Origin of the sequence: Actinospineispora eucalypti, assembly GCF_039543365.1 — a bacterium.
GTDB classification, from domain to species: Bacteria; Actinomycetota; Actinomycetes; order Mycobacteriales; family Pseudonocardiaceae; genus Pseudonocardia; species Pseudonocardia eucalypti.
Genome location: NZ_BAABJP010000015.1, coordinates 167539 through 281351 on the forward strand (window position 1 = coordinate 167539; position 113813 = coordinate 281351).

A 113813-nucleotide genomic window follows, 5' to 3' on the forward strand; every position below is an offset into this window, starting at 1 on the left:
TTCTGCGGGGCGAACATCTGGTGCGAACACCGACGGGCCGGCCCCGCGTACCGGATCCGCACGGCCAGCCTGGGCGGCCGGCCGGTGCGCGCGTCCAACGGCCTGCTCATCACCCCGGATGCCGACCTGCTGGAACAGCCCACCCCGGACCTGCTGCTGGTGCCCGGCGGCGCCGGCACCGCCGGGCCGGACCCGGCACTGGTCGACTGGGTGCGCACGGTCGGCGCGCACGCGGCGCGCCTGGTCTCCGTGTGCACCGGGGCGTTCCTGCTGGCCGAGGCGGGCCTGCTGGCCGGGCGCGGCGCGACGACGCACTGGGCGTACTGCGCAACGCTGGCCGCGCGGTTCCCGGACGTCACGGTGCGACCCGAACCGATCTTCGTGCGGGACGGCCGGCTGGCCACCTCGGCCGGGGTCACCGCCGGCATCGACCTGGCGCTGGACCTGGTGGAGGACGACCTCGGGCACGAGGCCGCGCTCACCATCGCCCGCCACCTGGTGGTCTTCCTGCGCCGGCCGGGCAACCAGGCCCAGTTCAGCGCGCAGCTGGCCACCCAGCTGGCCCGCCGGGAGCCGCTGCGCGACGTGCAGCAGTGGATCCTGGAGCACCCGGACGCCGACCTCTCCGTCGCCGCGCTGGCCCGGCGGGCGCACCTTTCGCCCCGGCAGTTCGCCCGGGCGTTCGCCGCCGAGGTGGGCATGCCGCCGGGCCGCTACGTGGACCAGGTCCGGCTGGAGGCCGCCCGCCGCCGGCTGGAGGACAGCGGCGACGGCATCGCCGAGACGGCCGCCGCCTGTGGTTTCGGCACGCCCGAGGCGATGCGCCGGGCGTTCCTGCGCAACCTCGCGCTCAGCCCCGCCCAGTATCGAGACCGATTCCAACCAGGAGGACGCCGTGCGGATCGCCGTGCTGTTGTATGACCGCTTCACCACGCTGGACGCGATCGGCCCCTACGAGGTGCTGTCCCGGCTGCCCGGCGCCACCGTGACGTTCGTCGCGGCCCGCCCCGGGCCGGTGCGCAACGACGTGGGCAGCGTGGCACTGCTCGCCGAGGCCGCGATGGACGAGCTGACCGACCCGGACATCGTGCTGGTCCCCGGCGGCCCGGGTCAGGGGGACCTGATGGACGACGCGCCGACCCTGGACTGGCTGCGCACCGCCGACGCGACGAGCACCTGGACCACCTCGGTGTGCACCGGTTCGCTGCTGCTCGCGGCGGCCGGCCTGCTGACCGGCCGCCGGGCCACCACGCACTGGTTCCTCACCGAGGCGCTGTCCCGGTACGGCGCCACCCACGCCGTGGGCGAGCGGGTGGTGATGGACGGCAAGTACGTCACCGCCGCCGGGGTGTCCGCCGGCATCGACATGGCGCTCACCCTGGCCGGCAGGATCGCCGGTGACGAGCTGGCCCAGGTCGTCCAGCTGGCCATCGAGTACGACCCGGACCCGCCCTACTCCGCCGGCTCGCCGGCCAAGGCGCCCGCCGAGGTGGTGGACGGCCTGCGCGCCAACATGGCCGTCCTCCTCGGCAACTAGTTAGGAGATCCACTCCTTCACCTGGGCCAGCAGCTTGGCCGGGTCGGAGCCGATCGGGGTGACGTGCAGGTGGGTCACCCCGGCGGCGCGCAGCGCGGCGATGCGGTCGCGGACGAACTCCGGCGGGCCGATCAGGTTGGAGTTGGCGATGAACTCCTCGGGCAGCGCGGCGGCCGCCTCCTCCTTGCGCTTGTCCAGGTAGAGGTCCTGGATGAGCTTGGCCTCGTCCGGGTAGCCGTAGCGCTGCATGACCGTGTTGTAGAAGTTCTTGCCGCGCGCGCCCATGCCGCCGATGTACAGCGAGGACACGCCCCGGGCGAAGGCCCGCGCGCCGTCGAAGAACTCGGGCTCCAGCGCCAGCACGCCGCCGCCGGTGAACTGCAGCTCGCCCAGCTCGGGGGCGCGCTTGGCCTTGCCGGCGCGCAGCGCGTCGCCCCACACCTGATCCAGCCGTTCCGGGTAGAGCAGGAACGGCAGCCAGCCGTCGGCCAGCTCGGCGGTCATCTCCACGTTCTTGTCGCCCAGCGCGGCCACCCAGATCGGGATGCGGTCCCGCACCGGATGGTTGATGATCTTCAGCGGTTTGCCCAGGCCGAGTCCCTGGCCGGGCGGCAGCGGCAGGTTGTAGATGCCCTTGTGCTCGACCACCTCGCGGCGCCAGACCTTGCGGCAGATCTCGATGACCTCCCGGGTGCGGGCCAGCGGCTGGTCATAGGGCACGCCGTGCCAGCCCTCGATGACCTGCGGCCCGGAGGCGCCGAGCCCCAGGATGGCCCGCCCGCCGGAGACCGCGTCCAGGCCGGCGGCGGTCATCGCGGTGAGCGTGGGGGTGCGGCTGTAGATGGGCAGGATGCCGGAGCCGATCTCCAGCCGCTCGGTCTTCGCGGCCAGGTAACCCATGACGGTGGGGGCGTCGAAGCTGTACGCCTCGGCGATCCACGCCGTGTCCAGGCCGGCCCGCTCCATCGCCTCGACCTGGGCGAGCGTCTCCACCGGGTTGCCGCTGTACATCACCTGGGAGCTCAGTTTCATACGGCAACCCTATTCGGCCGGGCGCGCAAGTCAATAACAACGTTACGAGAGGTGCCTCTCACGGAGCTCCCTCTTGAGCACCTCACCGGCGTGGTTGCGGGGCAGCGACTCGACCGGAGGTATAACAGCTACCGGTTGGTAGGTAAGCCGGCGGCCCGCCAGGCGTGGAAACCCCCGACCAGGTCGGTGGCCCGGTGCAGCCCCAGTTCCTGCAGCGACGCGGCCGCGAGGCTGGAGGTGTACCCCTCCGAGCAGAAGATCACCACCGGCACGTCGTGGCCGGTGGCCTGCTCGATCCGGGCGTCGCTGGTCGGGTCCAGGCGCCACTCCAGGTGGTTGCGCTCGATCAGCAGGGCGCCCGGGATGCTGCCCTCGGTGCACCGCTGCCAGTCCGGCCGGATGTCCACCAGCAGCGCGCCGGCGGACACCGCGCGGGCCGCCTCCGGCGGTTCCAGCCGGTGCAGGCGGGCGCGCGCGTTGGCCAGCATCTGGTCGATCGTGAGGTGGCTCACGCCCCCACCGCCTCCGGTTCGCGGGTGAGCTCGCTGCGCGTGCGGCGCAGCCGGCCGTCCGGCTCGACCCGGTAGTAGGACATCGCGGTCAGCGGCGGCGAGTAGGCGTGCACGCTGACCGCGGGGACGGGCGCGACGTTCGTCACGTCGTGCACGTGGCCGGCCTTGAACCCCACGCTCACCCCGGCGGGAAGGGTACGCGTGCGCAGGCCGCGGCGGTTCCACGCGTGTTCGGTGAGCACCCCGGAGACCACGGTCAGCGCGCCCAGCGAGCCGGCGTGGTCGTGCAGCTCGGCGATCTGCTCGCGCGCCCAGGAGATCAGCCAGACGTCCACGTAGCCGTCGCTGGACAGCAGCTGGTACCAGCGGCGTTCCGGATCCACCTGGACCTGGTGCCGGCCGGCCCGGACGTCCTGGGCGACCTGCATGGTGAGTTGGCGCAGTTCGGGCACGGTGAGCACGGGGAGAACTCCAGGGCTGAGAGAAACGACGGCGGGGCGGAAACGCTCAGCCGCGGCGACAGCACTGGTCGAAATGGTGCGCGCGACGCCCCACCCAGAAACCCTCGAGCAACTCACCGGCGCGCATGAGGTCATTTCACCACAAAACTGGTTAAGTTTTCCACCCGGGTCGGAGGGCGGACGAGGTCACGGGTCGCCATCAGGCAAGATGGGCCCGATGAACGGCGGCGGAAACGACGGCGGACAGAACAGCGCCGGAGACGGCACCGGGCGCATCGTGGCGCGCAACCTGTCCAAACGGTTCGGACCCGTGCAGGCGGTGCGCGACCTGAGCTTCGTGGTGGAGCCCGGCCTGGTCACCGGCTTCCTCGGCCCCAACGGGGCCGGCAAGACCACCACCCTGCGGGCGGTGCTCGGCCTGGTCACGCCCACCGAGGGCGAGGTCACCATCAACGGCGTGCCGTACACCCGGCTGGAGCGCCCGGGCACCGTGGTCGGCGCGGTGCTGGACTCGAACGGCTTCCACCGCTCCCGCAAGGCGCGCGCCCACCTGCGCATGTACTGCGCGGCCATCGGCGTCCCGGACGCGCGGGCGGACGAGGTGCTCACGCTGGTCGGCCTGTCCGACGCGGCCAACCGCAAGGTGGGCGGGTTCTCCCTGGGCATGAAGCAGCGGTTGGCCCTGGCCACCGCGCTGCTCGGCGACCCCAAGGTGCTGATCCTGGACGAGCCCGGTGCCGGCCTCGACCCGGAGGGCGTGGCCTGGCTGCGCGGGTTCCTGCGGTCCTTCGCCGCCGGCGGGCGCACCGTGCTGGTGTCCAGCCACCAGCTGGCGGAGATCTCCCAGACCGTCGACCAGGTGATCATCATCAGCCAGGGCTCGCGGGTGTTCGGCGGGCCGCTGGAGGCGCTGCGGGTGCACCAGGGCGACCGGGTGCACGTGGAATGCGCCGACCCGGCCAAGCTGGCCGCCGCGCTCGCCGAGCGCGGCTTCGCCGACATCCAGTCCGGCTCGGACGGCAGGCTGACCGTCACCGGCGTGCCGCGCACCGTCGTCGGCGACGCCGCGCTGGCCGCCGGGGTGGCCATCTACGGACTCACCCAGGAGGAAGCCGACCTGGAACGCCACTTCCTGGAGCTCACCTCCGGCCAGTACCGCCCGGTGGACGAGCCGCTGGACCGGGCGATGCCCGGCATGGCCGAAGTACTCGGCCTGCCCGGCACCGACACGCCGAACGCCGCGCCGAGCCATTCCGGGCCGGGACAGTCCGGGACGACCGCACCCGGGCAGGCCGCACCGGGACAGTCCGGCACCGCCGGGCCGGGAGCGCTCGGGCCGGGACACGCCGGGCCGGCCGCGCCGGGGCAGTCCGGGTCGGACGCATCGGGGCAGTCGTCGGCGGACGAGTCGGAGCCGTCCCCGTTCGCCCGTCCGGCCGGCCGCTCCCCGTTCGAACAGTCCGCGCCGGGAACGCCGCCCGGCCGGGACGAACCGCCCTCCAACCATGACGCCCCCGACCGGTCGGCCTCCGGACAGCCGGTGTCCGGCCAGGAAGGAGCCCGCTGATGCCCGCGCTCGGAATGGTCGGCCTGGTCAACGCCGAGGCGCGCAAGACCTCCTCCACCGCCGCCTGGTGGGCGCTGCTCATCCCGGCGGTTCTGCTGTGCCTGCTGGTCACCGCGATCTCGGAGAGCAGCGCGGCGGTGGCCGTCGCCAAGGCGCTGGTGTTCGTGGCACCGTTCGCCGCCGTGTTCGGGGTGGTCTGCGCGGCCGCCGAGTTCAGCCACCGGACCATCACCACCAGCTACCTGACCGCGCCCGGCCGCGCCCAACTGGTGCTGGCCAAGGTCGCGCTGGCGGCGGGGGTGGGCGCCGGCTACGCGCTGGTGTGCGTGCCGTTCGGGCTGCTTGGGATCGTGCTCGGCGGCAACGAAATGGGCAGCGGCGCGTTCTCGACCGTGCTCGGGCTGACCCTGGTCGGCATGGTCGTCTACGCGCTCTGGGCCATCGTCGGCGTGGGCATCGGCATGCTGATCGGGAACCAGATCGCCGCCGTGCTGACCGTGGTGCTCTACCTGACCCTGGTCGAGCTGATCGTCGAGCTGATGGCCATCTGGGTGTTCAGCCTGGAGAACGTCCGGGAGTTCCTGCCCAAGGGCTCCGCCGACCAGACCCTGGCCGGGTTCGCCGGGGATGTGTCGATCGACCGGCTGCTGGAGGCGCCGACGCTGGACGTGACGCCGTGGTGGGTCACGCTGCTCGTGTTCTGCGGCTACGCCGCGGTCGCCGTACTCGGCGGCATAGCCGGCGCCCAACACCGCGACATCACCTAGTGCGGTGACCACAAACGTTCACCGCACTTGCCCCGAACCATGGTCATCAGGACACAGCGGCCACCCCGGGCGCCTTGAAGCAGCCACCATGCCCTGCTGATCATGGATCGGGCCTGACGGCGGCGCCACCGGTCGAGATGCGGCTGAGGGTCGGCCCGGCCTTGACCAAACAGCCGTGAGCCGCATCTCGGTGTGCCGGGCAGCGCGAAACCGCCGGGCCGTTGCTCTTTTGCGCGCAGAGCAAGGGTGACCGGCGGAGGAGGCCGGCGCGGCGGGCGTCGTTGGCCGCCGCGCCGGCCAAATCTCAAACTCCCTGGCTGGGGACGATCGCGAAGCGCAGCTGCTGCTCGCCGTTGGGCTCGGTGTACTGCTCGACGTCGAGCGTCTTGTCACCGAGCACCTGCGCCGCACCCTGCTCCAGGAAGACCGTGGCGCCGGCGTTGCTCACCACGGCGTCGTTCTCCGCCGGACCGGCCACCAAGGCCAGCTCCAGTCCCTCGCCACCCTGGTCCGAGGCAATCCGCGCCCCGGATCCTTCGGGCAGTTCACCCTGGGAGACGAGGGCGTTGATGGCCTGTGCCGCATTCTCGGTAATTGCCAACATCCGCCCGACCGTAGGGGGAAGCCGCCTCGCGCGCAGCGTGGGGCCCGCCGGATATGTCGGAACCTCCCATAATCTGGTTACCGTGGTGGCGGCGTGTTGACTCCGAGGAAATCGAAACCCGGCTGGGTACGGCTGCTGGCGGCCGCCTGTTGGCGGCACCCCGGGGTGACCGTGTCCGCGCTCACCGCTTCCGTGTTCGGGGTGGGCCTGGAAGCGGCCGGCCCGCTGCTGAGCAAGTTCGCGGTGGACGACGCGGTGCGCGGGGTGACCAGTGCGCTGCCCGCGCTGATCAGTGCGCTGGCCGGGCTGGCGCTGATCCGGTTCGGCGCGGCGTTCCTGCGCCGCTACCTGGGCGGCCGGCTGGCCCTGGACGTGCAGCACGACCTGCGCCGCCAGGTGTTCGCCGCCGTGCAGCGGCTGGACGGCCCCAAGCAGGACAGCCTGCGCACCGGCCAGGTCGTCTCCCGCTCGATCAGCGACCTGCAGATGGTGCAGAGCCTGCTGTCCATGGTGCCGCTGGTCAGCGGGACGGTGGTGCTGCTGGTCGCCTCGTTCGTGGCCATGCTCTGGCTGTCCCCCACGCTGACCCTGATCGCGCTGATCATGCTGCCGCTGGCCGTGCTGATCACCGCGCGCACCCGGCGGATGATGTTCCCGGCCACCTGGTCGGCCCAGCAGCGCGCGGCCGACGTGGCCCAGCACGTGGAGGAGACGGTCACCGGGGTCCGGGTGGTCAAGGGCTTCGGCCAGGAGGCCCGCGAGGTCGACACGCTGCGGAAACAGGCGCTGCGGCTGTTCGCCGAGCGGTTGCGCGCGGCCCGGCTGACCGCGCGGCTGTCCCCGCCGATGTCCGTGCTGCCGTCGCTGGGGCTGATCGCGGTGTTCGGCATCGGCGGGCTGCTGGCGCTGCGCGGCGAGATCACCATCGGCACGTTCCTGGCGTTCTGCGCCTACGTCGGCAACCTGATCGGGCCGGCCCGGATGGTGGGCAGCCTCTACGTGTCCGGGCAGCTGGCCCGGGCGGGCGTGGAGCGGGTGTACGAGCTGATCGAGTCGCAGCCCGAGGTCACCGACCCGATCGACCCGGAGACGCTGCCCGAGGGGCCGCTGGCCGTGGAGCTGGACGGCGTGCGGTTCGGCTACCGCCAGGACGACCCGGTGCTGGACGGGGTCTCGCTGCGGGTGGCGCCCGGGGAGACGGTCGCGCTGGTCGGCGCGGCCGGTTCCGGCAAGTCGACGGTGGCCATGCTGCTGCCCCGGTTCTACGACCCGCAGGCCGGGGAGATCCGCATCGGCGGCCGGCCACTGAACCGGCTGCGCCTCAAAGAGCTGCGCCACGAGCTGGGCGTGGTTTTCGAGGAGGCCTTCCTCTTCTCCGACACCATCCGGGCCAACATCGCCTACGGCCGCCCGGACGCCTCCGACGAGGAGGTGCTGCGGGCGGCCCGCGCGGCCCAGGTGGACGAGTTCGTCGCCGGGTTGCCGGACGGTTACCAGACCCTGGTCGGCGAGCGCGGGCTGACCCTTTCCGGCGGGCAGCGGCAACGGGTGGCCCTGGCCCGGGCGCTGCTCTCCGACCCGCGCGTGCTGCTGCTGGACGACGCCACGTCGGCGGTGGACGCGGAGACCGAGGCGGCCATCCACGCCACGCTGCGCGAGGTCACCGCCGAGCGCACCACCATCCTGATCGCGCACCGGCAGTCCACCCTCTCCCTGGCCGACCGGATCGTGGTGCTCAAGGACGGCCGGGTCGCCGCCGCCGGCACCCAGGCCGAGCTGCGGGCCAAGGGGCTGCTGGACGAGGTGCTCGGCGAGCCGACCGACGCCCAGCCCGCCGACCTCTGGCCGGACCCGCCGGAAACGCTGGACGGCCGTTCCCCCGCGATGCCCTCGGCCGGCGGCGGAGGTGGCGGAGGTGGTGGCGTACCCGCCGCCGGACACGTGCCGCCGTCCCCGGAACTCCTCGAGGCCGTGGCCGCGCTGCCCCCGGCCACCGACCAGCCACAACTGCGCGGCGACCCAGACCCGACCGCGCCGGACCCGGACTTCGCCCTGCGCCCGCTGCTGCGCCCGGTGCGCGGCCTGCTCGGGCTGAGCATCCTGCTGGTCGCCACCGGAGCGCTGGCCAGCGTGGCCTACCCGTCGCTGGCCCGGCTGGCGGTGGACGGCGGCATCCTCGGGAAGGCCGAGTCGGTGCTCGCCATGGCCGCCGCGATCGGGGTGGCGGTGGCCGCCGTGGACTGGCTGGTCTCCTGGGCGCAGACGCTGGTCACCGCGCGGGCCGGGGAGAGCCTGCTCTACCTGTTGCGCATCCGCAGCTACGCCCACCTGCAGCGGCTGGGCCTGGACTACTACGAGCGCGAGCTGGCCGGCCGGATCATGACCCGGATGACCACCGACGTGGACGCCCTGTCCACCTTCCTGCAGACCGGTTTGGTGCAGGCGGTGGTCAGCCTGCTCACCGTGTTCGGCGTGACGTTCGCGCTGCTCGCCACCGACCTGGAGCTGGCGCTGGTCGCGCTGGCCGCGCTGCCCCCGCTGATCGTGGCCACCGTGGTGTTCCGGCGCCAGGCCTCGGAGGCGTACGCGCAGGCCCGGGAACGGGTCAGCGCGGTGAACGCCGACCTGCAGGAGAACGTGTCCGGGTTGCGGGTCTCCCAGGCGTTCGTGCGGGAGGAGCGCAGCGCGGCCGAGTTCGGCGAGCGCAGCGCCGCCTACCGGGTGTCCCGGCTGCGCGCCCAGCGCTACATCGCGATCTACTTCCCGTTCGTCATGCTGCTGTCCGAGCTGACCCAGTCGGCGGTGCTCGGGGTGGGCGCCAGCCGGGTGGCCGGCGGCGACCTGACCCCCGGCGTGCTCGCGGCGTTCCTGCTCTACCTGGGCATGTTCTTCGCCCCGGTGCAGGCGCTCTCCCAGGTCTTCGACGGCTACCAGCAGGCCAAGGTCGGGCTGACCCGGATCGGCGACCTGCTGCGCACCCCCACCTCGGTTCCGGATACCGACGACCCGGTCCGCATGCCGGAACGGCTGCGCGGCGAGGTGGAGCTGGACCGGGTGCGGTTCCGCTACCCGGGCACCGAGCGGGACGCGCTGGACGGGCTGTCCCTGCTCATCCGCCCGGGCGAGACGGTGGCGCTGGTCGGCGCCACCGGCGCCGGCAAGTCCACCGTGGTGAAGCTGCTCGGCCGCTACTACGACGTGACCGAGGGCCAGGTCCGGCTGGACGGGGTCGACCTGCGCCGATACCCGCTGGCCGGGTTCCGGGGGCGGCTGGGCGTCGTCCCGCAGGAGCCGCACCTGTTCACCGGGGACGTCGCCAGCAACATCGCCTACGGGCGCCCGGACGCCGGCCGGGAGGAGATCGAGGCGGCCGCCGCCGAGGTCGGCGCGCTGGACATGATCGCCGGCCTGCCGGCCGGGTTCCGGCAGCCGATCGGCGAGCGCGGCCAGGGCCTTTCCGCCGGCCAGCGCCAGCTGATCGCGCTGGCCCGGGCGCAGCTGGTGCGGCCGGACCTGCTGCTGCTGGACGAGGCCACCGCCGCGCTGGACCCGGCCACCGAGGGAGCCGTGCTGGCCGCCGGCGACCGGTTGCGGGCGCGCCGGACCACCGTGCTGGTGGCGCACCGGCTGGCCACCGCCGCACGGGCGGACCGGATCGTGGTGCTCGCCGACGGGCGGATCGCCGAGCAGGGCACCCACGCCGAGCTGCTCGAACGGGGCGGGAGGTACGCGGCCTTCTGGCGGGCCGGCGCACCCGACTGGGCGGACAACGTTAAGCCTTCCCTCGGTCCCACCTCGGCAACTACGCGGTTTAGCGGGTAACGGCTAACCTGAACAGCGACCCGAACTCGTTCAAGTGAGGCGATCTTCAATCGTGGCCACGAGCAGCTTCTCCGGCGCGTCGAACCCGCCCTTCCCAACCGCCCAGTTCGGCACCAACGAGTGGCTCGTCGAGGAGATGTACCAGCGCTTCCTGGACGACCCTTCGTCTGTCGACTCGGCCTGGCACGACTTCTTCGCCGACTACCGGCCGGCCCCGAACGCGGCGCCGGCCACCGGGAAGAGCGACGGCAACGGCGCGACGGCCACCACCCAGGCGACGGCCCCGAAGGCCAAGCCGGCCGAAACCAGGCCCGACGACGCCCGGCCCGCCGACGGCAAGTCGGCCGACGCCAAGCCGGTCGACGCGAAGCCGGCCGCCGGCAGCGGCTCCCGGGCCGCCAAGCCGGCCGCCGCCCCGGCGGCGCTGGACGGCGAGGCGACCCAGCTGCGCGGCGCGGCCAACGCGGTGGTCAAGAACATGGAGACCTCGCTGACCGTGCCGACCGCGACCAGCGTTCGCGCGGTGCCGGCCAAGCTGCTCGCGGACAACCGGATCGTGATCAACAGTCACCTCCGGCGCACCAGCGGCGGGAAGATCTCCTTCACCCACCTGATCGGCTACGCGGTGGTCCGGGCACTGGCCGACTTCGCGGTGATGAACCGCCACTTCGCCGAGGTGGACGGCAAGCCCAACGTGGTCCAGCCGGACCACGTGAACCTGGGTCTGGCGATCGACCTGCAGGGCAAGAACGGCCAGCGTTCCCTGGTCGTGGTGTCGATCAAGGGCTGCGAGGCGATGAGCTTCGCGCAGTTCTGGGCGGCCTACGAGGAGATGGTGCGCAAGGCACGGGTGGGCGCGCTGCAGGCGGCCGACTTCGCCGGCACCACGATCAGCCTGACCAACCCGGGCACCCTGGGCACCAACCACAGCGTGCCCCGGCTGATGGCCGGTCAGGGCACCATCGTCGGCGTCGGTGCGATGGAGTACCCGGCGGCATTTCAAGGGGCCAGCGATGAGCAGCTGGCCAAGTTCGGCGTCAGCAAGATCATCACGCTGACCTCCACCTACGACCACCGGATCATCCAGGGCGCCGAGTCCGGCGACTTCCTGCGCCGGGTGCACCAGCTGCTGCTCGGCGAGGACCGGTTCTACGACGACGTCTTCGCCTCGCTGCGGGTGCCCTACGAGCCGGTCCGCTGGGTGCAGGACATCCCCGAGGGCGTGGTCGACAAGACCGCCCGGGTGCTCGAGCTGATCGAGTCCTACCGCACCCGGGGCCACCTGATGGCCAACACCGACCCGCTCAACTACCGGCAGCGCCACCACCCCGACCTGGACGTGCTCTCCCACGGGCTGACCCTGTGGGACCTGGAGCGGGAGTTCGGGGTCGGCGGGTTCGCCGGCAAGCAGCACATGAAGCTGCGCGACGTGCTCGGCGTGCTGCGTGACGCCTACTGCCGCACCATCGGCACCGAGTACATGCACATCGCCGACCCCCAGCAGCGGGCCTGGCTGGAGGAGCGCATCGAGCGGCCGCACCAGAAGCCGCCGGTGGCCGAGCAGAAGTACATCCTGTCCAAGCTGAACGCGGCCGAGGCGTTCGAGACCTTCCTGCAGACCAAGTACGTCGGGCAGAAGCGGTTCTCCCTGGAGGGCGGCGAGACCGTCATCCCGCTGCTGGACGCGATCCTGGACTCGGCGGCGGCCGACGAGCTCGAAGAGGTCGTCATCGGCATGCCGCACCGGGGCCGGCTGAACGTGCTGGCCAACATCGTGGGCAAGCCGATCAGCCAGATCTTCCGGGAGTTCGAGGGCAACCTGGACCCGGGCCAGGCGCACGGCTCCGGCGACGTGAAGTACCACCTGGGCGCGGAGGGCAAGTACTTCCGGATGTTCGGCGACGGGGAGACCGTGGTCTCGCTGACCGCCAACCCCTCGCACCTGGAGGCGGTCGACCCGGTGCTGGAGGGCATCGTCCGGGCCAAGCAGGACATCCTGGACAAGGGCCCGGACGGGTTCACCGTGATGCCGGTGATGCTGCACGGCGACGCCGCGTTCGCCGGGCAGGGCGTGGTGGCCGAGACGCTGAACCTGGCGCTGCTGCGCGGCTACCGCACCGGTGGCACCGTGCACGTGGTGGTGAACAACCAGGTCGGCTTCACCACCGCCCCGGAGAACTCCCGGTCCAGCCAGTACTGCACCGACGTGGCCAAGATGATCGGCGCCCCGGTGTTCCACGTGAACGGGGACGACCCGGAGGCCTGCGTCTGGGTGGCCCGGCTGGCCGTGGAGTACCGGCAGCGGTGGAACAACGACGTGGTCATCGACATGATCTGCTACCGCCGCCGAGGGCACAATGAGGGCGACGATCCGTCGATGACCCAGCCCGCGATGTACGAGATCATCGACGCCAAGCGCAGCGTGCGGAAGAGCTACACCGAGTCGCTGATCGGCCGTGGGGACATTTCCATGGAGGAGGCCGAGCACGCGCTGAAGGACTTCTCCAGCCAGCTGGAGCACGTGTTCAACGAGGTGCGCGAGCTGGAGCGGGGCAAGGTCACGGCCAGCCCCTCGGTGGAGCAGGAGCAGGCGCTGCCCACCAAGCTGGAGACCGCGGTCCCGCTGGAGGTGGTCCAGCGGATCGGCGACGCGCACACCGACCTGCCCGAGGGCTTCACCGTGCACTCGAGGGTGCGCCCGGTGCTGGAGCGACGGCTCAAGATGTCCCGCGAGGGCAACGTGGACTGGGCGTTCGCCGAGCTGCTCGCGCTCGGCTCGCTGGCCATGGACGGGCGGCTGATCCGGATGGCCGGCCAGGACACCCGGCGCGGCACGTTCGTGCAGCGGCACTCGGTGGTGATCGACAAGAAGACCGGCGAGGAGTACTACCCGCTGCGCAACCTGTCCCCCGAGCAGGGCCGGTTCCTGCCGTACGACTCCGCGCTGTCCGAGTTCGCCGCGCTCGGCTTCGAGTACGGCTACTCGGTGGCCAACCCGGACGCCCTGGTGCTCTGGGAGGCGCAGTTCGGCGACTTCGTGAACGGCGCCCAGTCGGTCATCGACGAGTTCATCTCGTCCGGTGAGGCCAAGTGGGGGCAGACCTCGGACGTGGTGCTGCTGCTGCCGCACGGCCTGGAGGGCCAGGGGCCGGACCACTCGAGCGGCCGCATCGAGCGGTTCCTGCAGCTGTGCGCCGAGGGCTCGATGACGGTCGCGCTGCCTTCCGACCCGGCGAACTACTTCCACCTGCTCCGCCGGCACGCCATGGACGGCGTCCGGCGGCCGCTGGTGGTGTTCACGCCGAAGTGGATGCTGCGGGCCAAGCAGGTCGTCAGCCCGCTGGAGGCGTTCACCCACGGGGCGTTCCGCTCGGTGCTGGACGACCCCCGGTTCGCCGCCGCGCGCGGGCCGCAGCCGGGGGTGCGCCGGTTGCTGCTGTGCTCCGGGAAGATCTACTACGAGCTGATGGCCGCGCTGGAGAAGGCGGGCGGCGCGGAACGGACCGACCTGGCCGTCATCCGGGTGGAGCAGCTCTACCCGCTGCCCAAGAAGAAGCTGCTGGCCGCGCTGGAGCGTTACCCGAACGCCACCGACATCCGGTGGGTTCAGGAGGAGCCGGCCAACCAGGGTGCCTGGCCGTTCTTCGGTCTGGCGCTGCCGGAGCTGTCCCCGGACCGCCTCGGCCGCCTCCGCCGGGTCTCCCGCCGCCGGATGGCCGCCCCGGCCGCCGGCTCCGGCAAGGTGCACGAGTTCGAGCAACAAGCCCTGATCGCCGAAGCCCTCGGCGACGACTGACCGACCCCAACCTCCCGACCTGGTCCGCGGGTACAGTCCGACCCTCGAGATCGTTTAGGTGCGGTGCCGGACTGGATTGCTTGGCCGGCGCGGCACTGGCCGACCATGCCGAAACCCGTCACGGTAAGCAGCGAAGACGAAACGCGACGGGCGGCGTGCAGCCGGCGGGAGACGCCGGACCGCCTACCGTCGGCCGAATTCGTGATCGACATCAACCTCAAGCACCTTCTCCGCCCGGTGCAGGTGCGTGAGGTTGATGTGGATCTTCAGCTGAGTGGGGTGCCCGGCCCAAGGATGGCTTGGAGGGCGCGGCTGGGCGGTCAGCCGCCGCTCGGGTGAGGCCCGTTGCGCTGGGTCCGGGCGTCGGCGGCCCGTTGCGTTGCGCCCCGGTCTCACATGGCCCGTTCTCATGCGTCCCGTTCTCATGCGTCCCGGTTTACGGTCCGTGGTCGATCCGCGAGCGGCTAACGCCTCCGTCTTCGTCGAACGCAGGCTCAGTCCGGCTCCGGCTTGATCGAAAGCGGACCCAGCCAGCGCTCGACGAGCAAGGCAGGCGCGGACCCGTTCGGAAGCCCTCCCGACCGTCACGGTGCGTAGCGAAAGGGCCGCCGGCGCCCGGACCCAGCGCAACGGGCCTCACCCGAGCGGCGGCAGACCGACCAGCCACGCCGTCCAAGCTGATCTTTGGACGCACCGATCCGCCTAACGAAGATCGACACCAACCACGGTGTTGCAACGAACCCCTGAACCCAAGCCTCCAGCGGGGCATCTGAGGTTGATGTCGATCAAGTTGGCGCGCCGCGGCTGGGCGGGTCAGGCGTACCAGAGGATGCTGCGCAGGTCGGAGCCGCGCAGCACCTGCACCCGCCACGGGTCGATCCGGAGCAGGCCGTACTCCGGGTCGGCCGGCCCGCCGCGCCAGTAGGCGATCGGGTCGTAGCCGACGCCGGGCGGGCTGCCCGTCCGGTACAGCCGCCACACCCTGGCCTTCTCCTCGGCGTCCTCAACCCAGGCCGCCGTGGCGTCCACGAACACCGAGTTCTGCTTCGGGTCCCAGTAGGAGAACGTGGTGTGCGGGTTGTCCGCCAGGTGCGCAACCTTGACCGGTGTCCGGTAGGCGGCCAGCCAACCGACCGGCCCGGCCTCGGTGAGCTCCCAGATCGGCAGCAGCACCCGCGCCCTCGGCCGGCCCTTGGCGTCCACCGTGGTCATCGTGGCGTACTTGATGTCAGTCACGTATCGGACGAACTCGCCGGAGATCTCGTCAAACCTGCGCGCCCGCTGAGTCATCACTACCGCCCTTCGACCGGCCGGCGCAGGCCGGTGGCGATGATCAGGGCGGCCAGGGCGGCGCCGGCCAGGGGTATCCACAAGGCGGCGCGGAGGGCGTCCAGGCCGGAGTCGCCGGGCGTGCCGGCGGCCACGCTGACCGCCGTCACGGCGGAGAGCCCCAGCGCGGTACCGAACTGGATCGAGGTGTTCAGCAGGCCGCTGGCCAGGCCCTGCTCGTCCGCCGCCACGCCGTCCGTGGCCGCGATCGTCAACGGGCCGTAGACCAGCGAGAAGGCCAGCCCGAGCAGCAGCGTGCTGGGGAACATGGCGAGGTAGGTCCAGTCCAGCCCGACCGGCAGGAACAGCAGGTAGCCCAGCGTGCCCAGCAGGATCCCGCCGAACACCACCCGCGCCGTGCCGAACCGGTTCACCAGCGGCGGCGCCAAGGTCGGCGCGAGGATCGCGTCCACGCCGGCCAGCACCAGCACGGACGCGGTCTGCAGTGCCGACCAGCCACGCAGCTCCTGCAGGTACAGCGTGACCAGGAAGAAGAACCCGAAGAACGACCCGACGAACAGCAGCGCGGCCAGGTTGGCCCGCACCAGGGGCGCGGACGCGAAGATGCCCAGCCGCACCAGCGGCGCCGCCGAGCGCCGCTCCACCAGCACGAACACCCCGACCAGGACCAACCCGCCGAGCAACGCGCCCAGCGACCCGGCCAGCCCGTGTTCCAGCCGCACCACCCCGTAGGCCAGCAGCAGCATCGCCGAGGTGATGGTGATCGCACCGGCCAGGTCGGTCCGCCCGTCCGGCCGCGCGACCACCCCGTCGCGGGGCAGCACCGCCAGCCCCAGCGCGAGGATCAGCCCGGACAGCACCGCCGGGGCGAAGAACACCCATCGCCAGTCCACCGCCGCCAGCAGCGCACCGATCACCAGGCCCAGCGAGTAACCACCCGCGCCGACCCCCGCGTAGATCAGCAGCGCCCGGTTGCGTTGCCGGCCCTCCGGTACGGCGGTGGTGATCAGCGACAGCCCGGCCGGCGTCATGAACGCGGCCGCGACGCCCTTCACGAACCGGGCGACCAGCAGCGTCCACCCCTCCCCGGCGAACCCGCCCAGCGCGGAGAACACCAGGAACACCGCCAGCGAGGCCAGGAACACCCGGCGCCGGCCGAGCAGGTCGGCCACCCGGCCGCCGAGCAGCATCAGGCCGCCGTAGCCGAGCACGTAGGCGCTGACCGCCCCGCTGAGCATCGCCGTGGAAAGCCCGAGCTCGGCGCGTACCGCCGGCAGCGCCACGTTCAGCATGGTGATGTCGATCGCCTCGAGGAAGATCGCGCCGCACAACACGAAGAGTGCGCCGATGCCCAGGCGGCTCGGCTGCACACGAGTCACAGTCACTGAGAAGCTCCTTAGTTCCTTCTTGTAACTGATCGCACTATGCGTCACCATGGACCGTTGTGGAAGAAGGCACTTTGAACTCACCGAGTCACCTGGACTGCACCAACGACCCGTACGGGGCGCTGCAGTGGGACACCCGGGAGGACTGTGAGGTCCGGCAGATCCTGGACCGGATCGCCGACAAGTGGTCGTTACTGGTGATCTCGCTGCTGGACCGGGACACCATGCGCTTCACCGAGCTCCGCCGCAGCATCGACGGGATCAGCCAGCGCATGCTCACCACCACGCTGCGCCACCTGGAGCGGGACGGGCTGGTCCGCCGCACGGTGCACCCGGTGGTGCCGCCCAGGGTCGACTACGAGGTCACCGATCTGGGCTGCACGCTGCTGGACACCATCCAGGCGCTGGTCAGCTGGACCGAACGGCACCAGCACGAGATCGCCGCCGCGCGCGCCGCCTACGACGCGCGCAACGTTCACCTGCCGGGATAGACGCAGAGGCTCTGCATGGCCTCGGACGTGTTCGCGGTCATCTCGGTGACCTCGCGCCCCGGGCTGACCGTGCTGAGCACCAGGTGCTGGCCGCCGCTGAAGAACTTCACCGCCTGGCCGCTGGTCTCGGTGCGGGTGTTGTTCACCACCGAACGCACGCCGGCCGGCAGGACCGCGCGCAGGTCCAGCGCCGGCTTCCCGTCCTGGCAGAACATCTGGTCGTGGTGGTACTCCACCTTGTCGCCGGTGAAGTTCGGGCCGGAGTAGAGGCAGAACGACCCGTAGGTGCAGTAGGCGTCGGCGGCCACGGTGATCGCGCCGGCGGCCATGCCCGCGCCCGGCACCATGGCCACCGCGAGCAGGCTCAGCACACCCAACCCGGGCGGCACCCGAGTCTGTGTGGTCTTGCTGCCGGGCCGAGGGGGTGGCGGCGCCAGGAGGGCGCGCGCCGAGGCGAGCCAACCGGCCAGCCGGTCGCCGAGCAGCTCGACCCCGGCCGGCTCGGCCGGGCGGGACAGCGCCCGGGAGCGTTCCTCCCCCGGGCGGTGGCCGTTCGTATGGGGCGCGCCGGGCTGTTGCGTGCTGGGCTGGGGGGTACCGCCCGGCGGCCGGCTCGGCTCCGGGGAACGGCCGCCCCGCCCGGGTAACGCCCTGGTCGGCTTGTCCGGCTCGGATAACGAGCGGTTCGGGCGAACCGGCTGGCCGAACTGGCGCGCGATCGGCTTGCCGCCCGGAGGCCCGACCAGCGCCGAAGGCGACCCGGGAGCGGCGTTCGGTGCGGCGGAAGGGCCTATGCGGGGCCTGGGCGCGACCCTCGGCGGCTGCCCCGGCAGGCTCGGCGAGCTGGGCGGCCCGGAGTGCGGGGCCGGGGCCTTCGGTCCCGATCCGTTCGGCGCCAGCCCATTGGATCCCGGGCCGTTCGGTGCCGGGGCCTTGGGTGTCGGGGCCTTCGGCCTCGCGCCATTCGACGGCCCGGCGGGTGGCGCCGGAGAGTGCGGCGCCGGGGGTTTGGGCGGCGAACCGTTCCGCGCGCCGGGGGGCGGCGGGACCGGGCCGTTCGGCGACGACAGCGGGTTCGGCACCGCCCGGGGCACCGGGGCCGGCTGGCGCGCCGGCGGCGCGCCGGTCACCCGGCCTTGCGGCGGCACCGGCGGCCCCCCGGGCACCCGCGCCGGCCGGGGGGCGGGAGCGTTGCCCTGGGATGGGTCCGGCCGCTCGGGGGCCTGGTCAGACATGCAGGATGCCGCCGGCCAGGATGCGATCGGGGCTGCTCAGCTGCGGGTTCATTCGCATCAGCTGATCCAACCCGTGCCCGGAACGGCGTGCATAGTCACTCAGGGTACGTCCCGGCTGGATTACCTCCACACCGGGCGGCTTCGGACGGATGACCAACCGCTGCCCGACGCGCACTCGGTTCGGGTTGGTGATGCCGCTGTCCGCCGCGATCTGCTCGAACGGCACGTCGTAGCGCAACGCGATCTTGGCCAGCGTCTCGCCGCCCCGTACCACATGTTCCCGCACCTCGGGCACCGTACTCTCCGGCGCCGTGGTGGGCGGCTGGGCGGCGGGCGACTGCGTGGTGGGCGGCTGGGCGGCGGGTGGCTGGGCGGCGTCCGGGCCGCCCGGGGAGGTCGTGGTCGGGGTGTCCGGGCGGGGCGGGGCGCCCGGGACCGGCGGCGCGCCCGTGGTCTGGCTGGTCTCCCGCTCGGTGGTGCGCGGCGTGCTGGCGATCGCCGGCGCCTGGTTACCCGGCTGGCCCTCGGGACTGCCCGGCTGGCCCTCGGGGCCGCCGCGGCCGGCCAGCACCCCGGCCACCACGCCGAGTACGATGATCACCATCACCGCGACGCCGCCGAGGCGGGCCACGCGGGGCATGGCCGCGAACCGGACCCGTAGTGAGCTGGCCGCCCGTGCGCCGGAGTCGCGTGCGCCCTCGGCGAGCACGGCAAACTTCTCCCGCAGCTCGTCCCGGCTGGGTGGTGACATGCGCTCCCGCTCCGGGTCTCGGGCAAGATAGTCAAGCGTTGATCGACCTACTGAACCGTAGCCCTCCGATCGAGTGACAGTCAAGATGAACTGGACGCCCGAGGACCCAGATACCCGCTGGTATTAGGGTCACCACGTGTACTTCACCGATCGGGGCATCGAGGAGCTCGAGCAGCGCAGGGGCGAGGAGCAGGTCACCCTGGAATGGCTCGCCGAACGGCTGCGCGCCTTCGTGGACCTGAACCCCGACTTCGAGGTGGCGGTGGACCGGTTGGCCACCTTCCTGGCCCGCGACGACTTCGACGACGAAGAGTGAGTAGCCCTCAGCGGCGGCCGAGGACTCGTTTGCGGATGGCTTCCTCGAGCGCTTCGTAGCGCTGCTCCACGACGGCCTCGTAGTACTCCAGGTCGCGCGGGGAGGCCCGGGGGTCAGGCTTGGGCAGCGGGCTCAGGGTCAGCCACTGCTCGTGCCAGAGGTGTTCCAGCGCGGACTCCCAGCGCAGCGCGGCGCCGAGCTCGGAAAGGGCGGCGCGGTCGGCCGCGGCCTCCATCGCGTCGTGCAGCTCGACCAGCGCCTTCTCCAGGGCGGCCGCCCGGGTGGCGTCGTCGTGTCGCAGCCGTTCCACGGCCTCGGTCATCCCGCCGATGATGTCCTTGTAGCGGCGCGCGGCGCTCATTCCGGCGGCTCCGTGACGTCCGGCAGGATCAGGACCTCGGGCCGGCCGAGGGTGTAGCGGTCGAACAGCAGCCCCCGGGCCGGCCGGGGTGACCAGTTGACCATCCCGGGCGCCAGGGTGCCCAGCTCCGAGCCCTGCACGTCGAACGCCACCCAGCAGCCGACGTCGTCCACCCCCGCGCCCATGGAGAGCACCGAGCGCAGCCGCTGCACGCTGCGCCACCAGCCGACCAGGTGCAGCCCGGTCTCGGGGCCGCCGCGCAGCACCTGGCGGAGAGCGTCCAGGCCGCTGCGGAAGGTCGCCGGGTCCTTCTGCTCGAGCACGCCGCTGGCCCCGTCCACGCCGAACAGGAACAGGTAGTGCGGGTCCGGGTCCGGGGCGCCGCCGGCCAACCGGGATACGACCCGCGACGACAGCGAGGAGATCAGCTCGCCGAAGCCGTCCAGGGCCAGCGTCTCCACCCGGTGCCCGGACAGCCGCCGGGCCAGCTCGGCCACCGGCGCCGCCGCCTCCGGCACCAGCGCGACCAGGGTGAACCGCGCGGAACCGGGCGCGTGCTGGTGGGCCAGCGACACCCCGGCGGCGGCCAGCACGGCCGAGGCGTCGGCCACCGACGAGGAGATCACCGCGATGTTGCGGCCCGGGGTGCGGGCCATCGGCACCGAGGCCGCGCTGCCGGCCACGTCCACCAGCTGGCCCAGCACGGCCACCGGCACGGGCGTGTCCGACCCGGGCATCAGCGAGGCCAGCGACGGGGTCCGGCCGGCGTCGAACAGCCGCGGCACCGTCAGCTCGGCCGGGCGCCGCCGCCACAGCCGCTCCTGCAGCTCGTCCAGGGTGCCCTTCGCCGTGGCGTCCGGGATCCTCACCACCTCGTTGCCGTGCCGGATGCCGGACTCGTGGTTGAGCACCGCGTGCCAGCGGGGCAGGGACAGCGCCTCGTCGTTCAGGTCGGCCAGCACGCGGCGGGACCGGGGCAGCGCGATGCGCAGCACGAACTGTTCGAAGATCGCCGGCCGGCCCCAGAACGCCTCGATGCCGGACACGTCCTGGCTGGAGAGAACCAGGTGGATGCCCTGCGAACGGCCGCGTCGGGCCACGTCCTCGAGCAGCCCGACCGCCTCCCGGGTGACCGCGTCCCGTTCGGCGAACAGGAACTGGAACTCGTCGATCACCGCCACGATCCGGGGCCACCGGCCGTCGCGGTCGGCCGCGCGCAGCTCCTCCAGCTTGGTCACCTCTTGCGCCTTGGCCGCCTCCGCCCGGCGGCGCATCTGTTCGGCGAGAAAACGCAGCAGCGCGAGCCCGAACTCCCGGTCGGTGTTGATGTTCACGCCGACCAGCCGGGCGTGCGGCAGCCAGGAGGGGTCCCGCCGGCCCGGGGTGAACTGGGCGAAGGAGACGCCCTCCTTGAAGTCGAGCAGGTACAGCTCCAGCTCGTCCGGCGAGTAGCGGGCGGCCAGCGAGCCGATCATGGCGAACAGGAAGTTGGTCTTGCCGGAACCGCTCGGGCCGCCGACCAGGGCGTGCGGCGACGCGTCGCACAGGGCGACCTCCACCGGCACGCCGTCCCGGAAACCCACCGGCGCGCGCACCCCGGAGGCGGACCCGGTCGACCACCACTCCCCGGTGGGCAGCAGGTCGCCGAACGCGCCGACCCGGGCGCGCAGGTGTTCCAGCTCCTCGGCGATGGCGTGGCAGGCGGTGGTGACCCGCTCGCGGGGCAGCGGCTCGTCCATGGTCACCGTGGCGTACGGGCCGCTCATCGAGCAGCGGGCGGTGACCGGCTCGGACAGGTGCGACGGCTCGGCGAAGCGCACCGACTCCACCGGCGCACTGATGGTCAGCGGCACGTCCAGCAGGATCAGCTGGATGCCGCAGGCCAGGCCGCCCCGGGCGATCCGCTGCAGCGCCTTGCGCTCGTCGTCGGGCAGCGCGGCGTGGTTGCCGACCAGCGCGGCCACCACCCACGGCTCGGTGCGGGAGCCGGTGGTCCCGGCCAGCGCGCGCAGCGAGGGGTGCCCGTCCACCAGCACCCTCGTGTGCAGCCGGCGGATGTGCTCGGACAGCTCCTCGAGCAGCTCGTCCAGCCGGCCGGGATCGTGCACGGTGAGCAGCCCGCCCCGGGTCAGCGGGTACAGCCCGGGCAGCGCGCCGGCCAGCTGGCCGACGTCCCACACGTGCAGCGCCACCATCCCCGGGCGGAAGTAGCTGACCACCCGCAGCAGCAGCGACTCCATCAGCGACTCGGCCGCGTCCCGGGTGGCCGGCGTGGAGGTGATCTCCAGGTGCGACTCGTCCAGCAGCGGGACGGCCACCGGGAACGGGAAGTGGTCGGGCGCGCCGTCGGCCTGCGCGGTGCCGATCCGCCACAGCTCGGGCACCGGACCGGTGCCGTCCACCTTGCCGATCTCGCCCAGCCACCGCCCGTGCGGCTCGCCGGCGGCGCCCGGTGCCGCGTCGGTGACCAGCTCGGCCAGCCGGTCCGGCTCGCTGGCCACCCAGTCGCCGAACACCGCCCGCTGGTCGGTGAGCACGTGGTGCAGCGGCTCGGCCAGCAGCGGGTTGCGCATCGCCCGGGACAGCACCGGGTGCTCGGCGGCGTGGTCGACGCCCTTCTCCCGCAGGATCAGCTCGAACAGCGCTGAGGCGTGGGCGGTGACCGCCTGGTCCCGCAGCGCGAAGGCCGCGCCGCGGGACGCGCCGACCGCCACCCGGAACGCCTGGAAGGCGCGGGCGATCCGGTCCCGCCGGTCCTGGCGCCGGGACACTAGAGGCGGGCCTCGACCGCCGCCACGGAGTCCACGCCGCCGCTGATCAGGCCCAACCCCCGGGTCAGTTCCTCGTCGGCGCGCAACAGCTCGGGCGGGACCAGCGACTCGTGGTGCGACCGGTCCAGGTCGGTCAGCACGGCAACCGCCTCGGCAATGCCCTTCGCCGCCAACCCGGCGCAGTGGTGGGCCTGGTACAGCCGCTGGCTGACGTCCGCGAGCGCCGCCCTGATCTCACCGAGGGAGTCGTCCATCGCGGGTCGCTACAGCCGCTGGGAGATCCCCTCGGCGGTGTCGATCGCCGAGCGAACCTGGTTCTGTACCTCGGACAGACTGCTGATCGCGTGCTGCAGCTGGTTGACCGCGTCGTTCACGTCGCCCTGCGCGCTGCCCTCGGTGACCCGGGTCAGCGAGTTCTGCGCCTCCTCCAGCTGGGAGTGCGCCTGTTGCAGCGCGCCGAGGCTCTCCGAGGCCTTCTGATTGGCCAGCGCGATGCCGGACTGCACCTCGCCAATGCTCGCCATGCCCACAAACCTCCGCTGTCCCACGTCGTTCGCGGCGCAAATGTAACGCTCGCACCCGCCGGGAAAGCCCCGCGACATGCGGTCCGCGGCGGGTGTCATCCGTACGGCCCGAAGAAATGACGCGGAACGCAGCCGCGATCACCCGTATGGTCGGCCCGGTGGATGCGGTGACACTCTGCGGGCGGGTTCGGGACGATCTGCGCGAGGTCGAGCAACAGATCCGGGACAACCGGTGGCTGGCCGACCTCGAGGCCGGAGCCCTGGACCGGAAGGCCCTGCGGGGCTTCGCCGGCGAGCAGCTGTTCGTGATCCCCAGCGACCGGCGCAGCTTCGAGGCGCTGGCCCGGCGGCGCCCGGACGAGCCGGCGCACGGCTACCTCACCGGCATGGCCGCCGGCGAGGGCGTCGCCCTGGCCGCACTGGACACCCTGGCCGCCGCCGTCGGGCTGACCGACACGTACGAGCCGACCCCGGGCTGCCAGGCCTACCCGAGCTACGTGGCCCGGCTGGCCCGGGACGGCAGCCCGGCCGAGGTGGCCGGCGCATTCCTGGTCAACCTGGAGGCCTGGGGCGGCGCCTGCGCGCGCATGCACGCCGCGTTGACCCGCGGCTACGGGCTCGGCGACGCCGAGTGTGCCTTCTTCGCCCACTTCTCCGGGCCGACCGGCGAGCTGGAGCGGATCAGCCTGGCGGTGATCGACGCCGGCCTCGCCGAGGGCGTCGAGCCGGCCGCCATCGCCCGGGCCGCCCGGCTGTTGCAGGCCTACGAGCTGCAGTTCTGGCAGAGCCTGCCGCGCTGACCTACTTGTTCAGGTTGTTGGACTCCGCGAAACCCGGGCGGGAGGTTTCGTCCAGCTGGGAGAGCCCGAAGGTGCCGAGCAGGATGTTGTCGGAGAGCTTGACGCCGGTGGCTCCCCGTTCGGCCAGCACCGCCGTCCGGTAGTCGGCCGCGAAGGTGGTGCCCCGGACCACCACGTTCGGGTAGGCCTCCAGCCGCACCCCCTCGGTGGAACCGGTCTGGCAGTAGTTGTTCAGGAACTGGATGGTCGCCTGGGCGCCCAGGTTGGAGCCCTCGGTGCCGCTGGCCAGCAGGCACCATTCGTCCGCATCCACGCAGCGGTTCCGCTGCACGGTCACGCCGTAGGTGGCCCGCACCGCCGCCGCCGTCCGGCTGGCCGACGATCCCGCGCCACCCTCGTCCGAACCGCGCTCGTTCGAACCACCCTCATCCGAGCCGCCCTCGTCCGAACCGCTTCCGCCCGAGCCTCCCCGGTCCGAGCCGCGCTCGTCCGAACCGCTTCCGTCCGAGTCTCGGTCCGAGCCGCCTTCGTCCGAGCCCCGCTCGCCGGAGTCCGGACCGGAACCGCGGTCAGGGTCGGAGCCGGGGTCCGGGTCGGAGCTCCGGGAGGGTTCGTCGGAGTCCGCGTCCGGGGAACGGCCCCGGCTGGAGAGCGACGGGCCGGGAAAGGTGCGGAAGCAGCTGCGCCGGCCGATGTCGTGCACCCGGTTGTTCTCGATGTTCAGGTTCACGCCGAAGAACCGCACGCCGTCGCTGTCCGGCTGGGCCATCCGGCCGGTCCCCCGGATGTCGTTGTTGATCACCGCGATGTCCCGCCCGGCGACCTGCACACCGGTGCCGCCGACCCCGGACACGGTGTTGTCCACCACGGCGGCGTGGACGCAGGGGGCGCACTCGATGCCGTCCCCGTCGGCCCCGCGCACGTCGTTGTTCCGGATGACGATGTCGGTGCCCTCGGCGTGGATGCCCGCCCCGCCCCGGGTGTTCAGGCCGTCGACCAGCACGTGGTCGGCGATCACCGTCACGCTGGCAACGGTGGAGCCGCCGGACATCAGCTCGATCGGCTCGCCCGGGCTGCCCGAGCGGTCCAGGCGCAGCTCGGTGCCCGGCGGGAACTCCCCGCGCAGGCACAGCCGTTCACCGGGGTCGGCCCGGTCCAGGGCGCCCTGGGCGCTGTCCGCATCGGTGAGCGTGCGGGTGCAGTTGGCCGGGGCGGGCACCTCCCGGGGCGGTGACTCGATGGCCGGCGGCGGGGCGTAGGGCGGGATCGCCGGCACCGCGCACCCGCCGGCCAGCAGCGCGATCACCGCCAGCGCGGTGGCCGCCGGAACTGGTCGGCTCATTCCCCGCGTCGCCGCGGTCGCCCGGTGACCACCAGGCGCATGCTCACGACCAGCAGCAGCACCAGCAGCACGGCCGAGATCGCGATCAGTGCCGGCATGGGCAGGAACGGCGAGCTCACACACGCGCCATCGGCACACTGCGCCCCGCCGGACGCCCCGTCCGCGCCACTCGGCCGGCCGGGATGGCGGAGCTTCTCCTGCTCCGGGTCGGTCACCCCGCCCGGGTCCGAGCGGCCCGGCGCCTCGGCGTTGTTGCCGAACCCGAGGGCCTTCTTCAGCTCGGTGAACCAGCCGGTCTCGGCGGTCGTCGCGGTGTCCGCCGGCGGGGCTTCGAACTCGTACCCGGAACCGACCGAACCGGGAGAACCCGCACTCCCGCCGGGCCGGGGGAGGTTGCCCGCGCACGAACCGTCGGCGCAGCCGCCGCCCGGGTCACCTCCACCGCCGTCACCCCCGCCGGGCTGGGCGAACGCCAGCACGACCGGCGCCGACGCACCGGCATCCGTGAAGGCCGGGTCCGCGACCGCCGGTAACGAGGCGGCCACGACCAGCAACACCGCGAACGCACACCGCAGCCCAGCCGTCGCCATCATCGACACCTCAGAGCAATCCGCCGGTCAGATCAGGCGTCCAAGGTAGTACACACTGGTTTACTCCACCCAGCGCCGCAACCGGCTGCCCACCAGCCGCATGCCCACGTAGAACGTCGCGCAGATCAGCACCGTTGCGCCGAGGACCACCACCCAGGCGGGCAGGAACGGCATGGTCACGCAGGCGCCGTCGGAGCACTGGACCCGTCCGCCCGCGGCGCCGGCACCGGCCGACCCCTTCCGGTTCTCGTCGTCATGGGTGTACAGGACCTCGGCCGGGCGCTTTCCGCCGCTCTGCGCCGGGGGCGCCGAGTTGCCGGACTCGGAGCTGCCGGAGCCGGCGCCGCGCTGCTGCTGGGCGTTGTCCCGCCCGTCGCCGCCCGAGTTGCTCGCCACGGCGGGCGCGGCACCACCGCCGCCACCCCCTCCGCCACCGCCGCCGAGCACCGGGGGCTTGCCACCGGTATTGGGCTTGTTGCCCACCGGGATGGGCACGTTCCCCCCGGGCGAGCCACCGGGGTTGCCGACCGGCCCGCCGGGCTGCGGCAGGTTCCCGGCACCGCAGGACGGGTCGGCGCAACCACCGGACCCGTTGCCGTTCCCGTCACCGAGCCCGCCGTCACCGGTCTGGGCGGGAACCGGCAGGGCGCGTTGCTGCGCCACCGGGACCACCGGGTCCGAAGTCGCCACGCCGGCGAGCGCCATGGTCGAACCGGCCGCCATCACCAACAGCACGAAGACATGCCGTACCAATGTCTGGGCCAACGACGTCATCCCGGCACCCCTCAGTCAGCCGTTCCAGGGACAACGGTAATGCACGGCGCCGCCGATTCCTACTCCGAGAGCTCAACCGCCAACCGGCGCAGTACGGCTTCCCGGGTCTCCCCGGTGGCATTTCGGACCATGCCGAGGAGCTGTTCGCTGACCGTCCAGTGCGCCCGTGACTGCCGGTTGTACAGCTCCCCCACCGCGGCGGTGAACTCGCCGAGCGCCTGCCGGTCCCGCGCGGACACCGCGGTTTCCAGCTGGACGCTGAAGTTGCGCCGGCCGATCGCGTTCACGACGGGCCGGTCGGCCCGGCCGGCCAGCTGCTCGCCCATCACGGTCAGCACGGCCAGCCACTCGTCGAGCAGCTCGCGCTCGGTGGGAAGGGTGATCGACATCCGCCCTACCCTAGGCCGTTGGCGGTGAGCCACTCCTTCGCCACGGTGCGGGTGTGCGGCTTGTCCGCGGCGTTCACCGCGCGGTTCAGCTCGATCAGCAGCTCGGTGGTCAGCTTGGCCGAGACCTGGTTCAGGATCTCCCGCGCCCGCGGGGTCGCCTTCTCCGAGTTGATCAGCGGGACCACGTTCTGCGCGGCGAAGTTGTTCTTCGGGTCGTCCAGCGCGATGAACTCGTTCTCCTCGATCGCCGGGTTGGTGGTGAAGATGTCCGCCGCCTGCACGGTGTCGTCGGCCAGCGCCTTCACGGTGACCGGGCCGGTGTCCAGCGCGCGGAACTCCCTGAACTTGCAGCCGTAGGTGCGCTCGATGCCGGGCATCCCGTCCGCCCGCTGCTGGAACTCCGACGGCCCGCCGAACACCAGATCGCCGCACATCGGGGCCAGGTCGGCGATGGACCGGACGTTGTTGCGCTGGGCGAACGCCTTGGTCACCACCACCGCGTCCTTGTCCTCGGCCGGCGACCGGTCCAGCACGGTCAGCGGGGCGGGCACGGTGCGCTTCAATGCCTCGTACACCGCGTCCGGCGTGGTCTCCTCGGCCTTCTTGTTCAGGAACTGCAGCAGCGTGCCGGTGTAGTCCGGGATCAGGTCGATCGAGCCGTCCCGCAGCGCCGGCACGTAGGCCTCCCGGGTGCCCAGGCTGGCCCGTTCCACCTTGATGCCCTTGGCCCGCAGTGCGCCGGCGTAGATCTCCGCGATCAGCTTGCTCTCGGTGAAGTCCGCCGAGCCGACCCAGAGCGTGTCGCTGTCCCGGCCGCAGCCGACCAGGGCCAGCCCGGCCACGCCCAGGGCCGCTATCAGCGCGGTGATCCGCCGGTTCACGAGGCCACCCCCGCCGGCTGGGTGGTTTTCTGTTTCTCCGCCTGCTTGTACGTGCGCCGGCCGGACGGGCGCAGCCCCGGGGAGACCACGACCCGCTGCACCCCGGCCAGCACCCCCTCCACCACCAGCGCGAGCACCGCGATGAGCACCGCGCCGGCCCCCATCTGCGCATAGTCGCCGTTGCGCTGGCCGTCGATGAGCAGCCGGCCGAGCCCGCCGAAGCTGACGTACGCGGCGATCGCGGTGGTGGCCACCACCTGCAGGGACGCCGAGCGCAGGCCGCCGATGAGCAACGGCAGCGCGTTCGGGAACTCCACCTTCAGCAGCACCGCGCGCTCCCGCATGCCCATGCCGCGCGCGGCGTCCACCACCGCCCGGTCCACGTTGCGGATGCCCGCGTAGGTGCCGGCCAGCAGCGGCGGCACGGCGAGCACGGTCAGCGCCACCACCACCGGCAGCAGCTGCACCCCGACCAGCAGCACCAGCAGCACCAGCAGGCCGAAGTCGGGCAGCGCGCGCAGCCCGTTGGCCAGCCCGACCAGCAGGAACGAGCCCCGGCCGGTGTGCCCGACCAGCGCTCCGACCGGGACGGCGACGAGCGCGCCGACGACCACCGCCAGCGCGCTGTACCAGAGGTGCTCCAGCACCCGGGCCAGCACGCCGGTGGACCCGCCCCAGTTCGCCGGGTCGAACAGCCAGGCGAAGATCTCCGGGATGCTCATGCCGTCCTCGCCTTCGGCCGGTGCTGTGCCGTCTCCCAGGGGGTGACCAGCTTGCCCAGGCTCAGCAGCACCGCGTCCGCCGCCAGTGCGAGCACCAAGGACAGGGCGATGCCGGTGACGATCTCGGTCGGGTTGTCCGCCTGGTAGCCGTCGGTGAACAGCTGGCCGAGCCCGCCGAAGCCGACCAGTGCGCCGATGCTGACCAGGCTGATGTTGGAAACCGTGGCCACCCGCAGCCCGGCCACCAGCACCGGCACGGACAGCGGGAACTCCACGGTGAGGAACCGGCGCAGCGGCCGGAAACCCATCGCGGTGGCCGCCGCGATCACCGTGTCCGGCACGGCGGCCAGCGCGTCGGCGACCGAGCGGACCAGCAGCGCCACCGTGTAGATGGCCAGCGCGACCACCACGTTCACCGGGTCCAGGATCTTGGTGCCCAGGATGCCCGGCAGCACGATGAACAGCACCAGCGAGGGCACCGTGTAGAGCACCCCGGCGCTGGGGATGAGCACGGCGCGGGCCGCCGTGGACCGGTTCGCCAGCCAGCCCAGCGGGATCGAGATGACCAACCCGATCACCACCGGGATCAGGGACAGCCAGAGGTGCTCGGCCAGCGCGTCCACGATCACGTCGAGGTTGCGCGGCACCCAGCCCCAGATCACGCGGCGTCACCCTCCTCGTCGTCGGCGCGTGCGGCGGCCAGCCGGTCCAGGACGTCGTCGGCGGCGATCGAACCGACCACCGCGCCGGCGCCGTCCACCGCCACGCCCAGCCCGGACGGCGAGGACAGCGCCGAGTCCAGCGCCCCGCGCAGCGTGTCCGACTCGGTGTCGTACAGCGAGCCGCCGGGCACGATGTCCTCCTCGGCGACCGGCTTCTCACCGTGCTTGGCCGCGTCCACCCAGCCCAGCGGCCGGCGCTCGTCGTCGACCACCAGCGCCCAGCCCTCCTCGGGCGTCGCCGCGCCTACGGCCACGGTGCGCAGCTCGCCGATCGGCAGACCGTCCCCGGAGCGGAAGCCCAGACCCCGGTAGCCGCGGTCCTTGCCGACGAAGCCGTCCACGAAGTCGTCCGCCGGACGGGCCAGCAGCGCGCCGGGCGAGTCGTACTGGGCCAGCGTGCCGCCGACCCGGAACACCGCGACCTTGTCCGCTAGCTTGATCGCCTCGTCGATGTCGTGGCTGACGAACACGATCGTCTTGCCCAGCTCGTTCTGCAGCCGCAGCAGCTCGTCCTGCAGGCTCTCCCGGACCACCGGGTCGACCGCGCTGAACGGCTCGTCCATCAGCAGCACCGGCGGGTCGGCGGCCAGCGCGCGGGCCACGCCGACGCGTTGCTGCTGACCGCCCGACAGTTGGCCGGGGTAGCGCTTGGCCATCTCGGGCACCAGCCCGACCAGCTCCATCAGCTCCAGCGCGCGGGTGCGGGCCTTGTGCTTGTCCCAGCCGAGCAGCAGCGGCACGGTGGCCACGTTGTCCACGATGGTGCGGTGCGGGAACAGGCCCGCCTGCTGGATCACGTACCCGATGCCCAGCCGCAGCAACGCCGGGTCACCGGCCATCACGTCCTCGCCGTTCACCAGGATGGCTCCCTCGGACGGCTCCACCATGCGGTTGATCATGCGCAGCGAGGTGGTCTTGCCGCACCCGGACGGCCCGACGAACACCGTGATGCCGCCGGACTCGACGGTCATGCTCAACCGGTCGACCGCCACCGTGCCGTCCGGAAATCGCTTGGTCACTTCCCGGAACTCGATCACCCGGGCGCCCCCATCCATCTCCGCCGGCCCCTTGCCGGCCGCCGCGATCGGCACAGGCTAACCCGATCAGGGCAGGCGAACCAGGACCCATCCCGTGGATCGGGACCCAAACCACACTGGTTCGGTCAGATTTCCGGCCGGGTCCCCCCACAAGATCGACACGTCCGGGTATCCCGCGGCCGCCGTGCCTAGAACGGTGGTGGCTCGGGTTCTGGGTCGGTGATGCGTTCTCCTCGGGTGTGGTAGCGGCGCCCGAGTCGGCTGATCCAGATGAACCTCCCTGGTTGGGGTTGGGTGACGATCCAGCCTCCTTCGTGCTTGAGCCGATGGTCGTGTTTGCACCCTGGTCCGAGGTTGGTGTGGGTGGTGGGGCCGCCGTGTTGGTGGTCGACGGTGTGGTCCTGCTCGGATTGGGTGGCGGGGCGTCGGCAGCCGGGCGCGGTGCAGGTGCGATCCCGGATCTGCACATACCGGCGCAGCCCACACCCGGGCAACCGTCGCCCCGGTTGGGCATTCGGGTCGGCGCTCGGCGTGGCGCGGGCGTGTTGGTACTGGGTGGCGATGTCGCCGATCACCCCGGCCCAGGCGGGTGGTGGGTCTGTGGCCAGTCGGGCCAGGACGGTGGCCGGGATGGCCAGCTCGACGATCCCGCCTTCGGCTTCGTACGGGGGTGGTTTGGTGATGGGTCTTCGGCGGGTGAGGCCTTCGGCGAGCAGGTAGCCCTCGTGGTCGGTGACCGCCCACCGCCACTGGCCGTGGTGCTGTCGAGCCACTGCCCGACGCGCGGTCTGGGCGGGGATGGGTCCCCAGCCGGGTAGTTCACCGGGTAGCTGGTTGATGCCGGCGAGGCTGTCGAGCCGGGCACGGACCTCGATACCGGTCACCGACCCGAGGGGTTCGTGCTCACTGACCGCCGGTCGAGGCGCGGCGGCCGGCTGGTGGTCGTGCGGGCCGGTGTCGTTCGGCTCGGGGCACGCGGGGTCTTCGGCCGCCACGGCGCCGCCCGTGGAGACTTCAACGGGTGGTGTTTGGGTCTGTCTGACTTCGGCGAGGAGGGCGGTGATCATTTCTATGCGGGTGAGGTGGTGGAATCGGCCATCCAGCAGGCGCAGGTAGATGTCCGCGCGCAACTGATCCACCCGACCCGGGTGTCCCGCCCGTTTCGCCGCCCGGGCCAACCCCGCGATCCGCTCGGTCGCCGCGGCCGCCTCGTCCGGGGGTAGACCCGAGGCGCTGATCACCGCCGTCCCGTCGGGGTTGAGATAGCCCACCACCGCGCGCTCGGCCAACGCCCGCTCGTAGGCATCCTGGGCGTGGTCCGGATCCACCGTGATGATCAGTTTCAGGATGCGGGCGCGGAGCTGCCCGGTGGTCAACCCGGGCGCCGCCGCCAGGACCGCGTTCAGCACCTTGGCGACCAGCTCGGCCGGGAGGCCGGCGAGGTGCTGGACGAACACCCGTGCCCGGTCCCGGTCGACCCGACCGGCCAGCATCTCCTGATGCACCGCCGGCAGTCCCCGGCACAGGATGTAGGCGAACTCGGACTCGTTCCACCCCTGACGGCGGGTCATCACCAACGCCGCCCGCACCTCGTCGGGCGCATAGCGATCCGGCTCCGCCAGACAAGCCACCGAACCAGGGCCGGCGGAAGGGTCACGTTCCAGAGTCGAGGCCACTGCCCCGAGATACACCCCATCGGCATGCGCCCGCTGCCGGGCCGACGCCTGCAACACATCGATGATCGAACCGTTCGGCACCGCCGTCACGTCGATCGACGCCAACAGCGCGGCCAGCTCCGGACCAACGGGCATCCCCGCCAGCCGCTCACCGAAGCGGTTGTCCATGCATTCGATTATATGTTCGAGCACCGACAGTTTCCGGGAACCACCGGGAAATTCTGCCGGTCAGTCCTTGGAGGTGGGCAAGTCCGTCGACTCGTCATCGCTGAGTTCGGCGATGCTGCTGGCCAGCCACTCCTCGAGCTCGGTGAACCGGTCGAGCTTCGGCTCCGGTACCCCGTCGGCGCCCTTGCCCGGCTGCTCCGGGCCGGCCGCGGCCGGGGTGTCCAGGGGGTTGGCGTGGCGGGGCTTGGTGACGTCCTCCGGTTGCGCCCGGCGCGGCCGGTCGCCCTCGGTCTCCGGGCGCCGCCGCTTCCCCTGGTGGCCGAGTTCGGGCCGTTCCGCGGCGGCCCGGCGTCCCTCGCCCCGGTCAGACCCGCCACGGCCCGGCTCGACGCGGCTGGGACCGACTCGGCCCGGTTCGGCCCGGACGGCCTCGGTCCGCGCCGCTCCGGTCTCCGTCCGGGCGGGCGCGACGCGGGTGGCCTCGTCCGGTTCCGGGCGCCGGCGCTTGCCGCCACCGCCCGCGCGGCGCTCCGGCGCCACCTGGCCTGCCTCGGCCCGGTCGATCGCGGTCCGGAGGGCCACCACCCGCGCCGGCTCGGCCCGGGCGGTCTCGGTCCGCGCAATACCGGTCCCGGCCGCCTGGGCCCGGGCCGGCTCGGCACCGCCGGACCCGGCCCGGCCGCTCTCGTTACGGGCGTTCTCCGCGCGGGCCGCCACCGCCGGGGCGGCCTGCGCCCCGGCCCGGCCCTTCTCGGCCCGGACCGCCGTCGTCGGGGCGGCATCCACCCGGGAGGCAGCACTCTCCGCGCGCGCCTTCTCGGCGCGAACCGCCATGGTCGGAGCGGCATCCACGCGACCGCTCTCCGCCCGACCCACTTCGGCGCGAACCGCCGTCGTCGGAGCGGCATCCACCCGACCGCTCTCCGCCCGACCCGCTTCGCCGCGAACCGCCTTCGCCGGGGCGGCATCGGCCCGGGTGTTCCCCGCGCGACCCACTTCGGCGCGAACCGTCGTCGTCGGGGCGGCATCCACCCGAGCGGCGGCACTCTCCGCGCGACCCGGCGTCGCCGGAGCGGCGTCCCCGCGAACCGCCGTCGTCGGGGCGGCGTCCGCCCGCGAGGGCTCGGCCCCCTTGGCCTCGTCCTTCGCACTCCCGCCCTTGGCTTCCCCCGCCTTACGGGCCGCTTCGGCGCGGCGCATCTTGGCGCGGGCGGCGTCGGTGCGCAGCGCCTGGGTGGCCAGGCCGTCGGGCGGCGAGGCGGGCTCACCGGACGGGACGGTCATCGGCGGGGCGGACAGCATCTCCCGGAACGCGGTCGGCTCCTGCGCCTTGGCGAACAGCCAGCCCTGGTAGGCGTCCACGCCCAGGCCGCGCAGCGCGTGGAACTGCTCGGCCGTCTCCACACCCTCGGCCACGCAGTAGCGGCCCATGGCGGCGGCCATCTGCACCACCGCGCGGGCCACCGCGAAGTCGGCCGGGTCGGAGCTGATGTTGCGCACGAAGGTGCGGTCCACCTTGACGATCTGCGCCGGCAGCTCCTTGATCCGGGACAGCGACGAGTAGCCCGTGCCGAAGTCGTCCACGGCGAACCGCACGCCCAGCCCGGAGAGCTCGCTCATCGCGGCCAGGGTGCGCTGCGGCAGCGCGACCAGGCTGGTCTCCACCAGCTCCAGGATCAGCCGGTCACCGGCCAGGCCGCTCTCCGCGAGCGCGGCGCGGACCGCCGGCAGGAAGTCGGCGTCGCCGGGCAGCAGGCCGGCCAGGTTCAGCGCCACGCTCACCGGGCGCCGGTTGTGCGCGGGCCAGGCGGCGGCCTCCCGGGTGGCGGTGCGCAGCACCCACTGGTCCAGCTCGTGCATCAGCCCGCCGCGCTCGGCCACCGGGATGAACTCGCCGGGGTAGAGCATGCCGCGCTCCGGGTGCACCCAGCGGACCAGCGCCTCGGCCGAGCGGATCGCGCCGTCGGCCCCGACCACCGGCTGGTAGTGCAGCTCCAGCTGGTCGCACGCGATCGCCTCGCGCAGCTCGTCCTCCAGGCGCAGCTGGTGGTGCGCGCTGGTCGCGGTGTCCTCGGTGACGAAGCCGAGCTGGTTGGCGCCGCGCCGCTTGGCGTCGTACATCGCCGCGTCGGCCAGGCGCAGCAGATCCTCCGCGCTGCCCACGCCGCCCCGGCCGTCGCCGTCCTGCGGGGTGGCCACGCCGATGGCGGCGGACACCCGCATGGACTGGCCGTCCACCTCGACCGGGCCGCGCAGCAGCGCCGCCACGGTCTCGCCCAGCCGGTTCACCCCGCCGACCGCCGAGACGTCGTCGCAGACCACCACGAACTCGTCACCGGACATCCGGGCCGGCGAGCAGCCGACCGGCAGCTCGCGCTGCAGCCGGGTGGCCAGGGTGACCAGCACCTGGTCGCCGGCGGCGTGCCCGAGGGCGGTGTTCACCCGCTTGAAGTCGTCGAGGTCGCAGCAGAGAACGGCCAGCTTGTGCCGGTCCGGGCCGGCCAGCAGCCGGCCGACCGTCGCGGTCACGCTGGACCGGTTGGGCAGCCGGGTCAGGTCGTCATGGGTGCCGGACCGGCGCAGCACGTCGGCCGCGCGGCGCTGGGCGGAGATGTCGGTGAACACGACCAGCCAGAACGGCCGGCCGTCGTCGCCGATGGAAACGGTGACCGACAGCTCGCACCAGACCGAGGTGCCGTCCGCGCGGCGCACCGCGTACTGCGGCACCCGGTAGCCGTAGCGGGCGCCGGGCGGGACCTGGCGCAGGAAGGCCAGCTCGCCGGTGCCGGTCGGGTCCAGGGACAGCTCGCGCGCGGACACCCCGCGCAGCCGCTCCCCGGAGACGCCGAGCAGCGTGCACAGCGAGCCGTTCGCGTCCACCAGGTGGCCGGTGCGGTTGAACACCGCGACGCCGACCGGGGCGATGGAGACCAGGTCCAGGTAGCGCTGGGTGGCCCGGCCGATGCGCTGCTCGGCCTGCCGCCGCTCGCTGACGTCCTGCACGGTGCCGACCAGCCGGATCGGCGTGCCCTCGGCGTTGCGCTCCACGCTGGCCCGGCAGGACAGGGTCTGCCCGCCGTTGGGCGCGGTGCGGTGCTCGATGTGGTGCTCGTCGGGGTTCTCCGGCTGCTGCTCACGCTGCGCCGCGTCCCGCAGCGTGGCGCAGAGCAGCGCCACCTGCTCCAGCTCGATGGAGCCGCCGGGGCGGCCGTCCGGGACGATGTTCAGCTCGCGGTACAGCTCGATCAGCGCGGGGGTGCGGTGCAGCGCGCCGGTGCGCAGGTCGTAGCTCCAGCTGCCCACCCGGGCCAGCCGCTGCAGCTCGGCGATCTGCCGGGAGGTGTCGTCCCGGTTGGTGACCGACTGCGGCACGTCGGTGAGGTCGATCAGCATGACCGCGCGGATGCCGGCCAGCGGACCGGTGCCCGGAGCGCCGGGTCCCAGGTCGGGCAGCGCCCAGCGCACCACGCGCACCCGGGCCAGCGCGCCGTCCGGGCGGACCAGGCGGGCGTCGGTGTCCGGCCCGGCCAGCAGCTTGCCCAGGGGCTGGCCGATGAGGCCGTCGTCGGCGGTCGGCTGGCGCGGGTCCCGGCCGGCCATGCGCAGGAGCGCGGCGTTCACCCGCAGCACCCGGTCGGCGCCGTCGCAGAGCAGGGTGGGGGCGGTGGGCAGGGCCAGCGACTCGAGCAGTCCGGCCGGCTTGACCGGTTTGGCCGGGCCGGCCTTCGCGGCCGGCTTGGCGGGGCGCGCCGGGGAGTCGGTCACCGGGGCGATGAAGCCGGTCAGTTCCTCGTCCGAGTCGGGCGGCACCTCCGCCACCGGGTTGGGGCGGGAGTCGGTGAGCTGACTCGGCATGGCGAACTTCCCGGCCCCCACACGCGCACCCGTCACGGTTCCCACTGCCCCCCGTCCGAAGGCCCTGCCTCGATCGTCCAACTCGGTCCCGCGCCGGGGATCGAGCCTCTGTTCGAGGTCAGCCACTCGGTTACCCCTCACGATTGATACCCACACCTGAGCACGGCGTGTTGTTGTCACCACGGTCAACGAGCAATTGTTGCTGACGATCCGGGTCATTCACTCATGTAGGGGAAAGCCGATCAGCCGGAAGCACGGGTTCACCGTAACGGTGTGTTACTTGCTGTGAGGGCGTTCAGATTTGCCCTGGTGAGCCTGGTCCAGGAGGCTACCCTCCGTAATCATGCCGGTCGAGGCCGGGTAACGACACGGCAAGTGCGACACGCCGAAAGGACCGAGAAAGGCCCTTCACCAGGCGCACCGTTGCCCGGTCGAGTTTCCGCGGCATCACCGGCGTCACGTCCATTTCGCCCCGACAGTCCCACTCGCACCACTGGACGAGTAATTCCCCATCTTCTCCCCCGGAAGGCGCACGTGATGTTGACGGTCCGTCACCCGCGAGCGGATGACAGCGCGCGGTACTCGGGGGAAGATCGGCAGATGCGGCGATCGTTTTCCCGGACCGTCACCGCGCTGGCCGCCGGTGCGCTACTGATCGTGATCACCGGCTGCTCGGCGGGTTCCACCTCGCGCGCCCCGGCGGGCCGCGACACGATGACCATCGGGCTGTTCGCGGAACCGGCCAACCTGGACTTCACCCGCACCGACGGCGCCGCTATCCCGGAGGCGCTGCTGGACAACGTGTACCAGGGCCTGGTCCGGCTGGACCAGGCCACCGGGCAGGTCGTCCCCGCGCTGGCCGAGTCCTGGACCACCAGCCCGGACGGCCGCACCTACGAGTTCGCGCTGCGCCGAGGCGTCACCTTCAGCGACAAAGCGCCGTTCACCGCCGAGGACGTGAAGTTCAGCATCGACCGGGTCCGCTCGCCGGCCTGGACGATCTCCCTGAAGGACGGCATGAGCGCCGTCGAGGCGGTGGACGTGCTGGCGCCGGACCGGGTGCGGGTCACGCTCAACCAGCCGAGCAACAGCTGGCTGTTCCGGATGACCACCCGGATCGGCGCCATGTTCTCCCGGACCGGGGTGGCCGACCTGGCCAACCGCCCGGTGGGCACCGGCCCGTACCGGGTGGCCGAGTTCCGCCGGGGCGACGCGCTCACCCTGACCGCCCGCGACGACTACTGGGGTCCAAAACCGGCGATCAGGACCGTCACGCTGAGGTACTTCAAGGACGCGACCGCCGCGACCAACGCCCTGCTCACCGGCGGGCTGGACGTGATCGGCACGGTGCAGGCGCCGGAGTCGCTGGCCCAGTTCCAGCGGGACGACCGGTTCCAGATCATCGAGGGCACCACCAACGGCGAGGTGACCCTGGCGATGAACAACGCCCCGGGCCACCCGACCAGCGACGTACGCGTCCGGAAAGCCATCGCCATGGCCATCGACCACAAGGCGGTGCTGGACACCGCATGGGCCGGCCGGGGCGCACTGATCGACACCATGGTGCCGCCCACCGACCCCTGGTTCGAGCGGCTGCCCGACGTCACCCCGTTCGACCCGGCGGCGGCGCGCGCACTTCTCGCCCAGGCCGGCCAGCCCAACCCCGCGCTGCGCCTGCGCATCGCCAACCTGCCCTACGCGGTGGCGGCCGCGCAGGTGGTGCAGTCGCAGCTGCGCGCGGTGGGGGTGGACGCCCGGATCGAGCCGCTGGAGTTCCCCGCGCGCTGGCTGGAAGAGGTGTTCCGGAACGCCGACTACGACCTGTCGATCGTGGCCCACGTGGAGCCCCGGGACATCCGCACCTTCGGCAACCCGAACTACTACTGGCGCTACGACAACCCGGAGGTGCGCAAACTGCTCGCCGAGTCGGAGACCGGCCCGGCCGACCAGCAGTCGGCCGGGCTGCGCCGGGTGGGCCGGCTGATCGCCGAGGACGCGGCGGCCGACTGGCTGTTCCTGCTGCCCAACCTGATCGTCGCGCGCAAGGACGTGGCCGGGCTGCCCCACAACCGGATCGGCGAGTCCCTGGACCTGACCGCCTTATCCCGGACTCCTTAGGCGAGCCGTGGTCCTCAAGCTGCTCGGTCTGACGGCGCTGTTCGCGGCCAGCCTGCTGGTCGCGACCCTCGCCGTGTTCGGGTTCATGACCGTGCTGCCCGGGGACCCGGCCCGGGTGGCGCTGGGGGTGAACGCGACCGACCAGGCGGTGGCGGCGCTGCACGCCGAGTTCGGCCTGGACCGGCCGCTGGACGTGCGCTACCTGGACTGGGCGACCGGGCTGCTGACCGGGGACTTCGGCCGCTCCTACATCACGCACACCGACATCGGCCCGCAGATCCTGGACCGGTTCCTGGTCACCGGCTGGCTGGTGACGGCCGGGATGCTGGTCGCGGTGTGCGCGGCGGTGCCGCTGGGCATCGCCGCGGCGCTCTGGCATCGACGACCCGGCGGCACCCTGATCTCCGGGCTGAGCCAGCTGGGCGTGGCGGTGCCCAGCTTCCTGGCCGGCATCGGGCTGGTCACCGTGTTCGCCGTGTGGCTGGGCTGGTTCCCCTCGGGTGGCTGGACCCCGCCGGCCGAGGACCCGGTCGCCTTCCTCCGCCAGTTGGTGCTGCCGGCGCTCTCGCTGGGCCTGGTGCAGGCGGCGGTGCTGACCCGGTACGTGCGCACCGCCGTGCTGGACGTGATGCGGGAGGACTACCTGCGGACCGCCCGGGCCAAGGGCCTCACCCCGGTGCGCGCGCTGGTCCGGCACGGGCTGCGCAACGCGGCCATCCCGGTGGTCACCGTGCTCGGCCTGCAGCTGGCCACGCTGCTCATCGGCGCGGTGGTGATCGAGCGGGTGTTCGTCATCCCGGGCCTGGGCAGCCTGCTGCTGGACGGCGTGGCCAACCGGGACCTGCTGCTGGTGCAGGGCGTGGTGATCGTGCTGGTGCTGGCGGTGCTGGTGGTGAACTTCCTGGTGGACGTGGCGTACACGCTGCTGGATCCCCGGCTGCGGGCGCCATGACGAACTTGCGGGTGGGGGCGGTGCTGGTGGGGCTGGTGGTGGCGGCCGCCGTGTTGTCGTTCCTGTGGACCCCCTACGACCCGCTGCTGGTCGATCCCACCGCCCGGCTCACCGGGCCGGGCGCGGCGCACTGGCTGGGCACCGACGTGTTCGGCCGGGACGTGGCCAGCCAGCTGCTGGTCGGCGCGCGCACCACGCTGTTCGTCGGGGTGGTCGCGGTGGGCATCGCCGCGGTGCTCGGCACCCCGCTGGGCATCCTGGCCGGCATGCTGCCGGGCTGGTTGGGCGGCATCCTGATGCGCGTGAACGACCTGCTGCTGGCGTTCCCGGCGCTGCTGCTGGCGGTGATGTTCGGCGCGGTCTACGGGGCGAGCACGCTCACCGCGATGATCGCCATCGGGATCGCCACGGTGCCCTCGTTCGCCCGGATCGCCCGGGCCGGCACGCTGCGGGTGATGAGCACCGAGTACGTGCTCGCCGCCCGGGCCGCCAACCGGCACCCGCCGGCCATCGCCGGCCGGCACGTGCTGCCCAACATCGGCGGCCTGTTGTTGGTGCAGGCCTCGGTGTCGTTCGCCATCGCGGTGCTGGCCGAGGCGGCGCTTTCGTTCCTCGGCTTCGGCACCCGCCCGCCCACGCCGACCTGGGGGCGGATGCTGCAGGAGTCGCAGCAGGTGCTGTACGCCCATCCGGCGCTGGCCCTGTGGCCCGGCCTGGCCATCGGCATCGCGGTGCTCGGCTTCAACCTGCTGGGCGACGGGCTGCGCGACCGGCTGGACCCCCGGTTGGCGGATGCGCGATGAGTCTCCTGGAAGTGCGCGGGCTGTCGGTGGGTACCGACACCACCCCCCTGGTGAAGGACGTGTCGTTCGAGCTGGCCGAGGGCGAGCGGGTGGGGCTGATCGGCGAGTCCGGGTCGGGCAAGTCGCTCACCGCCGCCGCGCTGCTCGGGCTGCTCCCCGACGGGGTGCGAGCCACCGGGTCGGTGCGGCTGGCCGGGGTGGACCACGACCTGGTCGGCGCGTCGGAACGGGCCATGGCCGCCGTGCGGGGCAAGACGGCGACGATGGTCTTCCAGGAGCCGATGACCGCGCTGAACCCGGTGATGCGGGTGGGCGAGCAGGTGGCCGAGGTGATGCTGCTGCACGGCACCCGGCCGGACCGGCGCGCGGCCCGGTCGGCCGCCGTCGAGCTGTTCACCAAGGTCCAGCTGCCCGAGCCGGAGCGGCTGGTCCGGGCCTACCCGCACCAGCTCTCCGGCGGCCAGCGGCAACGGGTGATGCTGGCCATCGCGCTGGCCAACCGGCCGTCGGTGCTGCTGGCCGACGAGCCCACCACCGCGCTGGACGTCACCGTGCAGGCCCAGATGCTGGAGCTTCTGCGCGCGGCCGATGCTGCGGTCCTGCTGGTGACCCACGACCTCGCGGTGGTGGCCGGGGTGTGCGCCCGGGTGCTGGTGATGTACGGCGGGCGGATCGTGGAGTCCGGGCCGTCCCGGGGAGTGCTCACCCGGCCCCGCCACCCCTACACGCGGGGGCTGCTGGAGACCTCCGACCTGACCGCGCGCACCCCGGAGGGCCGGCTGCGTACCATCCCCGGCACCGTGCCGCCGGCCGGCCGGTTCCCCGACGGCTGCGTGTTCCGCAACCGCTGCCCGAAGGCCAGCCCGCGGTGCGCGGTGCTGCCGGAGTGGCGGGAACGGCTGGACGGCGGCGGTTACGCCTGCTGGCACCCGGTGGGTTCGCATGGATGAGCCGCTGATCGCCGTGCGCGACCTGCACCGGGTCTACCGCCGCCCGCGCGCGTCGTTGTTCGAGCCGGCGCCCACCGTGGACGCGCTGCGCGGGGTTTCCCTGGAAATCGCCGCCGGGCAGCGGTTCGGGCTGGTCGGCGAGTCCGGTTCGGGGAAGTCCACGCTGATCCGGCTGCTGTCCGGGCTGGACCGGCCGACCTCGGGAACCATCGCCTTCGAGGGCCGCCCGGTCGGCCGCCGGGGGCTGCCGAGGGGACGCCTCGGCGTGGTCTTCCAGGACCCGATGGGGTCCCTGGACCCCCGGATGCGGGTGCACGACATCATCGCCGAGCCGCTGGTCGGCGCCCGGGCGCCGCGTGACCTGCGCCGGCTGCTGGTGACCGAACTGCTGGAGGACGTCGGCCTGGAACCCGAGGCCGGCGGGCGGTACCCGCACCAGTTCTCCGGCGGGCAACGGCAGCGCATCTCGCTGGCCCGCGCGCTGTCCACCCGGCCGTCGGTGCTGGTGGCCGACGAGCCGGTGAGCGCGCTGGACGTGTCGGTGCGGGCGCAGATCCTGAACCTGATCGACGACCTGGTGTCCGGCTACGGGCTCACCCTGGTGATGGTCTCGCACGACCTCTCGGTGATCCGGCACAGCTGCGACACCATCGGGGTGATGCGGCGCGGCGAGCTGGTGGAGGTCGGCCCGGCCGCCCGGGTGGCCGGCGAACCGGCCCACCCGTACACCCGCGAGCTGGTCGCCGCCGTGCCCGATCTGCGGAAGGCTTTGGGAGGAACGTGAGTTTCAAGATCGACGATGACGCCGTCATCGAGCTGACCCAGGAGCTGGTCCGGCTGCGCACCGTGCAGGAGACCGGCGAGGCGCCGGCCGCCGAACTGGTCGCGGCGACCATGCGCGGCTTCGGCTGGCAACCGGAGGTCACCGAGGTGGCCCCCGGCCGCCCGAACGTGGTCGCCGTGCTGGACGGCGGCGGCGGGCCCGGCCGGACGCTGGCCTTCGAGGGGCACACCGACGTGGTCACCGAGGGCGACCGGGACCGGTGGACGGTCGACCCGTACGGCGGGGAGATCCGGGACGGCCGGCTCTATGGCCGGGGCTCGGCGGACATGAAGTCCGGCGTGGCCGCGATGCTGCACGCCGCGCGGGCGATGCAGCTGTCCGGGCCGTTCCCCGGCCGGATCGTGGTCTGCGCGCTGGTCGACGAGGAAGGCATGATGCTCGGCGCCAAGCACTTCGCGGCCACCCCGCTGGCCGCCGAGATCGACGGCGCGATCATCTGCGAGCCGGAGGAGGGCGAGATCTGCACCACCGCGAAGGGCGCGGTGCGGATCCAGGTCGATCTGCTCGGTGCGATGGCCCACGGCGCGATGCCCCGGCACGGCCGCAACCCGGTGTCCTCGGCCGGCCGGCTGCTGGTCGCGCTGACCTCACTGGAGCGGAAGCTGCAGGCCTCGCATCCCGCGCATCCACACCTCGGCGAGGTCTACCTCACCCCCACGGTCGCCCAAGCCGGCTCCACCGACCAGATCAACGTCATCCCCGCGCGGGCCCGCGTGTGCGTCGACGCGCGCACCATCCCCGGTCTGGCGCACGCCGACCTGGTCGCCTCGGTACGAGCCCTGGCCGAGGAAGCCGGCGCACCGGACGGAGTGACCACCGAGGTCACCGTGATCGACGACCGCCCCTGCGTGCAGATCGAACACGACCACCCCCTGGTGGTCGCGCTGGCCGGCGCGCACGAACGGGTCACCGGCGAACCGCCCCGCTACGGCGGCGTCCCCGGCGCCACCGACGGCACGATCCTCACCCGGGACGCCGGCATGCCCACTGTGGTCTACGGCCCCGGCGGAAAGTGGATCGCCCACCAGGCCGACGAGTACGTCGAACTAACCGACCTGATCCGCTGCACCCACATCTACGCCCAAGCCGCCCACCACTTCCTCCACGCCCCAGCACCTTCCGCACCCTGATTCAGTGCCTCCAGCACCCTGATTCAGTGCCTTCAGCACCCTGATTCAGTGCCTTCCGGCGCGTGATTCAGTGCCTTCCGCACCTTGGTTCAGTCACTTCTGGCGGGTGATTCGGTCGTTTCCGGCGGGTGATTCAGTCACTTCTGGCGCGGAGCAACTGCTGAAGTGACTGAACCAAGCGCCAGAAGTGACTGAATCACCCTGCTGAAGGCACTGAATCAGGGTGCGGAAGGCACTGAATCAGGTGGAGGAGGGGGGTCAGTCGGTGGCGGCGCGGGCGACGGCGGCGGCGACCGCGGTGGCGACGCGGGGGTCGAAGGGGCTGGGGACGATGCGGTCGGCGGCCAGGTCGTCCTTCGCCACCTCGAAGATGGCGTCGGCGGCGGCCAGCTTCATCTTCTCGGTGATCCGCTTGGCGCCGGCGTCCAGTGCGCCCCGGAAGACGCCGGGGAAGGCCAGCACGTTGTTGATCTGGTTGGGGAAGTCGCTGCGCCCGGTGGCCACGATCGGCGCGTAGCGGGCGGCGATCTCCGGGTGCACCTCGGGGTCCGGGTTGGACAGCGCGAACACCATCGGCTCCGGCGCCATGGTGGCCAGCAGTTCCTCCGGCAGCGTGGCGCAGGACAGCCCGATGAACACGTCCGCGCCGGGCAGCGCGTCGGCCACGCCGCCGGTGATCCGGCGTGGGTTGGTGCGCTCGGCCAACTCGGCCTTCACCGAGTTCATGCCGGCCCGCCCGGGGGCCAGGATGCCCCGCGAGTCGATCACGATGATGTCCCGGACACCGGCCGCCTGCAGGATGTTCGCGCAGGCCACGCCGGACGCGCCGGCACCGGTGATGACCACCCGCTGCTCCGGCAACGAACGCCGCATGACCTCGGAGGCGCCGCGCAGCGCGGCCAGCACCACGATGGCGGTGCCGTGCTGGTCGTCGTGGAAGACCGGGCAGTCCAGCTCCTCGACCAGCCGCCGCTCCAGCTCGAAGCAGCGCGGCGCGGAGATGTCCTCCAGGTTGATCGCGCCGAAGCTGGGCCGCAGGCGGACCAGCGTCTCCACGATCTCGTCCACATCGGTGGTGTCCAGCACCAGCGGGATGGAGTTCAGCCCGCCGAACGCCTTGAACAGCGCCGACTTGCCCTCCATGACCGGCAGCGCGGCGCGCGGGCCGATGTCGCCGAGGCCGAGCACGGCGGTCCCGTCGCTGACCACCGCGACCAGTCGCTGCGACCAGGTGTACCGCGCGGTGAGCGAGGCGTCCTCGGCGATCACCCGGCTGACCTCGGCCACCCCGGGGCTGTAGGCGATGGAGAGATCGCGCGCGCCGTCCAGCGGCACGGTGGCCGCGATGTCCAGCTTGCCGCCGTGGTGGGCGGTGAGGATCTCGTCCAGCTCCAGGTCCAGGCCAGGGGCCGGTTCGGTCTCGTTCGGCATGATCCGCTCAGGCACGATGGTCACAGTAATGTCCCCTTGAAATACCGGTGCAGTTCGTATGGCCGTGCACCGGTCCGCGGGGTATCGCGCTGTAACGGTGCCCGACAGGCCCCTCGAACCGGCCGCGGGATCGCGCGGCGGCCGAACGGGCTCGGTGTCAGGTAGATGAACAGTGTGACATCTCCGACGCCGCCGTGTCTGCCCCGGTGCGCCAGAATCACACTCCGTGCGGAGCAAAGCCTTGTCCATCCCCGGTGCGTGGATCTTCGAGCCGACCCGGTTCGACGACGACCGGGGCCATTTCGCGGCGCCCTACCAGGAGGCGGTGTTCACCGAGGCGGTCGGCGAGCCGCTGCGGGTGGCCCAGGCGAACCACAGCGTGTCCCGGCGCGGGGTGATCCGGGGTGTCCACTTCGCCGACGTGCCACCCGGGCAGGCGAAGTACGTGTACTGCCCGCGCGGGGCGCTGCTGGACGTGGTGGTGGACATCCGGGTCGGCTCGCCGACGTTCGGCCGCCACGAGGCGGTCCGGCTGGACTCGTCCGGGTACCGCGCGATCTACCTGGCCGAGGGCCTCGGCCACGCCTTCTGCGCGCTGGAGGACGACACGGTCGCCGGCTACCTGTGCTCCACCCCGTACGCCCCGGCCATCGAGCGCACCGTTTCCGCGCTGGACCCCGCGCTCGGCCTGCCCTGGCCGGCCGACCTCACCCCGGTGCTCTCCGACCGGGACGCCGCCGCGCCGACCCTGGCCGAGGCCGAGGCCGCCGGCCTGCTCCCCCGCTGGACCGGCTGAGCTCAAACCGAGCCGATGGCCTCCTTGACCAACGTGGAAAGCATCTCCTGGGTGATCTTCGGGGAACCGGTGAAGATCATCGCAACGGTCTTGCCCTGCGCCGGCTTCGCGGCGGCCAGCATGGCCACCCGCTTGGCCTGGTCCACGCTGTAGATCGCGGCGTCACCGACCCCCGGGACCGGCTGCGCGGCCGGCAGCTTCTGCCAGGCCTTCGCCACCTGCGCCGGGCTGACCGTGGAGTCGGTCACCGTGACCAGCAGCGTGCCCAGCGGACCGTTCTGCGCGCGGTACTCGCAGACGTAGTTGGCCCGGCCGTTCGGGGTGTTGACCGGTGGCTTCTCCGCGCTGGCGATCTTCTTGATCGAGAACACCTTGCTCACCGTGTCGTTGCTCAGCAGCGTGCACGGCTTGGTCAGTTCCGGGGCGGCCCGGGGCGCGGCCGGAGCCTCCGTCGAAGCCGAGCCCCCGCCACCACACCCGGCCAACAACGCACTGGCGGCCAGCACCGTGACGACGCTCCAGATCTTCACCATGCCCAGGATGCTATTGCGCGGGCGCGAAGCCCCGGCACTCGCCCGCTACCGGAACCGCCGGGGCGACGGCCAGAGGCGGGCGCGGACGACGCCGAGCACCTCGGCCGGGCCCAGCTCGCGGGAGTCGGTGCTGCCGTAGGGGTTGTCGCTGTGGACCGCCCAGGCGCCGTTCTTCTCGCCGACGGCGCGCTTCACCGAGAGCTGGCCCGGGCGCGCGGGCCAGCGGACGAGCACCAGGTCACCCGGACGGGCTACCGCGCCGAACGTGACCAGCACCACGTCCCCGTCCCGCAGGGTCGGCGACATGGAAGGTCCGCGCACCAGAACGCGCCTCCACCGCACGCCACGACCGTGCCACACACCGTGCGGGAGCCAGCCACCCGGAGGGGCGCGGAGTAGGGTCGTTTCTGTCGGAACGATCACCATAGTCGGATCGAGGGAGTAAGCATGGGACTGCTGTCTCGCGTTCTCCGTCCGCGGCTGGAGGCCACCGCGCACTGCGACCTCCCCTGCGGCGTGTACGACCCAGCACAAGCCCGGATCGAGGCAGAGTCGGTCAAGGCGATCCAGGAGAAGTACCAGTCCAACGAGGACGCGGCCTTCCGGGCGCGCGCCATCGAGATCAAGGAGCAGCGCTCCGATCTGGTCAAGCACCACCTGTGGGTGCTGTGGACCGACTACTTCAAGCCGCCGCACTTCGAGAAGTACCCGGAGCTGCACGAGCTGTTCAACAAGGCCACCAAGGCCGCCGGGGCGTCCGGCACCAAGGGCTCGAACGACCCGTCCACCGGCCAGGAGCTGCTGGACTACATCGCCCAGATCGACAAGATCTTCTGGGAAACCAAGCAAGCCGCCTGAGCCTCGCCCCAGCGTTCGGCGCCGACCAGCGATCTCGACAGCTCGCCGGTCGGCGCCGTTCTCGTCTCCAGGGACGCTAGGCCCGCGACGGCACCGCCGACCCGGCGCGCAGGTCGGCGCGGAAGCGGCGCAGGAGAAGCGCCGCGGTGGCGCCGAAACCGACGCACAGGCCGAGCCAGACCCCCGGTCCGTGCCAGCCGGCCACGTAGCCGAACAACCACATCGCCGGGGTGCCCACCGCCCAGTAGCCGACCAGCGTGGCGCGGAACCCGCCCTTGGTGTTGCCCAGCCCGCGCAGCAGCCCGACCGCGATGTTCTGCGTGCCCTTCAGGAACTGGTGTGCGATCCCGAACAGCAGCAGCGTGCCGGCCAGCGCCAACACCCCCGGTTCGGCAGCGCCATCGGGGGCGTCCAGGAACAGCCGCAGCACCGGTCCGGGCAGCACCAGGTAGATCACCCCGAACACCGCCATCGCGGCCGCGCCCAGGCCCAGTGCGGTGCGCGCGATCCGGCCGGCCTCGGCCCGCCTCCCCTGCCCGACCGCCCGGCTGACCAGGATCGACGAACCCTGGGAGAGGCCGATGTTGAGCTGGTAGACGATGTAGGCGAGCTGGTTCACCACGTTGTGCGCGGCCAGCGCGGCCGGGCCGAAGCCGCCCATCATCAGCGTGGCCACCGAGGTGATCCCGGCCTCCGAGCCGTAGGTCAGGCTGATCGGCACCCCCAGCCGGACGACCTCCCGGACCGTCGCCGCGTCGGCCCGCCACCCCCGCACCGAGAGCAGCGGCGCCAACTGCTCGTCCCGGCGCAGGATCGCCCAGAACGCCAGGCAGTTGACCAGCTGCACCAGCGTGGTGGCCAGCCCGATCCCGGTCAGCCCGAGCACCGGGAAACCGAACCAGCCGTAGGCGAACCCGCCGTCCAGCGCGGCGTTCAACCCGATGGACCCGATGGTGACCCCGAGCAGCGAGCCGGGCCGGCGCAGGCCCACCGCGAACTGGCGCAGCACGTTCAGCCAGAGCATCGGCAACAGGCCGGGGGCCAGCGCCAGCATCATCGGCCGGGCCAACGCGAGCACCTCGGCGTCCTGGCCGAACCAGGCCAGCGCGTAACCCAGCCCGACCAGCACCAACCCGCCGAGCAGCCCGACCAGCGTGGCCACCGCGAACGCCGCCCGGCCGACCTGGCGCACCTCCTCGACGGCCCGCCGGTCCAGCTGGACCCCGCCGGAGCGGGCCTCGCCCCGGCCGGCCGCACCGGCGACCAGGTTGGAGACGGCGGTGACCACGCCCACGCACATGGTGCGCAGCTGGTTGTACAGCGTGATCGCCAGTCCCCCGGCGGCGATCGCGCCGACGCTCAGCCAGCCCATCATCACCAGGTCGGTCGTGGTCAGCGCGACCTGGGCCAACTGGATGCCGGCGATCGGCCAGGACAGCGCGAGCAGCTGCCGCGCCCCGGGAAACCGGCTCATACCAGGAACTCCGTTCGGGAGCGCGGTTCGCGGTCCGAGCGCGGGACGCCCCGGTAGCGGTCGAGCAGCGCGACCACCGCCGCCTCGGCCGCCGGGTCGAGCAGGCCCTTCTCCCGCAGCCAGTCGTCGTTGAACACGGTGTCCAGGTACTTCTCGCCGGCGTCGCAGACCAGGGTGACCACCGTGCTGCCGGCCGGCAGCGACGCCAGCCGGTGCAGCGCGACGTGCACCGCGGCCCCGGTGGAGCCGCCGATCAGCAACCCGGTGCGCCGGGTGACCGCCCGGGCGGCGGCGAACGCGGCGGCGTCCCCCACCCGCACTCCCTCGTCGATCACCGACCGGTCCACGTTGCTGCCCACGGGGAACCCCTCCGGGCTGCCACTGCCGGTCTGCAGGTACGCGCCGCCCGGCCCACCGAAGATGACCGACCCGTCCGGCTCCACCCCGATCGCCCGCACCGACGAACCCAGCCGGCGCAGTTCCCGGGCGGTGCCGCACAGCGAGCCGCCGGTGCCCACCGGCGAGACCAGGTAGTCCACGTCGCCGAAGATGTCGCCGAGCAGCTCGTGCGCCAGTTGGCGGTAGCTGTCCCGGTTGCCCGGGTTGTTGTGCTGGTCGGGCCAGAACGCGCCCTCCCGCCGGGCGATCTCGCCGGCCACCCGGCGCCGCTCCATGGTGCGCGGGATGCCGGCGGCGTCACCGCCCACGTAGAGCAGCTCGGCGCCGAGCGCGGTCATCGCGCGCAGCTTGTCCACGCTGGCGTGGTGATCCACCACCGCCGTGAACCGGTAGCCCCGCTCGATGGCCACCAGGGCCAGCCCGAGCCCGGTGTTCCCGGAGGTGGGTTCCACGATGTGCCCGCCGGGCCGCAGCTGGCCGCCCAGCTCGGCGTTGGTGATCATCCGCTCGGCCATCCGGACCTTGGCCGAGCCGGTCGGGTTGAACTGCTCCAGCTTGAGCAACAACCGGCTGCCGGTCTCGGTCGTGCACAGCTCGAACAGCGGCGTGTGGCCGATCAGGTCGGTCGCCCGGGTGACGATGTTCTCCGGCCGGTGGGTACGCCTCATGACCCGTACCGCCAGCGAAACCCGTTCCCGGACTCCGTGAGCTCCACCCGCGCCGGCAGCGGGAGCTGGTGGAACCGGGTCTCGTTCTTGTCCATCTGGTATCCGGCGGTATTCGGATATACCAGCAGGTCACCGTGTTTCGGCGGGCGCGGGAAGGGTATTTTCCGCCAGCTGAGCATGTCGTATTCCAGGCAACTGGAACCGCCGACGCAGGCAATGACCGGATCGCCGTTTCCCGCCGGCCACAACACGGGCTCGGGCAGGAACTCACTGCCCTTCCACTGCTCGGAGACACTCGCGCTCAGTCCGGCCACCGTGACGATTCCGTACCCGTTGCGTGCTTTGTAGCCCTGCACCGGAAACACCGTGAACCCGGCGCCGTCCAGCAACGCGCGGCCCGGTTCCAACAGCATCCGGGTTCCGGTGCGCACAAATGCCGGGCCGACCTCGGCGAGAATTTCCGAAAGCATGTCCGCGCCGGTCGGCGACTGGTGATAAGGATAGAAACCGGTGAACCGCTTCCCGGCGTGGAACCAGTCGTCCCGGTAGTCCCGCTGGAACCGCGCCCAGTCCGAGGCGTCCACGTAGCTGACCGCGAAGCCGCCACCGATCGAGATCGAGGTCGCGGCCATGCCCCGCGCCCGGGCAGCCACGCACCGGTCCACCAGGCGTGCGGCCAGCGCCGCCCTCGGCGCCACCCGGTACCCGCCGAGGTGGAACGAGAACCCCTCCATCCGTATCCCGGGCGCCGCCGCGCAGCGCTCCAGCGCCCGGTCCAGTTCGTCCTCGCTCAGCCCGAACCGGCTGTGCGGGTCGGTCGTCTCCGGGAGCACCCGCAGCAGCACCCGCGGCGGGCCGGCCGAGCGGGCCAGCGCGACGATCCGCTCCAGCTCGTCCAGCGCGTCCACCGCGACCAGGGCGCCGTGCCGGGCGGCCAGCCAGAGCAGCTCCGTGGCCTTGGCCGCGCCGGTGACCACCAGGTCCTCCCCGCGCACGCCGCCGGCCAGCGCATCCACCAGCTCCGGCACGCTGGCCACGTCCACCCCGGCCCCCTCGGCCACGCAGCCGGCCAGCCAACAGGCCGACCGGTTGGCCTTCTTTCCGTAGAACACCTGGCCGGTGACGCCGGCGCCGGCCAGTGCGGCGTTGAAGGCCCGCAACCGCCGCGCGAACTGTTCCGGGTGGAGCACGTGGAAGGGGCCGCCGACGGCGTGCGCGATGTCGGCGAGCAGCGCCGGGTCGGCCCTGGCCCGGCGCGCCCACGGCGGTTCGACGGCGGGCAGGGAGGGGGCGAGTGGTGCCTGGGTCAGCTCCACAGTTGCACCCGCTGCCCCCGGCCGGCCGCGATGGCCTTCGTGGCCAGCGCGTGCGCCACCGGGATGTCGGTGATCACCATGCCGCTGGAGAACACGAACACCCGGTCGTCGGCGGACCGCCGCACCGGTTTGCGGCCGATCAGCACCTCCGGGAACTCGGCGTCGATCCTCGCTGTCCCGTCCTCGGCGGCGAACCGCGAGCCGGTGACGCCGAGCTGTCCCTCGCTGGTGGCGATGGCGTAGTCGGCCTCGCGCAGCGCCGAGGAGGCCACCCCCTTGCTGGACACGGAGATCATCAGTCCGCCGGGCTTCATCCAGCTCAGCTGAACCTTCGGGTGCGCGGCGCGGCCGGAGGCGACGACCGCCACGTCCGCGTCGGCCACCGCCGCCGGCACATCCTCGACCAGCTCCAGCTCGCGGTCGGGGAAGTGCTCGCGGAAGGTGTCCCGGCAGTTCCGGATGCCCACCGGGTGGGTGCCGAACAGCATCAGCCGCTCCAGCCCCGGCAGCACGGTGAGCAGGTACGGCAACGTGTTGTGGGCCTGCGCGCCGGTGCCGATGAGCAGCGCCGAACGGGCGTCGGGCGCGGCGCAGGCCTGGGCGATGAGCGCGGTGGTGGCCGGGGTGCGGGAGGCGCCGACCCGGTGGCAGTCCATCAGCGCGAACGGCAGCCCGGTGGTGTCGTCGTAGAGGCTGATCGCGGTGTAGTACTTCTCCGGGTTGTCGGTGCCCTGGCGGTAGGAGGTCTTGAACCCCACGTGCTCACAACCCGCGTCGTAGCCGAGCATCGAGTAGGAAACCGCGTCCCGCTCGGTCTTCGGCAACGGCATCATCAGTTTCGTCGGGCAACGGGACTCGCCGCGCGCCAATGCCAGATAGCCGTCGCGCACCGCCGAGATCACCTCGGCCGGACTGATCCGCAAATCCGCCAGATCACCGCGCGTGAAGACATATAGCTCGGGCTGAATCATTCTGCTGACCTACCTCACATTGTTCATTGCCCGGGAACTCAACCACCGGTTTTTACGACAGGCCGTCGTTAATTGCATCGTGATGTGCGCATACGACCCCCATCAGACGACGTCAAAACCGCGCAGGATTCCCTCGACTGTTACTAACTACCTGGTGAGCGGGCGCGTCATCGCGCCCAAGACACGCACATATACAGCGCGCGGCTCTCACCCTAGATGCACTTTTGTGATTTGACCAGACCTCTTAGCAGTCAATCTTGGCCGCACATATGCGAATATTTGAATCTGATCGAAGTCCCCTGTACGGGTCTATCCCGGCCCCAACGGGATACGTAGCGTGTTGAGTTCGGAGTTTTACTCACTCTCGGGGAGGATCACGGTGTCACTCAAGGTTCCAGCCGACCTGCTCGCCCGCGCTCAGGAAGGGCCGATCTCGGACAGCGACTTCATCGAGTGCATCCAGAACTCACTGCCCTACGCCTGGTCGGTGGTCAGCGGCCTCGGCGCCGAGATCGGCCAACCCGGCGCGCGGGTCGCGCTCAACGACAGTGAGCCTCCGGACGAGGCCAGCTGGGGCCAGCTGTTCCGCCTGGTGGGCAGCGACGCGATGCGCGGCGCGGTGGAGCGCCACTTCGGCGTGCGGATGGCCTTCCAGAACTGCTGCAAGGTGGGCTTCTTCGCACTGGACGCCGGTGAGGAGTACGCCGACTTCATCACCCCCCGCGCCCAGGTCCTGAACCAGAAGCCCGAACTCATCAACTGCTAGCGCGGAACTCGACGCACGCGCCCCCGGCCGCCACAGCGCGCCGGGGGCGCGCTGCTTTCTAGCGGCCCACGGGCCTCTTCGCCCACTGATCGCGTGGCTGGTCCGGTGAACCGCGAAGCGCGACGAGGTCGGCCTGGTGGGACGGTGGCCCGGCTAATCCAGGTTCGCCGGCCGAGTCCACGCCGAGTTCATCGCCAGAGACCTTTTTCCAAGATCGAACGTCTCTCAGGGTGAACTCGGCGCGGTCTTCGTTCCCGGCGCAAACCACGGAACGCCCCCGACGTCTCGACAGACTTGGCGCACATCCCATTCGTCACTTTCATCCCAACTGTCACAACAAGTGATTTCCGATTAGCCGCCGTTGCGTATGTCCACGCAGAGCTAGAGGCCTGCCGGGGCGTCAAGGCGCCCGTGGCGGAGGTGATCGTTGTTCGCGGCGATCTCGACGTGGCCGCGCGGTGCATTGTCGTAGAGAATCTTGACGTGGCACGCCATGACGATCGCCTTCCAGACAGTCAGTTGCCTCCGATCAGCCAGCCCGTGCTGATGGACACGCCGAGGTATCACGAGTTGCCGGAGGTTGACGGGGGCGCGCGGTCGGCCTGGGGGGTGTTCGGCGCCGGGGACTGCCTGGGCACGGTCAACCGGCAGACGCCGGAGCGGATAGCGGCGGCGGCCGGGCTGGTCCGGCGCGGGGCGCTGTTCTCGCTGAACGCGCCGCTGGACCTGATCACGCCGGCCATGTTCAACCGGGGTGCCGACCGGCGCACCACCCTGGAGACCACGCCCGGCCGGACCATGGACGACGTGCACGACAACTTCTACCCGCAGGCCACCAGCCAGTGGGACTCGCTCGGGCACGTGGCCTTCCGCCCCGGCGAGTTCTACAACGGCGCGACCACCGAAGAGATCAAGACCGGCCGGCGCAACACGATCGAGCACTGGGGCGCGCGGGGCATCGCCGGCCGGGGCGTGCTGCTGGACATCGCGGCGACCGCGCCCAGCGGCTACCACCCGGGCACCAGCACCGCGCTCACCGTGGCCGACCTGGAACGGGCCCGCGAGGCCGCCGGGATCACCTACCGGCCCGGGGACATCCTGCTGCTGCACACCGGGTTCCTGACCTGGTACGCCGAGCAGGACCGGGCCACCCGGCGGCGCATGGCCAACCGGGAGACGCTCACCGCGGTGGGCGTCGAGCACACCCCGGAGATCGCCGCCTACCTGTGGGACAGCCAGCTGAGCGCGGTCGCCGGGGACAACCCGGCTCTGGAGGTGTGGCCGCCGGAGGACACCGCCGAGGCGTGGCCGTTCGGCTTCCTGCACCACGTGCTGATCGGCCAGCTCGGCCTGGCCATCGGCGAGCTGTGGTGGCTGGCCGGCCTGGCCGCCGACTGCGCCGAGACCGGGGTGCACGAGTGCCTGGTCACGGCGGCACCGCTGAATGCGCCCGGCGGCATCGGCTCGCCGGCGAACGCCCTGGCCCTCAAGTAGTCGTCGCCCGGCTCGTCGACTCGTCCGATGAGCCGTCGCGCATCACCCAGCCGCCCCGCCGGCGCACCCACAGCAGGTAGTACGCGGCCGCCACCACCAGCACCACCGCCGTGACGATCAGGCTGGGCCGGCCGATCTCCGGGTCGGTGGCACTCACGTAGCCGACGTAGGCCAGCGCGGCCATGGCCAGCAGGGGCGGCAGCGGGAACAGCGGCATCCGGTAGGACCCGTGGGCGGTGCTGCCGGTGCGCCGGCCGTTCAGCGCCGCCACGCAGAGCACGAAGTAGACCACCACCAGTGCGGTCCCGGTGAGCACCAGCAGCAGCTTCTCGTCCAGGAAGCAGACGGCGGCGGCGATCGCCCCGGCGACCAGGGTGGCCACCCACGGGGTGCCGAACCGGGGGTGCAGCGCGCGCAGCCCGGCGCTCATCGGCGCCGGCCAGGCCTGGTCGCGGCCGGAGCTGAACAGCATCCGGGCCACCATCAGCAGGATGGCCAGCACCGCGTTGACGATGGCCACCGCGATGCCCAGGCTGACCAGCGTGCTCAGCGTCGGCCCGCCCACCGAGTCCAGGAAGTGCGCCATCATGTTGGGCGCGCCGAACAGCTCGCCCAGGTCCGGCGCGCCGACCAGCACCGCAGTCACCGGGATCAGCTCCACCGCCACGGTGATGCCCAGCGCCCACAGGATGGCCCGGGCGATGTTGCGGCTGGCGTTCTCGGTCTCCTCGCCGAAGTACACCGCGCCGCCGTAGCCGTTGTAGGCGAAGATCGCGACGGCCGTGGCGGTGACGATCACGCCCAGGCTGGCGGGGCTCAGGCCGCCGCCGGTGCCCGCCACCACCGGCGCGGTGAGCAGCTCGCCGACCGACCGGTGCGCATTCCCGAACCCCAGCACGCACACGGCGGCCAGTGCCAGCATCTCGATGGCCAAAAAGATGCCGGTGAGCACGGCGTTGAACTTGATGTCCAGTACGGCGAACGCGGCGGCCAGCAGGCAGGTCACCGCCGCCACCGGTGCGGCCGGCAGCCCGGGGAAGACCACGCCCAGGTAGATGCCCACGCCCAGCGCGATCACCGCCAGGATGAGCAGGTTGGTGAAGCCGATCAGAATCATGATCATGAACCCGGGCAGCCGGCCCAGGGTGCGGCCGACGATGGCGTACTCGCCGCCGGTCAGCGGGAAGGCCGAGGAGAGCTCGGCATAGACGAACGCCATGAAGATCCCCACCACCCCGGCGGCCAGGAAGCTGGCCACCGCGCCGGTGCCGGCGGTGGCCATCACCCCCGGGGCGATGATGAAGACCGACGAAGCCGGCGTGATCGCCGACAAAGTGATCAACAGCGTGCCCAGCACCAGCAGGCCCCGGTGCAGCCGGCGGGGCGAACCGCTCTCCTCAGCAACCACGTCGTCGCCTCCCTCCGAAGGGGATTCTTCGAAAGAAGATTGAAGAACTCGAAGCCGATTTAGTCAAGGTTCGTTGCAAACTCCAAATGGCCTTCGAGATACTCGAGTGCGTGGCGCGACCGAAGAGACAAGAGCGGCGCCGGGCTCAGCTGGTCGAGGTGGCCCGGCGGATCGTGGTGGAGCAGGGCGTGCTCGGCCTGCGGCTGACCGACGTGGCGCGCCGGGCCGAGTTGGCCCCGGCGTCGGTGCTCTACTACTTCGCCGAGCTGACCGAGCTGCTCCGCGAGGTGCAGGACCAGGCGGTGGAGCGGTTCTGCGCGGCCCGCGCCGAGGTGACCGCCGGCCCGGCCGACCCGCGCACCAGGCTGCTCGCAATGATCAACTCCGGCCTGCCCACCGGCGAGGACGACGAGCTGTGCCGGCTGCTCTACGAGCTGGGCACGGTGGCCCGGCGGGACCCGGCGTACGCGGCCCGGCACATCGACCTGTTCCAGCGGCAGGTGACGCTGTACGTGGGCATCCTGGAGGCCGGCGCCGCGCTCGGAGTGTTCACGCTGGCCGACGACCCGACCACGGTGGCCCGCAACCTGGTGCTGCTGGAGGACGGCGCCGGCCTGCACCTGATGCAGGCGGTCACCCCGTTCGACGCGGCCACCGCCACCCGCATGCTGATCAGCTACGCGTCCGCCGCGACCGGCGCCGACCTGCACCAGGAGGCCAAGAGATGAAACCCAGGGCGCGCGAGCTGGGCATCCGCTTCGACGGCGAACCCGGCCGGCACAACGCGCTGACCGACGTGCCCGGCGTCCGCATCGGCTACACCACGCTCTCCGACGGCGAGGTGCGCACCGGCGTGACCGCGATCCTGCCCCGGGGCCGCGAGGACATCGAGCAGCCCTGTGCCGCCGGCTGGTTCTCACTGAACGGCAACGGCGAGATGACCGGCACCGCCTGGGTGGAGGAGACCGGCGCGCTCACGCTGCCGGTGCTCATCACCAACACGCACGCCGTGGGCACCTGCCACCGGGCGGTGGTCGACTGGGTGGCCGCGCACCGGCCGGAGCTGGCCCGGCGGTGGCTGCTTCCCGTGGTCGCGGAGACCTTCGACGGCTACCTCAACGACATCAACTCAGCCGCCGTGCGCGCCGAACACGCGCACCACGCGATCGACACCGCCGCCGGCGGCCCGGTCGCCGAGGGCTCGGTCGGCGGCGGCACCGGGATGACCTGCTACGCGTTCAAGGGCGGCAGCGGCACCGCCTCCCGGCGGGTGCGCTACGGGGACGACACGTTCACCGTCGGCGCGTTCGTACAGGCCAATTTCGGGTCCCGGCGCGAGCTGAGCATCGCCGGCGTGCCACTGGGCCGGCACCTGGCGGACGACAACCCGCAGGAAGCCGGCCACATGCCGCCGGGCGCCGGCTCGGTGATCGCGGTGGTCGGCACCGACGCCCCGCTGCTGCCCGGGCAGTGCAAGGCGCTGGCCCGGCGGGTGCCGTTCGGCCTGGCCCGCACCGGCACCACCGGCTCGCACTTCTCCGGCGACCTGTTCCTGGCCTTCTCCACCGCCAACCCGGGCGCACTCACCAGCGCCTGGCCCAGCGAGTCGGCCCGCACCCAGGCCTACGAGAGCCTGCGGTTCGTGCCCTGGCCCAACCTGGACCCGTTCCACGCCGCCGTGGCGGAAGCGGTGGAGGAGGCCGTGGTGAACGTGCTGGTGGCCGGCGAGACCATGGTCGGCCGGGCCGGCCACCGCTCCCCCGCGATGCCGGTGGACCGGGTGTTGGCGCTGCTCAGAGACCCTGCTCCAGCCGCGATGTGACCAGCTTGACGAACCGCGCCGGGTCGGCCAGCTCGCCGCCCTCGGCCAGCAGCGCCAGCGAGTAGAGCAGCTCGGCCGCCTCCGCGTCGCCCCGGCCCTCGGCCTGCGCGGTGCGCAGCCCGGCGACCAGTGGATGGCCGGGGTTCAGCTCCAGGATGCGCTTGATCGGCGGCAGGTCCTGGCCGGACGCGCGGTAGATCTTCTCCAGGGTGGGCGTGAGATCGTGGCTGTCGCTCACGATGCAGGCCGCCGAGGTGGTCAGCCGGGACGACAGCCGCACCTGCTTCACCTGCTCGCCCAGGGTCTCGGTGAGCCAGGCCAGCAACCCGGCGAACTCCTCCTCGCGCCCCTGGGCCGCCCGCTTCTCCTCCTCGGAGTCCAGGTCCACCTGGCCCTTGGCGATGGACTGGAACGGCTTGCCCCCGAACTCGGGGACCGCCTCCACCCACATGCCGTCGATCGGGTCGTCCAGCAGCAGCACCTCGAACCCCTTGGCCCGGAACGCCTCCATGTGCGGGGAGTTCTCCATGGCCGCCCGGGTCTCGCCGGTGAGGTAGTAGATGTGCTCCTGGCCGTCCTTCATCCGGCTCGCGTAGTCGGCCAGCGTGGTCGGCCGCTCGGCGTCGTGGGTGCTGGCGAACGAGCAGATCTCCAGGATCTGCGCCTGGTTCTCCTGGTCGGCGAGCAGGCCCTCCTTCATCGGCCGGGCGAACTGGCCCCAGAAGGTGGCGTACTTGTCGGGTTCCTCGGCCAGCATGGTCTTCACCGTGGCGAGCACCTTCTTGACCAGCCGGCGGCGGATCAGCTGGATCTGCCGGTCCTGCTGCAGGATCTCCCGCGACACGTTCAGCGAGAGGTCCGCCGCGTCGACCACGCCCTTGACGAACCGCAGGTACTCCGGCATCAGCGCGTCGCAGTCGTCCATGATGAACACGCGCTTGACGTAGAGCTGCACGCCGGCCTTCGCATCCCGCATGAACAGGTCCAGCGGAGCCCGCGCCGGGATGAACAGCAGCGCCTGGTACTCGAACGTGCCCTCGGCCTGCAGCCGGATCGTCTCCAGCGGATCGGTCCAGTCGTGGCTGATGTGCCGGTAGAACTCGGCGTACTCCTCCTCGCCGACGTCGTCGCGGGACCGCGCCCAGAGCGCCTTGCGGGAGTTGACCGTCTCCCCGTCCAGCTGGATCGGCCAGGTGATGAAGTCGGAGTACCGCTTGACGATCTCCTTGATCTTGGCCGGCTCGCTGTAGTCGTAAAGGTGGTCCTCGGCGTCCACCGGCTTCAGGTGCAGCCGGACCTCGGTGCCGCGCGGCGCATCCGGCGCGTCCTCGATGGTGTAGGTGCCCTCACCGGCGGACTCCCAACGAACGCCGGCGTCCGCACCGGCGCGGCGGGTGGTCAGGGTGACCTTGTCCGCGACCATGAAGCTGCTGTAGAAGCCCACACCGAACTGGCCGATCAGCTCGGCGTCCTGGGTGTTCTGGGCTTCCTTGAGCTTGCGCAGGTACTCGGCGGTGCCGGACTTGGCGATGGTGCCGATCAGGCCGACCACCTCGTCGCGGGTCATCCCGATGCCGTTGTCCCGGACGGTGAGGGTCCGCGCCTGGGCGTCGGCCTCCAGCTCGATGCGCAGCCCGGCCTGGTCGACCTCGAGATCCTTGTCCCGGTAGGCCTCCAGGCGCAGCTTGTCCAGCGCGTCCGACGCGTTGGAGATCAGCTCGCGCAGGAAGATGTCCTTGTTCGAGTAGATCGAATGCACCATCAGCCGCAGCAGTTCGCGGGCCTCGGTCTGGAACTCACGGGTTTCGGTCGCCGTACTCACGGCGGAGATCCTACGACTTCAGCTGAACAAGGAACTCGGCGTTCGACTGCGTCTTGCGCAAGCCGTCCAGCAGGGCGTCCAGTGCCTGGCCGGGCTCCCGGCTGTGCAGCGCGCGGCGCAGCGTTGCGATGGCGGCCGCCTCGGCCGGGTCCAGCAGCAGATCGTCGCGGCGGGTGCCGGACTGGGCGATGTCCACGGCCGGGAAGACCCGCCGGTTGGCGCTGGCCCGGTCCAGCCGCAGCTCGGCGTTGCCGGTGCCCTTGTACTCCTCGAAAATCACCGTGTCGCCCAGCGAACCGGTCTCCACCAGTGCGGAGGCCAGGATGGTCAGCGATCCGCCGTTCTCGATGTTGCGCGCGGCGCCCAGGAACCGCTTCGGCGGGGTCAGCGCCGAAGCGTCCACCCCGCCGCTGAGGATGCGCCCCGAGGCGGGCGCGGCCAGGTTGTAGGCCCGGCCCAGCCGGGTCAGCGAGTCCAGCAGGACCACCACGTCCCGGCCCTGTTCGACCAGCCGCTTGGCCCGCTCGACGGCCAGCTCGGCCACCGCGGTGTGGGACTTGGGCGGCAGGTCGAAGGTCGCCGCCGCCACCTCGGCGGGCACGCCCCGGGTGAGGTCGGTGACCTCCTCGGGCCGCTCGCCGACCAGCACCATCATCAGGTGGCACTCCGGGTGGTTCTTGGCGATGCCGTGCGCGAAGGCGCGCAGCACCGAGGTCTTGCCCGCCTTGGGCGGGGCCACGATCAGCGCCCGCTGGCCCTTGCCGATGGGCATCACCAGGTCGGTGACCCGGGCGGTGAGGGCGTGCGGCTCGGTCTCCAGGCGCAGCCGCTCGTCCGGGTGGATAGGCACCAGGTCGGCGAACCTGGGCCGGCCGTCCGCGTGCTGGGGGTGCTGGCCGTTGACCGTGTCCACGTCCAGCAGGGTGGGGTGTTTCTCCCCGTTCCCGTTGCCGGCCGGCTGGACCGGGCCGGTGAGCTGGTCGCCCCGGCGGTACCGGTCGAGCAGGCGCTTGGGCACCCGCACGTCGCTCGGGCCCGGCAGGTAGCCGTCAACCCGCAGCCAGCCGCGGTTGTCGATGACGTCAAGGATCCCGGTGACCCGGGTGGCGTCGATGTTCATGATTTTTCTCATTTCTTTGCGAAGGGAGGTGGGCGCTTACGACGCGCCCGGGAAAGGACTTGGGATAATCGGCGTTATGTCAGACACCGCGAGCGTCCGTGCGTCCGTCGAAACCGGCGGGATGCGGGAGCGGCTGATCGAGGCCACCGTGCGGCTGCTCGCCGAGGAAGGTCCGGGTGCGGTGCAGGCCCGCCGGATCACCCGCGAGGTGGGCGCCACCACGATGGCCGTCTACCACCACTTCGGGGGGATGCCGCAGCTGCTCGCGGCGGTAAGGGAGACCGGGTTCGACCGGCTGCACGCCCGGCTGGTCGAGGTGCCGACCACGGACGACCCCACGCTGGACCTGTACCGGCAGGCGATGACCTACCGCGAGGTTGCCCTGGAGCACCCCAACCTGTACGACCTGATGTTCGGTATGGCCGCCCCCGGGGGCCAGCGGCCGGCGGCGGACGCCACCCGCACCTCGGCGGACCGCACCCGGCAACACCTGCTCACCACGGTCCAACGCGCCATGGACGTGGGTTATTTCCGCCGGGGCGATGCCGACGCGGTCACCGCCCAGCTGTGGACCGTGCTGCACGGGTACGTGATGCTGGAGCTGGCCGGCCACTTCGCCGACCTGCGGGACAGCAAGAAGCAGGTCTTCCTGCCGCTCAGCGAGTCACTGCTCGCCAGCCTCGGCGCCGACACCGAACGAATGCGCCGACACCGAGGCTAGCAGGCGGCGGTTCGTGGGTCGCCCGGTTTAAAGAGAGCTTGGACGGGCGGAGTTGGCCGGTCTGCCGCGGCTCCGGTAGCGCCCGTTGCGTCCGTGGTTGGGCACTTTCTCACGGAACGTGACGGCCTCGGGCCGGTATTCGGGCGGATTCGGCGCTGCCGCTCCTCGACATCGACACCGGTCTGGTCCAGCCAAGATCGAACCAGAATGGTGTCGATCTCGACGCAACGAACCTACCCCGACCGCCTGCCGCTCCGTCACGCACCGTAGGGGAGTACCGAGCGCCCCCGGCCAAACGCAACAGGCGGCACGCCAGCCGCGGCAGACCGGCCAACTCCGCCCGTCCAAGCCGATCTTTAAGACCCGGCCACCCACTCGACCGCGAACGCCCGCGCCGGGTTCCGCACGAACATCGCCCCGGCGAACTCCTCGCCCAGCTCCTCCACCAACCGGGGCCGCAACCGCGTGAGCAGCCAGGTCAACCCCGGATTCCCCCGGGCCGCCGCGCTGGTGGTGTCGGCGCCGAGCAGGAGCTGGTCGGCGTGGCCATCGCCGGCCAGTGAGACCAGCGTGTCGACCAGGCGCCAGTCGGTCTCGTGGTTGGCCAGCGACGGGCCGTCGAAGCCCAGGAATGCGCCGGCTCGGGCCGCCGCGCGGTGCGCGCCGAGGTCGGGGAACCGGTTCAGGTGGCCGAGGATCACCCGCGACGGCGGGACGCCCAGCCCGGCACAGAGCAGCTCGAGCACGTCGGCCGCCGCGCTGCCGTGTTCGAGGTGCACGCCGACCGGCGCGCCGGTCCGGTGGTGGGCCTGCGCGGCGGCGGTCATCACGGTGCGGGTGTGGGCGTCCAGGTGGTGGAAGTCGCCGGCGACCTTGATCAGCCCGGCCCGGGCTCCGGTCAGCGGGGAGTCGGGGTCGTCCTGGGTGTGCAGGCCGGTGGTCAGCTCCTCGACGAACAGGTCGGCCAGCCGGGGATACCACCGCTCGGGCCGGCCGGGCGGGTAGTGCGCGGCGCGGTGCAGGCCGGTGGCCGCGATGACCTGCACACCGGTGGCCCGGGACAGCTCGACCAGCTCCGCCGGCCGGCGACCCATGCCGAACGGGCTCCACTGCACCACCGTCCGGCCGCCGAGCGCGGCGAACCGGCGCAGCTCGGCGGCGGCCGCCTCGGCGTCGTCCAGATCCTGGCCCGGCAGGGCCGCGCTGCGCATGAACAGGTGGTCGTGCGCGTCGGTAATGCCGAGCTCGGCCGGGGGCAGATCGCCGAGCACGGTCCGCACGGCGGTCACACGGGCACGGTCCGCACGGCGGTCACGCCGGGTACGCCGGTCTGGCCAGGCACGCCGGTCTGGCCGGGCACGGCGGTCTGGCCGGGCACGCCGGCCTCGCCGGGCACGGCGGGCGCGGCGGTCATGACGGCTCCTCGGCGAGCGTGGCGGCGGCCACCCGCAGCCCGGCGAGTGCCTTGGGCACCCCGATGTACGGCGCCAGGTGCACGAGCACCTCGACGATCTGCCTCCGCTCCAGGCCGACCCGCAAGCCGGTGCGCACGTGCCCGGCCAGCTGCGGGTCCACCCCGCCCAGGGCGGCCAGCGCGGCCAGGTTGACCAGCTGCCGCTCCGGCAGTGTCAGCCCCTCGCGCTGGTAGGTGCCGCCGAACAGCGCGGTGACCACCCAGTCGGCGAAGCCGGGCGCCACCCCGTCCAGCGTGTCCCGCCAGGCCCGCTGGGTGACCTGGTCCTGCAGCACGCCGAGCAGCCGGTAGCCCTCTTCCCGATCCACGTCGCCTCCTCGCGTAACGCCTTAGCCGTTACACCGATCGTAACGGGCAAGCCGTTACACTGGCAACGTGGAGGACTTCCGGTTCGACGGCGGGGCCACCTGGCTCAACCTGCTGGCCACCCAGGGCCAGAGTTTCGGCGCGCACCCGGTGGAACGGTTGGAGTCCACCGAGCGGCTGGCCGAGTGGCTGGCCCGGGTGGAGCTGACCCCCCGCCTGCCGCCCGGGCCGGAGGACCTGGCCCGCACCCGTACGCTGCGCGAATCGTTGCGTCACGTCGCGCTGGCCGCCGTGACCGGCGCCGCGCCGCCGGCCGACCGGCTGGAGACCGTGCGCGGCTTCCTGGCCGGCACCCCCGCCGCCGGGCCGCACGGCGGCACGCCGCCCGGCGCCGGGCCGCACAACGCCGGGCCGCACGGCGGTGCCGAGGCGGTCCGGGTGGTCGACGGCCGACTGCGGCTACCGGACCCGGCGGACACCGGCGAGGCGCTGGCCCGGCTCGCCGACCAGGCCGTCCGGCACCTGACCGGCGCGGAGCGGCACCACCTGCGGGTGTGCGCCGAGCACGACTGTCGGTGGATCTTCAGCGACCCGGCCGGCCGGCGCCGGTGGTGCCCGGCCCCCGCCTGCGCCAGCCGGGGCCGGGTCCGCGCCATGCGCGCCCGGCGCCGAACTACAGATTCAGTGTGACTCCCTGGGCACCGGGTGCCCGCTGCCGCCGACCAGGAAGTCCAGGTCCAGGCCCTGGTCGGCCTGCAGCACGTGCTCGGTGTACAGCCGCACCCAACCCCGGTCGGCGGCCGGCGGCGGGGGCTGCCACTCGGCGCGGCGGCGCTCCAGCTCCTCGTCGTCCACGTCCAGGGTCAGGGTGCGCGCCGGGACGTCCAGCTCGATCCAGTCACCGCTGCGCACCAGCGCGAGCGGACCGCCGGCGGCCGCCTCCGGCGCCACGTGCAGCACCACGGTGCCGTAGGCGGTGCCGGACATCCGGCCGTCGCTGATCCGCACCATGTCCTGCACACCCTGGCGCAGCAGCTTGGCCGGCAGCACCACGTTGGCCACCTCGGGCATGCCCGGGTAGCCGCGCGGACCGGAGTTGCGCACCACCAGCACGGTGCTCTCGTCCACCGGCAGGTCGTCGTCCTCGCACACCGCGTGGTACTCCTCGGCCGAGTCGAACACCAGCGCCTGGCCCCGGTGCTTGAGCAGGTGCTCCGAGGCGGCCGACTGCTTGATCACCGCACCGTTCGGGGCCAGGTTGCCGCGCAGCACGGCGGTCCCGCTGCCCGTCGGCTGGAACGGGTCGGCCAGCGTGCGGATCACCTCGCGGTTCCAGCACTCCGCGTCGGCCACGTTCTCCCCGACCGTCCGGCCGGTGACGGTGACCGCGTCGGCGTGCAGCAGCGAACCCAGCTCGCGCATCACCGCCGGCAGCCCGCCCGCGTAGCAGAAGTCCTCCATCAGGAACTCGCCCGAAGGCTGCAGGTTCACCAGCGTCGGGATGTCCCGGGCCAGCGCGTCGAAGTCGTCCAGGACCAGTTCCACCCCCAACCGCCCGGCGATGGCCAACAGGTGGATCACCGCGTTGGTGGAGCCGCCGATCGCCGCGTTCACCCGGATCGCGTTCTCGAACGCCCGCCGCGTCATGATCTTCGAGGGGCGCAGGTCCTCGTCCACCATGGCGACGATCCGCTGTCCGGCGCGCTGCGCGGTCTCGTACCGGCGGGCATCCACCGCCGGCCAGGTGGCCGAGTAGGGCAGCTGCATGCCCAGCGCCTCGGCCATCGAAGCCATGGTGGACGCGGTGCCCATGGTCATGCAGTGGCCGTTGGAACGGGCCATGCAGCCCTCGGCGAAGTAGCACTCCTCCTCGGTGATCCGGCCGGCGGCCAGGTCCGCCTCGAACCGCCAGATCTGGGTGCCCGAGCCGACGTCCCGGCCCTGGTACTTGCCGTTCAGCATGGGTCCGCCGGTGACCATCAGCGCGGGCAGGTCGACGCTGGACGCGGCCATCAACAGGCCGGGCGTGGTCTTGTCGCAGCCGGACAGCAGCACCAGGCCGTCCAGCGGGTTGGCCCGCATCAGCTCCTCGGCCTGCATGGCCAGCAGGTTGCGGAACAGCATGGTGGTCGGGCGCATGAGTGTCTCGCCCAGCGCGGTGGTGGGGAACTCCAGCGGGAAGCCGCCGGCCTGCCAGACCCCGCGCTTGACCGACTCCGCGATGCGCTGCTGGTGGGCGTTGCACGGGGCCAACTCGGACCACGTGGTGGCGATGCCGATCACCGGCCGCCCGTCGAACACCTCACCGGAATAACCCTGGTTCCGCATCCAGGACCGGTAGATCATCCCCTGCTTGCCCTCGGCCCCGAACCACGCTGCGCTGCGCCTGCTCATTCATCGGACTATAAACCGATTTCCCGCAGCTCACAGCATGGCGACAATCCGCCTGAACCGGGCAGCGTCAAACCCGGTGGCGAAGCAATCCGGTGCACACCGCCGACGGCCCCCGACCGCCGTCGGCACCTCCTGTCTCCCGCGCCGCGGGAAAGGGTCAGGAGGCCTGGCGCGGACTCGGCGTCGGGTGCACGGCGGCGCGCTGCGCGAGCTCCGCGATGCGCACGACCGTGCACGGCCACCAGATGGCGTCTTCCTGACTGCAGTTGGCACACAAACCGTCGTCGGTCGGTGTGTGGATGGCCAACGCACGCTCGACCGCGCCCGGACTGGCCGCCATCACCCGGGCCGCCCACGGGACAAATCCCGCGTCCGCGACGTGTGCGCTCCCCAACTGTTGATCACTCATGAGTTCGGCTCCAACCCGGGACGGGGACGCTTACGGGGTGCACCTAATATTGTATGCAGCGCTTTCTACAACGACGTAGACTATTCAGCTTTGGCGTAGAAAAGTCAAGCGACGTCTGCACGTGCAGCTACTCTTGGTAACTATACGACAGTGGTGCTGCTGCGTCCAGAGCACACTTCGATACGCCGACCGGCTAGCATCTGGCCGGTGAAAGAACCCGATGAGGTCCCGAGCTCCCGGCGTGAGCTGGTCGAGGCGGAACTCTACGAGCAGGCCAGTCGGCTGTTCGCGGAACGTGGGTTCGCCGGCACCACCCTGCAGCACATCGCCGACGCCATGGGCATCACCAGGCCGACGCTCTACTACTACGTGAAGAGCAAGGAAGAGATCCTGGCCAGGCTGGTCACCGAGACCACCGAGGGCAAGGCCAACGAGGTCGACCGGATCCGCCGGGACGACACGCTCGACGCCCCGACCAAGCTGCGCCGGATCAGCTACGTGCTGGCCTACAGCCGCGCCAGCCAGCCGTCCCGGTTCATGCTCCTCGACCGGTCCGTCGCCCACCTGCCCGAACCGGTTGCCCAGCGCCGACAGGAGATCCGCCAGGAAACCCTGGACAGCCTGGTGGAGACCGTGGAGAAGGGCATCACCTCCGGCCAGTTCCGCCCGGTCAACCCGCTGGCCGCGGCTCGGGCGATCTACGGCATGTGCTCGTGGGTGGTCAACTGGTACCGCCCGGACGGCGACCAGCCACCCGACGAGGCCGCGCGGGAGATTACCGAGCTGGCCGTGGCGATGGTCGTTCAGGTGCCCCGGCGGATGCCGAGCAACTCGGGCCCGCAGGCCGCCGTCGCGCTGCTCCGGCAGGATCTCTCGTTCCTGGAACGGGTACTCGACGAACTGAACGAGTCCTAGAACGCGTCCTAATAAGTAGACCAAAAGGCCAGGTCAGTAACCCACAGTGAAACGCGTTCCAAGGTGCCGCGGACACTCCAGCTCGTCCACCACGGCCACCGCGAGGTCGGCGGCGGAGATCCGCGAGCGGCCCTGCTCGTCGGTCACCAGGGCGTCCGTGCCGACCCGGTAGCGGCCGGTCCTCGGCTCACCCGGCTCGATCGACGCCGGCGGGGACAGCATCGTCCAGTCCAGCCCCTCAGGAGCCGATTTCCGCAGGTAGACCAGGGCGTCCCGAAACCCGAGCGACTCCGCCCTGGCCACCTCGGGAAACTCCGGGGTGTCCACCAGCTGCACGCCGGGCGCCACCTCCAGGCTGCCCGCGCCGCCCATGGTGAACAGCCGCGCGCCGGCCGGCGCGGCCGTGCCGGCCGCGATGCGCATCAGCTCGACGGGTGATCGCTCGTCACGCCCCCGTTGCGCCTCATCACGCATCGCGACCGAACACAGCAAGGTCTCGGCGGCATCTACGAGATCACGCAGTTGTTTCCTAAAGGTAACGTTAAATATGTCACCGACAGTAATCGACAAGCCGAGTCTCTCGGCGGGCAGGCGAGACCGGTTCCGAACCACAGCCGTCACATGGTGACCCCTTTGGAGTAACTCATCCAAGATCGGCCGGCCCACCTTGCCGCTCGCGCCGAGCAGAACCGCTCTCATACGGCGCCCTCCCGCCGGTCGAACCGCACCTTCAACTCCTCCGGTCCGAGTGCCGCCCCGCACGCGAAGCCCACCGGCTCCGGGGTTATCAATCGGAGGTTGGTAACCCGACGCAGCAATTCCGTATACCCGATCTCGATCTGCAGCCGGGCCAGGTGCGCGCCCACGCAACGGTGGATGCCCAGCCCGAACAACGCGTTGCTGACCCTCGGCGGCTCGAAAACCAGCTCGTCGGCGCCGGGGAAGCGGTCCCCGTCCCGGTTCGCCGAGTCGAAGTGCACCACCAGCCGGTCCCCCTTACGCAACCGCCGGCCGCCCAGCTCCACGTCCGCCAGCACCGTGCGCGCCATGACCGCCACCGGGGAGAACCGGCGGAGCAGCTCGTCCAGGTCGTGCCGCACCCACTCCGGCCGGCGCACCCGCTCCTCCAGCCCGGGCACCGTGGCCAGCTGGTAGGCGATGGTGCCCAGCGCGCCCCGGGTGGTGTCCAGCCCGCCGAGGAACAGCACGGTGATCACGCCCAGCCGCTCCTCGTCGGTCATCGGCCGGCCGGCGATGGTGCCCCGGGCCACCGCGCCCAGGATGTCCTCCCGCTCGGTGAGGCCGTCCGCCCGCTCGGCCAGGTACTCGGCAGCCAGCGCGGCCAGGTCGACGAACGACTGCGCGTCGGCCACCGTGCCCACCCGGGTGGTGATGTCCCGCGCCCGGGTGACGCGGGCCGGGTCGGTCTCGTCGAACACCACGGTGGCCAGCACGGCCGACGAGTACGGCATGGCGAACTCGGTGATGAACTCGCAGGAACCCCGGTCGATCCACCCGTCGATGGCCTCGTTGGCGATCCCGCGCATCTGGTCGGCGAACCGCATCAGGTACGACCGGGAGAGGAACGGGTTCAGGATCTTGCGGAACTCCTGCTGCAGCGGCGGGTCGGAGTCCAGCGGCGGCAGCCGGACCGGGGCCTCGTTGGTCGGCGCCGGCACGGCGGAGGAGAACAGCTCCGGGTGCTCCAGCACGAACCGCACGTCGGCGTACCGGGTCACGTGATACTGCCCGCCGTGCGACTCACTGAACGGCACCGGGCACTGGGCCGCCCTGGCCTGCGCGTAGTGCGCCCAGCGCCCGTCCGCGTGGGCCTGGTTGTACTGGTCGTAGCGCCGCCACTCGACCTCGGTCACGGTTACCTCCCTTGTCAGCCGGGGAGCAGGTAGCTGGGCAGCCGCGCGTACGAGTCCCCGCCGACGCCCAGCCAGTTGAACGGCAGGTGGTACAGCATGAGCAGGGCCACCGCGCTGAACCCGATCACCGCGAGCCCCCGCACCGGGGTGCGCAGCGCCGGCCGGAACCGGTGGAAGCCACGCTCGATCACCGACACCCCGTCCGGGTCGGCCAGCGCGGTCAGCCGCACATAGGTGAACGCCACGCCCAGGGTCGCGGTGAACAGGCTTTCGTAGATCGGGAACTGGTAGGCGGCCCCGTCGAAAACGGTCAGCGCGCCGTTGGTGCGGGCGTAGCCGTAGGCCTGGGTGACCCGGATGATAGTGTTCTCCAGCAGGAACCCGGCGGCGAACTCACCGGCGAACACCACGGCCAGCGCCTTCACGTCGGAGATCCCGGGAAACCGCGCGCGCAGCCGGCGCACCACCTGACAACCGATGATCGCGGCGCCGGTGCAGAAGTAGATGTACATCGGCACGCCCCAGGCCAGCCCCTCGGCGTAGCGGGACGACGAGGAGGGCAGGTGAAATGGCATGAACGCCGCCCACACGCCCCGGTTCAGCGAGTGCGCGTTCCAGGCGAAGAGGTAGTCGTACAGGTTCAGCCAGGCGTCCATCACCGAGCCGAACACCCCGCCGATGACGAACATCCCGTCCAGGGACAGCCGCCCGTCCCGGCGCAGCGGCCGGATCACGCAGAACCAGACGAACGCCAGGAGCACCGCCACGCTGGCCGCTTCCAGCACCCGCAGCGCGGCCTCCCGCCAGGCCGGGTAGGCGTCCGGGCCGAGCACCGGCGCCGGGACGAACTGGTCGGCCGACAGCATCCAGCGCACGATCGCCTGCCCGGCGACCACCACCCAGACCCCGCCGAACAGCGCCCACAACCCCACCGCCCCGCCCCGGCCGGTCGCCGTGCTGGTCGGTGTCGTGGCGGGCGCGGACTCTTCGCTGAGCAGCATGCCGGTACCTCCGCAGGCCTGGCCTAACGCCGTTAGCCCGACGAGCGTACCAAAAACCCATCGCTAATTGGTTACCCAACCCCAAACCCGATTCAGTGCCTTCAGCAGGGTGATTCAGTGCCTTCAGCAGCATGGTTCAGTCAACGCTGTTTACTGAATCACCCTGCTGAAGCGACCGAACCAGTGTGCTGAAGGCACTGAATCGGTGTGCTGAAGGCACTGAATCAGGCTGCTCAAGTGACTGAATCGGAGTGGTGGGAGGGCTGGGTCACCGTGGTGATGTGGCGGAAGAGCGTGGGGGTGGCGGTTAGGGAGGCGACGGCGCCGGCGGCTACCCAGAAGGCGGGGGCGTACACCGAGAGGGTGCGGACGGCCCAGGTCATCAGGGCGGGGGTGAAGCCGGCGAAGAAGATCGCGGCCAGGTTGTAGCTGAGCGACATGCCGGTGGACCGCACGGCGACAGGGAAGGCCATCGGCAGGGTGGCCGGCGCCGCGCCGACGAAGACCGACACGGTCGCCGACAGCACCACCTGGACCAGCACCAACACCGCCGTGCTCGGCGCCGCGTGCAGCAGAAGCAGGCCCGGCAGCGGCACCACCAGCAGCGCCGCCGAGCCGGCCACGATCACCCACCGAGCACCGCGCGCGTCGGCCAGCCGGCCGGAGACCAGGCAGCCGGCGATCAGCACCACGTTGCCGACCACGGTGGCCAGGAACGCCTGCTGGTCGGTGAACCGCAGGCCCACGGCCGGGTCCTTGTAGTACGTGGTCGGGTAGATGACCAGCGCATACACCGCCACCGTCCACAGCACGGAGAACAGGAAGCCGGCGCCCAGCGCGCCGGGGTGCTCGGCGAACAGCGTGCGCAGCGGCGACAGCCAGCCGCCGGAGCGGTCCCGCTCGCGTTCGAACACCTCCGGCTCGGGCAGCCGGCGCCGGGTGTAGAGGCCGACCGGGATGATCAGCAGCCCGAGCACGAACGGGATGCGCCAGGCCCACTCGGCCACCGCCTCCCGGGGCAGCAGGGTGGTGATGGCCAGCCCGACCACGGCGGACATCAGGTTGGAGATGCCCATCGACGCCTGCAGCCAGGCGGCGTAGCGGGCGCGCCGGTCCGCCGGCGAGTGCTCGATCATGAACGCGGCCGCGCCGCCGATCTCCCCGCCGGCCGAGAAGCCCTGCAACAGCCGGCCGATCAGCAGCAGGATCGGCGCACCCACGCCGATCACCGCGAACGGCGGCGCGGCGGCCAGGATCAGCGTGCCCAGGCCCATCGCGGCGATGGACAGCACCAGCGCCGCCTTCCGGCCGCGCCGGTCGCCGAACATGCCGATCACCACGGCACCCAGCGGGCGGGCCACGAACCCCGCGCCGAACACCAGGAACGCACCGAGCAGCGCGGCGGTCGGGTCGCCGGAGGGGAAGAAGTTCGCCGCCACGTAGCTGGCGAAGAACGCGTAGACCGAGAAGTCGTACCACTCCATCGCGTTGCCGAAGGACGCGGCGGCGACGGACTTCCGGGCGACCGTACGCTCGGCGGGCGCCGTCACGACCGGTCCAGCCGCAGCAGGGTGGCCGCCAGCACGTGCGCCCCGGCGGCTATGTCTGAAGCCGGGGTGAACTCCTCCGGGCAGTGGCTGCGCCCGTCCCGGGACGGCACGAAGATCATGCCCATCGGGCCCAGCCGGGCCAGGTGGGCGGCGTCGTGCCCGGCGCCGGACGGCACCGCCTTCCACGACAGGCCCAGCTCGTCGGCGGCGGCGCCGATCGTGTCCCGGAGCGCGGGCGCGGTGGGCACCGGGTCCTGGTCGGACAGCCACTCCACGTCGATCTCCACTCCCCGCGCGGCGGCCTCGGCGGCGATCTCGTCCACGATCCGCCGCCGCGCACCGGCCAGCCACGAGCCGTCCACGCTCCGGATCTCCGCCCACAGCCGGGCGTGGTCGCTGATCACCCCCATGGAACCGGGGCCGGACCGGATGTACCCCGAGGTGGCCACGCCGTGCACCGGCGCGCCGCAGCCCACCCGGTCCACGGTGAGCACGGCGGCCGCCGCCGAGACCAGCGCGTCGTGCCGGTCGGCCATCGGCGTGGTTCCGGCGTGCCCGGCCCGGCCGGCGAAGTTCACCAGCAGCCGGTCGATGCCGGCGATCGCGGTGACCACGCCGATCCGCTCGCCCGACCGCTCCAGCAGCGGCCCCTGTTCGATGTGCAGCTCCACGTACGCGTGCACGTCCCCCGCGCGCCACGCTTGGCGCAGAGCAGCGGACGGGTCGACGCCGAACCCGTCCAGGGCGTCACCCAGCCGCACACCGGAACCGTCCACCCGGTTCAGGTGCCCGGCCTCCAACACCCCGGCGACCGACCGGGACCCCATGCAGGAGATGCCGAACTCGTTGGCCTCCTCGCCGAGGAAGTCCACCACCAGCAGGTCGTGCTCCAACACCGTGCCGGTCTCGCGCAGCCGCGTCGCCACCTCGATCCCGGACAGCACACCGACGATGCCGTCGAACCGGCCGCCCAGCGGCACGGTGTCCGTGTGCGAGCCGGTGACCAGCGCCGGACCGCCGCCGCGCGCGCCGGGCAGCCGGCCCACGATGTTGCCGGCCGCGTCCACCACCGGGTCCAGCCCGGCGTCGGCCATCCGCGCCCGCACCCACTCCCGGGAGGCCCGGTACGGCTCGGAGAACACCTCCCGGCTCCACCCCGGCCGGGTGGAGTCGTGGAACTCGGCCAGCCCGTCGATCGCGGCGGCCAGCCGCTCGGCGTCGGGCATGGGCGGAGAGGGCGGGTTCAGGCCCTGCGCGGTCATGCCGGCGCCTTCGCCGGCAGGTAGCGGAGGAACTCGATGCCCAGCAGGTCCTCGCACTCCCCGACCGCCACCGGGTCCAGCGCGGAGGACGACAGCGGCAACCCGGTGGCGTCGGCGGTGACCAGCACCACAGGCATGCCCTCGCGGGCGTGCTCGACGGCCAGCGGCAGGCCGTCGCCCGCGTGCAGGATGGCGATGGTGTCCGGGTAGCTGGCCACCCGCTCGCCGTCCGCGATCACCGCCATGAACTCGTTCAGGTACGGCACGGTGTACTCGCCGATGCGGAACGTGCCGTGGTCGAACCCGCCCCGGGTGTCCAGCGGCACCTCGTGCCGCAGCTCGCCCCGGGCCAGCACCTTCCCGCCGATGGTCGCGCACACCGCGTCGATCACGGCTCCGGCGGAACCGGTGCTTGTTCCGAGGGCGACGCGCTCCATCGCCGCGCCCAGGTCCAGGGCCAGCGAGATCGAGCCCAGCGCGGCGTTCTCCCGCACCCAGGACAGCTCCACCGGGTTGCGCGCCGAGGCGATGAACCCGCCGGTGCGCACCGAGATGTCCCGCAGCACGTCGTCGCAGGTCGCCACGCTGCCCTCGTTGACCGAGAGGAAATGACCGTGCAGCGCCCGGTTTCCGCCGGAGACCACCTGGGTGGTCCGGTAGCCGGGGCGGCTGGTCAGCCCCAGCGAACCGAGCTTGCCGGTCGGGTGCGCCCGCACGTCGCCGGCCGCGTCCAGCACCTTCACCCCGAGCACGGCGGACTGGATCCACCCGTTCACCGTGGTGGAATAGCCGTTCTGCCCGGTGATCACCGCCGCGATGGGGTGCTCGCAGACCTCGATCAGCGTCTGCAGCGCGTGCACGTAGTCGACCGGCTGGATCTCCCAGTTCTTCGAGGCCGGCGCGCCGATCGCGGCCACCGTGGCCACCCACGAGTCGGCGGGCAGTTCGTCCGCCGTGGCCAGCACAGGGCGGCCCATCGAGGTGGCCATCATGCCCATCAACTCACCGTGCCGGCGCCAACCGCCGCCACCACAGGCGAACACCCCGCCGCCGAGCACGGCGTGCCGGGCGTCGTCGCTGGTCAGTTCACGCATCGTCGTTCTCCTTTGCGAGGAACGTGAGATCGGGTGAAAGTGCCGCCTCCGCCTCCGGGTAGCCGGCGGTGGCGTGCCGCAGCACACCCAGGCCGGAATCCAGGTCCAGGGCCAGCCGCAGGCGGCTCTCGGCGGCCAGCGAGCCGTCCGCGACCACGGAGACCCCGGCGGACTGCATCCAGCCGGCGTAGCCACCGCCGCCCGAGTGCACCGCGACCAGGTCGGCGCCGGCGGCGGACAGGAGCATCGCGTCCAGCAGCGGCCAGTCGGTCACTCCGTCCGAACCGTCCCGCATGCCCTCGGTGCCGATCCGCGGGTGCGTCATGCCGGCCGAGTCCAGGTGGTCGCGGCTGAACAGCACCGGCGCGGAGATCCGCCCGGCGCGCACCGCCTGGTTCACCGCCACGGCCAGCCGGGACCGCTCGCCGTGCCCCAGCCAGCAGGACCGCGCGGGCAACCCCTGCGGCGGGATCTGGTCCCGGGCCAGCTTGATCCACTCGGCCACCTCGGGGCGCTCCGGGAAGAGCGTCGCGGCCAGCTCGTCGGTCACCGACAGGTCCTGCTCGGACCCGGACAGGGCCACCCAGCGGAACGGGCCGATGCCCCGGCAGAACAGTGGCCGCAGATAGGCCGGCATGAACCCGGGGATGCGGTCCGCCCCGGGTACCAGTGACTCGACCTGCACCCGCAGGTTGTTGCCGTTCTCGAAAGCCACCGCGCCCCGGTCGGCCAGGGTGAGCATGGCGTTGACCTGGCGCGCCATGGAGCGCCGCGCGCGGTCCTGCACCTGCTCCGGATCCTTCTCGCGCAGTTCATGCCACTCGGCCGGGGTGAGCCCTTCGGGCAGGTAGCCGTAAAGGGCGTCGTGCGCGGCGGTCTGGTCGGAGACGATGTCCGGCGTGACCACTCCGGCGGCGATCTCGGCGAACACCGTCGACGCGTTCCCGAGCAGGGCGACCGCTGTGTTCGTCCCCGCCCGGACCAGCGCCAACGCCTCGTCCAGGGTGGCAGCCACCGCGTCCACCCCGCCGGCCGCGCGAGACTTCTCGATCTTGGCCGGGTCGGCCTCGACGACCAGGCTGGACAGCCCGAGCATGCGCGCGCTGATCGGCTGCGCCGACCCCATGCCGCCGAGCCCGGCGGTGAGCAGCCAACGGCCCTCGCCGGAGGTGGCGGCGAAATCCCGGCGCAGCACCTCGCGCAGCAGCTCGTAGGTGCCGGCCAGCACGCCCTGGCGGCCGATGTACTGCCAGGCGGCGGCGGTGAGCCCGCCCCAGATGGTCTGCCCGTCGCGCATCCGCTGGTAGAACCGCTCCTCGGTGGCCCAGCGGCCGACCGTGTTGTTCACCGCCGAGACGACCATCGGGGCGTGCGCGTGGGTGCGCAGCACGCCGATCGGGCGGCCGGTCTGCAGCACCAGGGTCTGGTCCTCCTCCAGCTCGCGCAGCGCGGCGACGATGGCGTGGTAGGCCGGCCAGTCCCGGGCGGCCTTGCCCAGCGAGGCGTAGACCACCAGGTCCTCCGGCCGCTCACCGACCTCGAGAACGTTCTCCAGCATGCGCAGCAGCGCCTCGGCGCGCCACGTCCGGCAGCGCGGTTCGACGCCGCGGTGGGCGGCGAACTCGGGCTGTGTTCCAACTGCCTCGGGTCGGCCAGGCAGATACGGTCGCCTTCGGCGGTCGTCAGCCATGAGCTCCTCGCTCCTCGGGTGGGGTCCAGGCGATGGCGGGTGAACGGGGCAGCCGGGCGACCAGCTCGCCGGCCGCGTCGCGCAGCAGGGCCACCGCCTCCGCGACCTCGGTCAGCTCCCGGTCCGGGCCGACCAGGGACAGCGCGCACAGGCACGCGGAACCGACCAGCACCGGCACCCCGACCGCGGTCATACCGGGGGTCAGCCAGCCCTGCGACACGTGGTAACCGCGCCGGCGGACGGTGGCCAGCTCGGCCCGCAGCGGTTCGGCGTCCGGAGTGGCGGCGGTGAACCGGTGCAGCCGGCCGGCCAGCACCTGCTCGCGCACCGAGGCCGGGGCCATGGCGAGCAGCGGGGTGGCGCTGGCCCCGGCGTAGAGCGCGAGCACCTCCCCCGGGTGGTAGGCCACGTGGCCGGGGCCGCCGTGCAGGGTGTCCAGGCAGAGCGCGGCGGTGTGCACCCGGACGGTCAGCGCCACCGACAGCCCCGACCGCTCGCGCAGCCGGGCCAGCACCGGGCGGGCCAGGTCGACCAGGTGCGCCGAGCCGGCCGCCGAGGGGTCGGCCAGCCGGCGGCTGGGCAGCAGCTGCCCGTTCACGTCGATGACGAAACCGGCCTCCTTGAGCAGCCGGACGTACCGGTACACCGTCGACGACGGCAGGCCGAGGCCGGCGATGATGCCCGCCGCGTCGGTCTGCCCGTGATCCTGGATGAACGACAGGATGCGCAGGCCCCGGTCCAGCGAGGTCAGCTCGCCCTTTTCCGTCCTCACGGTCACCGCCGGGTCACCTGTGCGCCCCGGCCGGGCGGGCCGAGCAGGCCCTTCTCCGCGCTCCACACCACCTCGCCCCGGGCCACGGTGAGGGTCACCCGGGCACCGGGGGCGTACCGCGCGTACGGGCTCCAGCCGGCGTTGGAGTGCAGCCGCGTCTCGTCGACCAGCCAGTCCTCGGTGGGGGTGAGCACCATCAGGTCGGCGTCGTGGCCGGCTCGGAGCCGGCCCTTGCGGTGGCCGATGCCGTAGCGGTCGGCCGGGTTCGCGGTGAGCGCGTCGACGGCCTTCCCGAACTCCTCGCCCGGGCCGAACCGGCGCAGGCACTCGCCCAGCGTGGTGGCCACCAGGGTCTCGGTGCCCGGCACGCCCGAGTGGTTGTCCAGGATCCGCTCGTGGTCCTTCAGCTCGAGCGGCCACGGCGCGTGGTCGGAGGAGATCACCGTGGCCAGCCCTTCGGCCACCGCGCGCCACATGGCGTCCCGGTTGGCCGCGTCCCGCAGCGGCGGGTTGATCTTCAGCCGGCCGGTCTTCATGTCGTTCTCGGTCAGCAGCAGGTAGTGCGGGCAGGTCTCGAAGCTGACGTCCACCCCTTGTTCGCGGTACCACCGGACCAGCTCGGCCGACCGGCCCAGGGACAGGTGGCAGACGTGCAGCGCGTTGCCCCGGTCGGCGGCGATCTCCATCGCGGTGAGCAGCCCGAGCGTCTCGGACACCGGCGGGCGGGTCTTCGCGTGCACCCGTGGGTCGTTGCTGGCCCGGTTGGCCGGATCGTTGAGCAGGGCCTTGATGATCTCGTTGTTCTCCGCGTGCGTGCACAGCGTGGAGCCGGCGTCGCGCACGGCGGCCATCACGTCCAGCAGCTCGGCGTCGTCGATGCGCGGGAAGCGGAACGGGTCGGTGTCGAACAGCGACACCTTGAAGCCCACGACTCCCTGTTCCGCCAGCGCCGCCGCGCGTCGCCAGCCGCCCCCCGGCTCGCAGGTGCCCAGCAGCGCCACGTCGACCACCGCCTCGTCGGCCAGCCGGTCCTGCTTGGCCTTGAGCCGGTCGGTGTCGTTGACCGGCCCGGTGGCGTCGAACGGCATCTCCACAACGGTGGTCACCCCGCCGGCGGCGGCCGCCGAGGTGGACGCGCGCAGCCCCTCGCCCCCGTGCGAGTAGGAATGCACATGGGCGTCGACGGCTCCCGGCAGCAGGTAGTCCCGGCCGACGTCGATCAGGTCTTCGAGGCCGGTGTACGGGTCGTCGGTGGTGGTGACCTCGGTGATCACCCCGTCCGCGATGTGCACCCGCCCGCGCCGGAACCCGCCGTCCTCGGCGCGCAGTACGCCCGCGACCACCATCTCCCCTGCCATGCCCTCGACGGTAGGAACCCCGGTAGGGAGCTTCCCATCAGATTCCCGTGGATTGGGAATTTCTCGTTATGTTGGTGAGCGGGCCGGGTTCTAAAGACGGCTTGGACGGCCGGAGTTGGTGGGTCTGCCGCGGCTCGGGTCCGGCCCGTTGCGTTCGGCCGGGGCCGCAGGCCGGGTGGCGCTCGTTGCGTTCAGTCGAGGCGCGGGCCGGGCGGCGCCCGTTGCGCTCGGCTGCGGTGCGGGCCGGGTGGCGCCCGTTGCGTTCCGTTGCGGTGCGGGCCGGGTGGCCCGTTGCGTTCAGTCGAGGCGCGGGCCGGGTGGCGCTCGTTGCGTTCGGTTGCGGTGCGGGTCTTTGGCTACGCGGCGTGACGGTCGCTGGGTCCGCCGGCGGGGCGTGGACCGGTTGTGCTCGTCGAGATCCACGTGAGCGGGGTGAACCCCGAGATCAAACCCCGCTCAGGTGGATCTCGTGAGCGGACGACTCCCGAACCGTGCCGGACCCAGCTACGGTCCGTGACGAAGCCAGGCGACGGCGCAACGGGCCCAACCCGAGCGCCGGGCGCCGCTGGGGGTGATCGCCGTTCCTGGCGGTCTAGCGTCGATATTCGAGGCAGAACCGCCACGGCTGGCGATCAAGCCTGGGCCCCGTCCGGCATGGCCGGCCCAGGCCTCCATGCGCGACGGGCCGAGCCCGAGGCGCGGAGAACCTGCCGGCTCCGGCCGTCCGAAGCCTTCTTTGAACCCGGCCAGCTGCCGAAGTGACCGAATCACCCTGCTGAACCGACTGAATCAGCACTGGGGGTTATTGACAAAACTGATTTTTACGTTCAAAGTTGCTTGTGCGATGAGAGACGTCCTGTACCTGGAAGAGCTCGAGCAGGCGGAAACGCTGCTCAAGCCGAAGCGCGTCGAGGTGCTGCGCGAGCTGGCCGAGCCGAGGTCGTGCACCGAGGTCGCCACCCGGCTCGAGCTGACCCCGCAGCGGGTCTACTACCACGTCAAACGCCTCACCGAGGCCGGCCTGGCCAACCAGGTCGCGGAGCGGAGGGTGCGCGGCATCGTCGAGGGCATCTACCAGGCCACGGCACGCGCGTACTGGATGTCGCCCCGGCTGGTCGGCCGGATCGGCGAGCGGGCCAAGCGGGACGCGCTCAGCCTCGGCTTCCTGCTGGACCTCACCGAAGAGGTGCAGGCCGACGTCGGCCGGCTGGCCACGCTGGACCCGGCCCCGGAGCTGCCCTCGTTCGGGCTCTCCGGCGAGATCCGGGTGCCCGCGCGGCGCCGCCCCGAGTTCCTGCGCGAGCTGACCGCCGCGCTGCAAGACCTGTTCGCCCGCTACGGCGGCGACGAGGGGGAAGCCTTCAAGCTCGCCGTGGCCTGCTACCCGAAGGGACCCCCGGATGAGTGAGCCCACGATGATCAAGGTGCGCGCCAACGCCACCCCGGACGAGGTGTACCGCGCACTCACCGAGCCCGAGCGGCTGCGCGCCTGGCTGACCGAGCACGCCGAGGTCGCACTGCCCGAGCGCTACGAGTTCTGGGGGCCGTCCACCCCGGCCGGGGACAAGCCGCGCCAGCGGCTCACCCACGCCGGCCCCCGCCAGCTGCGGTTCGACTGGCCGATCGACGACACCCACACCGAGGTGCAGATCGACATCATCGACACGGCCGAAGGGTTCACCGAGGTCACCGTCAACCACGACGGGCTGCCCGGGTACGACGCGATGGTCGCCGAGCGGGAGACCATCAGCCAGGTGCACACCTTCTGGGCGCTGTCCCTGGCCAACCTGGTGGACCACCTGGAAGGCCGCCCGACCACCCCGCGCTGCGACTTCACCTCCCCGGTGCAGCGCGCCGAGGTGACGATCGACGCCGCGCCGGAGGACGTGTTCCACTCGCTGCTCGACGCGGAGACGTTCTCCCGCTGGTTCGGCGCGCGGGTCGAGGTGGAACCGGAGCTCGGCGGGCGATGGGCGATGGGCAGCTTCGAGGTGGACACCGACCCGGCCCGGATCACCGCGCTGGAACCGGGCCGGGCGCTCACCCTGGCCTGGGCGGAGGGCCTGGTGGCCAGCTGGGAGCTCGAGGGCTCCGGCGGGAAGACCCGGCTCACCCTGGTGCAGAGCGGGTTCGACCAGACCCAGCCGCCCTACGGCGCCTGGATGGGCTGGCTGTCCGGCATCGCCGAGCTGCGCCGATTCCACGAGCTTCCGGAGTGGCGCCCGCTGTTCGCCGGCACGCACGTGGACGGCATGCCCGAGGACCTGCTCACCTACTAGATGGCCCTCCCGCCCACCCCTAGTACTCGTCGTGGCGGCGCCACCAGGAGTAGGGCTCGCCCTGGGGCCACCCGTGAGGGGAGTCTTCCCAGTTCTCCTGGCGGCCCAGCGCGGTGATGTCCAGGTAGCTCCAGACCGTGCCCAGCGCCTCGTCGCCCCGGTTGTCCACGAAGTAGGTGCGGAACACCCGGTCGCCGTCGCGCAGGAACACGTTGGTGCCGTGGTAATCCTCGACGCCGTGGTCGGCCGAGAACTCGTCGGTGGTGGTGAACCAGGGGAACGTCCAGCCCATCCGGGTCCGGTAGCGCTGGATGTTCTCCTGGGGCGCGGCGGAGACCACGACCAGCGTGGTGTCCCGGGCGTGCAGGTGCGCCAGGTGGCTGATCTGGTCGGCGTACATCGAGCAGCCCTGGCAGCCGGCGTCCGGCCAGCCGTGCACGTCCGGGGCGAGGAAGAACCGGTAGACCACCAGCTGCCGGCGGCCGTCGAACAGGTCGAGCAGGGTGGCCGGGCCGTCCGGGCCGACGAAGGCGTAGTCGCCGCGCACCTCGGTCATCGGCATCCGGCGGCGCCGCGCGGCCAGCGCGTCACGCGCCCTGGTCAGGCGTTTCTCCTCGACCAGCAGCTCCTCCCTCGCGGTGAGCCATTTGTCGCGGTCGACGATCGGGGGCAGGTTCATCGGTGCTCCTTTATTCGCGGTCACCGGTATAGACCCGGCCACCCCCGCGAATTCATCGCCCAGGCGGCAACCGGACCACGTCGGCCAGCACCACCTCCTCGTCGGGGCGCCGGTGCTCCGCCGGGCTGTCGTACACCACCAGCAACCGCGAGTCGGGCAACAGCGCGATGCCCTCGGCGTGGTCGTCGCCGTCGCCGTAGGGCAGCTCCAGCTCCACCGACAGCTCGTCGCCCCGGGCCACCTCGGAGGTCTCCGCCACCGCTGCGTCGTGCCAGCGGTACACCCGCACCGGACCGTCCAGGTCCATAGACGGGCCGGCGAGCACCAGCAGGTCCCGGCCGTGCGGGCACAGGTCGCGCACGCCCAGCCCGCCCAGGTCCAGGAAGTGCTTGCGGTAGCGCCGGTCGCCGTCGATCCGGGCCAGCCGCAGCCGCCCCGGCTCGTCGTCCTCCGGCCGCACCTCGATCAGCACGGCGAACCCGCGCAGCACCGGCCCGCGCAGCCCGATGTACAGCGACTCGCCGTGCACCGCCAACCCCTCCACGTCGAACCCGTTGTCCTTGGCCGGGATGGCCAGGAACGGGGCCAGGTGGTCGTCGTCGGCCAGCAGGTCGGCCAGGTTGTCCTCGCCGGCCGCGCCGAACAGCGCGCTGCTCCGGCCGTCCCCGGTGGCCCTGGCCAGCTCGGGAAGGCCGTCATCCCCGGGCTGGACGGCCAGCCGGGCGATCACGTACCGGTTGACGTCCCGGCGGATCTTGCGCAGCCGGCGGATGGCCTGCTTGTCCGAGTGCTCCGCCTTCACCCGCCGGCGCACCAGGCTGTGCGAACCCACCGCCCACAGGTACCCGCCGGAGCGGGCCAGGCCCTCGATGTCGGCCTCCTCCTCCGGTGGCCCCGGCAGGTCGACCAGCTCGGCCAGCGGAAACACCCGCTGCTCGCCGTACCCGTCGGAGTCGGCGCGCAGGCGTTCCACGGTGGCCGTCTCGTCCCCGGCCAGCCACAGGCAGTCCCCGTCGGAGCGAACCGCGGACAGGTTGACGTGGGTGTTCGCCGCGACCGCGTCCGGATGAAAGCGCAGCGCGACCCGCCGCTCGATCTGCATGCCGGTGTTTCTACCTGTGATGGGTGCACCGGTTCACGGGTAATTCGGCCGGCGGTCGGGTGGGAGTGCCGGTTCTAAAGACTGCTTGGACGGCCGCGGTTGGCGTTTTTCGCGGCTTGGGTGCCGGCCGTTGCGTTCGGTTGCGACCTGGGCCTCGCTTACGCGGCGTAACGTCCAGGCGGCCTCCAGCCCGGCCGCGGACCGGTTACGTTCACGAGATCCACCTCAGCGGGGTGAACCCAAAGATCAAACCCCGCTCAGGTGGATTTCGTGGACGAACGACCTCTGAACCGGGCGGAACGCAACTACGGTCCGTGATCGAGTGTCCGAGCCGGCGCAACGAGCCGAGCCCTAGCCGCAACCAAACGCAACGGGCCGCACCCAAGCCGCGGCAGACCGACCAACGCGGCCGTCCGAGCTGTCTTTAAACTCCTACCGCGACATGCGGTTGCGGCGGACTTCGGCGCTGATGCGGCCGCCGCGGACCAGAGTGGTCATGCGCTCCACGTCGTCGGTCATGTAGCGGTCGTCGCCCAGCGGGTCGATCACCGACCGGACCAGTGTGTGCACCCGCTTCGAGCCCGCCCCGAGGGCCAGCCCGGTCATCGCCTCGGCGATCAGGTCCACGCCCTGCGCACTCATCAGCGTGGACACCGCGAGCACCACGTCCAACCGGTCCACGTTGGAGACCAGGTTCCGCACGGACGCCATGGCCATCGTGTTGTGGTCCTCCTGACCGCCCTTGAGCGGGAAGGACAGCGAGCTGACCGGCGTGGAACGGGCGTGCATCTCCGGGATCAGCGACGCGGCCACCGCGTGCACCAGGGTCAGCCCGGAGTTCAACCCGATCTTCCCGCCGGACAGCGCGGGCGGCAGCCCGTAGCTCCACAGGTCCGAGGCCAGCCGGCCGGTCAGGTCCTTGGCCAGCACCGCGAGGTCGGTGACCTGCACGTTCAGCGAGTGGGCCGAGTGCCCGAGTATCGAGCAGTCCCAGTTGCCGCCCATCACGAACTCGTACCCGCCGTCCCCGCCCAGCACCAGCGGGTTGGAGTTGGACGCGTTGGCCTCCCAGGCCAGGAACCGCTTCGCCTCGGCCAGGGTGTGCAGCACGCTGGCCACCTTGTGCGGGGTGGCGCGCACCGAGGTGGAGTCCTGCACCCGCTCGCGCAGCTCGCCCAGCCTGGCCCGGCCGGCCGGGGTCATCCAGGCGCTGCCGCCGATCAGGTTGCGGATGCGGTCGTTGGCCACCACCTGCTCGGGGATGCGCCGCTCGGTGTGCAGCCGGGGGTCGAACGCCTGCCGCTCCGCCCTGGTGGCCTCGCAGAACAGCGCGAAGGCGCCGAGGAAGGTGTCGATCTGCGAATCCACCCGGCGGACCGCCGACGCGTAGCAGGCGGACAACACGCTGCTGCCGCTGATCAGCGCGAGCGTCTCGCCGGCGTGCAGTTCGAAGCGCTCCGGGAGGCCGGCCCGGCGCAGCGCGTCGTCGGCCCAGGTGGTGCCGGAGCGGTCGGCGGCCGGCACCCGCTCGCCGATCAGCATCAGCCCGGCGGCGGCCATCGGCTGCAGGTCCCCGGTGCCCAGCGAGCCGATCTCCGGCATCAGCGGCACTATGCCCGCGTTGAGCACCGCGAGCATCCGGTCCACCATCGCCGGGCGCACCCCGGCGGTACCCCGGGCCAGCGCGTTCGCCCGCAGGATGAGGGCCAGCCGGGCGATCGGCGCGGACAGGTTCTCGCCGACCCCGGCGGCGTGCGAGCGCAGGATGTTGATCTGGAACTGGAGCTGGTCCTCGTCCTCGAGGGGGTAGTCCTTGAGGGGGCCGAGCGCCTGGTTCCAGCCGTACACCCGCTGCCCGGCGGCCAGCCGGCGCAGCGCGCCGTCCCGCGAGCGGTGCATGCGCTCCCGGGCCTCCGGGGCCAGGGTCACGGTGACCGACTCGGCCTCCAGGATGGCCACCAGGTCCGACCAGCGCAGCGAGTCGCCGTCCAGGGTGATCGCCAGGTGCCGGCGGGAGCCGGCGGCCGGCGGCGGCAGCAGGGCCGGCCCCTCGCCATGGGTCAGCGAAGTGAGCCCGCTGTCGACCGGTTCCTCGGGCGCCGGATGGGTGTAGACGCGCAGCTTCTCCGGGATCGGCGCGTGCTGCCCCTTCGGCATTCACTCTCCTCGCAACGGACCAGGTCAGACTCCATTGTGACGATCCCAGTCCGACCGGCTCGCGGCGAGGCCGTTCCCGTGAATCGGGAAGCTCAGCGCGGCCCGTAGACGATGATCGTGTTCCGCCACGGGTCGCGGGCCACGGCGCGAACCTCGTGCGGCCCCTGCTCCGGCGGGCGCACCACCTCGCCGCCCGCCGCGGTGATCGCGGCCAGCGCCGCGGCCACGTCCGGCACCTTGAACGACGCCGCCGCGACGCCCCCGGTGACGTCCTCCGCCGGCCCGGCCAGGGCCAACGTGGTGGTCTGCCCGTCCAGCGCGGCATACCGGTCGCCATCGGCGAACTTGACCGGCAACCCCAACGCGTCCCGATAGAACGCGACGGCGGCGGTCACATCGGCCACCGGATGCAACACGTTCCCGATCTTCACCTGTTCGGCCACGCGTGCGACTCTAAGACGTCCGGGCCAGGCCGGCACGGACCCGGTCGGCGGTGCGGCGCATGCCGCGCAGCACGTCCTCCCGGTGCACCCGGACGACCTGCCAGCCCAGGTCGGCCAGCTCACCCTCCCGCTGCCGGGGCACGTTGGGCTCGTCGGCCACGTATTCGACGGCCAGGCGGGCGCCCGGGTAGGCCAGGTCCACCCGGGCCACCGGATTGTCCCGCCCGTCGCGCACCTCGTACTGCACCTTCGGCGCGGGCAGTCCGGCGCCGAGCAGGCCCACCCGCAGCCGGGTCTCCATCGGCGACGCCGCCCCCGGGTCGGCCAACGCGACCACTTGGTCCAGCCGCCGGCTGCCCCTCGACCCCGGCAGGGCTGCCCGCCGGGCCAGCAGCTCGGCCGGGGCGAACCCGCCCACCCGGGCCAGCGCATCCACCGCGATCACCGCCTCCACCAGCTCGACCCGCCGGGCCAGGTCCCACGCGGTGCGCAGCGGGGTGGTCACCCGGCAGCCGTCCCGCTCGACCGTATCCGCCGGGTCGATCGCGCTGTGCACTATGCGCAGCCCGGTCTTGGCGTGGATGCGGACCGGCACCGCGACCTCGGCCAGCGCATCCCTCGGCGCGCAGTCCGCGCCCAGCAGCTCGGCCGCCGAGTACCCCACCAGCACCCCGCCGCGGCCGCCCACCATCAGGTACGCCGCGCGGGAGCGCGCCGCCAGATCCAGCGCGAGGTCAACCGGGGCGAACACCCCGGCGAACACCCGCTTGAACCTCGGCCCGTACAACTGATCGCGGGTCAGCAGACCGTGGGCGATCGCCTCGCTCCCCCGAAATGGTGCCCCCAACACGACCTCTAGCGTGACCGACTCGTCGCCCTCCGTGGGCCGAATCGATGTACGACTGCACCGAGATGTCGATTTTTCTTCAGTGCTCGGATTAAAGATCAATTAGTTGATCGCTGAGCTATTCCGCGATGCGGATGAGGACCTTGACCTGGTCCGGACGGATCGAGGCCGCATAGGCCTCGCTGGCTTGTTCCAAAGGAAAGACGGCGGTGACCAACTCGTTAGCCCTCAACACGCCGTCGGCCAACAGCCGGATTGCCCGCAACACGTCCTCCCGGACGTACATGAGGCTGCCCAGCACGGCGATCTCCCGGTCCTGCACCAGATGCAGCGGCACGTCGGTCGGCCCGTGCGGCACGCCGACCACGACCACCGTGCCGCCCTTGTCCAGCAGCTCGGCGGCCTGGGCCATGGAGCTGCGCACCGCCACGCAGTCGAACACCGCGTCGGCACCCTCGCCGCCCATCCCACCCTCGCCGCCCCCGCCGCCCCGCATCGCGTCCCGGGCGGCGTCCACCAGGCCCGGGTCGGCGGCGTCCAGGGCCGCGTCCGCCCCCAGTCGCACGGCCCGCTCCCGCTTGCCGGCCAGCACGTCGGTGACCAGCACGGTGGCCGCCCCGGCGGCCCGCGCGGCGACCATGGTGAGCAGCCCGATCGGCCCGGCACCGAGCACCACCACCCGGCTGCCCGGCCCGATCCCGGCCCGGCGTACCGCGCGCACCGGGGTCGCCAGGGGCTCGACCAGCGCGGCCAGCTCGTCGGACATGCCGTCCGGCACCGGGTGCAGCCGGTCGGCCGCGATGGTGAACGCGTCGGCCATGCCGCCGGGCGTCTGGCAGCCGAAGACGGCCAGCTCGCGGCAGATGTTGTACCGGCCCTCCCGGCACTGCCGGCAACGCCCGCACACCAGGTTGGGCTCCACCACCACCCGGTCGCCCGGGGACAGCCCGGTCACCCCTTGGCCGATCGCACCGACCACCCCGACCACCTCGTGCCCCGGCCGGTAGGGCAGCCGGATGAACGGGTGCCGGCCGGCGGCGGCGTGGGTGTCGCTGCCGCAGATGCCGACCAGCCGACTGTGCACCAACACCTGCCCCTCGCCGGGAGCCTCCGGGAAGGGCACACGCTCCACCCGGATGTCGTCGGCCGAGTTCACCAGTATCCGCCGCATCATGCTCATACCCTCATCATCGCGGCCGATCGGGACCGGCGAGCGGATTTCCGCGAAGCCGCCCGGCCGGCGGATCCGACGGCGGGGCGAATCCATATTCGAGAACGGGAAATCCACGCTTTCCCGTTATTCGGCAATCTATGGAGAAAGATCGCCGATCGGACCCATTTCCCTGGTCACCGACCTGGGCGACGCGCTGGGATGACGGCGAATTCTCGCGAACAAATGAACGGACGGCGAACGGACGGTAACCGAGAGTCGCGACTCTAAGGCCGCGGCAGCGGCTCCCGGTCGGACTGGCTGATGGCCGCGACCAGGTGCGCCATCTCCGGGTTCTGGGCCGCCTCGGCAAGCTCCTCGCCCAGCGTCCGGTTGTGCGCCGGGCGGGCGCGCTCCAGCAGCTCGAAGCCGGCCGGCGTCACCTCGCTGTAGATGCCCCGGCGGTCGTCCGGGCAGAGGTAGCGGGTCAGCAGTCCCCGGTCCTCCAGCCGGGTCACCAGCCGGGTGGTCGCGCTCTGGCTCAGCGCCATGGCGGTGGCCAGCTGGTTCATCCGCAGGTGGTGGGCCACCTGGCGGGAGAGCAGCTCCAGCACGCCGTACTCGCTCACCGACAGGTCGTGCCCGGCCTGGAGCACGCGCTCCAGCCGGGCCTCGATCCGTGCGTGCAGAACCGCGAGCAGGCGCCAACCGTGCACCTGGGCCTCGACCTCATCGTCGCGCAGTGTCACGGCTCCTCCTCAACACTTCCTCAGTTCACGATAGCTCAGGCACGCGGGCTACCTGCGTCTACAAGTGCTTCCGCCGGGGCGCTCCGGCGCACCGAGGCGGCGGCCAGGACCACCAGTCCGGCCAGGGTCACCCCGGCGCCCACCCACAGCGGCGAGGTGAACCCGAACCCGGCGCCGATGGCCAGCCCGCCCAGCCAGGCGCCGGCCGCGTTGCCGATGTTGAACGCGGCGATGTTGCTGCCCGAGGCCAGCGTGGGCGCGTCCGAGGCGTACCGCATGATGCGCAGCTGCAGCCCGGGCACCGTGGCGAACCCGGCGGCGCCCATCAGCAGCAGCGCGATCACCGTGGCCACCTTGGACTGCGCGGTGAGCGCGAAGGCGGCCAGCACCACGGTCAGCACGGCCAGGATGGCCAGCAGCGAGGGCACCAGCGCGCGGTCGGCCAGGCGGCCGCCGACCAGGTTGCCGGCGAACAACCCCGCGCCGAACAGGATGAGCAGCCACGGCACCGTGCTGGACGCGAAGCCGGTCACCTCGGTCAACGTGAAGGCGATGTAGGTGAACCCGCCGAACATGCCGCCGAAGCCGAGGATGGTCACCGCGATGGACACCCACACCTGGGGCCGGGCGAACACCCGTAGCTCTGCCCGCAAACTTGCATCAGCCCGCGCCGGCGTGGCCGGGACCAGCAGCTTGATGCCGGCCAGCGCGATGATCCCGATCACCGTGATCGCCCAGAACGTGGACCGCCAGCCCAGTTGCTGGCCGAGCAGCGTGCCCAGCGGGACACCGAGCACGTTGGCCACGGTCAGCCCGGCGAACATCATCGCGATGGCGTTGGCCCGCTTCTCCGGCGCCACCAGGTCGGCGGCCACCACCGAGCCGACGCCGAAGAACGCCCCGTGGCACAGCGCGGCGACGATCCGGCCGGCCATCATGAACGAGTAGCTGTCGGCCACCGCGGACATCAGGTTGCCCGCGATGAACAGCAACAGCAGCGACATCAGCACCTTCTTGCGGTCGAACCGGGTGATCGCCGCACTCAGCGCGACCGCGCCCACCGCGACGCTCAACGCGTAACCCGAGATCAGATAGCCGGCCACCGGCTCACTGACCGCGAAGTCCGCCGCCACCTCCGGCAGCAACCCCATGATCACGAACTCGGTGAGCCCGATGCCGAATCCGCCCACCGCGAGGGCGAACAGCCCCACTGGCATGTCACAGTCCTCCATGTCTCAGCCAATTACCCGCGTCTGCAACGATTGCACACGCGGGATATAGGCGCCAGGAAGTGTGAGCTGAGGAACGCGATCCTGGCGATTTGCGGGTGGGCCGGGTTTCAGGACGGCTTGGACGGCGCGGGCGGGTCGGTCTGCCGCGGCCTGGGTGGCGCCTCTTGCGTTTCGGTCGGCGGGGCCGCTTCATGGTCAAGTAGCAGTGAGAGACCCTTTGCCGGCCGGAAACGTCTCTAGCTGCGACATGACCATGGCAACGGGCCGATGACGTCCCACGCGTCACTCCTGTTTCATGAGGGATACGTGGTAGGGGTCGTGGCAAGACCGAACCCCGATAGCGTGCCGGTCGCGCAACCAGAGTGACAGTTGAGGTGCCGCGGTAGGGGTGATCGCCGTTGGTGGCGGTCAAGCCGCGAAAATCGAGGCTAAACCGCCACAGCCGGCGATCAAGCCCGGCCCGCGCCAGCCCGCCCGGAGCCGCACCAGGCCGCCCGGCCGGCACACCCGAACCGGCCGACACACCCAAACCGGCCGGCGCACCCGGAGCTCGGCGGCGCACCCGAACTGGCCGGCGCACCCGAACTGGCCGGCGCACCCGAGCTCGGCGGCGCACCCGAACTGGCCGACGCACCCGAACTGGGCGGCACGCCCCAGCAGCGCATCAGTCCGGCCGGCGTCCCCGAGCCGAACGCAACAGCGCCGCCTAGGCCGCGGGAGACCGACCCACCCGCGCCGTCCAAGCCGTCTTTGAAGCCCGACCACCCACCCGACGGAACGCGTCTCGTCACCTCCCGGCCACCGAACACCGGTAGCGTCCCGAGAGTGAGCGAGATTCGGCATCGCGTGATCAAGGTGGGCGACCTGGAGATGCGGGTCGCGGAGGCCGGCGAGGGACCACTGGTCCTGCTCCTGCACGGGTTCCCGGAGTGCTGGTACTCCTGGCGCCACCAACTCCAGGCGCTGGCCGAGGCCGGGTTCCACGCGGTGGCGCCCAACCAGCGCGGCTACCCGGGCACCGGCGGGCCGGACGCGGTGGACGAGTACACGATGCTGCACCTGGTCGGCGACGCGGTGGGGCTGATCGCGGCCTGTGGGGAGCGCTCCGCCACGGTGATCGGGCACGACTGGGGCGCCCCGGTGGCCTGGCACACCGCGCTGCTGCGGCCGGACCTGGTGCGCGGCATCGCCGCGCTGAGCGTGCCGCACATCCGGCGCGGCCCGACGCCCACCGTGGCCGCGCTGCGCGAGCGGTTCGGCGAGGACTACTACCAGGTGTACTTCCAGCGCCCGGGGGTGGAGGCGGAGTTCGAGGCCGACCTGACCCGCACCTTCCGGCTGCTGCTGACCGGGCTGGCCGGGGAGAACGACCTGACCCTGCCGCCCGGCGGGGGCGGGTTCCTGGACCTCTGGCGGGACCCGGAGACGCTGCCGGACTGGGTCAGCGACGCGGACGTGAAGGCGTTCGCCGACGAGTTCGCCGGCTCCGGGTTCACCGGGCCGCTGAACTGGTACCGCAACCTGGACCGCAACTGGGCGCTGACCGCCGCCTGGCATGATGCCCCGATCACCCCGCCGGCGCTGATGCTGGCCGGCGAACTGGACCCGACCGTGTCCCGCTTCGACCCGGTCCGCCTGGAACGGAGCATGCGAGCCTACATCCCCAACCTGCAGGGCCTGGAGATGGTGCCCGGCGCGGGCCACTGGCTGCAGCAGGAACGCCCCGACCTGGTCAACGCCCGACTGGTGGACTTCGTCACCTCAACATCTCAGTAACTGAACAGATATTGACCGCGATTGGCGGCCGACGTACCTTTCCTGCCATGACCTCACCTGCCATCGGCCAGTCGCGACCGGCACCCATCGCCATCTCCGAGGGCATCCCGTGGCTGATCGGCGCGGTGCTGTTCGGTCTGCTCCTCTACTACTTCGTCGGCATCGACGAGGGCGCCACCTCGGTGTTCGGCGACACCATGGTGGTGCACGAGTTCGTGCACGACGCCCGTCACCTGGCCGGCTTCCCCTGCCACTGAGGTGTTGAAGTCACTCGTACTCCGGGGAGCCGGAGCCGGTGCGCTGGCCGGGCTGATCACCTTCCTGTACGCCCGGATCTTCGCCGAACCGCTGGTCCAGGCGTCCATCGACTACGAGGGCGCGCGCAGTGAAGCGCTGCACGCCATCGCCATGGCCGCCGGGCACCACCCGGAGGCCGAGGAGGGCGAGGTGTTCAGCCGGGCCTTCCAGATGAACGTGGGCCTCGGCGTCGGCCTGATCCTCTTCGGCGTGGCGGTCGGCGTGTTCTACGCGGTGGCGTACGGACTGGCCTGGGGCCGGGTCGGCCGGTGGCAGCCGAAGACGCTGGCGCTGCTGGTGGCGCTGGGCGGGTTCGTCACGCTGTTCCTGGTGCCGTTCCTGAAGTATCCGACCAACCCGCCGGCGGTCGGCCACCACGAGACCATCAGCGCGCGCACCGGCCTGTACCTGATCATGGTGCTGGGCGCGGTGGCGTTCGCCCTGGTCTCGATCTGGCTGGGCCGGCGGCTGGCCGAACGACTGGGCAACTGGAACGCCGGCGTGGTCGGCGTCGCGTGTTTCGTCGTGCTGTGCGGGCTGCTCATGGCGGTGCTGCCGGCGCTGGGCCACCTGCCGGCCAACGTCGAGGTGTACGGCAACCTGGCCACCGAGACGCCGCAGCCGGTCAGGGACGCGCAGGGCGCGCTGGTGCTGCCCGGCTTCGACGCCGACCTGCTCTACAACTTCCGCCTCCAGGCGGTGCTCGGCAGCGCGCTGTTGTGGACCGTGCTGGCCCTGGCGTTCGCGCCGCTGGCCGAGCGGGTGCTGCGCACCGACGACCGGGCGGTCACAACGGCCTCCAGCTGACCCCGCGCGGGGTCAGCAGCGCCTCGCCCCGGGTGAGCCGGGGCAGTCGCCGGGCCAGCTCGGGCAGCCGGGCCTGGGGTAGGTCCGCGTCGATGCGACCGGCGTTCGCGTCGATCGCGCGGACCGTGCCGCCGGCCGCCGCGAGCGCGCCGAGCACCGGGTTGAGGGTGTCCGGCGGGACCTCCAGCTCGATCCGCCGGACCGGCAGGTCGACCCGGGTCCCGGCACGCTCTACCGCGAAGCGCGCCAGCTCGGCGGCCAGCGCGCGGAAGTCGCCGGCGGTGCTGATCGGGCTGGCGAAGCCGGACCTGGTGAGGGTGACCAGGCAGTCGGTTACCGGCCAGCCGTGCGGTCCCTGACGGAGCGCGGCGCGTACGCCCTGCTCGATGGCGGCGTGGAAGGCCAGCGGCAGCGAGCCCAGCTCCACCGCGAGCCGGTAGCCGACCCCGGTGCCCGGCTCGACGCGCAGCCCGACGGTGGCCCAGGGGTCGGTGCGCTCCCGTTCGTCGATCGCCCGGGCGGCCTCGCCGACGCCGGTCACCCGCTCCCGGTGCACCGTCCTCGGCTGGGCCAGCACCGGCTCGACGCCGAACTCGGCGGCCAGCTGCGCGGCGATCACCTCGCCTTGCACCTCGCCGTACAGGCGCACCGAAAGCTCGCCGTCCCGCTCCACCAGGGTGATCAGCGGGTCCCGCCGGGCCAGCTCGCGCAGCCCGGTGGCCAGCCGGGGCGCGTCCGCGGGTCGGCGCGCGCCGACCACGGCCTCCAGGACCGGCGGGGCGAACAGCTGGTCCGCCGGGTTGTCCGGCGGAGCGCCCAGGGAGTCGCCGATCCGCGCGTCGGCGAGCCCGGTGAGCCGGGCGATCTGGCCCGGACCCACCCGACCGGCCGGCCGGAACCCGCCGGGCTCGGCCACGGCGATCGCGGTGACCTTCCCCAGGTGCTCGGTCGGCGGCCCGTCCAGGTGCCGGCGGCGCAGCGCGACAACCTGCCGGGCGCGCAGCTCGCCGGAGTAGACCCGCAGGTAGGCACCATGTGAGTCGATCTTGAACAGTCGTCCGGCCAGCGGGCCGCCCGGTGCCGCCGAGGTGGCCGGCAGAAGCTCGCCGAGCCCGTCCACCAGCTCGGCGATCCCGGCTCCGGTCACCGCCGAGCCGAAGAACACCGGGTGCAGCCGGCCCGCACGGGTCCCCTCGGCCAGCTCCTCGCGGATCGCCGCGGGGTCGAGCGTGCCGTCCAGGTAGCGGGCCACGAAGGCGTCCCGTCCGTCGGCGGCGGCGAACTCGGCGAGCGCGTCGCCGTCCGGGACCAGCGCGCGGACGCCGGCCCGGGGCGTGCCGGCGTCATGCACCTCACCCAACGGCACCGCCCGTGCGGTCAGCCTGGTCAAGACGTCGGCCAGCACCCCGTCCGGGCGGGCACCGGCACGGTCGATCTTGTTCAGGAACAGCACGGTGGGCATGCGTAGCTGGATCAGCGTGCGCATCAGCACCCGGGTCTGCGCCTGCACCCCCTCGACGGAGGAGAGCACCAGCACCACACCGTCCAGCACCCGCAGGCTACGCTCCACCTCGGCGATGAAGTCGGGGTGGCCGGGGGTGTCGACCAGGTTCACCGTCAGGTCGCCGGCGCGGAACGCGGCGACCCCGGTGGAGATGGTGATCCCCCGGTCACGCTCCAGCTCGGCGGAGTCGGTCTGGGTGGTGCCCCGGTCGACCCGGCCGAGGCGGCGGATGGCGCCGGCGTGGAACAGCAGGCGCTCGGTCAGGCTGGTCTTGCCGGCGTCGACGTGCGCAAGTATCCCCACGTTGAGCAGCTTCATGGCGGTCGGTTGTCCTCAAATGAGTCGCGAAGTGGCCGATGACTTCGGACTCCCGCCGCATGCCGCCTCCTGTCGTGGGTTCCACCCGAACCTAGCCGGCTCCCCTTCCGCCGTCAGCCGAGTTTCCCCGAGCTGGTCAGGGCTCCTGGGTGAGGAGGCGGTCGGGGTGCATGCCGTTCACCGCGCCGACGAAGGGCGGGTGGATGCTGTAGCCGATCATCCGGCGGATGTCCAGGGAGACGGCGCGCGCGGTATCGGCGTCCACGGACAGGGTGAACGCCTCCTGGGTGCGCAACCACGGCTCGCAGTACTGCGCGGTGACCGCCGTGCGCGGCGCCGCCGAGCGGTTCGCCCCGCCGCCGTGCCACAGCGTTCCCAGGAAGAACACGCAGGACCCGGCCGGCATCACCGCCGGAACCGGAACGTCCCCGGAGACGGGCCGCCGGTCGTCACCCCACTCGTGGCTGCCCGGCAGCACCACGGTGGCGCCGTTGTCCCCGGTGAACTCGTCGATCGCCCAGATGGTCGCGGCGGAGAGCGCCGGCCGGGGGCGGGGCACCGGGTAGAACGAGTCGTCCGCGTGCAGCAGCTGGCCGCTCTCCCCGGGCAGGATCTTGATCACCTGCAGCTGGGAGAGCAGGTAGTTGGGCATCAGCAGCCGGTCCAGCAGCGCCAGCACCCGGGGGTGGTCCACCAGCCGGTCGGCCGCCCGGGTCTTGCCGAGCAGGCTGTACGCGCGCTGGGTCAGGTGGCCCTCGAAGTTGTTGCGGCCCATCGGGCCGAGCAGCTCGTCCAGCTCGGCGTGGATCACGGCGAGCTCGTCGGCCGGGATCAGCTCGGGCAGCACCACGAAGCCGTCCCGGCGCAGCGCGGCCAGGTCCCGTTCGACCACCTCGGGGGCCACCGACGCGCCGCCGCTGACCTGCGCGCGGTGCCGCCGGGCCAGGTCCTTGGCCAGGTCCTCCACGCTGTGCACCTCGGGTTGCGTCGCCCTCATCCCTCTGCTCCTTTCGCCACGTAGTCCGGCCGGCCGACCGCGCTCTTCACGAACGTCCACAGCTCCCGGACGAGTACCTCCCGGTCCGGCCGGGGTTCCCGGGTCAGCGCGCTGACCACGGTGGTGTGCACCCCGCCGAGCACGGCGGCCGCGCACAGGCCGGGGTCCCGGTCCGCCGGGATGTCCCCGCTCCGCTGGCCGGCGGCCATGTTGCGCGCGCCCTCCTCGATCACCAGGTGCAGGTGGCGCAGCGCGACGGCGGCGACCTCCCCGTCCCCGGTGCCCCGGCCCAGCGTGACCGGGGTGAGCGGGTCCTCGTAGAGGAAGTTCACCCAGGCCACCAGCCGGGCGTGCTCCCGGTCCAGCCAGTTGTCGCCGGGGAAGCGCGGCGACATGACCTGCTCGTCCAACCGGTCGTGGAAGTCCGCGAGCACGGCGGAGAGCAGGCCGGACCGGCTGCCGAAGTACCGGTAGGGCAGGCCCACGCTCGCTCCGGCGCGACGCGCCACCGAGGCCACCTCCAGCTCGCCGTGCTCGGCCAGCTCGGCGATCGCGGCCGCCAACAACCGCCGCCGCGCCGCCTCGCCCCTGGCCATCACCGTCACCACACGCACCCACCCCCTCGCCGTCCCGATTCAGTCACTTCAGCAGGGTGATTCAGTCGGTTCGGCATGCCGAAAGTGACTGAATCACCGTGCCGAACCCACTGAATCACCGTGCTGAACGCACTGAATCAAGTTTGAGCTGAACTCAACTTAGTTGTCAACGAACTCTCATGAAACAAACTAGATAGTTAGCGAAAGTAGTTGTACGGTCAGTTACAGAAAGATCACTCACCTGGAGGGGCATACAGGAACACGGGAGGACACGATGTGCGGAATCACCGGGTGGCTGTCGTACGGCCGTGACCTGCGTAAACAGCAGGAGGCGATCGACGCGATGACCGAGACGATGGCCTGTCGGGGCCCGGATGACGAGGGCACCTGGGTGGCCGAACACGTCGCGCTGGGACACCGGCGGCTGGCCATCATCGACCTGGACGGCGGACGGCAACCGATGACGGCGGACACCCCGGACGGCCCGGTGGTGATCGTCTACTCCGGCGAGGCCTACAACTTCACCGAGCTGCGCGCGGAGTTGAGCGCCCGGGGCCACCGGTTCATCACCCGGTCGGACACCGAGGTGGTGCTACGCGGCTACCTGGAATGGGGCGCCTCGGTCGCGGAACGGCTGAACGGCATGTACGCGTTCGCCGTCTGGGACTCCCGCACCGAGCGGCTGGTGATGATCCGCGACCGGATGGGGATCAAGCCGTTCTACTACTACCCCACCTCGGACGGCGTGTTGTTCGGCTCCGAGCCGAAGGCCATCCTGGCCAACCCGCTGGCCGAGCACACCGTGGGCCTCGACGGCATGCGCGAGCTGTTCGCGTTCATCAAGACCCCGGGCCACGCGGTGTGGGAGGGCATGCGCGAGGTGGAGCCGGGCACCGTGGTGTCGGTGACCGCGCAGGGCATCCGGACCAGCCGGTACTGGACGCTGCGCACCCGCGAGCACACCGACGACCGGGACGCGTCCATCGGCCACGTGCGGGAGCTGCTGGACGACATCGTGCGCCGCCAGCTGGTCGCCGACGTCCCGCGCTGCACGTTGCTCTCCGGCGGGCTGGACTCCTCCGCGATGACCGCCATCGCCGCGAAACAGCTGGGCGAGGTCGGCGAGACCGTGCGCAGCTTCGCGGTGGACTTCGTGGGGCAGACGGAGAACTTCGTGCCCGACGACCTGCGCGCCACCCCGGACACGCCGTACGTGCACGACGTGGCGGCCCGCTCCGGCACCGAGCACCGGGACATCGTGCTCGACTCGGACGAGCTGGCCGACCCGGCGGTGCGGTCCAAGATGATCCGCGCGCGGGACATGCCGGCCGGCATGGGCGACATGGACGCCTCGCTGTACCTGCTGTTCGCCGCGATCCGGGGGCACTCCACGGTGGCGCTGTCCGGCGAGTCGGCGGACGAGGTGTTCGGCGGCTACCAGCAGTTCTTCGACCCCCGGGCGCGCGAGGGGCTGACCTTCCCCTGGCTGGTGCGCTACGACCGGCACTTCGGCGACGACCTGTCCATCCTGAACCCGGAGCTGCGCCGCCAGCTGGACGTGCGCGGCTACGTCCAGGACAGCTACCGGAACGCGGTCGCGGACATCCAGCGGCTGGACGGCGAGTCCGACCTCGAGTGGACCATGCGCAAGATCAGCTACCTGCACCTGACCCGGTTCGTGCGGATCCTGCTGGACCGCAAGGACCGGGCGTCCATGGCGGTCGGGCTGGAGGTGCGGGTGCCGTTCTGCGACCACCGGCTGGTGGAGTACGTGTACAACGCGCCGTGGGCGGTGAAGTCGTTCGACGGCCGGGAGAAGTCGCTGCTGCGCGAGGCCACCCGGGACGTGCTGCCCCGGTCGGTGGCCGACCGGGTGAAGTCGCCCTACCCGTCCACCCAGGACCCCGGCTACCTGGTGAACCTGCGCCGCAACGCCAGCGAGTACCTGTCCCGGCCGAACCACCCGGTGTTCGACATCGTGAACCGGGCCTGGCTGGCCGGCGAGGTGCGGCGGGACACCGCGGAGATCACCCAGGCCGCCCGCAAGGGCCTGGAGCGCACCCTGGACCTGGCGCTGTGGCTGGACATCTACCACCCGGTGCTGAAATTGTCCTGAAGTGTGGTGAGTGCTGAGGAGACCCTGCCGCTGGTGATCGCCTTGCACCGGTTGCTGCGGGGGCTGCGCCGAGCCAGCGGGGACGGCGCGACGCCGCCGACGCAGCTCATCGTCCTCGGCCTGCTCACCCAGCACGGCCCGATGCGCATCGGCGAGCTGGCCGTGCGCATCCCCTGCTCACAGCCGACGGCGACCGCGGTGGTCGCCACCATGCGGCAGAACGGCCTGGTCAGCCGCGCGCCGGATCCGAACGACGGGCGCGGGGTGTACGTGGCCCCCACCGAAGAGGGCCTACGCACACTCCGCTCCGTCGCCCGGGGCGAAGCCGAAGTGCTGGCCGAGCTACTGGCCACGGTGCCACCCGAGGACCGCACCGCCGTCCTCGACGCCGCCCCCGTCTTCCTCGCCCTGGCCGACCGGACAGCGCCGTCGCCCTGACGGGCCGCCGCGCCAGCCACACCCCATCTCGCGCGCCGAGTTCGCCAGCCGCGGCCCGTCCCCGCGCCGAGTTCATCTTCAGAGACCTTCTGAGGCGGGCAAACGTCTCCAGCGATGAACTCGGCGTTTCAACACGGAACGGACGTTACTGATGGTGCGCTCAAGACCAGTGGTGGCCTGGCGGCGGTCGATCCGCATGGTGTGCCAGCCGTAACGGGCCAGCTCGTTGTCCCGGTGGAGGTCCTGCGCGCGTTGCCGAGCGTCGAAATGCGGTGCGCCGTCGTATTCGATCGCCAGCTTCGCGTCCGGGTAGGCCAGGTCGACCCGGGCGACCAACCACCAGTCCCGATCCAGGATGTCGTACTGCACCTCCGGCACCGGGAGCCCGGCCGCGAGGAGCGCCAAGCGTAAACGGGTCTCCATGGGTGACTCCGCGCGCGGGTTCGACAGTCGCACCACCTCGTCGAGTCGGCGGCAGCCCCGCGCGCCGGGGTGTTTTGCCCGGCGCGTCAACAGATCCGCGGGCTCGAACCGCTTGTGCGCCACTGCGTCGACGGCAACCACTGCTTCGACCAGGGGCGATCGGCGCGCCAGGTCCCACGCGGTGCGTTCCGGCGTCGTCACCAGACAGCCCGACACCAACTCCACGTCGGCCGTTTCCGGCCGGCCGTAGCTCACCCGCAGGTTGGGGAACGCGCGCAGGTACCGGGGCACCATCACCTCGGCCGGTGCGTCCCGAGGAGCACAGTCGGCGCCGAGCAGTGCGGCCGCCGAGTAGCCCGCGAGCGCGCCGCCGCGGTCGCGGACCAGCAGATACGCCGCCCGCGAGCGGGTCAGGAGATCTAGCGGCGCGGTCGCGTGAACATAGACGTCCGGGAACAGCCGCCGGTAACCCGCGCCGTGCAGCCGCCGATAGCTCACTAGCCCGGCGGCCAGCGCTTCGCTGCCTCGGAACGGCCCGTTCAGCATCTGGAAAGCGTCGCGTACCGCCGCCGTCGGCGGGGTCGGAACGACGAGATTCGCCGAGTTCATCCTGGGGGACGTTTCCAAGCGCCGAAACGTCTCCCAGGATGAGTTGATCAGCCGGTGCCGCGAGGCCGGTGCTACTCCCCGAGGAACTCCAGGACAGCGTGGCGAGTGGGTTCGGGCTGCTCCAGTTGGGGGAGGTGGCCGGCGTCGGGTATGAGCACCGTGCGCGAGTCGTGCAGCAGGGACGCGAACTCCTCCGCGTACACCGGCGAGACCAGGCGGTCCTTTTCGCCCCAGACCAGCAGGGTCGGCGCGGAGACCCGGTGGATGCGCCGGCGCAGGCCCTTGTCCGGCAGCGGCCAGATGAAGTGCAGCACGCTGGCCATGCGCACGGCGGCCTCGAACAGGGCCTGCGGGTCGTCCGCCGGCGGGGTCAGCATGTCCGCCAGTGGTGACTTGGGATCGGCGAGCACCAGCTCGGGCAGCGTCTCCGGCGGGATGCCGGCGATGTCCGGGATGGGCGCGTCGTCCCGCCACAGCCCGATCGGCGCGAGCAGGGCCAGCTTGGACACCCGGCGCGGGCTGTTCGCGGCCAGCTCGGTGGCCACCATGCCGCCGAACGAGTGGCCGACCACGGCCGTCCGCTCCAGTCCCAGCCCGTCCAGCAGCTCGTCGTAGAGCAGCACCAGCTCCCAGATCCCGGGCAGGTGGCTGAGCGCGTCGGACTCCCCCGCGCCGGGGTGCTCCACCGCGTACACGGTGTGCCGGCCGGCCAGCGCCTCCAGGAACGGGTCCCAGAGCAACCCGCCGGCGCCGTGCAGGAACAGCACCGGCGACCCGGTGCCGGCCACCAGCACGCGCACCTGGATCTTGCCGTTCAGCGCGGGGACCAGCCGCTCGGTGACGTGTTCGGTGGTCGTCATGCGGCCGCCTCCTGCTTGGACCGGTCGGCCGCCCCCTGCGGCCACCACTTGTGCTCCCAGCCCTCGTCGTCCCAGATGTGCCGGATGCGCGGGATGACCTCCTCGGCGAACAGCGTGATGTTCTTCTCGGTGAGGTCGTGCGGCATGGAGCCGATCTGGAGCAGCGCGTGCAGGTTGCCCACCCGCAGCCGCTTGGCCGCCTCGATCAGCCGGTCGGCCACGGTGGCCGGGCTGCCCGCGATGATGAAGCCCTCCTCGTTGAGGGTCTTCCAGTTCTTCTCCAGCGCGGCCGAGGCGGCGATCGCGCCCGGCTGGTTGGTCTTGATGGCGAACTCGGTGCTCTTGCGGGTGCGGTAGCCCGGCGCCTCGAAGAAGTACGGGGGGATGTGCAGGCACTTGTTGAAGAAGTACGAGCAGTGCTCCAGGTACTCCTGCTCGGCCCGCTCGTCGGTCTCCGAGACGCAGATCTGCTGGGCAAAGCCGGCGCGGAACGGGTTGCGGTCGATGCCCAGCTCGTCCATCCGCGACCAGAAGCCATCCATCAGCTTCTGGCCGAACTTGGCGCCGAAGAAGCTCAGGTAGCTGTAGGTGTAGTCGCGGCGGGCGGCCAGGTCCCAGGTCTCCACCGAACCGCCGCCGGCCAGCCACACCGGCGGGTGCGGCTTCTGCAGCGGCTGCGGCCACGGGTTCACGTAGCGCAGCTGGTTGTACTGGCCGTTGAAGGTGAACGGCCCCGGCTCGGTCCACGCCTTGATGATCAGTTCCTCGGCCTCGCGGAACCTCGGCCGGGTCTCGGTGGGCGTGATGCCGTAGCAGAAGTTGACGTCCATGGACGTGCCCACCGGGAACCCGGCGGCCAGCCGGCCGTTGGACAGCACGTCCAGCATGGCGAACTCCTCGGCCACCCGGGTGGCCGGCGAGTACAGCGCGAGCGTGTTGCCCAGCACCATGATCGCCGAGTTGTTCGGCGTCCGGCGGGCCAGCGAGGCGGCCATCAGGTTCGGCGAGGCCATGAACCCGTAGCCGTTCTGGTGGTGCTCGTTCACCCCGACGCCGTCGAAGCCGAGGCGGTCGGCCAGCTCCAGCTCGTCCAGGTTCCACTGGTAGTACTGGGCGACCTTTTTCGGATCACACAGCTCGGTGTTCGGTGGTGTGATCCAGATGCTGTCGTACTTGGTTTCGAAGTCCGCCGGCAGGTCGCGGTACGGCATGAGATGGAAGAAGATCGACTTCATTGTCTGTCCCCGGTCTTTCGACACTCACATGACGACTGACGAGATCTCTGTTACCAAAGTCACGCTACGTCGCGGGCGGCCGTACCGGAAGTGCACCTTGGTGCATCGGCCCGCTGCACCGGAGGAGCGAACACGTTGAGTGAGGCAGTCCTGCTGGAACGATCCAAAGACGTCCTGCGCGTGACACTGCACAACCCGGCCAAGCTGAACGCGCTGCGCCCGGCGGACATCCGCGCGCTCCGCGACACGGTGCTGGACCTGGCGCCGGACGTACGCGCGGTGGTGTTCACCGGCGCCGGCGGGCGTTCCTTCACCGCCGGGATGCACCTGGACACCTTCCCCGCGCTGGACCGGGAGTCCGCGCGCTCGTTCATCTCGGACGTGCGGGACATGCTGGCCGCCGTGCGCACGGTGCCCGTGCCCACCCTGGCCGCCGTGGACGGCTACTGCATCGGCGTCGGCTTCGAGCTGGCCATGGCCTGTGACCTGCGCGTGGTGACCACCCGCTCGTCGTTCGGCCTGCCCGAGATCAAGGTGGGCATCCCCTCCATCGCCGACGCCGCGCTGCTCGCCCAACACGTCGGGCTCTCGTTGGCCAAGGAGATCATCCTGACCGGCGACATGTACCCGGTGGAGCGGTTCGCAACCAGCGGGCTGTGCAACGCGCTGGTCGCCCCGGAACTGCTGGCCGAGGGGACCGAGGAGATGCTGGCGCGGGTGACCGGGCACGCCCCGGCGGCGATGGCGGCGCAGAAGCGGCTGTTCGAGGTGTGGCAGAACACCGGGCTGGCCGCCGGGGCGGACATCAGCGTGCGGGAGTTCGCGTCCGTCTTCCCGAGTACACCGCCAGCATGAACCCCGCCGCGGTGACCGCCGCCGCAACCAGGTAGATCGGCCGCACGCCGGCGGCGTCGATCACCCGCCCGCCCAGCCAGCCGGCGAACGCGGCGGCGACCTGGTAGGCCGAGGCGTTCACCGCGATGGCCAGGGTGGGTGCTTCCGCCGCCGCGCTGAGCACCCGCGCCTGCATGCCCGGGATCACCGCGAAACCCACCGCGCCGAGCAGGAACACGGTCACCGCGGCCGGCACCGGGTGTCGGCCGACCAGCCACGCCACCGCCAACACGGCGGTGAGCAGGGCCAGCAGCCCGGGCATGGAGGCCGACGGCGCGCGGTCGTACAGCCACCCGCCGGCCAGGTTGCCCAGCGCGGCGCCCACCCCGTAGACCAGCAGCAACCCGGCGACCGCCTCGGCCGGGAAGCCGGCGACCCCGGTGAGCAGGGGCGCCAGGTAGGTGAACACGGCCAGCAGCCCGGCATTGCCCACCGCGGTGAGCGCGATGGCCAGCCGCACGTCCCGCTCCCCGAACACCCGCAGCTCGGACCGCACCCCCAAGCCTGATTCAGTCACTTCAGCACGCTGGTTCGGTCGTTCCGGCAGACCGATCGGCACCAGGCGCCACACCAGTACCAGGCCGGCCAGGCACACGGCGGTGATCGCGGCGAAGGTGGCCCGCCAGCCCAGGGCGTGCCCGATCGCGGTGCCCAGCGGGGCACCCAGGATCATCGCCAGGTTCATGCCCAGGGCCAGCTTGGCCACCGTGGACGCCTGGCGGTCCGGCGGGGCGCTGGCCGCCGCGACCACGATGGCGTTGGCGAAGAACGTGGCCACCACGCAGGCACTGATCACCCGCGCGGCGAATAGCACCGGGTACCCGGGCGCCAGCGTGGACGCCAGGTTGCCGGCCACGGCCACGCCGAGCAGCGCGGTGATCAGTGGTTTGCGGGGGAAGCGGGCGGTCAGCGCGGTCAGGACCGGCCCGCCGACGATCATGCCCAGCGCGTACGCGGTGACCAGCAGGCCGGCCGCCGGGATGGACACGGCCAGGTCGGCGGCCACGTCCGGCAGGATGCCGGCGATCACGAACTCGCCGGTGGTGATGCCGAACACGCACAGCATCAGGGTGAGCACGATCCGCGACATGCTCACCGCCTCCCGTCCAGCGCGCGCGAGACCAGGCCGAGGGCGATGGCCACCGCCAGCAGCCCGGCGCCCAGTGCGGCCGGCGCCCGGAAGCCCCAGCCGGCGGCGATCACCAGCCCGCCCAGCCACGGCCCGAGCGTGTTGCCCACGTTGAACGCGGACACGTTGACCGCACTGGCCAGCGTGGGCGCCGGCCCGGCCAGCGCGAGGGCGCGCGCGGCCAGCGGGGTGGCCGCGACGAACACCGCGACCCCCATCCCGAACGCCGCGACCAGGGTCACCGCTCCGACGCCGGCCGCCTCGGCGATGGCGAGCAGGATCCCGGCCACGGCGGCGAGCCCGGCGAACAGCGTTCGCCACGGATACGCGTCGGCGAACCGCCCACCCAACTGGATCCCGGCCAGCGACCCCACCCCGTACAAGGTCAACGCCATCGGCACCGCCCCCGCCCCGAACCCGGCAACGTCGGTCACCACCGGCGCAAGATACGTAAACGCCCCCATAACCCCTGCCTCAAAAACCGCGGTGGTCGCCAGCGCCACCCACAGCCGCCCGCCCCGAAACGCCCCGACCTCCGCCCGCAGACCCCCACCCCTCCCGCGAGTCGGCGTTCCCAGGTCACCGAGTCGACGTTCTCCGGTCACCGAGTTGACGTTTTCGGCGCACCCCGGCACGCCGGAGGGCACGCGACCGACCGCCTTGCCCCGCGGCAAACCGCCGGACAGCGCACCCGAGCCCACCCGCTCGCGGGGCAGGACCCGCCAGACCGCGAGTGCGGCCACCACCGCCGCTCCGCCGATCACCCAGAACGTGGCGCGCCAGCCGAGGTGCTGCCCCAGCACCGTGCCGAGCGGGACCCCGAGCACGTTCGCCGCCGTCAGCCCGCCCATCAGCAGGGCCATCGCGCGCGCCCGGCGCCCGGGACCGGTGGCCTCGGCGAGCCCGACCGCCACCACGCTGGCCACCGCCCAGAACGCGCCGGTGGCGGCCGCCGTGACGATCCGGCCGATCATCATCGCCGGGTAGTCGGGCGCCACCGCGCCGAGCACCTGGCCGGCGACGAACAACCCGAGCGAACCGATCAGCGTCGCCTTCCTGGGCAGCCGCAGGGTGAGCACCGCGAGCACCGGCGCACCGATCACCATCGCCACCGCGAACGCCGAGATGAGCAGGCCGGCTTCGGGCAGTGATACGCGCAGGTCGGCGGCCAGCTCCGGTAGCAACCCGGCGACCACGAACTCCGTGCTGCCGAGCACGAAGATCCCCCCGCTCAGCACGTACACGGGCGTGGGGAGCCTAGTCTTTTTAGAACGATCAGTCTTTAATTCGGTCACGCTGAACTCCCTCGGGACTGGTTGATTGTCTGTCCGGTCGCGGCGGCGCGGCCGGGACTAGGCGGTCGGTGAACCCAGCGTGCGCAGGGCGAGGATCGCGGCGTCGCCGGCCCGGCGTGCGCCGCCCTCGGCGCTGCCGGTCACCCGCATGCCCTGCATGAGCACCATCAGGAACCTGGCCAGCTGGGCGGCGTCCGCACCGGCGGGGATCTCCCCCTGGGCCCGTGCGCGCAACAACGCGGAGGTGAGAGCGGTCTCCAGGGAACCCCAGCTCAGATCGATCCGCCGGCGCACCGCGTGATCATCGGGCGGGCACTCAACGGCGGCGTTCACCACCATACAGCCCTTGGGGTCGTCGGCCGGGGGTGGCGCCAGGTAGCCGTCCAGCAGCGCCCGGATCGCCGGCAGCACCGGGCCGGGCATGGCCAGCAGCTCCAGCACGTCGGGGTCGTGTTGCTGGATGTACCGGTCCAGGGCGGCGAGGTAGAGCTCGTGCTTGGTGCCGAAGGTGGCGTAGAGGCTGGCCCGCCCGATGCCGAGATGCTCCACCAGGTCGGAGATCGAGGTTGCCGAGTAGCCCTTGAGCCAGAACAGGCGCATGGCCCGTTCGAGCACCTGGTCCGGGTCGAACTCCCGCGTGCGTGCCACATCGCCGAGCGTAACACGTTGCTTGACCGATCGTTTCAGATTCTCTCACTGTTGGAAACGAATATCGTTATAGATTAGGGTTCGGGCCATGACTGGTTTCACGCTCGCGCTGTGCCGGGCGGACGGGTGCACCGGAGGAACCCGGCGGCGCGGTCCGGTCGATCACGTGCTGGCCGACGCCACGCGCCGCTCCGAGCACGGTGTGCTGGTGGTCACCGGATGCCTGCTCGGCCCGCTGCTCTGCCCCGCCGCCCGCGCGGCGCGGACCGAGCCGGCAGCGGGGGCCGAGCCCACATCCGGGAACGAGGCCGCCTCGGGGCGCGCGGCGATGATCCAGCCCTGTCATCCGTCCCGCCGGCCTTCGGGGCCTTCGCTGCTGATCGGCCCGATCAGGGGCGAGGAGGACGCGCGCGAGCTGTCCCGGTGGCTGGACACCGGCGAGTTCAGTTCGGCCGCGCTGCCCACTCGACTGTGCGGCTACGCCGACCTGCTGGCCCGTGGGCCGTCCAACTGATCTCGCCGGGCACGCGACGGACATTCCGGTGCGGCTCGCCGTACCTGAATCCCCGACTCGCCGTACCCGGGTTCCCGACTCGCCGTACTCAGATCCCCGACTCGCCGTACTCAGATCCCCGACTCGCCGTACTCAGATCCCCGACTCGCCGTACTCAGATCCCCGACTCGCCGTACCCAGATCCCCGACTCGCCGTACCCAGATCCCCGACTCGCCGTACCTGGATCCCCGACTCGCTGGTGGGTTAGGGGGTGGGGTGGGGGCGGGTGTTGATTATGCGGTCGGGTGGGACGCCGCAGTCGGCGGCTCGGGCGCATCCGTAGGGGAGCCAGTCGAGCTGGCCGGGGGCGTGCGCGTCGGTGTCGATGGAGAAGTCGCAGCCGGCGGCCAGCGCGGTGCGGATCAGGCGGCGCGGCGGGTCCAGGCGTTCCGGGCGGCTGTTGATCTCCACCGCCACCCCGTGCGAAGCGCAGGCGTCGAACACGGCGTCGGCGTCGAATGCCGACTCCGGGCGCTTGCGGTCGCCGACCACCATGCGTCCGGTGCAGTGACCGAGCACGGTCACCAGGGGGTTGGCCACGGCGGTGAGCATCCGCTCGGTCATCTCGGCCGCCGGCATGCGCAGCTTGGAGTGCACCGAGGCGACCACCAGGTCCAGCTCGGCGAGCAGCGCCTCCTGCTGGTCCAGCGCGCCGTCCTCCAGGATGTCCACCTCGATGCCGGTGAGGATGCGGAACGGGGCGAGCGACTGGTTCAGCTCGGCGACCACGTCCAGCTGGCGGCGCAGCCGGTCCGCCGACAGCCCGTTGGCCACGGTCAGCCGGGGCGAGTGGTCGGTGAGCACCACGTACTCGTGCCCCAGTGATCGCGCGGTGAGCGCCATCTCCTCGATCGGCGAGCCGCCGTCCGACCAGTCGGAATGGGTGTGGCAGTCGCCGCGCAGCGCCGCGCGCAGTTCGGCGGCGGCACCGGTCAGCACCGGGATGGGTGGGATCCGGGAGGCCTTGTCCGGCTCGGGTGACGCCTCCAGCTCGCGCAGGTAGTCGGGCTCCTCGCCGGCCAGCGACTGCTCGACGCAGCGCGCGGTGGTCTTCCCGACGCCCTTCACCGAGGCCAGCCCCCGGCCCCGGACCAACCCCGCGAGGTCGTCCCGGGTAGCCAGCACGTTCGCGGCGGTGCGGAACGCCCGCACCCGGTAGCTGGAGGAGTGCTTGCGCTCCAGCAGGAAGGCGATCCGGCGCAGGTCGGCGACCGGGTCCCGGGCGGTCATCGCACCGTTTCCCGGGCCGGGGTGGCGCCGACGACGGCGCGCAGCAACCCGGGGAACCGGCGCTCCAGGTCGTCGTGGCGCAGTCGGCTGGGCCGGGCGTTGCCGTCCACCCGGGTGGAGACGACGCCGCATTCGCGCAGCACACCGAGGTGGTGCGACACGGTGGACACCTTGACCGGCACGTCCAGCGCCGTGCAGGTGGACTCCCGCACTCGGTCCAGCTCGCGCACGATTCGCAACCGCACCGGATCGGCCAGCGCGGCCAGCACCGTCTGGATGTCCACCTCGTCCAGGTCCGGCTGCGGCAACAGGGTCTCGCCCACGGGGTCATCCTAGGTCTTCGAGCCAATTCCGATGGACATCGGAATTACTAGTTACGATACTCATCGTATTACGACGTCCATCGGAAGAGAGGCCACGCGCATGACCGCCGTAGAGCAAGCCACCCACTGGCGCGGGCGAACCGCCGTCCTCGCGCTCGGCACGTTCGCCGTGGGCACCGACGCGTTCGTGATCGCCGGGGTGCTCCCCGCCATCGCCGGGTCGCTGGGCGTCAGCCTGGCGGCGGCCGGCCAACTGGTGACGGTCTTCTCGCTGGCCTACGCGCTGACCGCCGTCCCGCTCGGGGTGCTCACGGCGGACTGGCCGAGGCGGCGCGCACTGGTGGTCGCCCTGGCCGCGTTCACCGTGGGCAACGTGCTCACCGCGCTCGCCCCGGACTACGGCCTGGTGCTGGCCTCCCGGGTGATCGCGGCGGCCGGCGCGGCCCTGTTCACCGCGACCGCCAGCGCCACCGCCGCCGCGCTGGCCGGCGAGTCGCACCGGGGCCGGGCGATCGCCATCGTGATGCTGGGCATCACCTCGTCGCTGATCCTGGGCGCGCCGCTGGGCACCGCGATCGGCACCGTCGCCGACTGGCGGGCCACCATCTGGTTCGTCACCGCGCTCGGCCTGGTCGCGGCCGTGCTGGTCTGGGTGTTGCTGCCGGCGATCGCCGCCCCGGCCGGGTCGAGCGGCCTGCGCGCCCGACTGGCCCCGCTCACCGACCGGCGGGTGCTCGGCCTGCTGGTCCGCTCGGTGGTGATCTTCGTCGGGGTGTACCTGCCCTACACCTACCTGAGCGCGGTGTACGCCCCGGCCACCGGCGAGCGGGGCGAGCTGATCGCGCTGCTGCTGCTCGGGTACGGCGTCGCCGGCACCGCCGGGAACCTGCTCGCCGGGACGCTGGCCGACCGGGTCGGCCCGCGCCGGGTGATCCTCGCCGCCACCCTCGCTCTGGCCGCGGTGTTCCTCGCGGTGCCACTGGCCCGGGACGCCGGCCTGCCGATCGCGCTGCTGGCCGTACTGGTCAGCGGCTGGTTGTCGTTCTCCATCACCACGCCGCAGCAACAGGAGCTGGTCGCGCTGGCGCCCACCGCGCAGTCGGTGGCCACCTCGCTCTACCAGTCCGCGATCTACCTGGCGGTGTCGCTGTCCGGGGTGGTCGGCGGGCTCGGCCTGAGCCTGCTCGGCGCCGCCTGGCTCGCCCCACTGGCGGCGGTATTGGTGCTGGCCGGTGGCGTGATGACTACACGAACTTCCCGGGGTTGAGGATGCCGGCCGGGTCCCAGGCGGCCTTGATGGCGCGTTGCAGGGCGACCACGCCGGGGCCGAGCTCGCGCTCCATGCCCCGCCGTTTGAGCGTGCCGACGCCGTGCTCACCGGTGACCGTGCCGCCCAGGTCGATGGCCGCGTCCACGATCTCCTCGAACGCCGCCTGGGAGCGCACCCGCGCGGCCTCGTCGCCCATCGGCGTGATCATCACCGGGTGCAGGTTGCCGTCGCCGGCGTGCGCCACGTTGGCGATCGGCACCCGGTGCCGGGCGCTGATCTCCTCGACCCGCGCCAACATCACCGCCAGCTGGCCGCGCGGCAGGCAGACGTCCTCGGTGAGCAGGGCGTCCCCGCGCTGCTCCAGCGCCGGGTAGGCCAGCCGGCGCGCGTCGAACAGCGCCTCCGCCTCCACCTCGTCGGTGGACGCCATCGCGTCCCGCGCACCGGCCCGGTCGAACTCGGCCAGGATCGCCGCCGCCTCCTCCTCGCCGGCGAGTCCCGGGAGGTCGGTCTGCGCGAGCAGCAGCGCCGCCGCGTCCGACGGCAGGTCCATGTGCTTCCACTCCTGCACGGCGCGCAGGCAGTGCCGGTCGATCAGCTCGAAGATGGCCGGTTGCAGGCCGGCGGCGGTCACCCCGGCGACCGCGTCGCCCACCGCGCTCAGCGTGTCGAAGAAGCCGACCACGGTGCGGGTCGGCGCGGTGCGGGCCGGGCGCAGCCGCACGGTCACCTCGGTGACCACGGCCAGCGTGCCCTCGGAGCCGACCAGCAGCCCGACCAGGTCGTACCCGGAGACGCCCTTGGCGGTCCGCCGCCCCACCCGCAGCACCTCGCCGGACGCCGTGACGATCTCCAGTGCGAGCACGTAGTCCCTGGTTACGCCGTACTTCACGCAGCAGAGGCCGCCCGCGTTGGTGGCCACGTTGCCGCCGATGGTGGACCACGGCGCGCTGGCCGGGTCGGGCGGGTACCACAGCCCCTGGCCGGCCACGGCCGCGCGCAGCTCGTCGTTCACCACCCCCGGCTGGACCACGGCGAGCCGTTCCCCCGCGTCGATCCGGATGATCTCCCGCATCGCCTCCAGGCTGAGCAGCACGCCGCCGGCGACCGCGTTGGCCCCGCCGGAGAGCCCGGTCCCCGCGCCGCGCGGCACCACCGGCACGCCGTGCTCGGCGCACACCCGGACCACCGCCGCCACCTCCTCGGTGGAGCGCGGGCGGACCACGGCGGCGGGTTCCCCGTAGGGCGCCCACTCCGCCTCGTCGTGCGCGTAACCCGAGGTCAGGTCCGGGTCGGTGAGCACCCGGTCGGCCGGTACGGCGGCCCGCAGCGCGGTGACGACGTCCGATGCTGACATGGGCGGCCCTCCTCAGTCGAAATGCGTGAAACCGGTGAGCCAGGGCCTGATCGCCGCCCGGCCGGCGAGGCCCGTGCGGAGGCCGTCCAGCACCTCTTCCGACATCTCACCGTAAGTTTCGAAGGACCGCACCGTGCAGTGCTCCATCACGTCCTGGATGTACGGGTCGGACATCGCCCAGTGCGCGAGCACCGCCGCCGAGTCCCGGTACAGCTGGAAGCTGTGCGCCTCCATCGCTTCCTCGTCGATGAACACCTGCACCATCAGCTGCGGACCGTGCTCCTCCACGAACTCCACCGCCCGGCGCACCGCCGCGCGGAAGCCGTCGAGATGACCTTCGGTGATCTTCATGGTGTTGTGGAAGAGAATCGTGCTCATCCAACAAAGCTACTTGAGGTAACACACTGCGATAGGCTGAACCGGTGAACAGCGGGAAACCGATTCGCCGGCGGGTCAGCCGAGAGGAGCGGGAGAAGCAGATCCTGGACGCCGCTGACGCCGTGTTCGGTGAGCGGGGGTACCAGGCGGCCTCGATGGAAGCCGTCGCGGAGCGGGTCGGCGTCACCAAACCGGTGCTCTACGACCACTTCGGTTCCAAGGAGGGGCTGCTGCTGGCCTGCATGGCGCGGGCCAGGCAGGAGCTGCTCGCGGTCACCTCCAAGGCGGTGGCCGGGGCGAGCAGCCAGGAGGAGATGGCCCGCCAGGGGTTCCGCGCGTTCTTCGAGTTCCTGGACTCCCGGGGCGGGGCCTGGACCCTGCTCTACGAGGAGAACACCAAGCCGCTGGGCGCCGCCGTGGCCGCCCTCGAGGGCATTCGCAACCAGCAGACCGAGCTGATCTCCGAGCTGCTGGGCTTCCAGGCGCCGGGCGCGGACCCGCGCCGGATCGAGGGATACGCGCAGGTCATCGTGGGGGCCAGCGAGCGGTTGGCGCTGTGGCGCGGCCGGCGCGGGGACATCAGCGCCGACGAGGCGACCGAGTACCTGATGGACATGGTCTGGCACGGCATGGCCGGGCGGCAGCGTTCCCGGGGTGACGCGACACAATAGGCCGCAAATGTCGGAGTACAACGCCCATCGCACGCTGCGCGTGCTGCGCACCCGGATGGTCACGCCCAAGATGGCCCGGGTGACGCTCGGCGGCGACGAGCTGGCCGGCTACCCGGCGTTCGGGCCGGACCAGCGGATCAAGCTGTTCTTCCCGGTGGCCGGGCAGGACCGGCCGGCCATGCCGCGCGCCTCCTCGGGCGGGCCGATCTGGCCACCCGGCGAGCCCCGGCCGGTGATCCGCAGCTACACCGTGCGCCGGCACGACGCCGAGGCCGGCGAGCTGGACGTGGACTTCGTGCTGCACACCGCCGCCGGACCGGCCGCCGAGTGGGCCTTGCGCGCCCAGCCCGGTGACTGGGTGGGCATCTCCGAGCCCGGCGGCCGCTACCAGCCGGACCTGACCGTGGATCACCACCTGGTGATCGGTGACGAGTCGGCGCTGCCGGCGATCTGCACGGTGTTGTCCGCACTGGGCTCGTTCGGCGGGCCGATCACCGTGTTCGTCGAGGTCGCCGACGCGGCGGAAGAACAGTCCCTGCCACTGACCGCTCAAACCCGGGCGCACTGGTTGCACCGCGCCGACGCCCCACCCGGCCGCCCGCTGACCGACGCGGTGACCTCGGCGACCCTGCCCGAGGGAACCTGCCAGGCGTGGCTGTCCGCCGAGTCCACCGCCGTCCGCGACATCCGCGCCCACCTGCTGGACGAGCGCGCCGTCCCCCGCCGCATGATCTACGCCACCGGCTACTGGCGCGCCCGCCCCCCACGCTGATTCAGTCACTCCAGCACAGTGGTTCAGTCACTTCAGCACGCTGATTCAGTCACTTCAGCACACTGATTCAGTCACCCCAGCACAGTGGTTCAGTCACTCCAGCACACTGATTCAGTCACTTCAGATGCGACGTGTGCCCTCTCGGAGCCGGGGCCGGCAGTCGGGGCCGTACCTCAAATCCCGACTCTCCGTACCCAGATCCCCGACACTCCGTACCTCAAACCCCGACACACCGTGCACGAAACCCCGACACACCGTGCCTGAATCCCCGACTCGCCGGGTGGGTGGGGTGGGGTTAGCGGGTTATGCCGGTGTGGCCTAGGGAGTAGCGGCCGGGTTGGGGCCAGACGCACAGGCCGTGGGGGCCGCTGCCGACCGGGATGCGGCGGATCAGGCTCCCCGTGGCGGTGTCCAGCACGTAGACCGCGTTGTCGTAGCGGCCGGACAGCCAGAGCTGCTTGCCGTCGGCGGTCAGGCCGCCCATGTCCGGGCTGGCGTTGCCCGGGATGGTCCACTTGGCCAGGGGTGCGCCGGTGTAGGCGTCCAGCACGCTCACCGAGCCCTCGTGCCGGTTGGTGACGAACAGCCGTTTCGCCTCCCGGTCCAGGTAGAGGCCGTGCGCGCCGCGCCCGGTGGGGATCTCCCTGAGCACCTTGGTGGCCGCGCCGTCGAGCACCCACAGGCCGTTCTGCTCGGCGTCGGCGATGAAGAACACCGAGCCGTCCGGGGCCAGCTTGATGTCCTGCGGCCCCATGTGTTTGTTGCGCTTGGGCATGTCCAGCATGCGCAGCAGCCGGCGGCCGGGAATGTCCACGACCGCGACCCGCCCGTCGAACTCGCAGGTGAACACCCCGATCCGACCGTTCGGGGTGAAGTCGGCGTGGTCGATTCCGGCACAGTTCGGGGTGGGGGTCTCGGCCACGATCTTCCAGGTCGCCGGGTCGTACCAGACCAGCTTGCGGCGCGCCTCCGCGACCACGATCGCCGCCGACCCGTCCGGCGCGTAGTACATGTTGTACGGGTCGATCACCGGGATGCGCGGCAGCGGCTTCCCCGTCGAGGGGTCGAACGGGGTCGCCGTATTACCCAGGTCGTCGGTGGCGTAGAGCATCTTCATGTCGTGCGCCGGCACCACATGCTGCACCTCGATGCCGGCCGGGTAGCGGCCGACCACGGCGAAGTTCGCCGGGTCGATCACCCAGACATCGCCCGACTTGGTGTGCGGCACGTAGACCAGCGGTTTCGCCGCTCGGGCCGTGGCGTTGAGCATGCCGGCGCCGGCGTGGGCGTACACGTTGTGCGGGTCGGTCACCGGCGGCATGCCGGGGAGCGGGTTCCCGACCGGGTCCACCGGCTGGGCCGGCCCGGTCGTCACCTCCGGGGCGGAGTTCGCCGTCGATGGGGGCATCGGGGCGGGCAGGACCTGCGACGAGTCCTCGGCGCAACCGGCCAGCCCCAGCGTGATCACGCAGGCCGAGAGCGCTACCGCGCGGGACAGGGACACGGCGGGCAAGCGTAGCCGGCAGCGGGAGAGCGATCCGCGATCACTTGTGAGCACTCTCAGCCGCCGGAGCTACCCGGCGACCGCGATCTCCGTGGCAGACTGGCAGCCCACAGCGGCCGAGCTTGGAGTACATCATGCGTTACCTGGTCACGGGCGGTACCGGCTTCCTCGGGCGGCACCTGTTGGCCCGGCTGCTCAGGCACACCGACGCCGAGATCACCTGTCTGGTGCGCTCGCCGCAACGGCTGGCCAGCCGGACCGGTGGGCTGCCCGGCCACGAGCGGCTGCGCGCGGTGCGCGGGGACCTCACCGCGGACGGCCTCGGGCTCAGCGACGCCGACCGGAAGTCGTTGCAAGGCGTCGACCACGTGGTGCACCTCGGCGCGGTCTACGACATGACCGCCAGCGACGCGGCCAACCGGGCGGCCAACGTGGAGGGCACCCGCCGGGTGATCGAGCTGGCCGAGCGGATCGGGGCCGGCTGCCTGCACCACGTGTCCAGCGTGGCGGTGTCCGGCGACTACCGGGGCCGGTTCACCGAGGCGGACTTCGACGCCGGCCAGCACCTCGGCTCGCCCTACCACTCGACCAAGTTCGCCGCCGAGGCACTGGTGCGCGGGCAGACCGCCGTGCCGTGGCGGGTGTACCGGCCGGCCATCGTGGTCGGCGACTCGCGCACCGGCGAGATCGACAAGGTGGACGGCCCGTACTACCTGCTGCCCAGCATCGACTGGATCGCCAAGATCGCCGGCACCACCGGCTCGCTGGCCCGCATCCCGGTGCCCGACCTGGGGGCGACCACGATCGTCCCGGTGGACTACGTGGCCGACGCGATGGACGTGCTGATCCACCGTGAGGGCCTGGACGGCCGGGCGTTCCACCTGGTCTCGCCGCGGCCGCAACCGCTGGTGGACGTGTACAACGCGCTGGCGGCGGCCGCCGGGGCGCCCCAGCTCACCCGGGCCATCCCGGATGCCGTGGCCGCGCCGGCCCGGGCGGTGGCCGACTTCGTCGGCGGGCTGCTCGGCCGGGTCCCCGAGGTGGTGGAGCTGCGCGACGCGGTGATCACCGAGCTGGGCATCCCGCCCGAGGTGCTGCCGCACATGACCTTCGAGACGGTGTTCGACGACACCGACACGCGCGCCGCGCTGGCCGGCACCGACGTGTACTGCCCGGACTTCGCCGACTACGCCGGCACGCTCTACGCCTACTGGCGCAAGCACCTGGACCGCAACCGCGCCCGCCGGCCCGGCCCGCACGGCCAGCTGGACGGCCGCACGGTGATGATCACCGGTGCCTCCTCCGGCATCGGCCGGGAGACCGCGCTGCGGGTGGCCAAGGCCGGCGGCATCCCGCTGCTGGTGGCCCGGCGCGGGGACGAGCTGGAGAAGGTGCGCGGCGAGATCGAGGAGGCCGGCGGCCGGGCCAGCGTCTACACCTGCGACATCACCGACGCCGACTCGGTGTCCGAGCTGGTCAGCCGCGTGCTGGCCGACTACGACGGGGTGGACATGCTGGTGAACAACGCCGGCCGGTCCATCCGCCGCTCGGTCCGGCTGTCCTACGACCGGTTCCACGACTACGAGCGCACCATGGCGATCAACTACTTCGGCGCGGTGCGGCTGACCATGGCGCTGCTGCCGCACATGAGCCGGCGGCGGTTCGGGCACATCGTCAACATCTCCTCCATCGGCGTGCAGACCAACCCGCCCCGGTTCTCCGCCTACCTCGGCTCCAAGGCCGCGCTGGACGCGTTCACCCGGGTGGTGGGCAGCGAGACGTTCGGCGACGGGATCACCTTCACCACCATCCACATGCCGCTGGTGCGCACGCCGATGATCGCGCCGACCAACATCTACAAGGCCTTCCCCACCCGTTCGCCGGAAGAGGCGGCGGACATGGTGATGGAGGCGCTGGAACGCCGGCCCAAGCACATCGGCACCACGCTGGGCACGCTCGGCTCGCTGGCCTACACGGTCGCCCCGCGCGCGGTGGACGCCGTGCTGCACGTGGCCTACCGGGTGTTCCCCGACTCGGCGGCGGCGCGGGGTGACGCGGACAGCGCGGCCACCGAGATGAGCGCACTCTCCCGGGGCGCGCGGGCGATGGCCCGGGTGCTGCCCGGCGTGCACTGGTAAGGCGTGCGCGGAGGTTGGCTGCTCGGCGTCACCCTGGCGCTGTCCCTCGGCGCGTTCGCGCTGGTCGGGGGCTGGCTGCTGGGTGATCCCGGCGTACCCAAGGCGGAGGCGCTGAAGACCGGTGGCCTGGCCGGGGCGGCGATCGTGGCGCTCTACGCGCTGTGGATCAACGACCGCCGCCGGCGCACCGAGGAGGCCCGGCACGAGGTGGAACGCGGGCGCGCCGAGGTGGACCGGGAACGGGTCGCGGACGAGCGGTTCGCCAAGGCGGTAGAGCTGCTCGGGCACGACGCGGACCAGGTGCGGGTGGGTGCACTGCACGTGCTGGCCGGCCTGGCCCGCGACCGCCCCCGATACACCCAG

The 113813-nt window shown here is 71.9% G+C and carries 106 protein-coding genes (2 of these 106 only partly in view); 38 read left to right on the forward strand and 68 right to left on the reverse strand.

The features are described 5' to 3' along the window. Positions 1–921, forward strand: the 3' portion of a protein-coding gene (locus ABEB12_RS16915) for a DJ-1/PfpI family protein (protein ID WP_185059465.1). The gene continues 66 nt to the left of window position 1, outside the view; the window shows 921 of its 987 coding nt (coding positions 67–987); its start codon lies off the left edge, out of view; the stop codon is at positions 919–921. Further along, positions 896–1537: a DJ-1/PfpI family protein gene (locus tag ABEB12_RS16920; RefSeq protein WP_185059464.1), complete on the forward strand. Its 642-nt coding sequence runs from the start codon at positions 896–898 to the stop codon at positions 1535–1537. The genes ABEB12_RS16915 and ABEB12_RS16920 overlap by 26 nt, the downstream gene beginning before the upstream one ends. On the opposite strand, the gene ABEB12_RS16925 is transcribed toward ABEB12_RS16920, so the two are convergent. The 3 genes from ABEB12_RS16925 to ABEB12_RS16935 all read right to left on the reverse strand — a co-directional run bounded on the left by ABEB12_RS16925 (position 1538) and on the right by ABEB12_RS16935 (position 3542). After that, positions 1538–2569, reverse strand: a complete 1032-nt coding sequence (locus ABEB12_RS16925; protein WP_185059463.1) for an LLM class F420-dependent oxidoreductase — start codon at positions 2567–2569, stop codon at positions 1538–1540. 128 nt (positions 2570–2697) lie between these two features. Then, positions 2698–3057 (reverse strand): rhodanese-like domain-containing protein, encoded by a 360-nt coding sequence (locus tag ABEB12_RS16930; RefSeq protein WP_185061165.1) that lies wholly within the window; start codon positions 3055–3057, stop codon positions 2698–2700. A gap of 20 nt (positions 3058–3077) precedes the next feature. Then, on the reverse strand, positions 3078–3542 hold the full coding sequence (locus tag ABEB12_RS16935; protein ID WP_345702886.1) for a cysteine dioxygenase: 465 nt from the start codon (positions 3540–3542) through the stop codon (positions 3078–3080). A gap of 217 nt (positions 3543–3759) precedes the next feature. Here ABEB12_RS16935 and ABEB12_RS16940 point away from each other — a divergent pair, with 217 nt between their 5' ends. Continuing rightward, on the forward strand, positions 3760–5109 hold the full coding sequence (locus ABEB12_RS16940) for an ATP-binding cassette domain-containing protein (RefSeq protein ID WP_185059461.1): 1350 nt from the start codon (positions 3760–3762) through the stop codon (positions 5107–5109). After that, positions 5109–5876, forward strand: a complete 768-nt coding sequence (locus ABEB12_RS16945; RefSeq protein ID WP_185059460.1) for a hypothetical protein — start codon at positions 5109–5111, stop codon at positions 5874–5876. Before ABEB12_RS16940 ends, ABEB12_RS16945 begins: the two co-directional genes overlap by 1 nt. Positions 5877–6180: 304 nt before the next feature. On the opposite strand, the gene ABEB12_RS16950 is transcribed toward ABEB12_RS16945, so the two are convergent. Beyond that, positions 6181–6480: an adhesin gene (locus ABEB12_RS16950; protein WP_185059459.1), complete on the reverse strand. Its 300-nt coding sequence runs from the start codon at positions 6478–6480 to the stop codon at positions 6181–6183. A gap of 93 nt (positions 6481–6573) precedes the next feature. Here ABEB12_RS16950 and ABEB12_RS16955 point away from each other — a divergent pair, with 93 nt between their 5' ends. Then, positions 6574–10302 carry an ABC transporter transmembrane domain-containing protein gene (locus tag ABEB12_RS16955; RefSeq protein ID WP_185059458.1) on the forward strand — a complete coding sequence of 1243 codons (3729 nt, stop codon included), beginning with the start codon at positions 6574–6576 and terminating at the stop codon, positions 10300–10302. A 136-nt stretch (positions 10303–10438) separates the two neighbouring features. Next, positions 10439–14098, forward strand: a complete 3660-nt coding sequence (locus tag ABEB12_RS16960; RefSeq protein WP_185061164.1) for a multifunctional oxoglutarate decarboxylase/oxoglutarate dehydrogenase thiamine pyrophosphate-binding subunit/dihydrolipoyllysine-residue succinyltransferase subunit — start codon at positions 10439–10441, stop codon at positions 14096–14098. 813 nt (positions 14099–14911) lie between these two features. Here ABEB12_RS16960 and ABEB12_RS16965 read toward each other — a convergent pair. Both ABEB12_RS16965 and ABEB12_RS16970 read right to left on the reverse strand, forming a co-directional pair. Further along, complete coding sequence (locus tag ABEB12_RS16965; RefSeq protein WP_185059457.1) at positions 14912–15388, reverse strand: pyridoxamine 5'-phosphate oxidase family protein; 477 nt, start codon at positions 15386–15388, stop codon at positions 14912–14914. 2 nt (positions 15389–15390) lie between these two features. Then, positions 15391–16773: an MFS transporter gene (locus ABEB12_RS16970; RefSeq protein ID WP_345702888.1), complete on the reverse strand. Its 1383-nt coding sequence runs from the start codon at positions 16771–16773 to the stop codon at positions 15391–15393. Positions 16774–16847: 74 nt separating this feature from the next. Between ABEB12_RS16970 and ABEB12_RS16975 the strand changes: the two genes are divergently transcribed. Further along, positions 16848–17264, forward strand: coding sequence for a winged helix-turn-helix transcriptional regulator (locus ABEB12_RS16975; protein WP_221497574.1), 417 nt, complete (start codon positions 16848–16850; stop codon positions 17262–17264). Here the strand turns inward: ABEB12_RS16975 and ABEB12_RS16980 are convergent. Then, positions 17249–18499 carry a peptidase inhibitor family I36 protein gene (locus ABEB12_RS16980; protein ID WP_185059454.1) on the reverse strand — a complete coding sequence of 417 codons (1251 nt, stop codon included), beginning with the start codon at positions 18497–18499 and terminating at the stop codon, positions 17249–17251. The genes ABEB12_RS16975 and ABEB12_RS16980 overlap by 16 nt on opposite strands. Continuing rightward, positions 18492–19250 (reverse strand): LysM peptidoglycan-binding domain-containing protein, encoded by a 759-nt coding sequence (locus ABEB12_RS16985; RefSeq protein WP_185059453.1) that lies wholly within the window; start codon positions 19248–19250, stop codon positions 18492–18494. Before ABEB12_RS16985 ends, ABEB12_RS16980 begins: the two co-directional genes overlap by 8 nt. Before the next feature lie 136 nt (positions 19251–19386). On the opposite strand from ABEB12_RS16985, the gene ABEB12_RS16990 reads away from it, so the two are divergent. Continuing rightward, a complete protein-coding gene (locus tag ABEB12_RS16990) occupies positions 19387–19566 on the forward strand; it encodes a DUF6104 family protein (RefSeq protein WP_185059452.1) in 180 nt (59 codons plus the stop codon). Between the two features lie 7 nt (positions 19567–19573). Here the strand turns inward: ABEB12_RS16990 and ABEB12_RS16995 are convergent, their stop codons facing one another. From ABEB12_RS16995 to ABEB12_RS17010, 4 genes are read right to left on the reverse strand one after another with little or no spacing between them, the layout of a single operon-like run. Next, the gene (locus ABEB12_RS16995) at positions 19574–19927 is read right to left on the reverse strand and encodes a hypothetical protein (RefSeq protein WP_185059451.1); all 354 of its coding nucleotides are present in this window, start codon (positions 19925–19927) and stop codon (positions 19574–19576) included. Then, positions 19924–22698, reverse strand: coding sequence for an FtsK/SpoIIIE domain-containing protein (locus ABEB12_RS17000; protein ID WP_185059450.1), 2775 nt, complete (start codon positions 22696–22698; stop codon positions 19924–19926). Before ABEB12_RS17000 ends, ABEB12_RS16995 begins: the two co-directional genes overlap by 4 nt. Further along, on the reverse strand, positions 22698–22952 hold the full coding sequence (locus ABEB12_RS17005; protein WP_185059449.1) for a hypothetical protein: 255 nt from the start codon (positions 22950–22952) through the stop codon (positions 22698–22700). Before ABEB12_RS17005 ends, ABEB12_RS17000 begins: the two co-directional genes overlap by 1 nt. A 9-nt stretch (positions 22953–22961) precedes the next feature. After that, a complete protein-coding gene (locus ABEB12_RS17010) occupies positions 22962–23222 on the reverse strand; it encodes a hypothetical protein (protein WP_185059448.1) in 261 nt (86 codons plus the stop codon). A gap of 158 nt (positions 23223–23380) precedes the next feature. Between ABEB12_RS17010 and ABEB12_RS17015 the strand changes: the two genes are divergently transcribed. Next, entirely contained in the window at positions 23381–24022 is a 642-nt protein-coding gene (locus ABEB12_RS17015; RefSeq protein WP_185059447.1) for a thiaminase II/PqqC family protein, read from the forward strand. 1 nt (position 24023) lies between these two features. On the opposite strand, the gene ABEB12_RS17020 is transcribed toward ABEB12_RS17015, so the two are convergent. The 10 genes from ABEB12_RS17020 to ABEB12_RS17065 form a co-directional block, all read right to left on the reverse strand. Next, a complete protein-coding gene (locus ABEB12_RS17020) occupies positions 24024–25364 on the reverse strand; it encodes a right-handed parallel beta-helix repeat-containing protein (RefSeq protein ID WP_185059446.1) in 1341 nt (446 codons plus the stop codon). Further along, the gene (locus tag ABEB12_RS17025) at positions 25361–25954 is read right to left on the reverse strand and encodes a hypothetical protein (protein ID WP_185059445.1); all 594 of its coding nucleotides are present in this window, start codon (positions 25952–25954) and stop codon (positions 25361–25363) included. Before ABEB12_RS17025 ends, ABEB12_RS17020 begins: the two co-directional genes overlap by 4 nt. Before the next feature lie 60 nt (positions 25955–26014). Continuing rightward, positions 26015–26728: a hypothetical protein gene (locus ABEB12_RS17030; protein ID WP_185059444.1), complete on the reverse strand. Its 714-nt coding sequence runs from the start codon at positions 26726–26728 to the stop codon at positions 26015–26017. 59 nt (positions 26729–26787) lie between these two features. After that, complete coding sequence (locus ABEB12_RS17035) at positions 26788–27117, reverse strand: hypothetical protein (RefSeq protein ID WP_185059443.1); 330 nt, start codon at positions 27115–27117, stop codon at positions 26788–26790. A 5-nt stretch (positions 27118–27122) separates the two neighbouring features. After that, positions 27123–27998 (reverse strand): glycine betaine ABC transporter substrate-binding protein, encoded by an 876-nt coding sequence (locus ABEB12_RS17040; RefSeq protein ID WP_185059442.1) that lies wholly within the window; start codon positions 27996–27998, stop codon positions 27123–27125. Further along, positions 27995–28720: an ABC transporter permease subunit gene (locus ABEB12_RS17045; RefSeq protein WP_185059441.1), complete on the reverse strand. Its 726-nt coding sequence runs from the start codon at positions 28718–28720 to the stop codon at positions 27995–27997. The genes ABEB12_RS17040 and ABEB12_RS17045 overlap by 4 nt, the downstream gene beginning before the upstream one ends. Beyond that, positions 28717–29382 (reverse strand): ABC transporter permease, encoded by a 666-nt coding sequence (locus ABEB12_RS17050; protein WP_345702889.1) that lies wholly within the window; start codon positions 29380–29382, stop codon positions 28717–28719. Before ABEB12_RS17050 ends, ABEB12_RS17045 begins: the two co-directional genes overlap by 4 nt. After that, entirely contained in the window at positions 29379–30497 is a 1119-nt protein-coding gene (locus ABEB12_RS17055) for an ABC transporter ATP-binding protein (RefSeq protein WP_221497904.1), read from the reverse strand. Before ABEB12_RS17055 ends, ABEB12_RS17050 begins: the two co-directional genes overlap by 4 nt. A 170-nt stretch (positions 30498–30667) precedes the next feature. Then, positions 30668–32323: a DUF222 domain-containing protein gene (locus ABEB12_RS17060; protein ID WP_185059440.1), complete on the reverse strand. Its 1656-nt coding sequence runs from the start codon at positions 32321–32323 to the stop codon at positions 30668–30670. A 60-nt stretch (positions 32324–32383) separates the two neighbouring features. Further along, positions 32384–36178, reverse strand: a complete 3795-nt coding sequence (locus ABEB12_RS17065) for an EAL domain-containing protein (protein WP_345702890.1) — start codon at positions 36176–36178, stop codon at positions 32384–32386. A gap of 600 nt (positions 36179–36778) precedes the next feature. Here ABEB12_RS17065 and ABEB12_RS17070 point away from each other — a divergent pair. From ABEB12_RS17070 to ABEB12_RS17095, 6 genes are read left to right on the forward strand one after another with little or no spacing between them, the layout of a single operon-like run. After that, positions 36779–38296 carry an ABC transporter substrate-binding protein gene (locus tag ABEB12_RS17070; protein ID WP_185059439.1) on the forward strand — a complete coding sequence of 506 codons (1518 nt, stop codon included), beginning with the start codon at positions 36779–36781 and terminating at the stop codon, positions 38294–38296. Between the two features lie 7 nt (positions 38297–38303). Then, on the forward strand, positions 38304–39248 hold the full coding sequence (locus ABEB12_RS17075) for an ABC transporter permease subunit (RefSeq protein WP_185059438.1): 945 nt from the start codon (positions 38304–38306) through the stop codon (positions 39246–39248). Then, on the forward strand, positions 39245–40051 hold the full coding sequence (locus tag ABEB12_RS17080; protein ID WP_185059437.1) for an ABC transporter permease subunit: 807 nt from the start codon (positions 39245–39247) through the stop codon (positions 40049–40051). The genes ABEB12_RS17075 and ABEB12_RS17080 overlap by 4 nt, the downstream gene beginning before the upstream one ends. Continuing rightward, positions 40048–41001: an oligopeptide/dipeptide ABC transporter ATP-binding protein gene (locus ABEB12_RS17085; protein ID WP_185059436.1), complete on the forward strand. Its 954-nt coding sequence runs from the start codon at positions 40048–40050 to the stop codon at positions 40999–41001. The genes ABEB12_RS17080 and ABEB12_RS17085 overlap by 4 nt, the downstream gene beginning before the upstream one ends. Further along, entirely contained in the window at positions 40994–41785 is a 792-nt protein-coding gene (locus ABEB12_RS17090; RefSeq protein ID WP_185059435.1) for an ATP-binding cassette domain-containing protein, read from the forward strand. The genes ABEB12_RS17085 and ABEB12_RS17090 overlap by 8 nt, the downstream gene beginning before the upstream one ends. Then, the gene (locus ABEB12_RS17095) at positions 41782–42975 is read left to right on the forward strand and encodes an ArgE/DapE family deacylase (RefSeq protein WP_185059434.1); all 1194 of its coding nucleotides are present in this window, start codon (positions 41782–41784) and stop codon (positions 42973–42975) included. Before ABEB12_RS17090 ends, ABEB12_RS17095 begins: the two co-directional genes overlap by 4 nt. A 258-nt stretch (positions 42976–43233) precedes the next feature. Here ABEB12_RS17095 and ABEB12_RS17100 read toward each other — a convergent pair whose 3' ends face one another. Further along, positions 43234–44406, reverse strand: coding sequence for a malic enzyme-like NAD(P)-binding protein (locus ABEB12_RS17100; RefSeq protein WP_185061161.1), 1173 nt, complete (start codon positions 44404–44406; stop codon positions 43234–43236). A gap of 226 nt (positions 44407–44632) precedes the next feature. On the opposite strand from ABEB12_RS17100, the gene ABEB12_RS17105 reads away from it, so the two are divergent. After that, positions 44633–45202, forward strand: coding sequence for a dTDP-4-dehydrorhamnose 3,5-epimerase family protein (locus ABEB12_RS17105; protein ID WP_185059433.1), 570 nt, complete (start codon positions 44633–44635; stop codon positions 45200–45202). 2 nt (positions 45203–45204) lie between these two features. On the opposite strand, the gene ABEB12_RS17110 is transcribed toward ABEB12_RS17105, so the two are convergent. Both ABEB12_RS17110 and ABEB12_RS17115 read right to left on the reverse strand, forming a co-directional pair. Further along, positions 45205–45735 (reverse strand): hypothetical protein, encoded by a 531-nt coding sequence (locus ABEB12_RS17110; RefSeq protein ID WP_185059432.1) that lies wholly within the window; start codon positions 45733–45735, stop codon positions 45205–45207. Between the two features lie 45 nt (positions 45736–45780). Further along, on the reverse strand, positions 45781–46095 hold the full coding sequence (locus tag ABEB12_RS17115) for a S24/S26 family peptidase (protein WP_345702891.1): 315 nt from the start codon (positions 46093–46095) through the stop codon (positions 45781–45783). 87 nt (positions 46096–46182) lie between these two features. Between ABEB12_RS17115 and sodN the strand changes: the two genes are divergently transcribed. Beyond that, entirely contained in the window at positions 46183–46593 is a 411-nt protein-coding gene (gene sodN / locus ABEB12_RS17120; RefSeq protein ID WP_185059430.1) for a superoxide dismutase, Ni, read from the forward strand. A 76-nt stretch (positions 46594–46669) separates the two neighbouring features. Here the strand turns inward: sodN and ABEB12_RS17125 are convergent, their stop codons facing one another. The 4 genes from ABEB12_RS17125 to ABEB12_RS17140 are packed head-to-tail and all read right to left on the reverse strand — an operon-like array spanning position 46670 to position 51373. After that, positions 46670–48067 carry an MATE family efflux transporter gene (locus tag ABEB12_RS17125; RefSeq protein WP_185059429.1) on the reverse strand — a complete coding sequence of 466 codons (1398 nt, stop codon included), beginning with the start codon at positions 48065–48067 and terminating at the stop codon, positions 46670–46672. Then, a complete protein-coding gene (locus tag ABEB12_RS17130) occupies positions 48064–49134 on the reverse strand; it encodes a pyridoxal-phosphate dependent enzyme (RefSeq protein ID WP_185059428.1) in 1071 nt (356 codons plus the stop codon). The genes ABEB12_RS17125 and ABEB12_RS17130 overlap by 4 nt, the downstream gene beginning before the upstream one ends. Further along, positions 49131–50450, reverse strand: coding sequence for an alanine racemase (locus ABEB12_RS17135; RefSeq protein ID WP_185059427.1), 1320 nt, complete (start codon positions 50448–50450; stop codon positions 49131–49133). The genes ABEB12_RS17130 and ABEB12_RS17135 overlap by 4 nt, the downstream gene beginning before the upstream one ends. Further along, positions 50441–51373 (reverse strand): ornithine cyclodeaminase, encoded by a 933-nt coding sequence (locus tag ABEB12_RS17140; protein WP_345702892.1) that lies wholly within the window; start codon positions 51371–51373, stop codon positions 50441–50443. The genes ABEB12_RS17135 and ABEB12_RS17140 overlap by 10 nt, the downstream gene beginning before the upstream one ends. A gap of 427 nt (positions 51374–51800) precedes the next feature. Between ABEB12_RS17140 and ABEB12_RS17145 the strand changes: the two genes are divergently transcribed. Continuing rightward, positions 51801–52187, forward strand: coding sequence for an SCO5389 family protein (locus ABEB12_RS17145; RefSeq protein WP_185059425.1), 387 nt, complete (start codon positions 51801–51803; stop codon positions 52185–52187). Between the two features lie 570 nt (positions 52188–52757). Further along, the gene (locus tag ABEB12_RS17150) at positions 52758–53681 is read left to right on the forward strand and encodes a cyclase family protein (RefSeq protein WP_185059424.1); all 924 of its coding nucleotides are present in this window, start codon (positions 52758–52760) and stop codon (positions 53679–53681) included. Here ABEB12_RS17150 and ABEB12_RS17155 read toward each other — a convergent pair. Continuing rightward, positions 53674–55089 carry an amino acid permease gene (locus ABEB12_RS17155; RefSeq protein WP_185059423.1) on the reverse strand — a complete coding sequence of 472 codons (1416 nt, stop codon included), beginning with the start codon at positions 55087–55089 and terminating at the stop codon, positions 53674–53676. The genes ABEB12_RS17150 and ABEB12_RS17155 overlap by 8 nt on opposite strands. Before the next feature lie 110 nt (positions 55090–55199). Here ABEB12_RS17155 and ABEB12_RS17160 point away from each other — a divergent pair, with 110 nt between their 5' ends. Next, positions 55200–55817, forward strand: a complete 618-nt coding sequence (locus ABEB12_RS17160) for a TetR family transcriptional regulator C-terminal domain-containing protein (protein WP_185059422.1) — start codon at positions 55200–55202, stop codon at positions 55815–55817. Further along, on the forward strand, positions 55814–56911 hold the full coding sequence (locus ABEB12_RS17165) for a P1 family peptidase (protein ID WP_185059421.1): 1098 nt from the start codon (positions 55814–55816) through the stop codon (positions 56909–56911). The genes ABEB12_RS17160 and ABEB12_RS17165 overlap by 4 nt, the downstream gene beginning before the upstream one ends. Here ABEB12_RS17165 and htpG read toward each other — a convergent pair. Together htpG and ABEB12_RS17175 are read right to left on the reverse strand one after the other, a co-directional pair. Continuing rightward, complete coding sequence (gene htpG, locus ABEB12_RS17170; RefSeq protein ID WP_185059420.1) at positions 56883–58733, reverse strand: molecular chaperone HtpG; 1851 nt, start codon at positions 58731–58733, stop codon at positions 56883–56885. The genes ABEB12_RS17165 and htpG overlap by 29 nt on opposite strands. Before the next feature lie 10 nt (positions 58734–58743). Further along, positions 58744–59853, reverse strand: coding sequence for a transcription termination factor Rho, short form (locus tag ABEB12_RS17175; protein WP_345702893.1), 1110 nt, complete (start codon positions 59851–59853; stop codon positions 58744–58746). 76 nt (positions 59854–59929) lie between these two features. Here ABEB12_RS17175 and ABEB12_RS17180 point away from each other — a divergent pair, with 76 nt between their 5' ends. Continuing rightward, the gene (locus tag ABEB12_RS17180) at positions 59930–60574 is read left to right on the forward strand and encodes a WHG domain-containing protein (RefSeq protein ID WP_185059418.1); all 645 of its coding nucleotides are present in this window, start codon (positions 59930–59932) and stop codon (positions 60572–60574) included. A 356-nt stretch (positions 60575–60930) separates the two neighbouring features. Here the strand turns inward: ABEB12_RS17180 and ABEB12_RS17185 are convergent, their stop codons facing one another. From ABEB12_RS17185 to ABEB12_RS17195, 3 genes are read right to left on the reverse strand one after another with little or no spacing between them, the layout of a single operon-like run. Next, the gene (locus tag ABEB12_RS17185) at positions 60931–61863 is read right to left on the reverse strand and encodes a phosphotriesterase family protein (RefSeq protein WP_185059417.1); all 933 of its coding nucleotides are present in this window, start codon (positions 61861–61863) and stop codon (positions 60931–60933) included. Continuing rightward, a complete protein-coding gene (locus ABEB12_RS17190) occupies positions 61860–61988 on the reverse strand; it encodes a hypothetical protein (RefSeq protein WP_345702894.1) in 129 nt (42 codons plus the stop codon). Before ABEB12_RS17190 ends, ABEB12_RS17185 begins: the two co-directional genes overlap by 4 nt. After that, on the reverse strand, positions 61985–62356 hold the full coding sequence (locus ABEB12_RS17195; RefSeq protein WP_185059416.1) for a carboxymuconolactone decarboxylase family protein: 372 nt from the start codon (positions 62354–62356) through the stop codon (positions 61985–61987). The genes ABEB12_RS17190 and ABEB12_RS17195 overlap by 4 nt, the downstream gene beginning before the upstream one ends. Positions 62357–62423: 67 nt before the next feature. Between ABEB12_RS17195 and ABEB12_RS17200 the strand changes: the two genes are divergently transcribed. Beyond that, entirely contained in the window at positions 62424–63044 is a 621-nt protein-coding gene (locus tag ABEB12_RS17200; protein WP_185059415.1) for an ABATE domain-containing protein, read from the forward strand. Here ABEB12_RS17200 and ABEB12_RS17205 read toward each other — a convergent pair. Continuing rightward, positions 63036–64748: a dihydroxy-acid dehydratase gene (locus ABEB12_RS17205; RefSeq protein WP_185059414.1), complete on the reverse strand. Its 1713-nt coding sequence runs from the start codon at positions 64746–64748 to the stop codon at positions 63036–63038. The genes ABEB12_RS17200 and ABEB12_RS17205 overlap by 9 nt on opposite strands. A gap of 157 nt (positions 64749–64905) precedes the next feature. Beyond that, positions 64906–65157: a hypothetical protein gene (locus tag ABEB12_RS17210; protein WP_185059413.1), complete on the reverse strand. Its 252-nt coding sequence runs from the start codon at positions 65155–65157 to the stop codon at positions 64906–64908. Between the two features lie 207 nt (positions 65158–65364). On the opposite strand from ABEB12_RS17210, the gene ABEB12_RS17215 reads away from it, so the two are divergent. Then, complete coding sequence (locus tag ABEB12_RS17215) at positions 65365–66072, forward strand: TetR family transcriptional regulator (RefSeq protein ID WP_185059412.1); 708 nt, start codon at positions 65365–65367, stop codon at positions 66070–66072. Positions 66073–66105: 33 nt separating this feature from the next. Here the strand turns inward: ABEB12_RS17215 and ABEB12_RS17220 are convergent, their stop codons facing one another. The 9 genes from ABEB12_RS17220 to ABEB12_RS17260 form a co-directional block, all read right to left on the reverse strand. Continuing rightward, entirely contained in the window at positions 66106–66771 is a 666-nt protein-coding gene (locus ABEB12_RS17220) for an NAD(P)H-binding protein (protein WP_185059411.1), read from the reverse strand. Continuing rightward, positions 66768–67946: a cytochrome P450 gene (locus ABEB12_RS17225; RefSeq protein WP_221497570.1), complete on the reverse strand. Its 1179-nt coding sequence runs from the start codon at positions 67944–67946 to the stop codon at positions 66768–66770. The genes ABEB12_RS17220 and ABEB12_RS17225 overlap by 4 nt, the downstream gene beginning before the upstream one ends. A 14-nt stretch (positions 67947–67960) precedes the next feature. Further along, the gene (locus ABEB12_RS17230) at positions 67961–68947 is read right to left on the reverse strand and encodes a spirocyclase AveC family protein (protein WP_185059410.1); all 987 of its coding nucleotides are present in this window, start codon (positions 68945–68947) and stop codon (positions 67961–67963) included. Between the two features lie 233 nt (positions 68948–69180). Further along, positions 69181–70497 carry an MFS transporter gene (locus ABEB12_RS17235; protein WP_345702895.1) on the reverse strand — a complete coding sequence of 439 codons (1317 nt, stop codon included), beginning with the start codon at positions 70495–70497 and terminating at the stop codon, positions 69181–69183. Beyond that, the gene (locus ABEB12_RS17240; protein ID WP_345702896.1) at positions 70494–71759 is read right to left on the reverse strand and encodes a M20 family metallo-hydrolase; all 1266 of its coding nucleotides are present in this window, start codon (positions 71757–71759) and stop codon (positions 70494–70496) included. The genes ABEB12_RS17235 and ABEB12_RS17240 overlap by 4 nt, the downstream gene beginning before the upstream one ends. Further along, positions 71756–72853 (reverse strand): S-methyl thiohydantoin desulfurase domain-containing protein, encoded by a 1098-nt coding sequence (locus tag ABEB12_RS17245; RefSeq protein ID WP_185059409.1) that lies wholly within the window; start codon positions 72851–72853, stop codon positions 71756–71758. The genes ABEB12_RS17240 and ABEB12_RS17245 overlap by 4 nt, the downstream gene beginning before the upstream one ends. After that, positions 72846–74513, reverse strand: a complete 1668-nt coding sequence (locus ABEB12_RS17250) for a urocanate hydratase (protein WP_425572256.1) — start codon at positions 74511–74513, stop codon at positions 72846–72848. The genes ABEB12_RS17245 and ABEB12_RS17250 overlap by 8 nt, the downstream gene beginning before the upstream one ends. 22 nt (positions 74514–74535) lie before the next feature. Further along, positions 74536–75321, reverse strand: coding sequence for an IclR family transcriptional regulator (locus ABEB12_RS17255; protein WP_345702897.1), 786 nt, complete (start codon positions 75319–75321; stop codon positions 74536–74538). Further along, positions 75318–76673 carry an amidohydrolase family protein gene (locus tag ABEB12_RS17260; RefSeq protein ID WP_185059407.1) on the reverse strand — a complete coding sequence of 452 codons (1356 nt, stop codon included), beginning with the start codon at positions 76671–76673 and terminating at the stop codon, positions 75318–75320. The genes ABEB12_RS17255 and ABEB12_RS17260 overlap by 4 nt, the downstream gene beginning before the upstream one ends. 844 nt (positions 76674–77517) lie before the next feature. Here ABEB12_RS17260 and ABEB12_RS17265 point away from each other — a divergent pair. Then, positions 77518–78081 carry a helix-turn-helix domain-containing protein gene (locus ABEB12_RS17265; RefSeq protein ID WP_185059406.1) on the forward strand — a complete coding sequence of 188 codons (564 nt, stop codon included), beginning with the start codon at positions 77518–77520 and terminating at the stop codon, positions 78079–78081. Further along, positions 78074–78952 carry an SRPBCC domain-containing protein gene (locus ABEB12_RS17270; RefSeq protein ID WP_185059405.1) on the forward strand — a complete coding sequence of 293 codons (879 nt, stop codon included), beginning with the start codon at positions 78074–78076 and terminating at the stop codon, positions 78950–78952. The genes ABEB12_RS17265 and ABEB12_RS17270 overlap by 8 nt, the downstream gene beginning before the upstream one ends. A gap of 19 nt (positions 78953–78971) precedes the next feature. On the opposite strand, the gene ABEB12_RS17275 is transcribed toward ABEB12_RS17270, so the two are convergent. The 8 genes from ABEB12_RS17275 to ABEB12_RS17310 form a co-directional block, all read right to left on the reverse strand. After that, positions 78972–79631: a DUF899 family protein gene (locus ABEB12_RS17275; protein ID WP_185059404.1), complete on the reverse strand. Its 660-nt coding sequence runs from the start codon at positions 79629–79631 to the stop codon at positions 78972–78974. A gap of 52 nt (positions 79632–79683) precedes the next feature. After that, positions 79684–80733 carry a DUF3616 domain-containing protein gene (locus ABEB12_RS17280; RefSeq protein ID WP_185059403.1) on the reverse strand — a complete coding sequence of 350 codons (1050 nt, stop codon included), beginning with the start codon at positions 80731–80733 and terminating at the stop codon, positions 79684–79686. Positions 80734–81165: 432 nt separating this feature from the next. Next, positions 81166–82890: an aromatic amino acid lyase gene (locus tag ABEB12_RS17285; protein WP_185059402.1), complete on the reverse strand. Its 1725-nt coding sequence runs from the start codon at positions 82888–82890 to the stop codon at positions 81166–81168. A 92-nt stretch (positions 82891–82982) separates the two neighbouring features. Then, a complete protein-coding gene (locus tag ABEB12_RS17290; protein WP_345702898.1) occupies positions 82983–83333 on the reverse strand; it encodes a VOC family protein in 351 nt (116 codons plus the stop codon). Between the two features lie 10 nt (positions 83334–83343). Continuing rightward, on the reverse strand, positions 83344–84183 hold the full coding sequence (locus tag ABEB12_RS17295) for a hypothetical protein (RefSeq protein ID WP_185059401.1): 840 nt from the start codon (positions 84181–84183) through the stop codon (positions 83344–83346). A gap of 115 nt (positions 84184–84298) precedes the next feature. Further along, entirely contained in the window at positions 84299–85360 is a 1062-nt protein-coding gene (locus ABEB12_RS17300) for an alcohol dehydrogenase catalytic domain-containing protein (protein WP_185059400.1), read from the reverse strand. Between the two features lie 257 nt (positions 85361–85617). Further along, positions 85618–86079 (reverse strand): MarR family transcriptional regulator, encoded by a 462-nt coding sequence (locus ABEB12_RS17305; protein WP_185059399.1) that lies wholly within the window; start codon positions 86077–86079, stop codon positions 85618–85620. 35 nt (positions 86080–86114) lie between these two features. Beyond that, positions 86115–87296 carry an MFS transporter gene (locus ABEB12_RS17310; protein WP_185059398.1) on the reverse strand — a complete coding sequence of 394 codons (1182 nt, stop codon included), beginning with the start codon at positions 87294–87296 and terminating at the stop codon, positions 86115–86117. 840 nt (positions 87297–88136) lie between these two features. Between ABEB12_RS17310 and ABEB12_RS17315 the strand changes: the two genes are divergently transcribed. From ABEB12_RS17315 to ABEB12_RS17325, 3 genes are read left to right on the forward strand one after another with little or no spacing between them, the layout of a single operon-like run. Then, on the forward strand, positions 88137–89087 hold the full coding sequence (locus tag ABEB12_RS17315; RefSeq protein ID WP_345702899.1) for an alpha/beta fold hydrolase: 951 nt from the start codon (positions 88137–88139) through the stop codon (positions 89085–89087). Positions 89088–89134: 47 nt separating this feature from the next. Further along, complete coding sequence (locus tag ABEB12_RS17320; RefSeq protein WP_185059397.1) at positions 89135–89344, forward strand: CbtB domain-containing protein; 210 nt, start codon at positions 89135–89137, stop codon at positions 89342–89344. Position 89345: 1 nt separating this feature from the next. Continuing rightward, positions 89346–90191: a CbtA family protein gene (locus ABEB12_RS17325; protein WP_185059396.1), complete on the forward strand. Its 846-nt coding sequence runs from the start codon at positions 89346–89348 to the stop codon at positions 90189–90191. On the opposite strand, the gene ABEB12_RS17330 is transcribed toward ABEB12_RS17325, so the two are convergent. The 3 genes from ABEB12_RS17330 to ABEB12_RS17340 form a co-directional block, all read right to left on the reverse strand. Next, positions 90172–92013 (reverse strand): GTP-binding protein, encoded by a 1842-nt coding sequence (locus tag ABEB12_RS17330; protein ID WP_185059395.1) that lies wholly within the window; start codon positions 92011–92013, stop codon positions 90172–90174. The genes ABEB12_RS17325 and ABEB12_RS17330 overlap by 20 nt on opposite strands. A gap of 136 nt (positions 92014–92149) precedes the next feature. Beyond that, positions 92150–93010 carry a phytanoyl-CoA dioxygenase family protein gene (locus tag ABEB12_RS17335; RefSeq protein WP_185059394.1) on the reverse strand — a complete coding sequence of 287 codons (861 nt, stop codon included), beginning with the start codon at positions 93008–93010 and terminating at the stop codon, positions 92150–92152. After that, on the reverse strand, positions 93007–93624 hold the full coding sequence (locus tag ABEB12_RS17340; RefSeq protein ID WP_221497569.1) for a TetR family transcriptional regulator: 618 nt from the start codon (positions 93622–93624) through the stop codon (positions 93007–93009). Before ABEB12_RS17340 ends, ABEB12_RS17335 begins: the two co-directional genes overlap by 4 nt. A 256-nt stretch (positions 93625–93880) precedes the next feature. On the opposite strand from ABEB12_RS17340, the gene asnB reads away from it, so the two are divergent. Next, positions 93881–95722, forward strand: a complete 1842-nt coding sequence (gene asnB / locus ABEB12_RS17345; protein ID WP_185059393.1) for an asparagine synthase (glutamine-hydrolyzing) — start codon at positions 93881–93883, stop codon at positions 95720–95722. Between the two features lie 6 nt (positions 95723–95728). Further along, a complete protein-coding gene (locus tag ABEB12_RS17350; RefSeq protein WP_345702900.1) occupies positions 95729–96160 on the forward strand; it encodes a MarR family winged helix-turn-helix transcriptional regulator in 432 nt (143 codons plus the stop codon). A 78-nt stretch (positions 96161–96238) separates the two neighbouring features. On the opposite strand, the gene ABEB12_RS17355 is transcribed toward ABEB12_RS17350, so the two are convergent. From ABEB12_RS17355 to ABEB12_RS17365, 3 genes are all read right to left on the reverse strand, one after another. Beyond that, positions 96239–97192: a DUF559 domain-containing protein gene (locus ABEB12_RS17355; protein ID WP_185059391.1), complete on the reverse strand. Its 954-nt coding sequence runs from the start codon at positions 97190–97192 to the stop codon at positions 96239–96241. 71 nt (positions 97193–97263) lie between these two features. Beyond that, positions 97264–98052, reverse strand: coding sequence for an alpha/beta fold hydrolase (locus ABEB12_RS17360; protein ID WP_185059390.1), 789 nt, complete (start codon positions 98050–98052; stop codon positions 97264–97266). Then, on the reverse strand, positions 98049–99287 hold the full coding sequence (locus ABEB12_RS17365; protein ID WP_185059389.1) for an LLM class flavin-dependent oxidoreductase: 1239 nt from the start codon (positions 99285–99287) through the stop codon (positions 98049–98051). Before ABEB12_RS17365 ends, ABEB12_RS17360 begins: the two co-directional genes overlap by 4 nt. A 135-nt stretch (positions 99288–99422) precedes the next feature. Here ABEB12_RS17365 and ABEB12_RS17370 point away from each other — a divergent pair, with 135 nt between their 5' ends. After that, positions 99423–100142: an enoyl-CoA hydratase-related protein gene (locus ABEB12_RS17370; RefSeq protein WP_185059388.1), complete on the forward strand. Its 720-nt coding sequence runs from the start codon at positions 99423–99425 to the stop codon at positions 100140–100142. Here ABEB12_RS17370 and ABEB12_RS17375 read toward each other — a convergent pair. The 3 genes from ABEB12_RS17375 to ABEB12_RS17385 all read right to left on the reverse strand — a co-directional run bounded on the left by ABEB12_RS17375 (position 100093) and on the right by ABEB12_RS17385 (position 103253). Next, complete coding sequence (locus tag ABEB12_RS17375) at positions 100093–101271, reverse strand: MFS transporter (protein WP_185059387.1); 1179 nt, start codon at positions 101269–101271, stop codon at positions 100093–100095. The two genes, ABEB12_RS17370 and ABEB12_RS17375, sit on opposite strands and share 50 nt — an antisense overlap. A gap of 2 nt (positions 101272–101273) precedes the next feature. Further along, the gene (locus ABEB12_RS17380; protein WP_221497568.1) at positions 101274–102554 is read right to left on the reverse strand and encodes an MFS transporter; all 1281 of its coding nucleotides are present in this window, start codon (positions 102552–102554) and stop codon (positions 101274–101276) included. Positions 102555–102662: 108 nt separating this feature from the next. Then, positions 102663–103253, reverse strand: a complete 591-nt coding sequence (locus ABEB12_RS17385) for a TetR family transcriptional regulator C-terminal domain-containing protein (protein WP_185059385.1) — start codon at positions 103251–103253, stop codon at positions 102663–102665. An 88-nt stretch (positions 103254–103341) separates the two neighbouring features. Between ABEB12_RS17385 and ABEB12_RS17390 the strand changes: the two genes are divergently transcribed. After that, entirely contained in the window at positions 103342–103767 is a 426-nt protein-coding gene (locus ABEB12_RS17390; protein WP_185059384.1) for a hypothetical protein, read from the forward strand. Positions 103768–104011: 244 nt separating this feature from the next. On the opposite strand, the gene ABEB12_RS17395 is transcribed toward ABEB12_RS17390, so the two are convergent. Then, complete coding sequence (locus ABEB12_RS17395; RefSeq protein ID WP_185059383.1) at positions 104012–105037, reverse strand: PHP domain-containing protein; 1026 nt, start codon at positions 105035–105037, stop codon at positions 104012–104014. Next, positions 105034–105360: a metalloregulator ArsR/SmtB family transcription factor gene (locus tag ABEB12_RS17400; RefSeq protein WP_185059382.1), complete on the reverse strand. Its 327-nt coding sequence runs from the start codon at positions 105358–105360 to the stop codon at positions 105034–105036. Before ABEB12_RS17400 ends, ABEB12_RS17395 begins: the two co-directional genes overlap by 4 nt. 100 nt (positions 105361–105460) lie before the next feature. Here ABEB12_RS17400 and ABEB12_RS17405 point away from each other — a divergent pair, with 100 nt between their 5' ends. Beyond that, complete coding sequence (locus tag ABEB12_RS17405) at positions 105461–106627, forward strand: MFS transporter (protein ID WP_185059381.1); 1167 nt, start codon at positions 105461–105463, stop codon at positions 106625–106627. Here the strand turns inward: ABEB12_RS17405 and ABEB12_RS17410 are convergent. Both ABEB12_RS17410 and ABEB12_RS17415 read right to left on the reverse strand, forming a co-directional pair. Further along, positions 106605–107987, reverse strand: a complete 1383-nt coding sequence (locus ABEB12_RS17410; protein WP_185059380.1) for an FAD-linked oxidase C-terminal domain-containing protein — start codon at positions 107985–107987, stop codon at positions 106605–106607. The two genes, ABEB12_RS17405 and ABEB12_RS17410, sit on opposite strands and share 23 nt — an antisense overlap. A gap of 12 nt (positions 107988–107999) precedes the next feature. After that, a complete protein-coding gene (locus ABEB12_RS17415) occupies positions 108000–108365 on the reverse strand; it encodes a hypothetical protein (protein WP_185059379.1) in 366 nt (121 codons plus the stop codon). Positions 108366–108409: 44 nt separating this feature from the next. On the opposite strand from ABEB12_RS17415, the gene ABEB12_RS17420 reads away from it, so the two are divergent. Continuing rightward, on the forward strand, positions 108410–109036 hold the full coding sequence (locus ABEB12_RS17420; protein WP_185059378.1) for a TetR family transcriptional regulator: 627 nt from the start codon (positions 108410–108412) through the stop codon (positions 109034–109036). 7 nt (positions 109037–109043) lie between these two features. Continuing rightward, complete coding sequence (locus tag ABEB12_RS17425; protein WP_185059377.1) at positions 109044–109808, forward strand: siderophore-interacting protein; 765 nt, start codon at positions 109044–109046, stop codon at positions 109806–109808. A 295-nt stretch (positions 109809–110103) separates the two neighbouring features. Here ABEB12_RS17425 and ABEB12_RS17430 read toward each other — a convergent pair whose 3' ends face one another. Further along, positions 110104–111312, reverse strand: coding sequence for a YVTN family beta-propeller repeat protein (locus ABEB12_RS17430; protein WP_345702901.1), 1209 nt, complete (start codon positions 111310–111312; stop codon positions 110104–110106). 134 nt (positions 111313–111446) lie between these two features. Between ABEB12_RS17430 and ABEB12_RS17435 the strand changes: the two genes are divergently transcribed. After that, positions 111447–113450 (forward strand): SDR family oxidoreductase, encoded by a 2004-nt coding sequence (locus ABEB12_RS17435; RefSeq protein ID WP_185059375.1) that lies wholly within the window; start codon positions 111447–111449, stop codon positions 113448–113450. 3 nt (positions 113451–113453) lie between these two features. Next, on the forward strand, positions 113454–113813 hold the 5' portion of the coding sequence (locus tag ABEB12_RS17440; RefSeq protein WP_221497567.1) for a pentapeptide repeat-containing protein. It continues 657 nt past the right edge of the window; the window shows 360 of its 1017 coding nt (coding positions 1–360); its start codon is at positions 113454–113456; the stop codon falls past the right edge of the window.

Excerpts from the sequence above, each read along its gene's own strand:
- ABEB12_RS16925 (WP_185059463.1), bottom strand. The coding sequence starts at position 2,569 with ATGAAACTGAGCTCCCAGGTGATGTACAGCGGCAACCCGGTGGAGACG.
- ABEB12_RS16930 (WP_185061165.1), bottom strand. The coding sequence starts at position 3,057 with ATGCTGGCCAACGCGCGCGCCCGCCTGCACCGGCTGGAACCGCCGGAG.
- ABEB12_RS16940 (WP_185059461.1), top strand. The coding sequence starts at position 3,760 with ATGAACGGCGGCGGAAACGACGGCGGACAGAACAGCGCCGGAGACGGC.
- ABEB12_RS16945 (WP_185059460.1), top strand. The coding sequence starts at position 5,109 with ATGCCCGCGCTCGGAATGGTCGGCCTGGTCAACGCCGAGGCGCGCAAG.
- ABEB12_RS16950 (WP_185059459.1), bottom strand. The coding sequence starts at position 6,480 with ATGTTGGCAATTACCGAGAATGCGGCACAGGCCATCAACGCCCTCGTC.
- ABEB12_RS16960 (WP_185061164.1), top strand. The coding sequence starts at position 10,439 with ATGTACCAGCGCTTCCTGGACGACCCTTCGTCTGTCGACTCGGCCTGG.
- ABEB12_RS16965 (WP_185059457.1), bottom strand. The coding sequence starts at position 15,388 with ATGACTCAGCGGGCGCGCAGGTTTGACGAGATCTCCGGCGAGTTCGTC.
- ABEB12_RS16980 (WP_185059454.1), bottom strand. The coding sequence starts at position 18,499 with ATGTCTGACCAGGCCCCCGAGCGGCCGGACCCATCCCAGGGCAACGCT.
- ABEB12_RS16985 (WP_185059453.1), bottom strand. The coding sequence starts at position 19,250 with ATGTCACCACCCAGCCGGGACGAGCTGCGGGAGAAGTTTGCCGTGCTC.
- ABEB12_RS16995 (WP_185059451.1), bottom strand. The coding sequence starts at position 19,927 with ATGAGCGCCGCGCGCCGCTACAAGGACATCATCGGCGGGATGACCGAG.
- ABEB12_RS17005 (WP_185059449.1), bottom strand. The coding sequence starts at position 22,952 with ATGGACGACTCCCTCGGTGAGATCAGGGCGGCGCTCGCGGACGTCAGC.
- ABEB12_RS17010 (WP_185059448.1), bottom strand. The coding sequence starts at position 23,222 with ATGGCGAGCATTGGCGAGGTGCAGTCCGGCATCGCGCTGGCCAATCAG.
- ABEB12_RS17020 (WP_185059446.1), bottom strand. The coding sequence starts at position 25,364 with ATGAGCCGACCAGTTCCGGCGGCCACCGCGCTGGCGGTGATCGCGCTG.
- ABEB12_RS17025 (WP_185059445.1), bottom strand. The coding sequence starts at position 25,954 with ATGGCGACGGCTGGGCTGCGGTGTGCGTTCGCGGTGTTGCTGGTCGTG.
- ABEB12_RS17030 (WP_185059444.1), bottom strand. The coding sequence starts at position 26,728 with ATGACGTCGTTGGCCCAGACATTGGTACGGCATGTCTTCGTGCTGTTG.
- ABEB12_RS17035 (WP_185059443.1), bottom strand. The coding sequence starts at position 27,117 with ATGTCGATCACCCTTCCCACCGAGCGCGAGCTGCTCGACGAGTGGCTG.
- ABEB12_RS17045 (WP_185059441.1), bottom strand. The coding sequence starts at position 28,720 with ATGAGCATCCCGGAGATCTTCGCCTGGCTGTTCGACCCGGCGAACTGG.
- ABEB12_RS17055 (WP_221497904.1), bottom strand. The coding sequence starts at position 30,497 with ATGGATGGGGGCGCCCGGGTGATCGAGTTCCGGGAAGTGACCAAGCGA.
- ABEB12_RS17060 (WP_185059440.1), bottom strand. The coding sequence starts at position 32,323 with ATGGACAACCGCTTCGGTGAGCGGCTGGCGGGGATGCCCGTTGGTCCG.
- ABEB12_RS17065 (WP_345702890.1), bottom strand. The coding sequence starts at position 36,178 with ATGCCGAGTCAGCTCACCGACTCCCGCCCCAACCCGGTGGCGGAGGTG.
- ABEB12_RS17070 (WP_185059439.1), top strand. The coding sequence starts at position 36,779 with ATGCGGCGATCGTTTTCCCGGACCGTCACCGCGCTGGCCGCCGGTGCG.
- ABEB12_RS17080 (WP_185059437.1), top strand. The coding sequence starts at position 39,245 with ATGACGAACTTGCGGGTGGGGGCGGTGCTGGTGGGGCTGGTGGTGGCG.
- ABEB12_RS17085 (WP_185059436.1), top strand. The coding sequence starts at position 40,048 with ATGAGTCTCCTGGAAGTGCGCGGGCTGTCGGTGGGTACCGACACCACC.
- ABEB12_RS17090 (WP_185059435.1), top strand. The coding sequence starts at position 40,994 with ATGGATGAGCCGCTGATCGCCGTGCGCGACCTGCACCGGGTCTACCGC.
- ABEB12_RS17100 (WP_185061161.1), bottom strand. The coding sequence starts at position 44,406 with ATGCCGAACGAGACCGAACCGGCCCCTGGCCTGGACCTGGAGCTGGAC.
- ABEB12_RS17110 (WP_185059432.1), bottom strand. The coding sequence starts at position 45,735 with ATGGTGAAGATCTGGAGCGTCGTCACGGTGCTGGCCGCCAGTGCGTTG.
- sodN (WP_185059430.1), top strand. The coding sequence starts at position 46,183 with ATGGGACTGCTGTCTCGCGTTCTCCGTCCGCGGCTGGAGGCCACCGCG.
- ABEB12_RS17125 (WP_185059429.1), bottom strand. The coding sequence starts at position 48,067 with ATGAGCCGGTTTCCCGGGGCGCGGCAGCTGCTCGCGCTGTCCTGGCCG.
- ABEB12_RS17130 (WP_185059428.1), bottom strand. The coding sequence starts at position 49,134 with ATGAGGCGTACCCACCGGCCGGAGAACATCGTCACCCGGGCGACCGAC.
- ABEB12_RS17165 (WP_185059421.1), top strand. The coding sequence starts at position 55,814 with ATGAAACCCAGGGCGCGCGAGCTGGGCATCCGCTTCGACGGCGAACCC.
- ABEB12_RS17175 (WP_345702893.1), bottom strand. The coding sequence starts at position 59,853 with ATGAACATCGACGCCACCCGGGTCACCGGGATCCTTGACGTCATCGAC.
- ABEB12_RS17180 (WP_185059418.1), top strand. The coding sequence starts at position 59,930 with ATGTCAGACACCGCGAGCGTCCGTGCGTCCGTCGAAACCGGCGGGATG.
- ABEB12_RS17190 (WP_345702894.1), bottom strand. The coding sequence starts at position 61,988 with ATGACCGCCGCGCCCGCCGTGCCCGGCGAGGCCGGCGTGCCCGGCCAG.
- ABEB12_RS17205 (WP_185059414.1), bottom strand. The coding sequence starts at position 64,748 with ATGAGCAGGCGCAGCGCAGCGTGGTTCGGGGCCGAGGGCAAGCAGGGG.
- ABEB12_RS17210 (WP_185059413.1), bottom strand. The coding sequence starts at position 65,157 with ATGAGTGATCAACAGTTGGGGAGCGCACACGTCGCGGACGCGGGATTT.
- ABEB12_RS17220 (WP_185059411.1), bottom strand. The coding sequence starts at position 66,771 with ATGAGAGCGGTTCTGCTCGGCGCGAGCGGCAAGGTGGGCCGGCCGATC.
- ABEB12_RS17230 (WP_185059410.1), bottom strand. The coding sequence starts at position 68,947 with ATGCTGCTCAGCGAAGAGTCCGCGCCCGCCACGACACCGACCAGCACG.
- ABEB12_RS17240 (WP_345702896.1), bottom strand. The coding sequence starts at position 71,759 with ATGACCGCGCAGGGCCTGAACCCGCCCTCTCCGCCCATGCCCGACGCC.
- ABEB12_RS17245 (WP_185059409.1), bottom strand. The coding sequence starts at position 72,853 with ATGCGTGAACTGACCAGCGACGACGCCCGGCACGCCGTGCTCGGCGGC.
- ABEB12_RS17260 (WP_185059407.1), bottom strand. The coding sequence starts at position 76,673 with ATGGCAGGGGAGATGGTGGTCGCGGGCGTACTGCGCGCCGAGGACGGC.
- ABEB12_RS17265 (WP_185059406.1), top strand. The coding sequence starts at position 77,518 with ATGAGAGACGTCCTGTACCTGGAAGAGCTCGAGCAGGCGGAAACGCTG.
- ABEB12_RS17270 (WP_185059405.1), top strand. The coding sequence starts at position 78,074 with ATGAGTGAGCCCACGATGATCAAGGTGCGCGCCAACGCCACCCCGGAC.
- ABEB12_RS17275 (WP_185059404.1), bottom strand. The coding sequence starts at position 79,631 with ATGAACCTGCCCCCGATCGTCGACCGCGACAAATGGCTCACCGCGAGG.
- ABEB12_RS17280 (WP_185059403.1), bottom strand. The coding sequence starts at position 80,733 with ATGCAGATCGAGCGGCGGGTCGCGCTGCGCTTTCATCCGGACGCGGTC.
- ABEB12_RS17285 (WP_185059402.1), bottom strand. The coding sequence starts at position 82,890 with ATGCCGAAGGGGCAGCACGCGCCGATCCCGGAGAAGCTGCGCGTCTAC.
- ABEB12_RS17300 (WP_185059400.1), bottom strand. The coding sequence starts at position 85,360 with ATGAGCATGATGCGGCGGATACTGGTGAACTCGGCCGACGACATCCGG.
- ABEB12_RS17310 (WP_185059398.1), bottom strand. The coding sequence starts at position 87,296 with ATGCCAGTGGGGCTGTTCGCCCTCGCGGTGGGCGGATTCGGCATCGGG.
- ABEB12_RS17320 (WP_185059397.1), top strand. The coding sequence starts at position 89,135 with ATGACCTCACCTGCCATCGGCCAGTCGCGACCGGCACCCATCGCCATC.
- ABEB12_RS17330 (WP_185059395.1), bottom strand. The coding sequence starts at position 92,013 with ATGAAGCTGCTCAACGTGGGGATACTTGCGCACGTCGACGCCGGCAAG.
- ABEB12_RS17335 (WP_185059394.1), bottom strand. The coding sequence starts at position 93,010 with ATGAGGGCGACGCAACCCGAGGTGCACAGCGTGGAGGACCTGGCCAAG.
- asnB (WP_185059393.1), top strand. The coding sequence starts at position 93,881 with ATGTGCGGAATCACCGGGTGGCTGTCGTACGGCCGTGACCTGCGTAAA.
- ABEB12_RS17355 (WP_185059391.1), bottom strand. The coding sequence starts at position 97,192 with ATGAACTCGGCGAATCTCGTCGTTCCGACCCCGCCGACGGCGGCGGTA.
- ABEB12_RS17360 (WP_185059390.1), bottom strand. The coding sequence starts at position 98,052 with ATGACGACCACCGAACACGTCACCGAGCGGCTGGTCCCCGCGCTGAAC.
- ABEB12_RS17365 (WP_185059389.1), bottom strand. The coding sequence starts at position 99,287 with ATGAAGTCGATCTTCTTCCATCTCATGCCGTACCGCGACCTGCCGGCG.
- ABEB12_RS17375 (WP_185059387.1), bottom strand. The coding sequence starts at position 101,271 with ATGTCGCGGATCGTGCTCACCCTGATGCTGTGCGTGTTCGGCATCACC.
- ABEB12_RS17390 (WP_185059384.1), top strand. The coding sequence starts at position 103,342 with ATGACTGGTTTCACGCTCGCGCTGTGCCGGGCGGACGGGTGCACCGGA.
- ABEB12_RS17395 (WP_185059383.1), bottom strand. The coding sequence starts at position 105,037 with ATGACCGCCCGGGACCCGGTCGCCGACCTGCGCCGGATCGCCTTCCTG.
- ABEB12_RS17405 (WP_185059381.1), top strand. The coding sequence starts at position 105,461 with ATGACCGCCGTAGAGCAAGCCACCCACTGGCGCGGGCGAACCGCCGTC.
- ABEB12_RS17410 (WP_185059380.1), bottom strand. The coding sequence starts at position 107,987 with ATGTCAGCATCGGACGTCGTCACCGCGCTGCGGGCCGCCGTACCGGCC.
- ABEB12_RS17415 (WP_185059379.1), bottom strand. The coding sequence starts at position 108,365 with ATGAGCACGATTCTCTTCCACAACACCATGAAGATCACCGAAGGTCAT.
- ABEB12_RS17425 (WP_185059377.1), top strand. The coding sequence starts at position 109,044 with ATGTCGGAGTACAACGCCCATCGCACGCTGCGCGTGCTGCGCACCCGG.
- ABEB12_RS17435 (WP_185059375.1), top strand. The coding sequence starts at position 111,447 with ATGCGTTACCTGGTCACGGGCGGTACCGGCTTCCTCGGGCGGCACCTG.